93 protein-coding genes (2 of these 93 only partly in view) are annotated in these 115,343 nt (G+C 33.8%); 30 read left to right on the forward strand and 63 right to left on the reverse strand.

The genetic code is table 11. The annotated features are described in order from the left end of the window. Both NLG42_RS18600 and NLG42_RS18605 read right to left on the reverse strand, forming a co-directional pair. Positions 1-2,083: the 5' portion of an efflux RND transporter permease subunit gene (locus NLG42_RS18600; protein ID WP_257681872.1), read on the reverse strand. The gene continues 1,085 nt to the left of window position 1, outside the view; the window shows 2,083 of its 3,168 coding nt (coding positions 1-2,083); its start codon is at positions 2,081-2,083; its stop codon lies off the left edge, out of view. Positions 2,084-2,085: 2 nt separating this feature from the next. After that, positions 2,086-3,249, reverse strand: a complete 1,164-nt coding sequence (locus tag NLG42_RS18605) for an efflux RND transporter periplasmic adaptor subunit (RefSeq protein ID WP_257681873.1) — start codon at positions 3,247-3,249, stop codon at positions 2,086-2,088. Positions 3,250-3,516: 267 nt separating this feature from the next. Between NLG42_RS18605 and NLG42_RS18610 the strand changes: the two genes are divergently transcribed. Genes NLG42_RS18610 through NLG42_RS18620 form a run of 3 tightly spaced genes read left to right on the forward strand, consistent with a single transcriptional unit; the run spans position 3,517 to position 5,602 of the window. Next, on the forward strand, positions 3,517-4,560 hold the full coding sequence (locus tag NLG42_RS18610) for a sensor histidine kinase (RefSeq protein ID WP_089059315.1): 1,044 nt from the start codon (positions 3,517-3,519) through the stop codon (positions 4,558-4,560). A 2-nt stretch (positions 4,561-4,562) separates the two neighbouring features. Beyond that, positions 4,563-5,291 (forward strand): LytR/AlgR family response regulator transcription factor, encoded by a 729-nt coding sequence (locus NLG42_RS18615; protein WP_089054715.1) that lies wholly within the window; start codon positions 4,563-4,565, stop codon positions 5,289-5,291. A 17-nt stretch (positions 5,292-5,308) separates the two neighbouring features. After that, the gene (locus NLG42_RS18620) at positions 5,309-5,602 is read left to right on the forward strand and encodes a DUF3861 family protein (protein WP_089054716.1); all 294 of its coding nucleotides are present in this window, start codon (positions 5,309-5,311) and stop codon (positions 5,600-5,602) included. A gap of 263 nt (positions 5,603-5,865) precedes the next feature. Here NLG42_RS18620 and NLG42_RS18625 read toward each other — a convergent pair whose 3' ends face one another. Continuing rightward, positions 5,866-6,756, reverse strand: coding sequence for a dihydrodipicolinate synthase family protein (locus NLG42_RS18625; RefSeq protein ID WP_257681874.1), 891 nt, complete (start codon positions 6,754-6,756; stop codon positions 5,866-5,868). A 13-nt stretch (positions 6,757-6,769) separates the two neighbouring features. Further along, positions 6,770-7,231 carry a cupin domain-containing protein gene (locus tag NLG42_RS18630; protein WP_089059318.1) on the reverse strand — a complete coding sequence of 154 codons (462 nt, stop codon included), beginning with the start codon at positions 7,229-7,231 and terminating at the stop codon, positions 6,770-6,772. 97 nt (positions 7,232-7,328) lie between these two features. Here NLG42_RS18630 and pdxR point away from each other — a divergent pair, with 97 nt between their 5' ends. After that, complete coding sequence (pdxR, locus tag NLG42_RS18635) at positions 7,329-8,741, forward strand: MocR-like pyridoxine biosynthesis transcription factor PdxR (RefSeq protein WP_257681875.1); 1,413 nt, start codon at positions 7,329-7,331, stop codon at positions 8,739-8,741. A gap of 680 nt (positions 8,742-9,421) precedes the next feature. Here the strand turns inward: pdxR and NLG42_RS18640 are convergent. After that, on the reverse strand, positions 9,422-9,685 hold the full coding sequence (locus NLG42_RS18640; RefSeq protein WP_089059320.1) for a DUF2024 family protein: 264 nt from the start codon (positions 9,683-9,685) through the stop codon (positions 9,422-9,424). Between the two features lie 280 nt (positions 9,686-9,965). Continuing rightward, the gene (locus NLG42_RS18645; protein ID WP_089059321.1) at positions 9,966-10,193 is read right to left on the reverse strand and encodes a thioredoxin domain-containing protein; all 228 of its coding nucleotides are present in this window, start codon (positions 10,191-10,193) and stop codon (positions 9,966-9,968) included. 161 nt (positions 10,194-10,354) lie between these two features. Here NLG42_RS18645 and NLG42_RS18650 point away from each other — a divergent pair, with 161 nt between their 5' ends. Together NLG42_RS18650 and NLG42_RS18655 are read left to right on the forward strand one after the other, a co-directional pair. Beyond that, a complete protein-coding gene (locus NLG42_RS18650) occupies positions 10,355-11,086 on the forward strand; it encodes a YggS family pyridoxal phosphate-dependent enzyme (protein ID WP_257681876.1) in 732 nt (243 codons plus the stop codon). A 31-nt stretch (positions 11,087-11,117) separates the two neighbouring features. Then, the gene (locus tag NLG42_RS18655) at positions 11,118-11,852 is read left to right on the forward strand and encodes an AAA family ATPase (RefSeq protein WP_099718681.1); all 735 of its coding nucleotides are present in this window, start codon (positions 11,118-11,120) and stop codon (positions 11,850-11,852) included. 52 nt (positions 11,853-11,904) lie between these two features. Here NLG42_RS18655 and NLG42_RS18660 read toward each other — a convergent pair whose 3' ends face one another. The 4 genes from NLG42_RS18660 to NLG42_RS18675 all read right to left on the reverse strand — a co-directional run bounded on the left by NLG42_RS18660 (position 11,905) and on the right by NLG42_RS18675 (position 14,082). Beyond that, a complete protein-coding gene (locus NLG42_RS18660) occupies positions 11,905-12,516 on the reverse strand; it encodes a thioredoxin family protein (protein WP_089059324.1) in 612 nt (203 codons plus the stop codon). Positions 12,517-12,527: 11 nt separating this feature from the next. Continuing rightward, the gene (locus tag NLG42_RS18665; protein WP_089059325.1) at positions 12,528-13,004 is read right to left on the reverse strand and encodes a TlpA disulfide reductase family protein; all 477 of its coding nucleotides are present in this window, start codon (positions 13,002-13,004) and stop codon (positions 12,528-12,530) included. A 301-nt stretch (positions 13,005-13,305) separates the two neighbouring features. Beyond that, positions 13,306-13,704: a hypothetical protein gene (locus NLG42_RS18670; RefSeq protein ID WP_257681877.1), complete on the reverse strand. Its 399-nt coding sequence runs from the start codon at positions 13,702-13,704 to the stop codon at positions 13,306-13,308. Positions 13,705-13,764: 60 nt separating this feature from the next. After that, the gene (locus NLG42_RS18675) at positions 13,765-14,082 is read right to left on the reverse strand and encodes a winged helix-turn-helix transcriptional regulator (protein WP_257681878.1); all 318 of its coding nucleotides are present in this window, start codon (positions 14,080-14,082) and stop codon (positions 13,765-13,767) included. 165 nt (positions 14,083-14,247) lie between these two features. Between NLG42_RS18675 and NLG42_RS18680 the strand changes: the two genes are divergently transcribed. From NLG42_RS18680 to NLG42_RS18690, 3 genes are all read left to right on the forward strand, one after another. Next, a complete protein-coding gene (locus NLG42_RS18680) occupies positions 14,248-15,165 on the forward strand; it encodes a DsbA family protein (protein WP_257683997.1) in 918 nt (305 codons plus the stop codon). A gap of 297 nt (positions 15,166-15,462) precedes the next feature. Further along, complete coding sequence (locus NLG42_RS18685; protein ID WP_089059329.1) at positions 15,463-15,846, forward strand: hypothetical protein; 384 nt, start codon at positions 15,463-15,465, stop codon at positions 15,844-15,846. A gap of 273 nt (positions 15,847-16,119) precedes the next feature. Continuing rightward, the gene (locus NLG42_RS18690) at positions 16,120-16,401 is read left to right on the forward strand and encodes a hypothetical protein (protein WP_089059330.1); all 282 of its coding nucleotides are present in this window, start codon (positions 16,120-16,122) and stop codon (positions 16,399-16,401) included. A gap of 141 nt (positions 16,402-16,542) precedes the next feature. On the opposite strand, the gene NLG42_RS18695 is transcribed toward NLG42_RS18690, so the two are convergent. The 4 genes from NLG42_RS18695 to NLG42_RS18710 all read right to left on the reverse strand — a co-directional run bounded on the left by NLG42_RS18695 (position 16,543) and on the right by NLG42_RS18710 (position 20,444). Next, a complete protein-coding gene (locus NLG42_RS18695) occupies positions 16,543-16,917 on the reverse strand; it encodes a SpoIIAA family protein (protein WP_089059331.1) in 375 nt (124 codons plus the stop codon). A gap of 164 nt (positions 16,918-17,081) precedes the next feature. Continuing rightward, positions 17,082-18,107 (reverse strand): NAD(P)-dependent alcohol dehydrogenase, encoded by a 1,026-nt coding sequence (locus NLG42_RS18700; protein ID WP_257681879.1) that lies wholly within the window; start codon positions 18,105-18,107, stop codon positions 17,082-17,084. A gap of 558 nt (positions 18,108-18,665) precedes the next feature. After that, on the reverse strand, positions 18,666-19,304 hold the full coding sequence (locus tag NLG42_RS18705; RefSeq protein ID WP_257681880.1) for an HAD family hydrolase: 639 nt from the start codon (positions 19,302-19,304) through the stop codon (positions 18,666-18,668). 108 nt (positions 19,305-19,412) lie between these two features. Beyond that, on the reverse strand, positions 19,413-20,444 hold the full coding sequence (locus NLG42_RS18710; protein WP_307774318.1) for a LacI family DNA-binding transcriptional regulator: 1,032 nt from the start codon (positions 20,442-20,444) through the stop codon (positions 19,413-19,415). 192 nt (positions 20,445-20,636) lie between these two features. On the opposite strand from NLG42_RS18710, the gene NLG42_RS18715 reads away from it, so the two are divergent. The 4 genes from NLG42_RS18715 (at position 20,637) to NLG42_RS18730 (ending at position 23,943) form a co-directional block, all read left to right on the forward strand. Beyond that, on the forward strand, positions 20,637-21,086 hold the full coding sequence (locus NLG42_RS18715) for a NanQ anomerase/TabA/YiaL family protein (RefSeq protein WP_089059334.1): 450 nt from the start codon (positions 20,637-20,639) through the stop codon (positions 21,084-21,086). A gap of 135 nt (positions 21,087-21,221) precedes the next feature. Further along, entirely contained in the window at positions 21,222-22,034 is an 813-nt protein-coding gene (locus NLG42_RS18720; RefSeq protein ID WP_099718695.1) for an SDR family oxidoreductase, read from the forward strand. Positions 22,035-22,065: 31 nt separating this feature from the next. Continuing rightward, complete coding sequence (gene uxuA, locus NLG42_RS18725; RefSeq protein WP_257681881.1) at positions 22,066-23,250, forward strand: mannonate dehydratase; 1,185 nt, start codon at positions 22,066-22,068, stop codon at positions 23,248-23,250. A 129-nt stretch (positions 23,251-23,379) separates the two neighbouring features. Continuing rightward, a complete protein-coding gene (locus NLG42_RS18730) occupies positions 23,380-23,943 on the forward strand; it encodes a DUF2911 domain-containing protein (protein ID WP_257681882.1) in 564 nt (187 codons plus the stop codon). Positions 23,944-24,013: 70 nt separating this feature from the next. Here NLG42_RS18730 and NLG42_RS18735 read toward each other — a convergent pair whose 3' ends face one another. Then, complete coding sequence (locus NLG42_RS18735; protein ID WP_089059338.1) at positions 24,014-24,499, reverse strand: copper resistance protein NlpE; 486 nt, start codon at positions 24,497-24,499, stop codon at positions 24,014-24,016. Positions 24,500-24,693: 194 nt separating this feature from the next. On the opposite strand from NLG42_RS18735, the gene NLG42_RS18740 reads away from it, so the two are divergent. After that, positions 24,694-25,026 (forward strand): YegP family protein, encoded by a 333-nt coding sequence (locus NLG42_RS18740; RefSeq protein WP_089059339.1) that lies wholly within the window; start codon positions 24,694-24,696, stop codon positions 25,024-25,026. Between the two features lie 76 nt (positions 25,027-25,102). Here NLG42_RS18740 and NLG42_RS18745 read toward each other — a convergent pair whose 3' ends face one another. From NLG42_RS18745 to rhaT, 9 genes are all read right to left on the reverse strand, one after another. After that, positions 25,103-25,588 carry a hypothetical protein gene (locus NLG42_RS18745; RefSeq protein WP_257681883.1) on the reverse strand — a complete coding sequence of 162 codons (486 nt, stop codon included), beginning with the start codon at positions 25,586-25,588 and terminating at the stop codon, positions 25,103-25,105. A gap of 4 nt (positions 25,589-25,592) precedes the next feature. Next, positions 25,593-26,006: a hypothetical protein gene (locus NLG42_RS18750; RefSeq protein WP_099718701.1), complete on the reverse strand. Its 414-nt coding sequence runs from the start codon at positions 26,004-26,006 to the stop codon at positions 25,593-25,595. 106 nt (positions 26,007-26,112) lie between these two features. Beyond that, positions 26,113-26,700, reverse strand: coding sequence for a LutC/YkgG family protein (locus NLG42_RS18755; RefSeq protein WP_257681884.1), 588 nt, complete (start codon positions 26,698-26,700; stop codon positions 26,113-26,115). Beyond that, on the reverse strand, positions 26,690-28,093 hold the full coding sequence (locus NLG42_RS18760; RefSeq protein ID WP_257681885.1) for a lactate utilization protein B: 1,404 nt from the start codon (positions 28,091-28,093) through the stop codon (positions 26,690-26,692). Before NLG42_RS18760 ends, NLG42_RS18755 begins: the two co-directional genes overlap by 11 nt. 195 nt (positions 28,094-28,288) lie before the next feature. Beyond that, a complete protein-coding gene (locus tag NLG42_RS18765; protein WP_089059344.1) occupies positions 28,289-29,029 on the reverse strand; it encodes a (Fe-S)-binding protein in 741 nt (246 codons plus the stop codon). A gap of 243 nt (positions 29,030-29,272) precedes the next feature. Next, positions 29,273-30,634 (reverse strand): FGGY-family carbohydrate kinase, encoded by a 1,362-nt coding sequence (locus tag NLG42_RS18770; protein ID WP_257681886.1) that lies wholly within the window; start codon positions 30,632-30,634, stop codon positions 29,273-29,275. A 36-nt stretch (positions 30,635-30,670) separates the two neighbouring features. Then, positions 30,671-31,945: a sugar isomerase gene (locus tag NLG42_RS18775; protein ID WP_099718706.1), complete on the reverse strand. Its 1,275-nt coding sequence runs from the start codon at positions 31,943-31,945 to the stop codon at positions 30,671-30,673. Between the two features lie 473 nt (positions 31,946-32,418). Further along, complete coding sequence (locus NLG42_RS18780; RefSeq protein WP_257681887.1) at positions 32,419-34,560, reverse strand: bifunctional aldolase/short-chain dehydrogenase; 2,142 nt, start codon at positions 34,558-34,560, stop codon at positions 32,419-32,421. Positions 34,561-34,584: 24 nt separating this feature from the next. Beyond that, positions 34,585-35,634: an L-rhamnose/proton symporter RhaT gene (rhaT, locus tag NLG42_RS18785; RefSeq protein WP_257681888.1), complete on the reverse strand. Its 1,050-nt coding sequence runs from the start codon at positions 35,632-35,634 to the stop codon at positions 34,585-34,587. A gap of 394 nt (positions 35,635-36,028) precedes the next feature. On the opposite strand from rhaT, the gene NLG42_RS18790 reads away from it, so the two are divergent. The 3 genes from NLG42_RS18790 (at position 36,029) to NLG42_RS18800 (ending at position 39,295) form a co-directional block, all read left to right on the forward strand. After that, entirely contained in the window at positions 36,029-37,069 is a 1,041-nt protein-coding gene (locus tag NLG42_RS18790) for a GntR family transcriptional regulator (protein WP_099718710.1), read from the forward strand. A gap of 247 nt (positions 37,070-37,316) precedes the next feature. Next, positions 37,317-38,372, forward strand: a complete 1,056-nt coding sequence (locus NLG42_RS18795) for a serine hydrolase domain-containing protein (RefSeq protein ID WP_257681889.1) — start codon at positions 37,317-37,319, stop codon at positions 38,370-38,372. Then, positions 38,369-39,295 (forward strand): alpha/beta hydrolase, encoded by a 927-nt coding sequence (locus NLG42_RS18800; RefSeq protein ID WP_257681890.1) that lies wholly within the window; start codon positions 38,369-38,371, stop codon positions 39,293-39,295. Before NLG42_RS18795 ends, NLG42_RS18800 begins: the two co-directional genes overlap by 4 nt. Before the next feature lie 142 nt (positions 39,296-39,437). Here the strand turns inward: NLG42_RS18800 and NLG42_RS18805 are convergent, their stop codons facing one another. The 6 genes from NLG42_RS18805 to NLG42_RS18830 form a co-directional block, all read right to left on the reverse strand. Then, on the reverse strand, positions 39,438-40,151 hold the full coding sequence (locus tag NLG42_RS18805; protein WP_099718715.1) for a DUF1266 domain-containing protein: 714 nt from the start codon (positions 40,149-40,151) through the stop codon (positions 39,438-39,440). A gap of 12 nt (positions 40,152-40,163) precedes the next feature. Continuing rightward, positions 40,164-40,856, reverse strand: coding sequence for a hypothetical protein (locus NLG42_RS18810; protein WP_257681891.1), 693 nt, complete (start codon positions 40,854-40,856; stop codon positions 40,164-40,166). A 17-nt stretch (positions 40,857-40,873) separates the two neighbouring features. Further along, complete coding sequence (locus NLG42_RS18815; protein WP_257681892.1) at positions 40,874-41,335, reverse strand: hypothetical protein; 462 nt, start codon at positions 41,333-41,335, stop codon at positions 40,874-40,876. 275 nt (positions 41,336-41,610) lie between these two features. Beyond that, a complete protein-coding gene (locus tag NLG42_RS18820) occupies positions 41,611-43,464 on the reverse strand; it encodes a rhamnogalacturonan lyase (RefSeq protein ID WP_257681893.1) in 1,854 nt (617 codons plus the stop codon). A gap of 173 nt (positions 43,465-43,637) precedes the next feature. Next, complete coding sequence (locus tag NLG42_RS18825) at positions 43,638-45,767, reverse strand: hypothetical protein (RefSeq protein ID WP_257681894.1); 2,130 nt, start codon at positions 45,765-45,767, stop codon at positions 43,638-43,640. A gap of 329 nt (positions 45,768-46,096) precedes the next feature. Next, the gene (locus tag NLG42_RS18830) at positions 46,097-49,504 is read right to left on the reverse strand and encodes a DUF4450 domain-containing protein (protein ID WP_257681895.1); all 3,408 of its coding nucleotides are present in this window, start codon (positions 49,502-49,504) and stop codon (positions 46,097-46,099) included. 330 nt (positions 49,505-49,834) lie between these two features. Between NLG42_RS18830 and NLG42_RS18835 the strand changes: the two genes are divergently transcribed. Further along, complete coding sequence (locus NLG42_RS18835; RefSeq protein WP_257681896.1) at positions 49,835-52,690, forward strand: glycoside hydrolase family 2 protein; 2,856 nt, start codon at positions 49,835-49,837, stop codon at positions 52,688-52,690. A 115-nt stretch (positions 52,691-52,805) separates the two neighbouring features. Next, positions 52,806-54,287, forward strand: a complete 1,482-nt coding sequence (locus tag NLG42_RS18840; RefSeq protein ID WP_257681897.1) for a rhamnogalacturonan acetylesterase — start codon at positions 52,806-52,808, stop codon at positions 54,285-54,287. A 179-nt stretch (positions 54,288-54,466) separates the two neighbouring features. Here the strand turns inward: NLG42_RS18840 and NLG42_RS18845 are convergent, their stop codons facing one another. The 8 genes from NLG42_RS18845 to NLG42_RS18880 form a co-directional block, all read right to left on the reverse strand. Next, complete coding sequence (locus NLG42_RS18845; RefSeq protein ID WP_029272605.1) at positions 54,467-54,643, reverse strand: histone H1; 177 nt, start codon at positions 54,641-54,643, stop codon at positions 54,467-54,469. Positions 54,644-54,948: 305 nt separating this feature from the next. After that, positions 54,949-56,277 (reverse strand): rhamnogalacturonidase, encoded by a 1,329-nt coding sequence (locus NLG42_RS18850; RefSeq protein ID WP_257681898.1) that lies wholly within the window; start codon positions 56,275-56,277, stop codon positions 54,949-54,951. Positions 56,278-56,313: 36 nt separating this feature from the next. After that, entirely contained in the window at positions 56,314-57,606 is a 1,293-nt protein-coding gene (locus NLG42_RS18855; protein ID WP_257681899.1) for a DUF4861 domain-containing protein, read from the reverse strand. A 38-nt stretch (positions 57,607-57,644) separates the two neighbouring features. Then, the gene (gene rhaM, locus NLG42_RS18860) at positions 57,645-57,971 is read right to left on the reverse strand and encodes an L-rhamnose mutarotase (RefSeq protein WP_257681900.1); all 327 of its coding nucleotides are present in this window, start codon (positions 57,969-57,971) and stop codon (positions 57,645-57,647) included. A gap of 36 nt (positions 57,972-58,007) precedes the next feature. Beyond that, complete coding sequence (locus tag NLG42_RS18865; protein WP_257681901.1) at positions 58,008-59,078, reverse strand: glycoside hydrolase family protein; 1,071 nt, start codon at positions 59,076-59,078, stop codon at positions 58,008-58,010. Between the two features lie 248 nt (positions 59,079-59,326). Continuing rightward, entirely contained in the window at positions 59,327-60,856 is a 1,530-nt protein-coding gene (locus NLG42_RS18870) for a sialate O-acetylesterase (protein ID WP_257681902.1), read from the reverse strand. A 374-nt stretch (positions 60,857-61,230) separates the two neighbouring features. Beyond that, positions 61,231-62,766 carry a RagB/SusD family nutrient uptake outer membrane protein gene (locus NLG42_RS18875; RefSeq protein WP_089059364.1) on the reverse strand — a complete coding sequence of 512 codons (1,536 nt, stop codon included), beginning with the start codon at positions 62,764-62,766 and terminating at the stop codon, positions 61,231-61,233. Between the two features lie 6 nt (positions 62,767-62,772). After that, positions 62,773-65,916: a SusC/RagA family TonB-linked outer membrane protein gene (locus tag NLG42_RS18880; RefSeq protein WP_257681903.1), complete on the reverse strand. Its 3,144-nt coding sequence runs from the start codon at positions 65,914-65,916 to the stop codon at positions 62,773-62,775. A gap of 445 nt (positions 65,917-66,361) precedes the next feature. Between NLG42_RS18880 and NLG42_RS18885 the strand changes: the two genes are divergently transcribed. Both NLG42_RS18885 and NLG42_RS18890 read left to right on the forward strand, forming a co-directional pair. Then, positions 66,362-69,163 carry a glycosyl hydrolase gene (locus NLG42_RS18885; RefSeq protein WP_257681904.1) on the forward strand — a complete coding sequence of 934 codons (2,802 nt, stop codon included), beginning with the start codon at positions 66,362-66,364 and terminating at the stop codon, positions 69,161-69,163. 22 nt (positions 69,164-69,185) lie between these two features. Next, on the forward strand, positions 69,186-70,310 hold the full coding sequence (locus tag NLG42_RS18890) for a glycoside hydrolase family 88/105 protein (RefSeq protein ID WP_089059367.1): 1,125 nt from the start codon (positions 69,186-69,188) through the stop codon (positions 70,308-70,310). 62 nt (positions 70,311-70,372) lie between these two features. On the opposite strand, the gene NLG42_RS18895 is transcribed toward NLG42_RS18890, so the two are convergent. The 14 genes from NLG42_RS18895 to NLG42_RS18960 all read right to left on the reverse strand — a co-directional run bounded on the left by NLG42_RS18895 (position 70,373) and on the right by NLG42_RS18960 (position 91,264). Beyond that, entirely contained in the window at positions 70,373-70,771 is a 399-nt protein-coding gene (locus NLG42_RS18895) for a hypothetical protein (protein WP_099718745.1), read from the reverse strand. Between the two features lie 22 nt (positions 70,772-70,793). After that, complete coding sequence (locus tag NLG42_RS18900; RefSeq protein ID WP_257681905.1) at positions 70,794-71,021, reverse strand: hypothetical protein; 228 nt, start codon at positions 71,019-71,021, stop codon at positions 70,794-70,796. Between the two features lie 1,129 nt (positions 71,022-72,150). Continuing rightward, complete coding sequence (locus NLG42_RS18905; protein ID WP_257681906.1) at positions 72,151-72,894, reverse strand: rhamnogalacturonan acetylesterase; 744 nt, start codon at positions 72,892-72,894, stop codon at positions 72,151-72,153. A 792-nt stretch (positions 72,895-73,686) separates the two neighbouring features. Then, positions 73,687-75,033 carry a glycoside hydrolase family 28 protein gene (locus NLG42_RS18910; RefSeq protein WP_257681907.1) on the reverse strand — a complete coding sequence of 449 codons (1,347 nt, stop codon included), beginning with the start codon at positions 75,031-75,033 and terminating at the stop codon, positions 73,687-73,689. Positions 75,034-75,138: 105 nt separating this feature from the next. Further along, entirely contained in the window at positions 75,139-77,142 is a 2,004-nt protein-coding gene (gene pelA / locus NLG42_RS18915) for a pectate lyase (RefSeq protein ID WP_257681908.1), read from the reverse strand. A gap of 8 nt (positions 77,143-77,150) precedes the next feature. Beyond that, positions 77,151-78,749, reverse strand: coding sequence for a glycoside hydrolase family 43 protein (locus NLG42_RS18920; protein WP_257681909.1), 1,599 nt, complete (start codon positions 78,747-78,749; stop codon positions 77,151-77,153). A gap of 241 nt (positions 78,750-78,990) precedes the next feature. Beyond that, positions 78,991-80,211: a glycoside hydrolase family 88/105 protein gene (locus tag NLG42_RS18925; protein WP_089058578.1), complete on the reverse strand. Its 1,221-nt coding sequence runs from the start codon at positions 80,209-80,211 to the stop codon at positions 78,991-78,993. A 24-nt stretch (positions 80,212-80,235) separates the two neighbouring features. Beyond that, positions 80,236-81,441: a glycoside hydrolase family 88/105 protein gene (locus NLG42_RS18930; RefSeq protein ID WP_257681910.1), complete on the reverse strand. Its 1,206-nt coding sequence runs from the start codon at positions 81,439-81,441 to the stop codon at positions 80,236-80,238. Between the two features lie 13 nt (positions 81,442-81,454). Next, positions 81,455-82,654 carry a glycoside hydrolase family 88/105 protein gene (locus NLG42_RS18935; RefSeq protein ID WP_257681911.1) on the reverse strand — a complete coding sequence of 400 codons (1,200 nt, stop codon included), beginning with the start codon at positions 82,652-82,654 and terminating at the stop codon, positions 81,455-81,457. A 302-nt stretch (positions 82,655-82,956) separates the two neighbouring features. Further along, on the reverse strand, positions 82,957-83,922 hold the full coding sequence (locus tag NLG42_RS18940; protein ID WP_257681912.1) for a DUF4861 domain-containing protein: 966 nt from the start codon (positions 83,920-83,922) through the stop codon (positions 82,957-82,959). A 10-nt stretch (positions 83,923-83,932) separates the two neighbouring features. Next, positions 83,933-84,853 (reverse strand): alpha/beta hydrolase, encoded by a 921-nt coding sequence (locus tag NLG42_RS18945; protein ID WP_257681913.1) that lies wholly within the window; start codon positions 84,851-84,853, stop codon positions 83,933-83,935. Between the two features lie 118 nt (positions 84,854-84,971). Further along, entirely contained in the window at positions 84,972-86,645 is a 1,674-nt protein-coding gene (locus NLG42_RS18950) for a RagB/SusD family nutrient uptake outer membrane protein (protein ID WP_089058573.1), read from the reverse strand. Positions 86,646-86,657: 12 nt separating this feature from the next. Next, a complete protein-coding gene (locus NLG42_RS18955) occupies positions 86,658-89,789 on the reverse strand; it encodes a SusC/RagA family TonB-linked outer membrane protein (protein WP_089058572.1) in 3,132 nt (1,043 codons plus the stop codon). Positions 89,790-89,833: 44 nt separating this feature from the next. Further along, positions 89,834-91,264: a glycoside hydrolase family 28 protein gene (locus tag NLG42_RS18960; protein ID WP_257681914.1), complete on the reverse strand. Its 1,431-nt coding sequence runs from the start codon at positions 91,262-91,264 to the stop codon at positions 89,834-89,836. Positions 91,265-91,553: 289 nt separating this feature from the next. Here NLG42_RS18960 and NLG42_RS18965 point away from each other — a divergent pair, with 289 nt between their 5' ends. After that, positions 91,554-92,582 carry a LacI family DNA-binding transcriptional regulator gene (locus NLG42_RS18965; protein WP_089054078.1) on the forward strand — a complete coding sequence of 343 codons (1,029 nt, stop codon included), beginning with the start codon at positions 91,554-91,556 and terminating at the stop codon, positions 92,580-92,582. Positions 92,583-92,769: 187 nt separating this feature from the next. On the opposite strand, the gene NLG42_RS18970 is transcribed toward NLG42_RS18965, so the two are convergent. The 8 genes from NLG42_RS18970 to NLG42_RS19005 form a co-directional block, all read right to left on the reverse strand. After that, positions 92,770-94,392, reverse strand: a complete 1,623-nt coding sequence (locus NLG42_RS18970; protein ID WP_257681915.1) for a UxaA family hydrolase — start codon at positions 94,390-94,392, stop codon at positions 92,770-92,772. Positions 94,393-94,429: 37 nt separating this feature from the next. Continuing rightward, on the reverse strand, positions 94,430-95,875 hold the full coding sequence (locus NLG42_RS18975; protein ID WP_257681916.1) for a tagaturonate reductase: 1,446 nt from the start codon (positions 95,873-95,875) through the stop codon (positions 94,430-94,432). 215 nt (positions 95,876-96,090) lie between these two features. Further along, positions 96,091-96,759: a bifunctional 4-hydroxy-2-oxoglutarate aldolase/2-dehydro-3-deoxy-phosphogluconate aldolase gene (locus NLG42_RS18980; RefSeq protein WP_089058568.1), complete on the reverse strand. Its 669-nt coding sequence runs from the start codon at positions 96,757-96,759 to the stop codon at positions 96,091-96,093. Positions 96,760-96,770: 11 nt separating this feature from the next. After that, positions 96,771-97,793: a sugar kinase gene (locus NLG42_RS18985; RefSeq protein WP_257681917.1), complete on the reverse strand. Its 1,023-nt coding sequence runs from the start codon at positions 97,791-97,793 to the stop codon at positions 96,771-96,773. A gap of 57 nt (positions 97,794-97,850) precedes the next feature. Further along, on the reverse strand, positions 97,851-99,254 hold the full coding sequence (uxaC, locus tag NLG42_RS18990; RefSeq protein ID WP_257681918.1) for a glucuronate isomerase: 1,404 nt from the start codon (positions 99,252-99,254) through the stop codon (positions 97,851-97,853). A 24-nt stretch (positions 99,255-99,278) separates the two neighbouring features. Continuing rightward, entirely contained in the window at positions 99,279-100,070 is a 792-nt protein-coding gene (locus NLG42_RS18995) for a gluconate 5-dehydrogenase (RefSeq protein WP_089058565.1), read from the reverse strand. Positions 100,071-100,074: 4 nt separating this feature from the next. Beyond that, positions 100,075-100,914: a 5-dehydro-4-deoxy-D-glucuronate isomerase gene (kduI, locus tag NLG42_RS19000; RefSeq protein WP_257681919.1), complete on the reverse strand. Its 840-nt coding sequence runs from the start codon at positions 100,912-100,914 to the stop codon at positions 100,075-100,077. A 99-nt stretch (positions 100,915-101,013) separates the two neighbouring features. Next, the gene (locus NLG42_RS19005; RefSeq protein ID WP_089058563.1) at positions 101,014-102,483 is read right to left on the reverse strand and encodes an MFS transporter; all 1,470 of its coding nucleotides are present in this window, start codon (positions 102,481-102,483) and stop codon (positions 101,014-101,016) included. A 445-nt stretch (positions 102,484-102,928) separates the two neighbouring features. Between NLG42_RS19005 and NLG42_RS19010 the strand changes: the two genes are divergently transcribed. The 5 genes from NLG42_RS19010 to NLG42_RS19030 all read left to right on the forward strand — a co-directional run bounded on the left by NLG42_RS19010 (position 102,929) and on the right by NLG42_RS19030 (position 107,223). After that, complete coding sequence (locus NLG42_RS19010) at positions 102,929-103,825, forward strand: alpha/beta hydrolase (RefSeq protein WP_257681920.1); 897 nt, start codon at positions 102,929-102,931, stop codon at positions 103,823-103,825. 431 nt (positions 103,826-104,256) lie between these two features. Then, positions 104,257-104,571 carry a hypothetical protein gene (locus NLG42_RS19015; RefSeq protein ID WP_089058561.1) on the forward strand — a complete coding sequence of 105 codons (315 nt, stop codon included), beginning with the start codon at positions 104,257-104,259 and terminating at the stop codon, positions 104,569-104,571. A gap of 24 nt (positions 104,572-104,595) precedes the next feature. Beyond that, positions 104,596-105,156, forward strand: a complete 561-nt coding sequence (locus NLG42_RS19020; protein ID WP_257681921.1) for a 2'-5' RNA ligase family protein — start codon at positions 104,596-104,598, stop codon at positions 105,154-105,156. Positions 105,157-105,377: 221 nt separating this feature from the next. Further along, positions 105,378-106,301, forward strand: a complete 924-nt coding sequence (locus NLG42_RS19025) for a helix-turn-helix domain-containing protein (protein ID WP_099718776.1) — start codon at positions 105,378-105,380, stop codon at positions 106,299-106,301. Between the two features lie 157 nt (positions 106,302-106,458). Next, the gene (locus NLG42_RS19030) at positions 106,459-107,223 is read left to right on the forward strand and encodes an SDR family oxidoreductase (RefSeq protein WP_257681922.1); all 765 of its coding nucleotides are present in this window, start codon (positions 106,459-106,461) and stop codon (positions 107,221-107,223) included. A gap of 130 nt (positions 107,224-107,353) precedes the next feature. Here the strand turns inward: NLG42_RS19030 and NLG42_RS19035 are convergent, their stop codons facing one another. From NLG42_RS19035 to NLG42_RS19045, 3 genes are all read right to left on the reverse strand, one after another. After that, the gene (locus NLG42_RS19035; RefSeq protein ID WP_257681923.1) at positions 107,354-107,827 is read right to left on the reverse strand and encodes a PepSY-like domain-containing protein; all 474 of its coding nucleotides are present in this window, start codon (positions 107,825-107,827) and stop codon (positions 107,354-107,356) included. 92 nt (positions 107,828-107,919) lie between these two features. Continuing rightward, entirely contained in the window at positions 107,920-108,618 is a 699-nt protein-coding gene (locus tag NLG42_RS19040; protein WP_257681924.1) for a LytR/AlgR family response regulator transcription factor, read from the reverse strand. Then, a complete protein-coding gene (locus NLG42_RS19045) occupies positions 108,618-109,655 on the reverse strand; it encodes a sensor histidine kinase (RefSeq protein WP_089058555.1) in 1,038 nt (345 codons plus the stop codon). Before NLG42_RS19045 ends, NLG42_RS19040 begins: the two co-directional genes overlap by 1 nt. A 162-nt stretch (positions 109,656-109,817) precedes the next feature. On the opposite strand from NLG42_RS19045, the gene NLG42_RS19050 reads away from it, so the two are divergent. From NLG42_RS19050 to NLG42_RS19060, 3 genes are all read left to right on the forward strand, one after another. Beyond that, the gene (locus NLG42_RS19050) at positions 109,818-111,203 is read left to right on the forward strand and encodes a TolC family protein (protein WP_089058554.1); all 1,386 of its coding nucleotides are present in this window, start codon (positions 109,818-109,820) and stop codon (positions 111,201-111,203) included. Between the two features lie 12 nt (positions 111,204-111,215). Beyond that, the gene (locus NLG42_RS19055; RefSeq protein WP_099718784.1) at positions 111,216-114,506 is read left to right on the forward strand and encodes an efflux RND transporter permease subunit; all 3,291 of its coding nucleotides are present in this window, start codon (positions 111,216-111,218) and stop codon (positions 114,504-114,506) included. A gap of 100 nt (positions 114,507-114,606) precedes the next feature. Further along, positions 114,607-115,343 carry the 5' portion of an efflux RND transporter periplasmic adaptor subunit gene (locus tag NLG42_RS19060; protein ID WP_257681925.1) on the forward strand. 352 nt of this gene lie beyond the right edge of the window, so only the first 737 of its 1,089 coding nucleotides appear in the window; it begins with the start codon at positions 114,607-114,609; its stop codon lies off the right edge, out of view.

Consider the following 115,343-nt stretch of genomic DNA (forward strand, 5'->3'; position numbering starts at 1 on the left):
TATTCACTTTAAAGAACTCAGCAGTTGTGTGTCCTCCTTTATCCTGAAGCTGAAATTCGAATCCACCACTTTGTCCGAAACCTTGAATAGTCGGCGGTGAAATAAAGAAAATATTGGCTTCACGAATTCCGCTTGTTTTAGCAAAAAGCTGTCCAATAACATCATTTACACTTAATTCACGTTCATCCCACGGCACTAATTTTACAATAACCATACTGTAAGCACTTCCCGCTCCAGCGGTAAAGTTTTGTCCAACAATACGAAGTGTATTTTTAACTCCTGGAATTGTCTTTGCAATACTGTCGACTTTTTTAGCCATTATATCCGAACGCTCCATAGAAGCTGATGGCGGTAAGCTGATATTGGCAAAAACAGTTCCCTGATCTTCCGAAGGAACGAAAGCAGAAGGCGTTGTTTTCATCATATAAAATAATGCCAGACCAGCAATCAAAATTGAAGCTAATACAATCCATTTTTTTACCGAAAGGAAACTTACCGAACGTTTGTATCTTTCTGTTACATTATCAAATGCAACGTTAAATGAAGTATAAAAACGCTGTAAATAACTTTTATGTTTATGATCGTCAGCATGCGGTTTAAGTAAAAGTGCACACAAAGCCGGACTCAGCGTCAAAGCATTTACTGCCGAAAGTATAATCGCAACAGCCAGTGTAATACCAAACTGCTTGTAGAAAACCCCTGTAGATCCTGTAATAAATGTTACTGGAATAAATACCGCAGCCATTACTAAAGTAATCGAAATAATCGCTCCAGAAATTTCGTCCATTGCATGAATAGTCGCTTTTTTAGCCGATTTATAACCGTCATCTAATTTGGCGTGAACCGCCTCGACGACGACAATTGCATCATCGACAACAATACCAATAGCAAGAACCATAGCGAAAAGCGTCAATAAGTTGATCGTAAATCCGAATAAATTCAGGAAGAAGAATGTTCCCACAATCGCAACCGGAACCGCAATTGCTGGAATTAAAGTTGATCTAAAATCTTGAAGGAAAATAAATACTACGATAAAAACTAATATAAAAGCTTCGATCAAAGTATGAATTACTTTCTCGATAGAAGCATCTAGATTTTCATTAACATCCACCATAATGGTATATTTCATACCTTTTGGAAAAGTCTTCGCCGCTTCTTCAATTAACTTTTTAGAATTGATGATTACATCACGTGCATTCGATCCCGGAGTCTGACTGATCGCCATCGCTGCCGATTCGACACCATTTGTTTTAATCGTTTGAGCATAACTTAAAGATCCTAACTCAACTTTAGCCACATCTTTAAGTCGGAGCATTTGTCCGTTTCCAACTGATTTAATAACGATATCCTCAAATTCTTGAGCGCTGGTTAAACGTCCTTTGTATTTAATTACATATTGAAATGCTTGATTTCCGTTTTCACCAAATTTACCTGGCGCCGCTTCGATATTTTGTTCTGCCAAAGCTGCCGAAATATCACTCGGAATCAATTTATATTGCTGCATTACATCTGGTTTCAGCCAAATTCGCATCGAGTAATCTTTTGCACCAAAAACAGTTACATCTCCTACTCCAACTACACGCTGAATCTGTGGAACAAGATTGATCTTAGCATAATTTTGAAGAAACGTTTGATCGTAAGCTTTATCCTCACTGTATAAAGAGAATATCAACAAGTTACTACTCTGACTTTTGGTTACTGTAACCCCTGCCTGAGTTACCTCAACTGGTAATAAACTTGTTGCTCTTGAAACTCTATTTTGAACGTTTACCGCTGCTAAATCAGGATCTGTACCAACTTTAAAGAAAATTTTAATCGAAGCATTTCCATCATTTGTTGCTGTAGAAGTCATGTAAGTCATGTTCTCTACACCATTAATCTGCTCTTCAAGCGGAATTACAATACTTTTAAGTACTACGTCGGCATTTGCTCCTGTATAACTCGCCGCTACGTTTACTGTAGGAGGCGCAATATCCGGATATTGAGAAATAGGTAACTCTATTAGGCCTAAAATACCTAAAATGACAATAATAACAGATATTACCGTCGAGAGTACGGGTCTTTGTATAAATTTTTTAAACATCTTTATTGTTTTAAGTCAGCATAAATCATTTCTGATTTTTGATTATTAGCTTTAATCTCACTTCCTTCTTTTAGAGAAGCTACTCCTTCTAATACAATTTCATCTCCTGTTTTTAAGCCGCTTGTCACTACGTAATAGTTTTTGGCAGTGTTTTCAAGGATCGTAATATTGACATTTTTTGTTTTGCCATCTTTTCCTACTACTACAGCAAAAATTTTATCCTGAAGTTCAAATGTTGCACTTTGAGGAACAATCATAGCGTCTTTTACTTCACTCGGAATTCTTACTGTTGTACTGCTTCCACTTCTAATAATTCCTTTTGGATTTGAGAAACGAGCTCTAATATTTACAGTTCCTGTTTCGGTATTAATCAGCCCGTTTACAGTTTCTATTTTTCCTTTTTGATCGTAAGTTGAACCATCTGAAAGTAATAAAGAAACATCCGGCAGACTTTTAATTTTCTGACTTAACGATATTCCAGTATTATCTTTAGTAAAGTTTAAAAGTGCTTTTTCATTCATAGCAAAATAAGCATACACATTTCCTATGCTCGAAACTGTTGTTAAAGCTTCGGCAGTATTAGAACTTACTAAACTTCCTAAACGAAATGGGATTGAACCTACAACGCCGTCAACTGGACTTGTTACTGTTGTATATCCTAAATTGATTTTGGCATTTACCAAAGCTGCATTTGCCTGCGCTAAAGCTGCTAATGCCGATTCATAAGTATATTGAGCTGATTCTAAATCGTATTTGCTTATAATACCTTTTTCGACTAATGGTTTTACTTTGTTAACTGCAAGTTTTGCAGTACTTAAGTCTGCCTGTGCACTTTTAATGCTTGCTGCAGCAGTTCGTACTTGCTGCTCATATTCTGGTGCACTGATTTTAAACAATGGCTGGCCTGCTTTTACTACCGCACCTTCATCAACAAAAATTTTGTCAATATAACCTTCAACTCTTGGGCGAATATCTATATTCTGCTGTCCTTGAATACTAGCAGGATAATCGCTGTTTAGTGTAGCCGATTCTGGCTGTAATGTCAGCGTTTTATACTCTTTAACTTGTGGTACGCCTCCGGCTTGAGCCGATTTATCATTTTTATTACCACAAGATGCGATAATAATTGATGCTGCGAAAATGCTTAAAAACGATTGCTTATTCATTGTTAAAATGTGTAATTATCTATTTATTAGTAAGCAAAAGAACTAAAATACACTACGCGAAAAATAGGAAATAGACGAAAAGCAAAAGACAATCGATAGAGATCAGCTGACAGCCGATGAAATTTTTCAGAAATTAAACAACTGTTTAATTTCTAAACTCATCGGTTATAATGAGGTTTATAAAGTCTCTAAATCTCTTTTTAGCGATTGCTTTTATATCCTATTTAAATAAAATGTAATATTGTCATAAAAAAAGAAAAACATATAATGGCTTCAAACATTTTTAGACCTTATTTATTTACCGGACTGCATATTTTGAGCTGGTTGTTATTGGGATTTATCATGTTGTTTTACATCCCTTTAACCTGGAATGTAGTGCTTCCAACGGTTTTTTGGATTTGGCAGATAATAGTGCTGTTTTTATTAATAATTGTTTTCTATTCGAATGCCCGAATTATAGTTCCAAAAACCATAATAAAAGATAATACTTCACCATTTTTGCTGTGGGCTTTGCTGATTGTTTTTGCCATGCAGATCATTGCTTATTTTTATACATCGCAAACAGATCTTCACAGTAAAATACGCTTGGTTTTAGGATTAAGAAAGTATAAAAGTCCTTATTTTGACAATTATGTTTTAATGCTGACTTTATTGGTTCTAGGAATCAGTACGAGCTGGGCGATGCTGCAACATTGGCAAAAAGCGGCTCAGCATAAGCAAAAGCTCGAACAGGATAAAACAATGGCTGAACTAGCAATGCTTAAAGCTCAAATAAATCCGCACTTTTTCTTTAATTCCCTTAATAGTATTTATTCGCTGACTTATACTGATATTGAAGATTCCAGAAATGCACTGCATACTTTAAGCCGAATGATGCGTTACTTACTTTATAGCACTGAAGAAACGACAACTTTACTAAAAGAAGCTGACTTTATGAAGGATTTTATTGCTTTAATGAAACTTCGTGCCAACAGTAAACTTACTATTACAACTGATATCCCGCAAAAAATTCACGATTACCCAATAGTTCCAATGTTATTACTACCTTTAGTAGAAAATGCCTTTAAACATGGTGTTCATGCTACTGATAAAAGTGAAATACATATTTCTCTGAGGCAGAAGGACAGCACATTAGAATTTGAAGTAGAAAATACATATTTCGAAAAATCTTCAACCACAAATGAAGGCGGTATTGGGTTAACAAATACAAAACGCAGACTGCATTTAATTTACCCTGACAAGCATACTTTAAAAGCCGGTATTGCCCCAAATGGCAAATACAATGTAAAACTGCACTTAACTTTAGATTAACGATGGTATTAAAATGTATAGCTGTAGACGATGAACCACTCGCATTAAAGCTCGTGGAAACTTTTATTGAGCAAACGCCTTTTTTACAATTGAGCGCAAGCTGTGATAATGCAGTTGAAGCTATGGCTTTGATTCGCGATAAACAGCCAGATCTTGTTTTCTTGGATATAAACATGCCAAATTTAACCGGCATGGAACTCGCTCGACTTTTGCAAGACCAGCCGGGATCACTGCCGCGAATTGTTTTTACAACAGCTTACAACCATTATGCAATAGAAGGTTATAGAGTAAATGCTGTAGACTATTTGTTAAAACCTTTTAGTTATGAAGAGTTTTTACGCGCCGCAAACAAAGTACTGCAATTAACAGAAGATAACTCTAACCAATTTCAGTCTATTACTGCCGATGATGAGTTTATTTTCTTAAAAGTAGAATATCAATGGGTTAGAATTTCTTTAAAGCATATTTTATATATAGAAAGTTTGAAAGATTATGTAAAAGTACATCTCGATGATTCTCAAAAAACTGTGCTCTCACTTATATCCTTAAAAGCACTGGAAGAAAAACTGCCTTCAACCAAATTTATGAGAGTTCACCGCTCATTTATTGTTTCGCTGGATCAAATTACTGCTATTAGTAAAAACTCCCTTTTTATTGGAAAATTTGAAATTACAGTAGGCGAGCAATACAAAGAAACTTTTAAAACCATCGTAGATAAATGGTTAAAATAAAATTGAAATAGAATATCATGGAAAAAAGATCAAACAAATATCATTTGACATTAAGTCTAAAACAATATGCAAATGGTGAAACAGAACCCGCAAAAGAACTTGGACTGGAGTTTAGTAATCACGATGAAATCTTTGGAATCATAGAAAAAATAAAAGACAAAAACATATTCGATAATCCGCATGAAGCAACACAGTTTGCAGTAGGTTTAAAACTATTTAATGAAATACACATCAAGCATCGCAAAAATCCTTTGTTTGACGAATTAAACGAAGTGTTTCCTATCTTCATGAAAAAGCTTAAAAGTTTATAATTTTATACATAAAAACAGCCAAACCTGATAATCAAGTTTGGCTGTTTTTTTATTGTCCTAATTCATGATCATTTTTTATTAACACATAGAAACATAGCTTCATTTTCGGTAAAAGAATACAAAAGAGAAATTTATTCCTCTAACATAGTCGTCTTTGTGCATTTAAGATAAGTGAAATGCCTTTTTTAAGTAATCAATCCCGATAGCTATCGGGAATGTTTCTATGTGTTTAATGATTATACTACGGTAATTATTCCGCTTAACTAATTCAAATCATTAACTAATTTTAAAATAGTACTAAGTTCGCTGCTTTCTTTTTCAGTTAACGGTAATAACGGTTTTCTTAATTTTCCACCGTCAATTCCCATAGTATTCAAACCAGATTTTATTGCTCTTGGAAGTCCTTTTTCTACAATAAACTTCAATAAATTGATCTGCTTATAAAATACTTTTTGAGCTTCTTTTAAATCATTGTTCTGAATGGCGTTGTATAGGGCAATATTCAATTTAGGAATTAAATTGGGAGCTGCTGTACACCAACCCGCTGCTCCTGCAGCAAATGCAGAAAGCGCCAGCGGATTAGATCCGTTGTAAAAAGCAACATCTTCGCCTAACTCCTTCTTCAAATAATGCATTCTTTGAACATCGCCTGTACTTTCCTTAATCATCGTAACATTCGGAATTTCAAGAAGTCTTTTCAATAATGCAGGCGACATATCAATTCCTGCTGTAGCTGGATTATTGTAAGCCATTATTGGAATCGAAATTTGTTTTGCTACAGCATCATAATGTTTGACAATTTCGTCATCGCTTAGTTTCCAATAACTCATCGGAATAATCATTACAGCATCGGCTCCCGCTTTCTCGGCAGTTTTTGCGTGATAAATAGTTCTTTCAGTCGTTAAATTTGAAACCCCTACTAATATTGGAACCCGCCCTTTTGTCTGCTCAACAGTTGCTTCGGTAATAGCCTCTTTTTCTTCATCATTCAAATAAGGCATAACTCCTGTACTTCCCAGTGGAGCAACTGCGTGAGATCCTGATACAATTAACCGCTCTAATAATTGCTTATAAAGCTTAATATCAACTTTTTCATTTTCATCAAATGGCGTAATTGGATAGGCAATAATACCTTTAAACTGTTTGTTTTTCATTTCTTTTCTTTTTTTATAGATCTCTTCCCTCTTCTTCTCTAAGTGCAACTCCTAAATTTTGCAATTGCGGTGCATTTTCAGTCGCAATGTATTTTGCATTTTCAGTATTGCTTAAATTCTGATGTCTGTGCCATGTCCAAGCCGGAATATAAACTGCATCTCCAGCCTTCCACTCTACTTTTTGATCTTCGATTTCAGTATATCCAGAACCTTCAATTACATACAACAATGTTTCATAAGTATGTCTATGTCTATTCGTTAATTGTCCAGGCAATAATCCTCCAATAGTCATACTTACATTTTTACTTGGCAGATCGACAAAAAACACTGGATGTTTTCTTTCTGTAGAAAACTGATCATGAACACCTGCTTTTTCAACATTTCTATGAATTAATTTTTCAGGCATTACAAAACTTGGTCTTGCATAAGTTTGATGAAAATCTTTTGATGAGAATTTTTTTTCTTTAGTTTCCATGTTCATTAAATTTTAGTTGATGCATTATTGCGTGACAAAAATATTGTAACTTTGGACTGCACAGACAACACAGTTTTATAACAAACAACTAGTCCAGATGTTACGACCATGGCAATTTGAAATTCAATTAGATAAGAAATCCGATAAAGCACTTTATCTGCAAATTGCCGATGCTATTATCGTCGCAATTAAGTCACACAAACTTACTTCAGGGAATGCTTTACCTGGAAGTAGACAACTTGCTGGTTTACTGAACGTAAACAGAAACACGGTCATTGAAGCATTAGACGTTTTAACCGCCGAAGGCTGGCTCATTACAATCGATAGAAAAGGCACTTTTATTGCAGATTTATCACCTGATATGCTCTGTGATAAAAAGAACGATTCTCAGATTAACACATCGATAACGGAAGCAAAAACGCATCTTGTTTTTGATGATGGACTACCCGACAGCAGTCTTGCGCCAATGAATGATCTTGCTCGTGCTTACAGGGAGATTTTTAATAGAAAATCCCGAAGACAAATTATGGGATACAGCACTGAACTTGGTGATATTGAATTTAGAAAAGCGATAGTCCAGATGCTAAATTTTAAAAGAGGAATGAACGTTTCGGCAAATGAAATCTGTATTACAAGAGGAAGTCAAATGGCAATGTATCTAGCAGCTCATTGTTTGCTAACTAAAGATGATTTTGTGATAATCGAGAATCCCGGCTACAAACCTGCTTGGGAAGCTTTTGAAAATGCAGGTGCAAAATTGCTTCCAGTAAGTGTCGAATCAGATGGTTTAGATTTACATGAAGTTGAAGCTTATCTAAAAAAACATAAAAATATAAAAGCCATTTATGTTACACCGCATCACCAATTTCCAACGACGGTTACAATGAGCTTGAAAAAAAGACTGAAATTAATCGAATTATCCAATCAATATAATTTTACAATTATTGAGGATGACTACGATAACGAATTTCATTTCGGACAACGACCAATTTTACCAATTTCGAGTTACAGCAAAGCAAAAAACTTTGTTTATATAGGCACGTTAAGCAAAATTGTAGCTCCTGCACTGCGAATTGGTTATCTGGCAAGTTCAGTAGAAAACGTAGAGAAAATTGGAAAACACAGAAAAATCATCGACGTTCAAGGTGATAATATCATGGAAGAAGCGGTCTTAAACCTTATTAACGAAGGCAAAATAAAAAGACATCTCAAGCGAACGAGCTTAATTTACAAAGCAAAAAGAGATTACTTTGAAAGCCTTTGCAAACTGCATCTTAAAGACAAAATTACTTTTATAAAACCAGAAGGCGGTTTGGCTTTTTGGATTGTTCCAAGTCCAGAAACCAATCTTCAAAAAGTCTGTGATGAATTGTTAACCAAAGGAATCAAAGTCATGAATCCTGAGAAGTTCAGTTTTGAAAAGCCTGTTTTAGGTCTGCGTTTAGGTTATGCCTCTCTCAGTGAAAAACAACTAGAAGAAGGCATTATTGCGCTCTCTAAATATCTATAAACTAATTAAATACTTTTTTCAACATATAGTCCCGATAGCTGTCGCGCAATGTCATTAAGTTAAGGATTACATGATGTAATTAGTCCTAGTTTTTGATTGCTTCACTTGTTCGCCTTTCAGGCTTGGGTAATGACTTTTAATTCTAGATATAATAAACATCGTAAAATCAACATTCATTGAAATTATACTATTTAAAAAAAGCTCCAGCGGAGCGGAATATGTATAGAAAATTAGATACCCCGTGATTTCAAGCTCCGAAGGAGCAGAACATGTATTTTTCAAAAATATGTCGCTCCTCTGGAGCTTTTTGTGCGTGGAAATAAATTGTGCTATAAATATTCCGCTCCGCTGGAGCTTTCAAAACAAAAAAATGTGCAATAACCTACTGGTACTCAATAAAAAAAACGCATAACTTAATAACATTGAACTATCTGTATGGTTTTTAAGCATTCGAAAAAAGGCGTTCCTCTTATTTTAAGTATACAGAGCTATGTGCAGAAATGTATTTCTCTTTTATATTCTTTTATAGAAAATGTACCTATGTTTCTATGTGTTTAATAAAATTTTATTCATCGGAATAAAACCAATAGAAAGGATCATTGCGCTCTTTAAATATCTACAAAACAAAAAAAGACTGAAAACACATGATTTTCAGTCTATACTAAATTGAGAAACCTAAGTTAATTACAATTTTCCATTTCAATAATCGAAAAGCCATTTTTACGAATTTGATTTTCAACTTCTAAAGGCGCTTTATCGATATGACAAAATCTGCATTCTTTAGAAGTTAAAGGCTGACCTTCCTGCGAAACACTTTTTAGATACGTTTTTCCATATTCAAAAACCTGTTCTGTATCGCTTGTATTTTCATCAACCAAAATGTCAAAATGCATAATCTCTCCGTCTTTTCGGGTAACATAAGTATCCCATACTGCTACTTTCATCTTGTTTTTATTATTTTACATATTGGGTGCCATTATTTAAACTCATAGAAACATAATATGCTAGTCTCAAAAAGATATTTCAGTTATTCTAAATATACTTAGTCAACTAAGTGAGAGAAACGAATTTCTCTTTTATATTCTTGTATCGCACAGAAAATCTATTTTTCTATGTGTTAAACCCTATTTTATTAATTAGACCCAATAAATTATTACATATAAATTATTCTAAAATTAAAGGCTATAAAACCTCTTTAGATAATTTCTAAAGAGGTACTTATATCTATCCAATTACATCAGCAATTGAGGCTCCAAAATTAATATGAAGCACATTTCCGTTTGGAGTTACTAAGGCAGGTACAGATTGTACTCCTGCTTTTTGAGCTTCTGAAATTCTCGCTCTGTCTTCTCCAATGTTTACTACTTCAACATCTTTAACTAAATTTAAAATGTCGTGTTCGGCACTTACACAAACTGGACAGCCGGCGTGATAAAAAATTGATTTGCTCATTTTTACTTGTTTTTAATTTGACTTTATTGCCATGACAAAATTAGAAAGGATATAAAGCCATTAAATAATCCAGTTTTCTCATTTATAGAAGAAACTGGACCATTTGAAATACTCAAAACTGGATCTTTTTTACGCTTCATAATGCTTTTAACTTTGCAGCTATGAAGGAAGATACTATTTACAATTTAAAGCAAGTTCATCAACGTATTGAAGATGCCTGCAGACTTTCTAACCGAAATACATCAGATGTACAGTTATTATTGGCGACTAAAACTGTCCCTGCAGACAAAATACGAATTGCAATAGAAGCTGGCGAAACTCTTATTGGCGAAAACAAAATGCAGGAACTTCGCGATAAAGATTCTGGTTTAAAAAATTTAAATATCGAACGTCATTTTATTGGACATCTTCAAACCAACAAAGTCAAAGACGTTTTAAAATATGCAGCCTGCATTCAATCTTTAGACCGATTATCTTTAGCGGAAGAACTAAATAAACAATTACTAAAAGAAGACAGAAGCATCGATGTTTTTATTCAAGTAAACACCTCATTTGAAGAAAGTAAATTTGGACTTGCACCAAATGAAGTTGTCTCTTTTATTAGAGAAATAAAAAAGTACAAAACTTTAAATATAAAAGGTTTAATGACGATTGGTTTATTAGACGTTGAGAAAGAAAAAATGCGTCCGTCCTTACAATTACTTAGAAAAATAAGAGAAGAAATTTATGATGCTCAAATTGAAGGTATAACGCATTTAAAGCTTTCAATGGGAATGTCTCAAGATCTTGAACTGGCTATCGCCGAAGGTTCTAATATGGTAAGAGTAGGAACTTCAATATTTGGTAATCGTTTTCTAGGAAAAGAAATATGGAATGAAAATATTGCAGAATAAAGCATAATTTTGCATCTAATAAAACACACAAATGAATCTGTACGAACTTGTTGTAAACGATACTGAAAAAATTGCACTTAATGATTTGCTTTTCAGCGAAGAAAATAAAACGGCATTACTTAACACAATCAAAGAGCATAAGTATATTGACGAATTAAAAAAATACAACCTCAACGTCGACAATAAAATACTGCTTTACGGTCACTCCGGCTGCGGTAAAACTACAACAGCAAAAGCTGTAGCAACAGCTCTAAATAAAAGCATTGTTATTATCAACCTCAGTACTTTAATCAATGCTAAAATCGGGGAAACTTCAAAAAATGTAAAGGCTCTTTTTGACAAAGCGATTCGCGAAAAAGCGGTTTTATTTCTAGATGAATTTGATCAAATTGGCAGAAGCCGAGAAAGTGACGATAAAGATGTTGCCGAAATGAGACGTTTGGTAAATACTATCATTCAGTTAATTGATTATTTCCCAACAGATAGTTTGTTGATTTGTGCTACAAACTTTTACAACAGTATTGATTCAGCCTTACTTCGCAGGTTTCAAATTAAGCTAAAATTTGAAATGCCCAGTAAAAACGAACTGAATGTTTATTATGATAAAATACTTGATGTTTTTCCTGCCCATTTACAGGATATTTCACGTAAATATGATATTTCATATGCCGAAGCAAAAGATTACGTTCACACGACAATGAAAAGACAAATTATTGCTGAATTGGAACTTCAAGTACAAAAGAAACTTATTGAAACTATTTCATAAAAAAAAATGCCTCAAGAATTTGAGGCGTTTTCATTTTATAGAATAACTATTATTAAGCTTTAGCTTTTCTTTTTACAGTACAGCCAATTTCTTTAGTTTGTGTTACAGCAGGTTTTTGATTGCTTTTTAAAGCTGCAATTACATCTTCGGCATATTTTACTTTATCTGCTTTTGTACCTTCCGGATCATTATCAATCGCGCCAACATATTCTACCACATTTCCTTTTGCAGTTTTAGAAACGATAAAGATGTGAGGCGTACGTTTTGCACCATACTCATCGGTAATTTTTTGTCCTGGATCTAACAAGTACGGAAAAGGATATTTTTTTTCTTTTGCCAAATCCTGCATCTTGTCAAAAGTATCCGCTTTAGAAGCTTCTGGATCGTTAGGGTTTATTGCAATTACAGGATACCCCTGTGGTTTAAACTTTTTATCTAAATCAATTATTCTTTGTTCGTAACCTACTGCGTAAGGACACGTATTACAAGTAAAAACTACTATATAACCTTTTGCTTTTGGAAAACTTGCAAAAGAAACATCTTTATTATCTACATTTTTCAGTTTAAAATCTGGAGCAGTATCACCAGCTTTAAGCGTTGTTGTTTGAGCCTGAGCTAGAAAGGCAGAGAACGCCAGCATTAATAAAAGAATTATTTTTTTCATGGTTTTTGGATTTACAGTTTTTTATATTCAGTTAATAATTGTTCGTAAGTAAATTCACTTTCAACAAACTTTCGCTTGCCATTTTTTATAAAAAGCGTTGCCGGAATACTTCCTGACCAACTTGGGTCGATACGATCGATAAATTCCTGCGGACTTCCTTCATTCAATAGAAATACTTCGTTTTTCAGATTTTTTCTTTTCACAAACGGAATCACATTCGACTTCAGCTTCGATTTAAAATCTAAACTTACCAGTAATACCGCCAATTTATCTGATTTGTGTTCTGCACTCAATTTTTCAAAATGAGGTAATTCTTTTATACAAGGCGCACACCAAGTTGCCCAAAAATTAACCACATAAGTACTGTCTTTTCCCTTTTCAATTCTTTCGTTAAGCTGATCTATTGTAAGCAGTTTTACATTTTGACTATACGATGAAACTGAAAAAACAACAAATAGAAACAGATAAAAAACAGACTTAATTTTCATGATTTACAATACTTTAGAATTAATTTGTGCCTCACAAATATAAACTAATGAAGTTTTAGTTTTTGTTAATGAAAGTCTAATACTAGAAAAAACGTTGAGTATAATTAGACTATTTAGTAAAAAAATGCTCCAGTGGAGCATAATATTTATAGTAATTATATCCCCATGATTTCAAGCTCCAGAGGAGCGAAACATTTAATTTTTTAAAAATATGCCGCTCCTCTGGAGCTTTTTTTTGGGCATGGAAATAAATTGTGCTATAAATATTACGCTCCGCTGGAGCTTTCACAACAAATAAATACTACTTTCCAGTTACTACATTCAAATTGTTAACAAACAAGAGCGTTTCTCCATTATCCATTTTAGTAAGAGATAAAATTCCGTTTTTATTCTCGTCAATTCCGTTTATTCTAAAACAGAATTCATTACCATCTCTGTCCATGAAAGTTAAAAACTCGGTAGTATCGCTTGAATTGTTTTGACAGCGATTAGAAATGGTATAACCATACATTACTTTAAAAACGTCCTTATCGTAATTATAGATTTTCTTGTCTTGCGTAAAAATCCATTTTGTATTTCTATTCCTGTCGGCATACCAAGTTCCAATAATTTTCTTTGAGGAAGGGTCTTGTATTTGATTGCTCCCAAAACTTACAGGAAATTGCAGCAGCATCAATAAAATTAAAAACAGCTTTTTCATATTCTATTCCAGTTTTCAGACTTCAAAAAAGTCTTATTTATGATTACTTAGTCAAACATTCTATTTCTCCAAAAACAATTCTAATTGCTTAAAAACAGGAATTAAAGATTTTCCTTTTTCAGATAAAGTATATTCAATGTGAAGCGGTTTCAGTTTGATAACCTTTTTATCTAAAAGTTCAAAATCTTCTAGTTCCCGAAGTGCGACTGCGATCGATTGTTTATTTGATCCTTTTAAATCTCTTAAAAGTGTATTGAAACGCAGCGGACCATCTACAGCCAATAAAAAAATCTGTGGTTTCCATTTACCTGATAACAACTTCAAAAGTCCTTGTGCTGGACATTCGTTGTCTTTTTCTGTTTTATTTTCTGTAGTCATCTTTTTTAGACTAATTGACTTGTGATTAAATACGGACGAACTTTGTTATGTAAAAATATAAATTAAAACCTAAAGCAAGAATTATAAACAGTAATTATGAAAATACTTTCGCTGTTATTAATCCTGATTTTCAGTGCGAGCTGTCAATCGCAAACTAATTCTAAAATGAACGACAATAAAACAAATCCGTTACTGTGCGACACTGAAAGCGGTATGTGTGAAATGCCAATTAGCGAAGCATCAAATGAAACAACGGTTATTAAAACAGATAATAAGCCTGTAAAAATTATTTATTATACAGACCCAATTTGTTCTTCATGCTGGGGAATTGAACCGCAATTGAGAAAACTAAAACTGGAATATTCCGAATATTTTGAAATAGATTACAAAATGGGCGGTTTGCTTCCTGATTGGAGTTACAACAGCGGCGGAATCAGTAAACCATCAGATGTTGCGCATCATTGGGATGAAGCGAGTCTGCATTATCAAATGCCAATTGACGGCAATGTTTGGCTTGAAGATCCTTTGAGTTCTTCCTATCCTTCTTGTATTGCTATGAAAGCGGCTCAAATTCAGAGTAAAGAAAAAGCAGTCATTTTTATGCGTATCCTTCGTGAGAAATTATATCTCGAAAAAAAGAATATCGCTAAATGGGAAAATATTGCTGAAGCTGCCAAAATTGCAAATCTTGATATTGAAAAACTAAAAAATGACTATGATGGAGATGCTAAAAAACTTTTTCAGGAAGATTTAAATTTAGCAAAAACACTTGGCGTTAGAGGTTTTCCAACCTTATTTTTTGCTGATAAAAACAACAATCAACTCACTGTTTACGGTTCTAAACCATATGCTTATTATGAAAATGCTTTGCTGGCATTATATCCTGAAGCAAAAAAGAAAACCTTTAAAAATGATAATCCATTATCTCTTTTTGAGATTTATCCAACATTGGCTCCAAAAGAATATGCCGTGATTTTAGATATTTCATATAATCAGGCGGAAGAAATACTTGATAAATTATTTAAGGATGGAAAATTGGGGAAAATATCTGTAAAAAATTATTCACTTTATTTTAGAAGTTAGTTTTTTGGACCGAAGCCATAAAGATCAATTTCTTTATGGCTTTTTTAATGTTTATACTTAACTGCAAGCTGTAATTTCTTTTAATTTCAGAACTTAACCTAACTACCTGAAAATTATGCAGCTATATTCTATTTTTCTATAAAATCTTTTTCATTTTTTAAAGTACCTTTGTAATTATGCCGAAAACCAGTGAGAATTAAACACCTCTAAATCAACTATAAAAGAGGTCTTTTTCTATATTTTCGGAATGCATAAAAAACTTTGGAAGCTAAGAAATAATGAAAAAATAGAAAAGTTATGAAAAAGCTAAACAACCAAGATTATGGTCTTAGAGACCCTGATTTTATGGATCAAGAAAATTTTGATTATACTGTAAATTTTTCACCTGACGAAGATCCATATCAATACCAAGAAGAGTTTATCGATGACGGACGAAATCAAACGACTGATTTTACAGGAAACGAATCGATAAGAATGGAAAACATTCCTAACGAAGAACGAATTATAAACGAAGATCGTTCGGTAACTAATGACAGCGAGAAAGCAAATCAAGAAAAAGATCACAGTACTAATGAACTAAACTATGAAAGTGATTTAGAAAAAGAAAGAGATTTAGATGAGGATGAAGATTTAACTGATTTTGATGCCGAACATTATCCAGAAAATCATCCTAGAGCCTAATAACAGACAAATTTTAGAACAGAATACTTTATAATAGAAAATAAGAATCCATGCTTTAGGATACAATTAACGTTTTTATCGTTTACTATTATAAACTTTTGTTAAACGCTCTCTGAGGATTGATTTTGGCTAGATTTTCGCCGATCTTTATAATCTTACTATTTCTTTTAGGTTTAAATCCGTGAAAAAAAATCATCGATTAAAACTAGAATAAACGTAACATTTTTATTACATTAGACAAAATTAGGTATCATTAAATAAATTATCATAATTATGGAAAAACTAAATTTTATAGACCCATTATTACACGGAATTAAACCTGAAAAAAAAGATTATAAAGACTACAGGCCATCAGTTAAACATTTAGTATTTGCAGGATTAGGCTCTCTTTTAGCTGGAGCTGTACTTAAAAAAGCCGGACAAAATAAAACTGCTGCAGTAGTAGGAAGTCTTGCTGTACCTTTGCTTGCAGCTGCCTGCTATAAAAAAATAACAGAGACTTCTAAAGAAAAAAAAGAAAAAACAGACAGCAGCGGTATCGAATATAATTATTAAGCATCGCTTTAAGTTTCAGTTTATGAATACTTAAAATATAAAGCAAAAAACACCTGCAAACTCACAAGTTATAATCTGATAACATAGTGAATTTGCAGGTGTTTTTTTTTTAAGTTTAAAAGTGACATTTGAACTAAATATTTAGGCCAGATTTATATTTCCTTCTACCCAGTTTAGTGCTTTATTAAAAGATTCTTTTCTAAAACCGTGAAATTCGCCTGGAACGACATAGCTGAATCCGTTTGCAAGCGAAATTATTTCTTCAGAATCTGATACAATCGCCGCTCTATTCCATTTTCCAAGATTCTTAAGACCAAGCAGCGCTTCTTGAAGCCACTCGCCTGCTGTAAATTTTTCTACTTCAGTATCTAAAACCAGTAAAAAATTAATTTCATTAGTCTGCTTTACTAAATGCTCGACGGCAGGAACAACAACAATTAAAAAATCTTCTTTTGTCATTTCTGCCAATGCTCTAAAAGCAACTAAATTATCAGTTGTGTCAATTTGATGTATCATAATATTACACTTTTTGAGTTATTATTTTTGAGCCTGCCAAGTCTTATTCCTTAAAAAATTTTTATTAGAATTTTACCATTAGAATAGTAAAAGGCAACTCAAATTTACCATTAGTTTTTTTATTTTTCATTACACTCTTTCATTCGTTTTTTACAAGATTACAATTAGGGAATTAATACTGCTCTCCCTTTTATTTGTCCGTGTCTTAGCTTATCATAAACTTCAACCGCTTGATCCAAATTGTATTTTTCAACTTCAATATGAATCTTCTTTTGAAGCGCAAGCCCAATTACTTCCATTAATTCGGTTCTAGAACCCCAATAAGGATTTGTTAAGCTTACGCCAAAAGGCAGACCATTCATATTGTATTCATAATTTCCGCCGCCAAGACCAACAATCGTTAAATCACCGTCTAGTCCAATTATTTTTGTTCCTAAATCTATTGTAGAAGTAGCACCAACAAAATCGATTACGACTTTGGCTTTTTTAATTCCTGTAATCTTCTTTATTTGTTCTGCCGCATCTTTATCTGTAGAATTAATAGCATAAGAAGCACCTAGTTTTTTAGCAAATTCAAGTCTTTCAGGAGTTATATCGCAGGCAATAATAGTCGAGCCGCACATTTCTGATAAAATTTGAAGAGCAACATGCCCCAATCCGCCAACTCCAATTACAACTACATATTCATCGGGCATCAGCTTATGTAATGATCGCTTAATAGCAGAGTATGGAGTTAGAGCAGCATCTGTTAAAGGAGCAGCAATAACTGGATCTAAATCATGAATTGGAACGAGTAAACGTGAAGAAGGCACCAGCATGTAATCAGCCATTCCGCCATTTAATCCAAGTCCGCCGCCAAAAGCCATTTCAGACTGGTGATCACAGTAATTTTCGTTAGAATGCTGACAAGGTTTACAATGCCCGCATCCCCAAGGACCGTAGACCAAAACTGCATCTCCTTTTTTAAATCCTTTTACATCTTCTCCTATTTCTTCTATCCAGCCTGCGTTTTCATGCCCCAATGTAAAAGTAATACCAGATACAATGCCATCATCAATTATATGTAAATCTGAATGGCATACTCCAGCACCTCCAATCTTTAATAATACCTCATCGCCCTTTGGAGATGGTTTTTCTAAATCGTTTACTATTCTCACATCTTTATGCCCAAAAAAACGCACTGCTTTCATAAGATTTTTTTTATAAGTTAGTTTAGTAAATTTAATCAAATAAATTTCAACTATCACATTTTCAAGGCTATTTATACATTTCTTAACGCTATCTAAAACAAGAATTAAAAGCACAACTAACAAGTGTAGAAACACAAAAACCTATTTCTTTAAAGAAATAGGTTTTGTCAAAAAAATAAAAAATAAACTAACACAACATTCTAATTGTCTTCTAATACCACATTATAAACTCTATTGGTCTATTTTAGAGTACCTGCAACTATTTTATTGTTGTTATTATAGTTTTATCTCGTACAGTTTATAAATGTCGAATTTTAAAAAATGAGCCGTATTTACATTCATTAAAAACTTAAACAATAAAAAAACTATGCTTGATATAAACTTAGTAAGAAGCTGCAATTTTAGAACTTTAAAATGCTATTATGTTTATGGCATTGTTACTAAATCATAATGTTTCGGAATTCTGATAAAATATTTCATGCTTTCTTTTATGAATTACATTAAGAAACGAACATATCTTAAATAAAAAATGGCTGTCATTTTGTGACAGCCATTTTTCTATTCTAAATTTAAAATCGAGGCAAGTTCATCATAACTTCTAAAGAGCACTGCTCCCTCCTTTTCTAAATCAATATCATTATATCCGTTTGCAAAACCATACACTTTAAAACCTCCATCTATTCCGGCTCGTACACCTGCAACGCTATCTTCAACCACAATGCAGTCTTTTACATCAAAACCCATTTCTTTGGCTGCGTGCAAAAAGATTCCTGGTTCTGGCTTCCAACTCCCAATTTGATAGGAACTGAATATTTTATTCTCGAATTTATCCAGCAAACCAGCAACCTCAAGATTTAAGCAAATTTTTTCGACTGGTCCGCTTGAGGCGACACAATACGGAATTGTAAGTTTTTCTATAAATGAAACAATTCCTTCCATTGGTTTAACCTGCGTTTTAAAAGCACTAAAACTTCGCTGGCGGAATTCTGTTTCAAAAGTTTCTGGAAGTTTTTTAGCAATAGTTTCTTCAATATACTTGAAACAATCTTTTAACTTACGACCGTTGAAATTACGATATGCATCTTCAATTTTCATTTCAAATCCGTGCTCTGCTGCCATTTCCAGTAATACTCCATTACCAATTTTCTCTGTATCTACTAAAACACCGTCACAATCGAAAATAATACATTTAACCATTTTTATTGATTTTCATTTAATTACAATTTTAACTTACTCAAAAGCTAGTTCGTGTAAATTACAGAATATAATTCACTTCGCTGCCACATTATTATAGATGGAAAAAAACTACTTTCTGGCTGGAGAATAATTCTCTTTCAAAATAATTTCAAGCGGAATATAATGTATTTGCTCTGTATCTTCTTTTAAAACTAATTTTTTATATAAATAATGAATTGCCATATAACCTTGATCTTCGGGTCTTTGATTGATTAAAAAATCGATTACGCCTTTGTTTAGATATTCTATATTTTCTTTTAATAAATCATAGCCAATAATACGGATGCCTTTTATATTGTTTTGTTCTAAAAACTGGGCCGCAATGTAGGCTCTCGAATTGGGCACAAAAATGCTGCTTATCTCAGAAAACATTTCAAGATTTAGTTCCTCAATCTTCGAATCTTTTAGAGTAACTTCTGAAAATTTAAAATTTGTAAGTTCGTTATTGTCTTCAAAAAAAGAATAAAATCCTTTTATTCGCTGCAAATAAACGGATGTACTTTCGATTTCTTGGGTGATTTTAAAAATCAAAACATGTCTTTCATTTTTTACTGCAAAACTTATGAGTCTTCCTGCCAAATAACCGCTCTGAAAAGCATCTTGACCTACATAAGCATATTCATTGTTGTCTGAAATATTCGAATCGATCATCACAACTGGAATATTCTTCTTTTTGTATTCCTTTAAAAAACGGACTGAATCTTCCTGAAAAATGGGCGCAAAAAGCAATCCGTCGCACTCAAAGTCCATCACTTTTTTTACTGATTCTCTAAAAGAAACTATATTGTAATCATAATAGAAATAATCCAAAACAATTCCGAATTTACTAAACTCTGCAGCTGCTTTTTCGATTCCTTCAGCCTGACTGCGCCAATATTCAAGATTCTCGTGTTTGGGAAGAAAAACGGCAAAGTGAAATTTCTTATTTAAAGCCAGATTACTCGCTAAAATATTACGTTTATAACCAAATTCTTCGATTATGGCATTGACTTTATCTACAGTTTCTTGTGCTGCTTGTCCGCGATTATGAATAATTCGGTCAACAGTTCCTGGAGAAACATTAGCTAATTCGGCAATTTTCTTTATTGTTATGATATTGATTCTTTTTAAGTTAAAATGATAAAAGCTCTATTGTAAAATTCTATTTTTTTAAGCAAAAATAGGTTGTTATACTTTACATTTTACATACATTTGTAAAACACCGTGTGCGTACACGTAAAATTACACATTATATATAAACGGCAGAACCTTTTATACTATTAATTTCAAAAACTAAAAATTAAATCTTACCTCATGATAATAGATTCATTACATAATGCAGCAAAATATTACGGTCTGCATCCCAATTTTCAAAAAGCTTTTGAGTACGTAAATCAAACTGATATTGCAAGTCTTGAAACTGGTTCGTTTGAAATCAGCGAAGGCTTAAAACTTATTGTTATTCATGGCGATGGAAGTACTAGAGAAGAAAGTATCAAAGGTTTTGAATGCCATGATAAAAACATTGATATTCAAATTTCGATTCAAGGACCAGAAACTTTTGCATGGAAGCCAAGAGAAAAATGTGTAAAACCAAATGGTGATTACAGCGACGAAAGAGATGTTCGCTTTTTCTATGACAAACCAGATATGTTTTTTGAATTGCAGGAAAAACAATTTGCCATTTTATTTCCGGATGATGTTCACGCAGCTATGATTGGCGAAGGGTTCTTGAAAAAACTAGTTTTTAAAGTAAAGATCTAATTCCTCTTCGGGAAAAATCCAAATTCCAAATTCCAAGGAAAAAATTTAATCATTAAAATCAAACTTATATAATCTACTTTACTTTTCAAAAATTAGATTTTGGAATTTAAAGTATTGTATTTTAAATAAAACTAAATGGATTCAATATTTAATCTAAAAGGGAAAATTGCCCTTATTACTGGCGGTGCCGGCGTACTAGGCAGCAATTTTGCAAACGTTTTGGCTAAACAAGGTGTTATAGTTGGGATCGTTTCTCAATCTATTGAAAAAGCAGCAAAAACAGTACAGCAAATAGAAGCAAATGGCGGACAAGGTTTTGCGATTCAAGCAAATGTTTTGAATAAAGAGGATTTAGAAAAAGCGAAAGACTTTATTGTTGAAAAATACGGTCGTCTGGATATTTTAATTAATGCTGCGGGCGGTAATATGCCGGGAGCAACTGTACAGCCGGATCAAGCTGTTTATGATATGAAAAGCGATGATTTACAAAAAGTAGTCGATTTGAATATTATTGGAACTATGCTTCCAACTCAGGTTTTTTCTGAACTTTTCGCGAAGCAGAAATCAGGAAATATCATCAACATCTCATCAGCATCGGCACAAAGACCGTTAACGAGAGTTGTGGGATATTCGGCTTCAAAAGCGGCGATCGACAATTTTACACAATGGATGGCGGTTGAATTAGCGCAAAAATATGGCGAGGGAATTCGCGTAAATGCTATTTCACCTGGTTTTTTTATTGGAGAACAAAACCGAGCTTTATTATTAACTCCTGAAGGGAATCTAACTCCAAGAGGCGAAAAGATTATCGATCATACACCAATGGGAAGATTTGGAACGCCAGAAGATATTGACGGCGCTCTTTTATTCTTATGCAGTGATATGTCAAAATTCGTAACAGGAACAATCTTAAAGGTTGACGGCGGATTTGCAGCGACGAGTATTTAATAAACCAAATTACAAAACAACACAATACAAAATGGAACAAACATTAAGATGGTTCGGCCCAAATGATCCTGTTTCTTTACAAGATATTGCACAAACTGGAGCAACTGGAATTGTAACTGCTTTACATCATATTCCGAACGGAGAGGTTTGGAGCATTGACGAAATCAACAAACGAAAAGCTGCAATTGAATACCAAGACGGCGATCCTAAAAAAGGCGCTTCGGGGTTAACTTGGTCAGTTGTAGAAAGTATTCCGGTACATGAAGACATTAAAAAACAAACTGGAAATTATCTTCAATACATTGAAAACTATAAAGAAAGCATTCTCAATCTGGCTTCATGCGGTATTCAATGTGTCTGCTATAATTTCATGCCGGTTTTAGACTGGTCGAGAACTGATTTATCTTATACGGTTGAAGACGGCTCGAAAGCACTTCGTTTTGACATTAATGCTTTTGCGGCTTTTGAATTGTTTATTTTGAAAAGACCTGGTGCCGAAAAGGAATATTCACCAGAGCAGACTCAAAAAGCGAAAAGTTATTTTGAAGCCATGACTGATGAGGATAAGGTAAAATTACAGCGAAATATTCTTGCTGGACTTCCAGGCGCAGAAGAAGCTTATACTGTTGAGGATTTTTTAATTACATTAAGTGCTTATAATCATATTGACAGACAGGCTTTAAAAGACAATTTGTTTTACTTTTTAAAGCAGATTATTCCAGTTGCAGAGAGTAAAGGTGTTTTGATGGCCATTCATCCTGATGATCCTCCTTACCCAATTTTAGGCTTGCCAAGGGTGGTAAGTACTGAGGAGGATTTGATAGAATTAATGAATGCCGCGCCTTCAAAATCAAACGGATTTACGATGTGCACCGGTTCATACGGCGTTAGGGCTGATAATGATTTACCTGGAATTGTAAGACGTCATGGAGATAAAATGAATTTTATTCACTTAAGAAGTACACAAAGGGATGAAGAAGGCAGCTTTTATGAAGCGAACCATCTTGAAGGCGATGTAGATATGTATGAAGTGGTAAAAGCAATTATAGAGGTTGAAAAAAGAAACAACAACAAACTGCCAATGCGTCCAGATCACGGACATCAAATGTTGGATGATTTAAAGAAAAAAACAAATCCAGGATATTCTGCAATTGGTCGCTTACGTGGTTTAGCTGAATTAAGAGGGCTTGAAATGGGAATTAAAAAATCGCTTTAAAATTTTTCAATGTCGTTTTAGACTAAATTTAAGAGTCATTACCAATTCATTAACAAAAAACTAATTGTATTGATGTGATTTTTATTGACTATTAACTTACTTTGTACTTATTCTAAAAATTGTAATCCTATGAAAAAATTAAGTTTACTTGCAGTTACTTTATTTGCTGCATTTACAGTTCAAGCACAGGAAGTTGTAAAATTTGCTCCACTGGATGCAAGTCCTGTAGATATTTCTTATTTTCCTAACAAAGCTGTTAAATTCAAAAAAACTGATAATCCAGCTCCCGTTGTTAAAGTTATCTATGCAAGACCGTCTGTAAAAGGACGCACTATTTTTGGTGATTTGATAAAATATGGAGAAGTTTGGAGAGTTGGTGCTAATGAAAATACAGAAATTAAATTTTACAAACCTGTAACTATTGGCGGTAAAAATGTTCCTGCAGGAACTTACAGTTTATTTGCAATTCCTGAAAAAGACAAATGGACAATTATTATCAACAAGGAACTTGATTTATGGGGCGCTTATGCTTATGATGAAAGCAAAGATGTTGTTAGAGTTTCTGTTCCTGTAAAGCCAGTTTCTACTGTAATCGAAGCTTTATCAATTGCTTTTACATCACAAGGTACTACAGCAAATTTGGTAATTGGATGGGATAAAACAACAGTCGAACTGCCTATTACAATTAAATAATTAAGCATTTTACATATATAAAAAAAGAGACTTTAAAAAGTCTCTTTTTTTATATATGGTAATTAAACTATTATTTTTTCAATGTTAAAGCATAATTCAGCTCTGACTTGATTATTTTTTTCTCTCGATCTAACATATATATTTTTTGAGGATCTGCGCTGTAATAACCGTAATAAATCTGGTTCTCTGCAGGTTTATCCCAATTCAATATATAAATTGTCCCGTTTGGATCGTTTTCTAAACCTCTTTCGGTATTAAAAGTTCCTTTTTCTATAAACTCCTTTTCAGGTGATTTTCCTTTGTATACGGTAAACAATTCAAACTTATGGCTTTCCATAGTGCCATCGCCTTGATAAATTTTTAGAACAGTTTCTATACCGCTGCAATCTGCACATGGTAATAATCCTTCATAAACATCAACTTTAGCAGCAGTGCTTTTTTCGGCACTTACGGTTGTTGAATCTTTTACAGCAGTTTCTACTGTATCTTCTTTCTTTTTAGAATTGCAAGATGAAATCAGCGTTGCAATTACTAATACAATACATAGTTTTCTCATAATAATTATAGCTAATATTTAATTCAAATATAAAGAAATCTCTTCTGGCATTATTCAAAACCACTAAATTGTAAAGAAAATATTCCGTTATAATTATCCTATTAATTATTTTTTCTGACACTAACAATTGTATAACTAAGTTTTGTATTTTTATAGAAAGCAAAATATTATAGTTAACTTAAATAAAAAACTAAATGGGAAAATTTGTAATTACTAAAAGAACCAATGGTGAATTTCAATTTAATTTGAAAGCTGGTAACGGCCAGACAATTTTAACAAGTGAAGGCTATACAACAAAAGCGGCCTGCACAAACGGAATCGAATCTGTAAAAACAAACTCACAAGATGATGGTCGTTATGACAGAAAAGAATCCAGCAATGGAAAACCGTATTTTAATCTTAAAGCCAGCAATGGACAGATAATTGGTTCAAGTGAAATGTATGAAAGTGTAGCTGCGAGAGAAAACGGAATTGAGTCTGTAAAGAAAAATGCTCCAGATGCAACTACTGACGATCAAACGGCTTAGATAAATCATATATTGAAAATAAAAACGAGGCTTAAGGCCTCGTTTTGTTTTTACATAAGCTTCCAAACTTACCTTTCTATTTATCTAATTCATTTAAAACTTTCTCTACTACTTCTCTATTTGTAAGACATATATAGTCATATTTACTGAAATCTCTTTTTTCACTTTCAGGTCTTAATTTATTAAGTATTTCAGGTTTTCCTTCTAAAAAATTTATTATAGCTAATGGTGTATAACCGTTTGGCACGATATCAACTTCAAAACTTCTATTGTATGAAACATACTCCAAAGCCGCAGAAACATTCATGAAATTTTTAACATCGTTATTTAAAAAAATAACTTCGAATTTACTATCTGTTGGAATATTTGTGTGATAAGAATAACATTCTACTAAGATTTGATTTTCTGTTAATTGCAAATTATTAAACCGATGTTCTGGATTTTTACTATAATAACTTTTCATTCTTTCTTGATCAGCAATTGATGTCAATATCAAAATAGGAAATAATCCTTTTGAAAGTACTTCTGGAGTTTCAAGCTCAAGATCTGAAAATACCGCCATAATTTTATTCTTGATAGTTTACAAAATGTAGTTTTCTGTTTGCTTGCGATTCAATCGAAGAGATATAATACAATTCATCTTCATATTGCTGATATTTCTCCCAAGGCGTAACTTTACCTTCATTTTCTTTAATATAAAAATCTATCAATTCTAAGATTTTGATTCTATCAAACTTCTCATCGTAATAGTTTACAATTCGATCAAATTCTTCACAATTGAGTATTACATTGTATAAAGACAATAACTGCTTTTTTAAGTTATTCTCACCCAATATTATTACGGAATCTTCTAATGTGAATACTTCGTTTGCAGGAGATATTTTAAAAACAGGATGATAATATGTATAAGGTTCTCCCCAATCAAACTTCCCATGCTCTGCCTTACAGAACGGAACGGTACTTTTATTTATATCTTCCATAACTCATTTTGATTCCGAAACGAATCTTCTAAATTTGTTCCGCTAATATCTAAAAAAATCCCTAAAAAGGATTGATTTAGCAGAACTCCAAATTTAAAATAAACTTCTAATCTAACAAGAATACAATCAGTCCTCTTGCACCATGTGCTCCTAAAACCAATGATTGTTCAATATCTGCCGTTTTAGATGGTCCCGCAATAAAAGTTCCAAAACCATATTCCTGATTACCAATTCTGTCATAAGCCTGCTGCATAGTTCGGATAATATCTTTTTTATGAATGATAATTGCTAAATACTGTGCAATAAAAGGGGAAACACGCTGTCCTAAAATATCATCCGTAACCCAAAGTCCGCTGTTTTCTGCAACTCCAAAATGTGCTTTTACAACTGTTAATTCAACATCATGAAGCAAATGCGGATCAACAGCTGTCCAATCTAAAGAAGCTATTTCAGACAGCTCCGGCAATGTTGTAATTATTCTCTTTTTAAGATTGTAATTTGCTTTTATATAATCGATTATCTCTTCATAACTAGATACTTCAACAGGATCACCTCCAATTCCTTTCAAAACCGTTTTATAGGTTTCTAGAGTATCAAAATCTTCGGAACCTAAAAGACTTAAATCTGGCAGTTCTGTAACCAAATCAGGCTGATTTAGTTTTATTCTGTTTAAAATTTCGGCTTTACTGCTCATTGTCTTTTGCTTTAGATTCTCTCGAATTTTTCTTGTACCATTCTCTAAAAGATTCCTCAGGAACGTCTGGCATTTCGCGCTGATCGTACCATTTATTCATTTTATTATTAACCATTGCCGGAATATTTTTCATCACAAATCTTCCTGATTTTCCCGCAATGTTAAAAATTGTTGGATTTGCCAATACTGTTGCCATAGTTTTCATTGCAATGGTTTTAGCTTTTGGCGTATAACCGTCTTTTACCAAAACCTGACGCCATTTATACAATTGATCATGAATATCAATTTTTACTGGACAAACGTTAGTACAAGAACCACAAAGTGTGCTTGCAAAAGGCAGATCGGCATTTTTACTCATGTCTAAATTGGGCGCTAAAATAGAGCCAATTGGTCCTGCTACTGCATTGTGATAACTGTGTCCGCCGCTTCGTCTGTAAACCGGGCAGGTATTCATACAAGCACCGCAACGGATGCACTTTAGAGAATTTCTAAAATCTTCTTGTCCTAATTGTTTACTTCTTCCGTTGTCGACAATTACAATATGAAGTTCTTTTCCGTCTCTAGGTTTCTTAAAATGGCTTGAAAAAGTTGTTATAGGTTGTCCTGTTGCACTTCTTGCTAATAATCTAAGGAAAACGCCTAAATGCTTGCGTTGTGGAATCAGTTTTTCAAATCCCATACAAGCAATATGAACATCGGCTAAATGTGCGCCCATATCAGCATTACCTTCATTGGTACAAACTACAAATTCACCTGTTTCGGCTACGGCAAAATTCACTCCAGTTAAAGCTACTTTTCTAGTCAAAAAAGTATTTCTTAAACTATGACGTGCTGATTCAGTTAAATACTGCGGATCAAAATTGCCTTTTTCTGTTCCCAAATGTTCGTGAAAAGTTTCACTTACATCTTCTTTCTTTAAGTGAATGGCAGGTAAAACAATATGACTTGGCGGTTCTTTACGAAGCTGCACAATATATTCTCCTAAATCTGAATCGATAACTTCTATGCCTCTTTCTGCTAAATAATCATTCAAATGACATTCTTCTGTAAGCATAGATTTTGATTTCACCATTTGCTTTACATCATGTTTTGCCATGATCGAATGTACAATTTCATTGTGTTCTTTTGCATCAGCAGCCCAATGTACAATGATTCCATTTCTTTGGGCATTAGCCTCAAATTCTACTAAATAATCGTGAATATTCGAAAGCACATTAGCTTTGATGCTTGAAGCCGTTTCACGTAATAATTCCCAATCATCAATTTGATGTGCCGATTTATCACGTTTCGCACGAACAAACCATAGTGTTTCATCATGCCAATTGACACGCTCCACATCTTTGTTGAATTTTGCTGCAGCTTCACTGTGCTGTATTATTTTTTCTGAAGACATTTTTTGTAAGTTGAGTATTTCACCATTAAGATATTAAGTTAATTAAGTGAAACTTTATGAACTTAAATACTTAAGGATAAAAGAAAATTAAGCTTCAATTTTAAGTGATTTCTTTATTTTAACATTACGTCAAAGTTTGGTGAACTTAATATCTTAATGCTAAAAAAAAGAAATTTATTTTTCTCTTAAATTTAATTAGTTTTCGAGTGAATTTAAGATTTCAGCAATATGGATGGTTTTGATTCTGCTTTTTTGTCTTTTCAAAATTCCATCTAAATGCATTAAACAAGACATATCTCCTCCCGTAATATAATCGACATTATGACTTTCGTGATCTTTAATTCGGTCTTGTCCCATTTTTACAGAAACGGCTTCTTCGGTAACACAAAATGTACCTCCAAAACCGCAGCATTCATCTTTTCTAGTTAAAGCAACTAAATCAAGTCCTTCAATATTGTGAAGTAATTGTTCTGGTTTGGAAAAAAATGGCGCATTTAATTCTGACATCTGCGAAAGCTTCAAACCACGTTGTCCGTGGCAGCTTACATGCATTCCTACTTTAAAAGGAAAACGTCCGTCGATATGATCAATTTTTAAAATATCAGTTATAAATTCTGTTAATTCAAAAACCTTATTTCTTATTTCTGTCGCTGCAATCTCTAATTGATCATCATGCAAATGTTCTTTTACATGCAGAACACAACTTCCTGAAGGGCAGACAATATAATCGAATCCTGAAAAATTGGCTATAAAATTAGCATCACAGCCTTTTGTTAAGTGTGCATAGCCGCTGTTTGCCATTGGCTGTCCGCAGCAGGTTTGTCCCATCGGAAAATGAACTTCACAGCCTAATTTCTGTAAAAGTTCGTATGTCGCAATACCCACTTTTGGATAAAACTGATCAACATAACACGGTATAAATAGCCCGATTTTCATTTTCTATTATTTTTATTTTTAACATTCTAGATGTTATATTTTTCTAGCAGATTTGACAGATTGAACAAATATTTTAAAATTAAATCTGAATGAATCTACTTGCTGTTTGTCATTTCGATCCCGAAGTCTCGGGAGAGAAATCTTAGTAAGTAACTCCAGAGCTAAAAGCATCAATCTTTGTCAAAATGACAAGGTTACTAAGGTTCCTTATAAACCAATCAGACTTTTTAATTTTTAATTATTTCAATGCTTATAAAACTTCAAATCAATCAAGTCATTCTGAATTGGTTTGGGATTCCAGTTTTGATGAATTGCCAATGCTGCTCCCAAAGCACTTGCCTGCGCCATCGATGCGGCATAAACTTCAACATCAGGAAAAGCTTCGGCTAATAAATTCATATAAATTGAATTTTTACTGAAACCACCGTCAACAAAAATTTTCTTTACAGGACTGTTATGAATGACTAAGTTAGTTGAAAATACTTGTTGTTCTACCAAATCCAACATCAATTGATGGTAAGCGATTTCATAGCTTTTAAATATTGAAAGATCTCTTTCTTGAAAAGGACATTCTTTCAGTATATCAAAATTATACTTTTTAGGATAAATAATCTGAAAATTTAAGGCTCTTAAATTAGATACAATATTCTTATCAAAATAAACGTCTTTGTATGTATCAACCGGAACTTTAAAATATTCTGCTAATCTTTTGGTTTGTATTTCGTGTTCGTTTCCTGCAAAAAGTCTTGCCGCTTTTACAGGTTTTTCTGTGTATTGCAAATAGCACAAACAATCATTTTGCAATTCTTCAAAAGTCAATTGTTTATTATTGAATGGATTCAAGGAAATACTCCACGTTCCTGTTGACAATAAAACAAAAGGTTCTGTAAAATTTATGGTATAAGGAATTATAGCTGATGAACTATCGTGAAGTCCCGCACCTACTGACAAACCATCTTTTGTTTTTATAACGTCTTTTCCAGAATAAAACTCTGGAATTTTAGATGAAATGCCTTCATTTTTCAACCATTTATGGTATTTCATTTTTTTGAAATTCCAAAGATTAGTATGACAACCCACGCTTGTAATATCGGCGTAAGCTTCATTGGTTAAAAGAAAACTCAAAAATTGCGGAAGGTGCAAGCAATATTCGACCTTTTCGAATAATTCTGGTCTTTCTTCTTTTAAACGGTAAATCTGCATTCCCGAATTTAAGCTTCCTAAAACCGGAGAAGCTGTTTTTACAGCAAATCGTTCTTTACCTTTATATTTATGATAGAAATCGTTTTTTAAATCCTCTGGATAATCTTTTAGATAATTATACAGAGGAGTTAAAACTTTTCCTTCTTTATCAATGTAGACAAAACTAGCACCGTAGGTACTAAAATTAATGGCTTTTAATACATAATTGGTTAAAGCTTTTATTTCTTCCAAGCGTTCAAAAATCCAGTTTTTAAGCACTTCTATATTCTCGCAGGGAAATCCATCTTCGTCGACTGTTTCGTCTAGATTGACTGATTTTTCCCAAACAATTCTATAGTTTTCATCAAATAAGAATACTTTTTTGTTTGTTTTACCAATATCAAAAATTGCAACTACATTCATTTTTTTAATTGTAAATTGTTAATTACCAATTATAAATTATAAGCCTGTAGCTAATGTTTTTAATCCTCTTTCTCCAATAAGATTTTTTCTAACAGAAAGACTTCTGTACAATTCAACTGGATTTAAAGCGGCACCAGAACGGAAACGAGCCTCAGCAACTAACGCGCGAACGTCTGTACGGAAAGCATTCTGAAGAATTTCCTGTGCTTTTACTACATCATTTTCCTGTTGTGCTTTTTCTAATGCTTTTCTGTCTACAGAAAGTGCTTGTGCATAAGCAATCATAATGGCTTCTACAGACTGCAATAAATCTTCTAATGGATCTTTGATGTTGTGCGATGCGTCGATCATCCAGCCAAGATCTTTTGCATGATTCATTCCTCTTGCATCCATTCCTTCAACCAATTCATTGAAAATCAAAAATAACTGATATGGTTTTAAAGCTCCCGCTGTTAAATCGTCGTCACCGTATTTTGAATCGTTGAAGTGAAATCCGCCCAGTTTGTTTTCCATTAATAATAAAGAAACAATCTGCTCGATGTTTGCATTTGGTAAATGATGTCCTAAATCGACTAATGTCTGCGCTTTATCGCCTAACTTTTTAACATACGAATAAGACTGTCCCCAATCAGCTACTGTCGTTGAATAAAAGTTAGGCTCAGCACATTTATATTCTAAAAATAATTTCCAGTTCGAAGGCAATGCATCGTAGATTTCTTCTAAACTTTCTAATGTATTTTGATACGCTTTACGAAAATTCAACTGTCCCGGAAAATTAGATCCATCAGCAAGCCAAACTGTTAATGACTCAGATCCTAATTCGATTCCGTGTTTAATAACTTCAATATTGTGTGCAATCGCCTGTTTGCGAACTGCTTTATTTACGTTTTGTAACGAACCGTATTTATAAGTATGTTCTGAATCTGCCTGATCTTGAAATGTATTCGAGTTCATGGCATCAAACTTTAAATTGTGCTGCGCTGCAAGTGCTTTTATTGCTTTATAATCTTGTGGAATATCCCACGGAATATGCAGCGAAATAGCTCCTGAAGCATTATTTAATTTATGAAGCAAACCAACATCTTCGATTTTTTCTTCTATTGAACGCGGTTCTCCTCCACCTGCAAAACGTCCAAATCTTGTTCCTCCAGTTCCTAAAGCCCAAGATGGAATTGCAATTTGAAAATCGATTAGTTTTTGAATAATCGCATCAGTATTATCAATTTCTGACGCTGTAAAAACCAGTTTATTTTGGTGTTTTTTTAATAATTCCTCGTTATGAGATTCAATATTGTTTGATCCGATTATCATAATACTTTATATTTTAATAGAGTGTAACAAGATATGCAATTTTATTTTATATGTGTATTTTTAACACATAAATTCTAAGCCACTAAATGGCTGACTAAAAAACATTTTTATTTATTTTAATAATAAGATTTTAGACGCAGATTAGACAGATTTGCTATCGCGAAAATGCTGATCTACGCAGATTTTTTTTTAAATTCATTCATTACGAAAAATCCGTTTTTTTTTTCTGCGTCTTCACGATAGCGAATCCGTTTTATCAGCGTTCTATTCTTCTTTTTCTATGCATTTAAAAACCTTTTGCATAATAATTTATATGATCTAAACTCTGCGTTTAACTTTACTATTTTATGCTGTTTAGTCTGCACAGTAAAAGTCTTTTATATCTAAAAAAATCTAACGCCCGAAAAATCGAACGTTAGACCACAAAAAACCACTTTTGCTTAAACAAACTTATAAAAAAACCTAAACAATCTTTATCTATAAAAGCCCATTGAAACGCCGCCGTCTACGTTTAAAGCATTCCCTGTTGATTTACCAAGTAAACCTCCAACAAAAGCAAAACAAGCATTTGCAATATCATCTGGCAATATGATTTCATTTAATAACGTACGTTTCGCATAATAAGCCGGAAGTTCTTCAACTGTAATTCCGTATGCTTTCGCACGACCTTCTGCCCATCCGCCAGACCAAATATTTGAATCTGAGATTACAGCATCAGGATTTACTGTGTTTACACGAATTTTATCAGCTCCTAATTCAGCAGCCATTAAACGTGTTAAATGTGCTTGTGCTGCTTTGGCAGAGCCATATCCAGGATTATTTGGACCAGCAACAACAGCATTTTTAGAAACAATATTCACAATATCACCTCCAAAACCTTGTTTGCGCATTACTTCAATTCCGGCTTTAGAAACAATAAATTGTCCTTTTACCAAGATATCATATAATCTATCCCATTCTTCAAGAGTGTGTTCTGCAATAGATTTTGAAATACTGATTCCTGCATTGTTTACAATAATATCTACACCACCAAAAGCTAAAGAAGCTTGATCTAAAGCTAATTCTGTACTAGATTCATCTGTTACATTAAGTAATGTACTCGCAACTGCATCTTTTCCAAAAGCTTTAATAAACTCAGCTGTTGCACCTTCTAAACGCTCTTGATTGATATCATTGATTACCACACAAGCACCTTCTTGAGCAAATTTCTTAGCAATAGCTTTACCAATTCCGCCCGCAGAACCAGTAATAACAGCTACTCTTCCAGACAATGCTTTTGGTTTTGGCATACGCTGTAATTTTGCTTCTTCTAATAACCAATATTCAATATCAAAAGCTTCTTGGTGCGGTAATGAAGTATATTCTGAAACAGCTTCAGCACCTTTCATTACATTTACTGCATTCACATAATATTCTGATGCCAAACGCGCCATCGTTTTATCTTTTGCAAAAGTGAACATACCAACTCCTGGATATAAAATCACAACTGGATTTGGGTCACGCATTGCAGGAGAATTCGATTTCTTGCAGGCATTATAATAGTCTTTGTACATAGCACGGTAAGCCTCAAAAGCCGGAGCTAGTTTTGCTTTAACCGCATTTACATCTGATAAATCTTCGTTTGGATCTAATTCTAAAACTAACGGACTGATTTTAGTTCTTAAAAAGTGATCAGGGCAAGAAGTTCCTAATGGAGCTAATTTTGAAAGATCATTTGAATTAATGAATTCCAAAACTCTTGCGTCATCTGTATAATGACCAATCATTTGACGCTCTGATGAACAGAAACCTCTTAAAATCGGTGCAACTTTTGCCGCTTTCAATTTACGATCAGCTTCTGGAAGGCTATCAATTTTCTGACCTCCAAAAACGGGACGTTTTTTACCGTAATTGTTTTCAAGATATTCAGCACATTTTTCAATAACTTCCAATGTGTTGATGTAACTTTCGTATGCAGTATCACCCCAAGTAAATAAACCGTGAGAACCTAACATGATTCCTCTTAGTTTTTTACCTTTCTTTTCAGCTTCTTCCAAACAACTTCTTAATTGAAGTCCTAAATCGAAGCCCGGACGCTGCCATCCTACCCAGCCAATTTCTCCGTTAAACAATTCTTCTGTAATTTTTGCTCCGTCTTTTGCTGCTGCGATTGCAATTGCCGCATCTGGATGTAAGTGATCGATGTGTTTGAATGGTAAAAAACCATGCAAAGGTGTGTCGATAGACGGCGCTTTTGAAGCTAAGTCGAAAATACAGTGATTGAACAATTCTACCATTTCATCTTCAAACTCAATTCCTCTGTATACATTTTCAAGATTGCGAAGTCTGTCCAAATATAGCGCTGCACAACCTGATTTTGTTAAAGTTCCAATATCTCCTCCAGAACCTTTAATCCACATAACTTCAGAGCTTGCTCCAGTTAATGGATCTTTATCCGTAATTTTTACAGAAGTATTTCCTCCTCCGTAGTTTGTCAATCTTAAATCGGCTCCTAATAAATTAGAGCGATAAATGAAAAGCGCTACTTCATCACCAGCTAGTTCTTGAGCTTTTACCTCATCCCAAAGATAGCTAACATGCTTAAAATTCATATTTTTTGTATTTGTATTTGACATTGTTATCATATGTTTTTTCAGTATTTATAAAGAGTTTCCAATTCCCACTAAAACAATCGAAAGCATAATTAATCCGATTCCCCAAAGGAATGTTCTAAATGTTTTTTTCGATACTCCTGTCCATTCTTTCAAATAGAATCCCCAGAAATTAGCCGTTAGAATAATAGTTGCCATGTGTAAAATCCATGAACTTGCACCGTTTCCTAGTTTGCTTTCGCCCATTCCGTAAAAGAAGAACTGCAAAAACCACATTGTTCCGGCAAGTGCTGAAAAAAGCACATTTTTTGTAATTGGAGTAGATTTATTAGTGTAATCACCAATGCTTTTGTTTTTGAAATTAAGGTATAAACACCAAATAAAATTGGTAGTCAAACCTCCCCAAAGCAAGACAATATAAGTTACGTTGTTTTGAAATAAAGGATTACAACCTAGTTCAACTGCTTTTTCTGCCATTGGTTTTCCAGCTTCAATTCCGTAATTAAAAAACGAACTTAATATACCCGAAATAACCGCTACGATTAAACCTTTTGCTAAACTAAAATCTTTGTCCTTATCTTCATGTCCAGTCGAAAAATCTTTCTCTTTCAACATTCCAGCTTTCCCAGAAATAGCGATTCCTAAAAGGCAAACTGCAACGCCCAACAAAACCAATTGTCCGCCAGAACTTGCCAGCATATCCGAAAATGAAATTTTACCTTCTGTTGGGTACAAATCGTAATAAATCGAGGGAACTAATGCTCCAAAAGCAGAACAAAATCCTAAGGTTATTGAATTCCCCAATGACATTCCAAGATAGCGAACTCCTAAACCGTATGTTAAACCTCCAACTCCCCAAATTAATCCCATTGAATAAGTGAAAGCTTTAATAGAAGGAGAAGCAGCAACAATGATTTCTGTAAAATTTGGAATCGTTAAATAAGCCGCAATTGGTGGTACAATTAACCAAGAAAAGAAACCGCCCACAAGCCAATAGCTTTCCCAGGCCCAATCTTTAACTTTTTTAAAAGGCATATAAAAACTACCTGAAGAAAATCCTCCGATAGAGTGAAAAATAATTCCTAATAATGATTCCATTTAATAATTTTATTTTTTGGTTAATTGTGATAGTTAATTTGGTTTTGTAAAATAATATAATGCTCGAAAGAAAACTGTCCTGTACTATCCTTTATGAATCTTGTAATTATGTTAAAACTGCTTATTATTTGCAAAGAACAATCCTTAAGTATTGGAAAAGTAAATTTAAAAACGCTATTTTAGCGATTGATTTCGTAATTATTATATCCTCAGTTCACTACTAAATTGTGAAAAACACTTAAATATAAAACAAGCCGTATTTAATTCCGCTTTTTTTGTAAGGAAAGTAATAAAATCAGTATGTAAAGCAGGTTTTAAAAACCATTTTTTTAATATTATAATTTAAAATTATGTTTCATGACCAAAATATGAAACTAGTTTGCAAAACATAATCATGATTAAATTAATTAAAATAGATGAAGATTCGAGGGTTCCAAAATACAAACAAATTGTAGACTCGATTTTACAAAATATTGCTAACGGAAATTTAAAAATAAATCAAAAAATCCCCTCTATAAACAGTTTTAGTGAAGAGTTTTACATGTCACGTGATACTGTAGAAAAGGCATATAATATACTAAAAGAGCGAAAAATTATTTCATCAATTAGAGGAAAAGGATATTATATTACGAGAACAAAACTAGAATCTAAAGTAAATATTCTATTTTTATTTAATAAACTGAGCGCCTATAAAATGAAAACGTACAGCTCGTTTATTAATACACTTGGTGCGAATGCTCACACTGACCTTCATATTTATCATTGCGATGAAACATTATTTTTGAATTTGTTAGACAAGTTTGAAGGTGCATATGATTATTATGTAATTACCACACATTTTAAAACAGATGAGTTAAAACATTTGAGTTTTACTGATGAAGTTGCAAAAGCAATTCAGAGAATTCCGCAGGAAAAACTAGTTTTAATGGACAACATTAAATTAGGAATGGAAGGCGAAATTATTAAAATATATCAGGATTTTGAAAACGATATTTACAATGCTTTAAAAGAAGGTTTAGAAAAGATATCAAAATACAAAAAACTGATTCTAGTTTATCCCGACAAAGCTGTTTATCCTTATCCAAGAAGAATCCTGCACGGATTTAGAAAATTCTGTGTAGAACACGAAATTAATTTTGAAATTCTAAGCGAGGTTTACGATGATATGATTCTTAAAAAAGGAGATTTATTTATTACTATTGAAGAATCTGATCTTGTAAACTTAATGAAGCAGATTCGTGATGAAGAATTTATTTTAGGAAAAGAAATCGGTGTTATCTCTTATAATGATACTCCCTTGAAAGAATTATTAGGGATTACTGTAATGTCTACAGATTTTAATGTAATGGGCGAAACCGCTGCACGAATGATTTTAAATAAAGAAAAAGGACAGGTAAAAGTGCCTTTTAATTTTATTGATAGAAATTCTATTTAAGAGGTTCAAAGGTTCATAGATACAGAGGTTCAAAAGTTTTAAAAGAAAGCTTTTGAACCTTTGCTTTTCTGTTTAATAAAATATAATTCCCAAAGCTATATTTTTTCTTTTAAATTCCCTCCAAATTTAACTGCAGATAAATTTTAACTTCTATATTTATCCTGTTAAAATAAAAACAAAAAACAAGCGTTCCTTTTATTAAATATCAAAAATAAAACATACTAACTTTAAAAAAACTAAACCTTAAATGAATCATTTTCTTCGACTAACGTGTACGCTATTTGTTGTGTTATTTTCTTCCTGTCATTCTTTTGCACAACAAGAAGATAATTATTCCGCCAAAATTGACAGCTTAATTAAAGTCACAAGTCCTAGATCATTTAATGGAGTAGTTTATATACAGCAAAACGGAAAAACAAAGTACGCTAAAGCTTTCGGTTATCGTAATTTCAATACAAAGGAACCCCTTAAAATTTCTGATAGATTCTCAACAATGTCTATTGCCAAACAAATTACGGCAGTACTTGTTTTAACTGAAGTTGAAAAAGGAACAATCGATTTACAGGCTGTTGTTCGAAAATATTTACCTGATTTTAAATACAGCTGGGCAGATTCTGTAACTGTACATCAATTGCTTAATAATACATCAGGAATCGGCAGTGAAAGCCTTGATAAACCTTTGAAATTTTCTCCAGGAAGTAATTTTAGTTATTCTAATCCCGGCTATTCTCTTTTGGGTGAAATTCTCGAAAAGCAAAGCAAAAAAAGCTATAATCAATTAGTAACAGCATTGTTTAAAAAATGCGGTATGAATAATAGTTCTTACCCTTCGGAAAGTGCCCAAAAAACTTTAACAAAAGGACATACTATTAAAACTGACGGAACATTTAGAGTAAATGAAAAAATTAATTTTGAGCCGTCTCAATATTTTGGTTCTAATTTAATTGTAACAGCACCAGATTTAGCAAAATGGGATGAAAAATTACATAATGGTAAACTGCTAAAAAGTGAGACTTATAAATTGATGACAACTTACTCTATTACAAACACGCATCTCCTTTTTAGTGACAAACCAATTGGTTATGGTTATGGATTACGAATTAATGATCAAGCTGCTATAAAAGAAATCGGACATACTGGATTTCATCCTAGTGAAGGATTTACTGCCGTTAATTTGTATTATCCTGCAAGTAATACCAGCGTAATAGTAATGGAAAATCAAGCAAATGAAAACTTTGATATTGCGTACTATTTTGAACAACAGATACGAAGAATTGTTTTGAAATCTAATCTTTTAAAATGAAGAAGCTGCTATTAATAGTGAGTTTGGTTCTTTTCTCGATACCCATTTTTGCTCAGAATATCTACTCAAAAGCATACGGAAACAGTAAAAATCCGGCTATTATTTTTATTCACGGCGGACCAAGCGGCAACTCTAACCTTTTTGAAGGAACAACTGCCGAAATACTAGCAAGTAAAGGTTTTTATGTTATTGTTTATGATCGACGTGGAGAAGGAAGATCTAAAGATGAAAATGCTGTAATGACTTTTGATGAAAGTTTTAACGATTTAAATCAAATTTACAAGACTTACAGCATAAGCAAAGCCAATATTCTTGCTCATAGTTTTGGAGGAATCGCTGCCACTTTGTATACCGCTAAATTTCCGAAAAAAGTAAGTTCATTAGTTCTTGCAGGAGCTTTGTTCTCACAACAGGAAACTTACGATCACATTCTAAAAAATGCAGCTGAATATTTTAAAAATGATACTTCTAAACTTTCTCAGATCAAGAAGATTGAAAACCTAAACAAAAGCACTGCAGAATACCGAAAGGGATGTTATGATATCGCAAGTGAAATGAATTATTTCGCAATGCCAAAACCAACAAAAGAAAGTACAGCATTAAGAAATCAATATGAAAAAAGCATTTTTTATAAAACTGCTGTCAAAAATGCGGAATCGCCTATCAAGTTTTACAAAAATGAATCAAAAAATAACATCGATACCAAATCGATACTTCGAGAAATAAAAGCTGAAAAGATTCCTGTTTATGCCATTTATGGTAAAAACGACGGCATATTTTCAGAGAAGCAATTAAAAGACATGCAGCAAATTACTGGTAAAAATAATTTCAAAATACTGAATAACTGTTCTCATTATTTATTTGTAGATCAGCAAAATGATTTTATAAATTTTGTATCGAATAAATTAAAAAACAAAGGCTGATCTTTTGGCTTTAATTTAAATTCCTTTTAATCGAGAAACCAATCTTAAAACAAAGAATCGCAGCATTTACAAAAGTATACGCTGCGATTCTTTTACTTTATATCTAATTTTATTCTGCTAAAAATGCGACTTAATCTCTGCCTTATAAGTACTTTTTATTACTCATAGGGCTTTTTTTGTTATGAAGTAAATCGTCAGCAATTTGAATCATTCCGCTGTTGTTTGAACCTCCCCAAAGCTGTCTTCCAAATATGTAGCTTTTGGTATATTCTTCCCAAGTCACGCAATAACTCTTTAGACTTGTATATGATTTTCTAAGATATTCTTTCAATTCTGCTTCAGAAAGATAACCAGCGTCATAACAACAACGTGCTAAAAAAGCTCCTCTTCCATAGTTCCAAGCAGAGTCTTTTATTCTTCTTATTTGTGCAAAATCCTTAATTACATTTTGCTCAATTAACTCAGGAACAACATTATTTAGATTTCTGTAGATCTCTAAATATCTTTTAAAAATTTCTTCTTCATGAGGTAAATTCGATTTTAAAATAGAAACATACTCTTCTTTATTCTCAAAAGCATCATACACAACATCTATATATTCGTCTTGATTTCTTTCTTGTAAATCTAAAAGTATTTCGATGGCACCATCTTTATCAAATATACTCCAGTAATCCTCCAAAATTGTTTTTAAAATACTTTTGCTGAGTCCTGTTTCGTAAGAGTTAAGATAGGCAGATTGCTGCTCAGCATACATTGCACTAATTAATAAATAGTCTAATTGCTGACCAACGACCACATTTTTATCGTTTAATCGTATACTTTTAAACGCATTAAAAATCTTTGAAAGAAAAACCATATCTACTTGTTTTTATTGCAGATTTGGAAACTTGCTTTGCAGCACTTTTACGAATTTTTCTCCTACTACCTGATATTTTGCTCTTGTTAAGAACTGTTTATTTACATTTAAAATATCTGCTGGATCTGGCGTATAATGCAATCTGTCATGAATTTCAAGTGACAAAGGATTACCGTCTATGTTAAATGTAATGATGTGTGTTTTTGGTAAATATTCTTCAGCCGATTTTGAGTATGCTCCTAACTGTGATTTTAAGATTCCGCCATCTTTCAGTTTTGCTTCTTCAATTCGGAAATTATCAAAAACAATGTGCTCGTCTAACTCTCCAACAGTATCAGTACTAAAAAAGTGCAAATCATTACCGCTCAATACCCAAAAACATTCCGTTTCTATTCTTTGCAGTTTAACGCCTACTGCCGAAAGCGCAACATTTTTTAGACCATCAGTTACAACTTCTTGAACTTTCTCAGCTTTAGTCTGCGGCACAGATGCAGAAGTATAGGCATCGATTGTTTTTCCTTTCATCCATTCTTTTAGTTGTGGAAAATCTTGTTTTAGAACCTCTTCTTTATGAAGATCATACTTTGTTCTTTCAAAATCTAAATCAATTTCTTTTTTTACCGAAGCATGTTTTTTATTCATGTATACCATAAAAATGATACCGGCAATTACTAAAACAATGGGAATTAAAAATAGTGGATTCATAATTTAATTAAATTTATTTAAAGGTTAAGTGGTTTGACATCTTTCTTTTTTTCTTTTCCGAACAAGCCGTAAAAAATCAAGCACAGCAGAAGAAATAGAATTATTTTTCCGCCATACTGCGTATAAAACCCAAGTTTCAACAACTGGATTTTGTTTAATTTATTTGTACTGATTATTTTTTCAAGCTGTTCATCTGACAACTCATAATAGCGGTCAGAATCTGGTTTTACTAACACGAGCTTTGGTTCTTGAGTAATCCAAGCGGGTATCCATGCTATACTATATTCTTGGTGAAATCTGCCAAGATCTAAGTGTACATTTGATTCTTCTTTTGAAAGGTATTCATCGGTGTTTGGCAAGTCTGAGACAATCTCGATTTTATCAATTTTTCCAATTGGTATTTTTAATTTGGCTGAAGCTGCACTGAAAGAAAATAAACTAATAATTACTAGTACGAAATCCTTTTTTATAGATACCATAATTTTAAATCGTCTCAATTTTAATATAGGCTATTTGGGGTTAGTCTTGATCTTGTAAAACATAAAAAAACAACTGCATAAATATTTCCTAAAGACGGCCTCTGTGAGAGCTTCTTTACTACTCTCAAATATATATCATTTTTCTTACACCAAACAACAATAAAATTAAACTTTTAACTTTTTCACTACGATAACCTTAATTTTAAAAGGCTGATTATCATTTTATTTTAAATGTTATTTTAACATTTTACAAAATACTAGGATGTCTGTCGCTTTTAATTATCCTGAAATTTAACCAGTACAATATTTGGCTTTGGAGCTGGTTCCATAGCTGCTCCCATATAAAAACTAGTATGCGGCGGCTGATTATAACCTACATTCTGCCAAGCGATGCTTAATCGATACTGCGGATCATGCATTAAAGTATATTGTCGCACATTGGTTGGAATTGTTGTTGAATAAATTCTGAGTTCTTTATTATCTTCAGATCTCAAGATCAATTCTTCACGCCAATCGCCAAGAATATCTGCTGAAAGTGCAGGTGTCGATTTTGTGCCGTTGTTTGAAACAGCTCCTTCGGCAGTAAACAATCTTCCAAAATTATATTTATCGATATAATTTGAATTTAAAAGTTCTCTTGAAGTATCGCCGTCCCAATAGATTAAAAAGTTAGTTGAGCTTGGTGCTTTTCCAATATTATTTCCTTTCATGTCATGCAGATATGGAGAACCTGACCACCAGCATTGCGCCCCTTTTCGGGTTGGATCAATATTATCTGCAACTCCTCGGCCTACATCTTCATTAAGAGAACTTGTAAACAGTACTTTTCCATCTTTAGCCGAAAACAAAGTGACACCCGGACCTGTTGTTCCGTTTTCAATTTCATGAATTCCGAAAACCTCTAAACCTGGAATATCCAAATCTAGATCAGAAACATGAATCGCATCTCCGTGTCTAAAACCCGTTGTATACAAACCTTGTCCATTATCATCAACACACATCGATCCGTAGATTATTTCATCTTTTCCGTCATTATCGACATCAGCAACTGTAAGATTATGATTTCCCATTCCCGAATATGGGTTTTCAGCATCTTTACTGTCAAAAGTCCATCTTGAAATCAATTTTTTATTTTTAAAATCCCAAGCAGCTAAAACCGTTCTGCCATAGTAACCGCGACACATTACAACACTTGGGTGAATTCCGTCGAGATAAGCAATACAAGCAATAAAACGATCCATTCGGTTTCCTTTCGTATCATTGCCTCCGCTTCCTCCTCTTCCGCCCCAGCCAGCCAAATCGCCACGTTGTGGTATATAATCAACAGTTGTAACCAGCCTTCCCGTTCTGCCGTCAAAAACCGAAAGATATTCTGGGCCTTTTAAAATCTTGCCATACGTTTTAGAATCAGGATCGCGGTCAACCCAGTCTTTTGAAGCATCTCCAACCACATTTCCTCGACTGTCTGTTGTTCCATCTGCAGTTTTACAAACCAATTCTGCAATACCGTCACCATCTAAATCATACACCATAAACTGCGTATAATGTGCGCCTTCGCGGATATTTTTTCCAAGATTAATCTGCCATAAAAATGTTCCCTCTAAAGTATAAGCCTGAAATATTGGTGGATCTGTAATTCCTGTTTGAGAATTATCATGCCCTTTTCCCGTCATATGAACAATCAAATCGTATTTTCCATCTCCATTTAAATCACCTGTAGAAACATCATTTGCAGTATAACCCTCAATTTCTTTTAATTTAATCGATAAATATTGTTTATCGGAAGCATTCATCGAAATTGTAAAACTCCCCGAAGCTTCAGATTCTTTTCCTTTTAAAACCGTTTTTACAAACCAAGTATTCTCTTCTTTAGCATTAGCTTTAGTGTCAACAAAATTGGTCGCGCCTGTAATAGGCTTTTCATTTAATAAAACGGCTTTTTTAGCACCCCTTTTTCTATAAAGATTGAAAGCCAGATCATCAGAATCTGTTCCTAAAACCCGCCAGCTGATAAAAAAATGTCCCTTATCTTTTATCGCGATAATACCGCGGTCTAGATTTTCCATTTGTCTTTGACTCAAAGCTGTCAAACTCACAAAAAACAATAAAAAGAGAATATACTTTTTCATAAATTTTATATTGAATTGTGGTTAATTTTTTCACGCAGATTTAGCAGATTTATTTTAATCTCGCAAAGTCGCAGAGTCGTAAAGTTTTTATTCTAAGATTTTCTTTACGTCTTCGCGACTTTGCTAGAACTGCAGATAAAACTTAGAACCTTAGCATCTTAGAACCTCAAAAATTAAAACATCTTCTTAAATCCTTCGCTCTTAACCCTCCAAGTTCCATCTTTTGGGAAACCCGGATTTTCTCCTTCAGATCCATCCCAGCCTGCACACATCATGGCAACAGCTGTTAGGATTCCGCCGTTACCTGGAAGATAAAGTGTTAATCGTTCCGCCTGATAATTATGTCCGTTTTTTAAATATGTATTCGTTGTTACTTTCATAAAAAGAGCATCAACCGCTTTATCGGGCATGTTTAAACGTGCTGCCGACATCGCTGTCATCGGGAAATCCCAACCCCAGGTTTTATCCCACGACCAAGTTTTCCAAACCAGATCAAAAGTGTTTTTCATGATTTTCTTATCTAAAAGAGAAGTTTCCGGCAGCATTCCAAAAGTTCCCAAAACAGACGGATGATCGGTTTTAAATTCTGGATTGGTATAGGAATCTGTTGCGCTTTCTGTTGCCAAATACACATTATCTGCAACTGGAAGTTTTGACAATTTAGCCAAAACGGTTTCCCACTTTTCAGGGACTTTTTGGTTTAGCTTTTTCTTCCATTCAATTGCTGTTTTCAAGGCCCAGTTCCAATATGCCAATTCATACGTTGGATTAAAAGTTTCCATTGCTTTAAAACGTTCTTGAGCCGGAATCACGCCCGGACCTAAAACATAACGATCCGTTTTAGAATCGTAATTAGCAAACGAAGCCATAAAATCGGCCGTTGCAAAAACGCGTTCACTGTATAAATTTAAAGTCGAAGTTGTTGGTTTTGCTCTGTAAATCAATTCTGCATAAGTAATAAAATGCGGCTGCTGCCAAATTAAAAATGATCCTACAGACGATGGACTTTCATTCCCGTCTGCATCAACCATTTTCTGCCATCTTGCTCCTTCAAAACCTTGTCTCTTAGCAATGTTTTTTGCTTTATCAAAAACCTTTTGATACCAAGGAAGACTCTTTTCTAACAATTCTGGTCTGTTCCAAAGTGCAAAATGAACACCATGCCACCAATGCATTTCTAAATGCGGTTTTCCGTACCAGCTGTTATACGTTAAACCCGTTTCCTGAGGTGGTACTTTTCCTGTACATTGAAGTTTAGTAAGATATTGTGACAAAATAATTCTGCGCTCCAGTTCACTGGCACGAGGATCTGTACTGCCTGAAAAATCAACGGCTGCACCGCTGTTCCAGAATTTCTCCCAGCCTTTTATACTGCTGTTTTGTATGTCTGTGAAAGTGGAATTTTTAATCGATTTTTTTTCTGCTAAAGCAAAAAGACAGCTCAATTCTAATGTATTAGTATTCGAAGTTTCAACAACAAAATAATGATCTGAAGTTTGTTTTATCTGAGCGTTTCCTTTCCAATTTAAATTTACATTATACGAAATACTATCCATTACATGAGTAACAACGGCTTCTGTTTTTGACTTTGCTGTAAGTGTGCTTTTATATTCTTGTTTTCCTTCCCATTTTGTTCCCATATCTGCCCAATCTCCTGTTGGAAATGGAATTCGTAAACTTATCTTTAAACGTTTTTGCTGTAATAAATCGGATTTTACCTTTACGCCAATTTCATCTTTTTCCTGATGTGAAGCTGTTAAAACCGTTACTGGAGTTCCTTCAATTTCAAAGTAACTTTCGATTTCTCCTGTCCACACATTTAGTTTTTGCGAAATGGCTTTTACGTCAGATGGCTTTGCCAAACTTCCATCTTTCTTCGTAATTTCAAAACCTAAATTTCCCAGCTGCAATAAATGCGGGTTCTGTCTGAACCAGTTTACTGCTTCAACTTTTCGCTTTGGTTCTTTAATCTGAACCGTATACGAAATGTCTCTTCCGTATTGTTTATAATCTATTAAAGTCTCCGAAAACTTATAATTATTGGTGTTTTTATAACTATCCCAACCCCATTCCGATTGTGTTCCAAGCGGAATTCCGTTTTGATATTCTTTCGGAAAAGTCTGTAGTCCAGTTGCATCAACCGTAAAAGCAAAAGCACCGTTACCAACCGTTAAAGACGCCAAAGTATCAATAGCCGAAATTTTGACATTGTGCCTTGTTACTAATGCCTTTCGATCGATTTTCTGCTGTCCGAAAATTGATATCGAAAATAGGAATGCAATAATTACTTGATATTTTTTCATTTCGTTAAATATTTTTAATGGTATCAGATTAGTTTTCAGTAAGCCTGCTCAATTTTGTCATCTCGACGAAATCTTCGTTTGCTGCTCTACATAGATTGTCGATTTTGATTGAGGAATTTCGAGTGTGATTTCTCGTTCCTCGAAATAACAAAAGGAGTTTAATCAATTGTGTTTTGTAACTTTCATATGGCTATTTTTTTTTGATAGTTTTTTTGAAGTTTAGGGTTTTAAGCTTGCTTCAAATTCGCCCAACTTAACAGCCAACCGTTTGTCAGGTTGAGCGTAGTCGAAGCCCATTTTTACAATTATCTAATTATGTAATTGACTAATTATCTAATTAATGTCACACTCATCAAACCAATCACAACATCGTTTGCAATAGTTTTCAGAGTTAGTTTTTTTAAAGTTTTATTTTTGTCCAAAGGCAATTCTAAAATCGTTCCTGCACCACCGTCAACTCCGTAGCTGCTAAATCCTTTTATAGTTTTAAAATCTTTAAAATCTCTAGAAATTTCTCCTGTTTTAAAATAAACTCTTGGCGGTCTCGGAGCATCGGTTGTAAAGGCAAGTCCGTCAATAAAATAATCTTGCTCGATTGGCCACCAGTTTTCAGGGTTTTTTAATGGCAAAACTTCCGAAGTTCCGTCAGTATACTCTATTTTAATTTCTCCGTTTACGATTCTACTTTGCATTGGATTTGTAGTTCCTGCAAGCATAAAATAAGCGTGCGAAGCTTTTCCGCTTAACGGAATATTGATACTTTCTGGGAAATTATCCCACATCGAAGTAAAGATTATATTTTTCTGATTTTCATCAGAAGGTGTTTGAAAAGGAACTCCGTTTGGAGTTGTAATTTTTCCTGTCTGCTTTGCTTTTTCACGTAAACCTTTATCATCAATTTGAACTGAAACGTTTGGATAACACCAATTTCCAATTCCTTGTTTTGGCAATTGTAAAGTCACCGTTTTAGGTCTTGGCGACAAATATTCATAATTGAATATATCAGTGACTTTTGCATTAAAAAAAGAGGATAATGATATCGTTTCTGTTCGCTGTGATTTGTCCAGCGGAATATCCCAGTTAAAGTCTTTCTGATTTGATTCTTTAGGTTTTATATTTAACTCAACAGGATACCACCATGATAATTCACCCTGTTTCATCTGAATAAAGAATGTTTTATTTCCTTCGCCTTTTACAATTGATTGAAGTGTTCTTTCTTTTTTATCAATTTGACTTAAAACACCTTGAGGATCGTAAATTGAAACCATTTCTCCTTTTGCAATGATAATATTTAAAGCATCCCCAGAATTGTATGAAGGCTTAGTATACATTTTTCTAAAAGTTCCGCCTTTCCAATTGATCACTACATCATAAACTTTATTATAAGGAACTTCAATGCTGATTTTTGGAGTTCCGATGCTCTCTGGAATACCTTTCCAAGAGACATTCTTTCCATTCACACTAATACTTTCAATTCCGTCAAAAGGAGCATTTAATAGTAATTTCAAGCTCATTTTTGTCGCAAAATGGTTTTCGATATGATAGTTGTCTTTCTTATCTTTTCGACTAAAATCAATCGAAATATCAGGAATTTCTAAAGATGCGTTTTCCCACTTTTCAGGAAAACCAGGTTTTATGGTTAAAACTTCATTTACAGCATCCGGCTGAATCCCGAAAAGTCCTTCGACTAACGTTCGAGAAGCCATTCCAATTGGATCAGCAAAATCGCGGTATAATTCGCCTCGCATAGCATCTTGATACATAAGTTGTTCAAAACCGCCTGGAGAAGCGCCTAAATACATACTCTCAATCAAAGCACTTTCCCACATTGTGTATGCTTGTTCAGATTGTCCGCCTTGCCAGAATGCCAGCGAAGTATGCAATTGTTCTGCTAAAGCAACATTATTAGTTGACCAAGTATAAGGCTGCCAGTTTGTAGTGCTTATAACATACAAATCTTTTTTATCCAATCCGTTTGCTGCAATTGGAATATGCGGAATTTGATTATTGATATAATCCAGCATTTGGTAACTCTCAAAAGGGTTTGATAATTCTGAATCAATTGTATGGTAAATGCTCCAAACTCCGGGTGAATCGTGCAATATTCTATTCCCTAAAGCATCTTTATATTCGGCAAAAATTCCTTTTTTCGGAATCCAAAGCTGATTGTTTACTGCTTTTAAAATTTTATCAGTTTCTTTTTCAAAAGGAACGGCATCTATATTTAATTTTTTAGCCAGTTCTGCTGCCATTTTATTCGCATAATAATTATAAGCCGAAGAATGAATTACGCCGCCGCCGCTGTATTGCAAAGCATCGCTTGCCCAAATTGAAGCATAAGCATCATAAAGTCCGTCATTATCTGGATCAAAATTTCGTTTTTCCCATTTTAAATGGCGTTCAATTGTCGGCCACATTTCTTTTAAGAAAGTCAAATCTCCTGTCCATTTAAAATGACGAAACATCTGATCGAAAAAAACCAGATTCATATCATAATGATGCGCGACGTTATTTTTATTCGGACTTCGGCTGATGTAACCGCTGCTGAACATTGAGGTTCCTATTTCTTCTTTCTGACGCGCTAGATTTTTTTCTTCATCAAACACAACCGGACCACTTTCCGGCGACGTTACCTGCGAATTACTGTAACTTGTAAAATGCGTTTTTGCTCTATCGTGCCATCCTAAAGGATCTGCTGTATAAGCTCCGCGCCAAGCATTTAAATACATTCTCCAGGCAATTGCACCATGAAGATAAGCTGGACTTTCCCAAATTCCGTCAGAAGCAATAGCAAGTGCTGAACCTAGTGTATTAATATAATCATCAGGCGTTTTTACTTTAATTCGATTGGCTAAAAGATGTGTTGTTGTAACCGATTTTTCATAAAGTTCGGCAATGGTTTTCTGTGTATAATTTACTTTTGAAACTTCGGGAACAAAAAGCCAATAGCTTCCTTTTTCTGAAATAGAACTTACCTTCCCGCTTATTAATGGCAATACTTCAGACTTAGAATTAAAAAGCTCTAAAGGGGTATTCTGAACATTAGCATCTGCTAAACGAACATCAGAATTTGGAAAAAATCCAGTAACATTTTTATTATTTCCTGTTTTCTGTTTGTTGCTTTCAGAACCATAATCCAAAAGGAAAGATTCCTTTTTCAGCGTATATTTATTATTGAGGCAGTAATTGGGCTGTAAATAAAAAACCGATTCAGGATCTGCGCCAATATCACCGTCACGACTGAACTTTTTTCCAGTTGCACCGCCATAAGCCCAAATTAAACTAGTCTTTTTAGACCATTTTTCGCTGTATAACTTTACAATAAAACCTTCACTTTCTTTTAGTGCGACAACGTCAATAAACAATTTCCCTCCTTCCAAGATTGGATCTTCGATTGTGTATTGCATTGTTCCTAAAACATAACGTGTATCAATTTTCGCTGCTTCGGTAATCCATTTGCTTTCTTTTCCGTTTGTTAATCCTAATTTGAAATTACCGCCCATTCCAGGCATATACATTGCAAATTCAGGCAAATCTCCAGTTTCAACTCTAAATCCGGTGTTGGAACCATAAAGTGCACGATTAAATTTTCGGGTTCCGTTTTTTAAAACAAAACTATTTCCTTCGGGTGCGTAATGTAGTTTACGAATGGGTGTTTTTTCCTGACCAAAAACAATCATAGTTGAAGTCAGAAATAAGCCCGCTAAAGTGCAAATAGTTCGTTTTTTAATTCCCATAAAATTCAAATAATTGATAATTATTAAAATTTGAATAATAAAATTTATACTCGTTTATTTTATTAATTCAATAATTGAGATGCAATTTCTTTGTTTTTTAGCGGGATACTATCCTGCACCTACCTGATTTTATAAATTTAAAAAATATATTAATTTTTAGAATTATCTAATATTTTTTAACATCATAGTACAGGATACAATATAAAAAAGGAACAAGTAGATTTGAAATTACAATTTCTATTTATTGATTAAGTGAAAAGAAATAGAATTTGTAAAATGACATTTTAAACGGATTACACTATACTTAATTTTAAAGTTCGACAAAATACTATGTTTTCAAATCCTACTATCAAAATTCTATTTTTTATCTCGCTTCACCTCTTTATTAGTCAAAATTCTGAAGCACAAAAAACAGATTTAATTTACCTTTCGGGCAAAGATTTTGAGCATCCTGTGCAATGGGATTTTTATTGTACTGATGGAAACAACAGTAAAGTCTGGTCTAAAATAAATGTGCCTTCTCAATGGGAACTGGAAGGTTTTGGCGAGTATACATATGGACGCTGGTACAAGGAATTGAACCAAAAAGAGCCTAGTAAGGAAGAAGGTTTTTATAAATATGAATTTGAAATACCGTTAGATTATAAGAATAAAAATGTTCTAATCGCTTTTGGCGGTGCAATGACGGATACTGAAGTAAAAATTAACGGAAAAATTGCGGGTGCAATACATCAGGGAGGTTTTTATGAGTTTAAATATGATATTTCTTCTTTATTAAAGTTTGGTTCTAAAAATTTGTTGGAGGTTCATGTTTGGAAACATTCTGCTAATAAATCTGTGAACAATGCTGAACGAAGAGCGGACTGGTGGCTTTTTGGCGGCATTTATCGTCCAGTCTGGCTTGAAGTTTCTCCCAAAACCCATATTCAGAATATTGCTGTAAATCCGAAAATGGACGGTTCGATTACTGTTGATTTAAACCTGCAAGATATTCCAAAAAACACGCTTTTAGAAGTTTCACTTTCTGGTAAAAATGGAGAAAATTTCTCTGCTTTTACTTTTCCGCTTAAAGCGAAAACCACAAAAGAAACTATCATGACAAAATGGGAAAATATTAAACCATGGAATCCTGAAGCCCCTAATTTATACAATCTAAAACTGGCTGTAAAACAGAACGGGACTGTACTTCATGAATACGAGAAAAAGATTGGCTTTAGAACTTTAGAATTTAAAAAGAAAGACGGCATTTATGTAAACGGCACCAAAATTATCATGAAAGGTATTAATCGTCATTCTTTTTGGCCGGAAGGCGGACGCAGTACAAGTAAACGTATCAGTGAACTAGACGTTAAACTAATTAAAGATATGAATATGAATGCCGTTCGCGGTCATTATCCGCCTGGCGATCATTTTCTACAAGTCTGTGATTCGCTTGGTCTTTTTGTTTTAAATGAATTGGCAGGATGGCAAAATTCGTATGATACTGAAACGGGAACTAAATTGGTTAAAGAAATGGTGACGCGCGATGTAAACCATCCATCAGTTATAATTTGGGATAACGGAAATGAGGGCGGCTGGAATTACGATGTTGATAAAGTATTTGCCGAAAATGATCCGCAAAAAAGAATTGTCATTCATCCGTGGGCCGATTTTAATGGTTGGGACACACACCATTACCCAACTTATCTAACAGGAATGCATCGCTTTAATTCGGGTGAAAATGTATTTTTTCCAACTGAATTTATGCACGGAACTTACGATAACGGTCACGGAGCTGCATTAGAAGATTTTTGGAATCGATACAAAGAAAGTCCGCTTTTTGCTGGAGGTTTTATGTGGGCAATGCTTGATGAAGCGGTAAAACGTTCGGACTGGAAAGGCGAACAAAAGTTTGATTCAAAAGGTTCTTTGGCAGCTGATGGAATTCTAGGACCTCATCGTGAAAAGGAAGGAAGTTATTTTTCGGTTAAAGAAATTTGGGCGCCGATTCAATTTCAGTCCAAACAAATTACGGATACTTTTGACGGTACTTTTTTAATAACGAATGATTATCTATTCAGCAATTTGAATTCCTGCAAAATGGAATTTAAAGTTCTAAAGTCAGAAAATGATGTTCTATATACGAATAAAACAGCTCAAGAAATAAGTTCTGGAAAAATTGAAATTCCGAGTATTGAACCAGGAGAAACACGAAAGATAAAATTTAATGTACCGCAAAATTTCTATGAAGGTGATATTTTATCAATCACGGCTTTTGACCAATTTGAAAAAGAAATTTATACTTGGACATGGACAATTCACAAAGCTGCATTTTATGCTACAAAATTTTTAGCGGTTCAAAATACAAAAGCAAAAGCTTCAGTTACTAAAAGCAATTCTGAAATTATTTTAAAAGGAAACGATGTTACGGTAATTATAAATGCAGCAACGGGAGAACTTCAAAAAATCAGCAATAAAACTGCTGTGATTCCGCTTACAAATGGTCCGCGCCCAATTGGAATGAAAGCGAAATTAAAAGATATTCAGATTTCGCAAGAAGGTGAAAAAGCAGTCTGTATTGTAAATTATTCAGGTGGATTATCTTCTATAAAATGGATTATGGAAGCTGATGGAAGATTAAAAATGGAATTACTGGCTTTAAAAAATGCTTCTGGTGGAGAAGGTTTTGACGGTGCTTTTTTTGAAGATAAAATCAGTGCTTTTGGTATTACATTTAGTTTTCCTGAAAAAGAAGTTACTGGAATTAAATGGTTTGGAAAAGGTCCGTACAGAGTTTGGAAAAACAGAATCAAAGGCACAACATACGGTTTTTGGGAGAAAGAATACAACAATACGATTACCGGAGAAAGCTTTGAAAACCTGATTTATCCAGAATTCAAAGGATATCATGCTAATTTATTGGGCGCCAATTTAAAAGCAGGAACCTCATCGTTTAAAGTTTTGAGCGAATCTGATAATTTGTTTTTGAGATTATTTACACCAGATCTGCCTAAAAATAGTTTTTCAGGAAGTTACCCGCAGCCCGATTTTCCCGAAGGTGATATTTCGTTTATGTATGAAATTCCGGCAATGAGAGATTTTAAACCTTTGGAACAACAAGGCCCGCAAAGCCAGCCGACAAACATCCGAATTAAAAAAGGCGACGATGGGATAAGGATGGATTTGTGGTTTGATTTTAGATTTTAGATTTTCCCTAAAGGCTTCGACTTCGCTCATCCTGACAAATGAAAACAGCTGTCATCCTGAACAAAGTCGAAGGCTAATTTACTACTTACAACTCATAACTTATAATTGAAAAAACATGAAATCACTTAAGATATTTTTCATTTTCTCTTTGGCTGTATTATTCATCAATTTTACACCGAAACAAGACCATAAACCTACTCTTTTTACGGTGGGAGATTCTACTGTAAAAAACGGAAAAGGCAATGGCGCAGGCGGACTTTGGGGCTGGGGAGATTTTATTGGGCAATTTTTGGATACTACTAAAATTAAGATCGAGAATCATGCTCTAGGCGGAACAAGCAGTCGTACTTTTCAAGATAAAGGTTTATGGAATATGGTTTTAAACAAACTTAAGAAAGGTGATTATGTATTAATTCAATTTGGACATAATGATGACGGCCCTTTAAATGACAGTCTGCGTGCTCGAGGAACGATCAAAGGTATTGGAAATGAAACTCAGGAAATTGATAATATCCTGACTAAGAAGCACGAAACGGTACACAGTTATGGCTGGTATATTCAGAAAGTAATTCGTGAGGCTAAATCAAAAGGCGCTATTCCGATTGTTTGTTCACCAATTCCTAGAAATGACTGGAAAGATGGGAAAGTACCTCGAAACGATAATTCATATGGTTTATGGGCAAAACAAATTGCGGAAAAAGAAAAAGTTACATTCATTAATTTGAATGAAAAAATGGCTCTTGAAATGGAAAAATTAGGGGAACAAAAAGTAACGGGAACTTATTTTTATAAAAGAGATCATACACACACCTCTGCAAAAGGGGCTGTTTTATCTGCTTCGACAATCATCGATGAAGTAAAACACAGTAAAAACTCCTTAAAAAATTATGTTCTTGAAAACCCAAAAATTGTTCTGCCTGTAAAAAACAAAGTCTTTTTAATAGGCGATTCTACTATGGCTGATAATGGAAATCCAGATGCTGTTGGCTGGGGCGTTGCTTTTCCAAAATATTGTGATACTACTCGTATTGCTGTTATCAATAAAGCAAAAGGCGGCAGAAGCAGTAGAACTTTTGTTTCTGAAGGTCTTTGGGATGAAGTAAAAAATCAGTTACAACCGGGTAATTTTGTTTTAATTCAGTTTGGTCATAATGATGCCGGTGCGGTTGATAAGGAAAAATTCAGAGGTTCGTTAAAAGGAATCGGCGATGAAACCCAGGAAGTAATTCGTCCTGATGGATCAAAAGAGCTTGTACATACTTTTGGCTGGTATATGACAAAGTTTATTCGAGAAGCTAAAGAAAAAGGCGCAATTCCAATTGTTTTAAGCTTAACGCCAAGAAATGAATGGCCGAATGATAAAGTAGAACGCAGAGTGGATACGTATATAAAATGGTCGAAAGAAATTGCGGAGAAAGAAAATGTTCTTTATATAGACTTAAGTGAAGCGGTTGCTAAAAAATATGAGGCTCTAGGAAAAGAAAAAGTAAAGAGCTTTTTCCCAAAAGACCACACACATACGGGTGCAGAAGGTGCTGATTTAAATGCATTGACCGCAGCAGAATGTATTAAGAAGGTTATGGGGAAAGAGTTGTGAGTTGTGAGTTGTGAGTTGTGAGTTGTGAGTTGTGAGCACGCCTTCGACTTCGCTCAGGCTGACAGCTTTTTTTCATTTGTCAAGCTGAGCGGAGTCGAAGCCAACCTGAAACCTGAAACTTGAAACTTGAAACTTGAAACAAAAAAAAACCTCGTCAGGTTGACGAGGTTTTAGTTGTATTATTTTTTTGATTCTTCGATAGAAACTTTTCTGAACTCTTTCAAAAGTTTTTCGATTTCTAAAGTAGCTTTACGTGCTCTTGGTCCTGCAGCTTTGATACCTTTTTCAGTTAAAGATTCAGCTTCTGCTTTGAATGCGTCAATTTCGGCGTTGATTTTTACTAATAGATCTTTCATGCTTGTACTTATTAAATTAAGGCGCAAAAATAGAGGTTTGATTGATAGTTACAATAAATTTGCTGTTAAAATTATCATTGTTTTTTGTGCTTTAAATTAGCGTTAAAATCACATTTTATTTCTGTCAAAACTTGCTCATTACAACAAACTATTAATCAGGTATTTACTAACAAATAAAAAAGACAATGCTCTTACAAGTGCTTCGAGATGCTAGTTTAAAAAAACATACAAACTTTAAAAAAAGCTAAAATTAGTTCTGTTTTAGTTAAAAACTGGTGATTGTTTATTGAGGATATGCGTAAAAATTACTCTATTAACTGCTTATTTACATAGACATTCTTAAAACTCACACCTTTTATTAGGCTTTTATCAATACTTGTTTTGGCCGCTTGAATATTCAAATTCTCGAATGTAAAATTGGATAAACGTACGTTTGGATCGTTTTCTACACCATAAAAGGTTTCGCATTTCAAATCAATATTTTTCAAGGTTACATTGTCTCCGTAAGACAATGGAACGTCTGGACGGCCTTTTAAATCAAAAAATTGTTTCCAAGCAAAAATCGCCAATCCAGTTTTGGCTTCTCCTTTTATATCTTCCACTCTTATGTATTCATATCGCTGCGGTGTATCTGGTCTCATTTTTAGCCATAACATTCGTGAAGCTCCGTCTATTTTACAATTTCTCATAATGACATTTCTGTTATGAATAGATTCACTTCCGTTTGTTAATGCGGAATGACAAAATCCGAAATTGGTGTTTTCAATAATTATATTAGAATTTGGACCGTTGTTTTTATCTTGATCTGCATAAGGACCTTTTCCGCCTTTTAAAGCAATTGCATCATCGTTTACTGACATATAACAGCCTCGTATTAACACATTACTGCAAATGTCAATATCGATGGCGTCTGTGCTTGGTGCTTTAATTTCGATATGAGGTGAAAAAATATACAAATCCAGCAGTTTTACATTATTGCATTTATAAAAATGATTCGTCCAAAAACCTGAGTTAATCAATTTTACATCCTGAAGTTGTACATTATTTGAGTTCCATACAAAAACAAGTCTTGGTCTCGAAACTTCTAGATTGGTGCACTTTGGATTAATTTTTCGTCTTTCCCAAAAGGCTTCCCAATATTTTTTACCATTTCCGTTAATGGTTCCTTTTCCTGAAATCGAGAAATTGTCAACACCGTAAGCATTTACCAAAGCAGGGAAATAATCTAGGTTCTGCCCTTCCATTCGTGATGGCATTATTGGATAATCAGCAATATTATCTGAGCCTTTTAAAACTCCTCCTTCTGAAACGTATAATGCTGTTTTTGGTTTAAAAAATAAAGCACCGCTTAAATAAACTCCTTTTGGAATAACAATTACTCCTCCTCCATTTGCGGCAGCTTTATCTATAACTTTTTGTATTGCAGCGGTCTGAATTTTAGTACTGTCTTTCCCAACATTAAAATCTGTAATAAGGTATTGTTTGCCTAAACTCTTTAATTGAATTTTAGAATAATCTTTAAACCAATTTAAAATTGGACTTCCATCTGGGAATGTGTCATTAGTATAATTCTGCGAGAATGTGACTTGAGAAAAGCCAATAACGCAAAAAAGGATTCTTAAAATAGTTTTCATTTGGTTAGTTGTTAGTTTTGTAGTTATGTATGACTGTTATTTTACCTCAACTTTAACTTTAGCCGATAACTGCTTTGCCAAAGTTGTCACGTAATTGGTAAAATATGCTGAATCTTTAAAGTTTTTCTCGGCGCTGAGTTCCCAGCCGGCGATTGGGTAATAACTTACTTCTTGATTATTTTTTACAGAAACTTTTATTAGATATGAATCTGTTAACTGTCCGGTTTTCGGTGCTTCTATATATCCTTTGTATAGGTTTTTCGGAATTATTACAGCGGTTCCTAAAATCCATTGACGTTCGTAGGTTAGTTTATCATGCTGAATAAAACAAACAAAATCTCCTGCTTCAATTACTTGCAATGGGTTTTGATTGTTTAAATTAGAAAGTGTAATCAATAATGTGTCGTTTCCTTTTAAACCATTTACCGAAACTGTATTTTTATAACCGTACATTCCAGGCCAGATTGAAGCTGTTTCTTCTGCTTGATACTTATTTCCCGACGCTTCCCAATTTTGGTATTTATAGTTTAAAACTGAATTTACAGGGCCTTCACTTACAATTTTAAAAGTTGTTTTTTCGATATTATTTATAGTATCATTGGCTAAAATTCCAAGTCTGTTTATTTTATTGTCATTGGTCAAGAGAGCAAAACCACCTAATCCTGCTGAGCTTCCAACAGGAAAAATATCTCTTCCCCAATCGTGCATTACGTGGTAATTGTCTTCAACTGCACCTTTACTGTTTATTCCAACATCTTCTGGTGTAATTCCCGGCGTTTTTTTTCCGAAAACATCTTTGCAGTTTCTTCCATCTAAATAATGTCTAAAACCTACTTTATCATTTTCCCAAGTTGGACCATCAGTTTGGTATTTTTGATAACCGAGTTTTTTATGTACTTGATTAGCTAATAAAACTTCTTGTGTATCTGGATGAACGGGCAGATTTTTACCTTCTCTTTTTCCAAATCTGGCACTTGTTCTAATCGTGAACTTTGGATCTTTATTTGACCAGCTTAAAACAGCTTTCTTTTCTTGGTTTACTGCAAAATCAGTTACCAAAAACAATTCGTCCCATTTTCCGTCACCATCTAAATCATTTACCTGCGCCGGAATTGTATCATTTTTATAAATTAAAATAGGATACGTTCCAGATTCTTTATTTACAGAAAGTTGGTTTCTTTTGATGGAAATGGCTTTTTGAGTCAGTTCTAAGTTGGAAGTATTTTTTAAAACAATTGTATTTTCAGCTGTTTTTTTCTGTGCATTGCAGTTTACAAAAACCAAGATCGATAATGCAATTGGTGCGTAAAGTTTTATTGTATTTTTCATTCTTATTATAACTTTTTAATTTAAAACAATTTACTCATTTAATCTAAATGAAAAACCTCTTTTAGTGCGTTTGTTTTTGGTGAATTATCTGGATTTGTTTCCATAATATCAGCCATATAATTCCACCATTTTTTCATAAGAGGATGGCTTGAAAGCTGTGAGCGATCAAAATCTAAACTTAATTTTTGAACGCCAAAAAGTACTCCGCTTTCTTCATCTAAAAAAATAGAATAATCCTGAATGCCATTTTCAGACAATAAGGTTGTTAACTCCGTCCAAATAGCATCATGTCTTATTTTATATTCGGTTTCAAAACCTTTTTTCAATTTCATTGTAAAGGCATTTCTAACAATTTGATTTTCCATTTTTTCTCTGTTAAACTGTTTGATTTAAAATTTCATCTAAACGATTATAAAAATAAACGCTGATGAAGTTTCATATTTTCCGCCTTGCGACGCCGTAAATAAATAAGTTGCTTTTCCGTTTTGAAATAATAATTGCGGGCGTTCTGCACGTCCGTATCGATTTAAATGTTTCGGAGCTTCTGGTTCTTTTACATATTTGCTTAATGGCTGATATGAAATTTGCGGATCACTCCAATGAATCCCATCTTTGGAGTCCATATAAAGTCCGTAATCCATTCCAAAAACCCCCATATCTCTCGCCAGCATTTTGAACCTTTTATTTTCATACCATACAAAAGCGTCTTCACATTGCTTATTGTCTCCTAATTTTGAAAAATCAATTAATGGATTGTTTTTGTATTTTATATAAGGACCTGTCAACGATTTAGAAATTGCTAATCCGTATTTTCTGTTTCCTTTTATAGGGAATTTTGGATGCACATAATTCTCTGTATCTAATGATTTATAATAAAGCCAATATTCGCCATTTGGATGTTTTAAGAAGGAAGGATTTGTAGTTAATAAATCATCCCAAGCACCTTGTTCTCCAGGTTGTAATAACGGTTCATCTGATCGTTCCCAAGGGCCGTAAAGTGAATCTGAAGTCGCTAAACCAATTCGCTTTGTATCCATTTTTCCGTTCGAATTTCCCATGAAAAAAAGCGCATATTTTCCATCTACAAAATGAATACTTGGATTATGACAGGTTGTAGCATCCCAAAAACCCTCACCTCTTGGTGCTAAAATAGTGCTGACATATTCATAAGGTTCTTCTGGTTTATCGGCAACTGCATGCGCAATTTCAGAACCGTTTATCCAGCCGCTCATGCTTTTTGATTTTTTCCAACGAGAAAAGAACACATGAATCTTACCATCCGGACCTTCAATTGGACTATTACACCAAACGTAATAATCTTCAAATTCTAAGGCACGCCCGACTGGTCGAAGTCTTTTCTCGAAATCTGAAAGTTTCGGGTCATCGAAAAAAGCACTGGCTTCTGCCGAAAACGGAAGACACAACGCAATGGCGGCGAGAGAATTTCCAATTATAAATTGTCTTCGATTCATTTGACTTTTATTCCGATTTATATTTATGTCTTAAATATTCTCACGCAGATTGAGCAGTTTTTTTTACAAACTAATTAATCATTTGATCTCTGGCTTTACTCTTAAACACATAGAAACATAGATTTTTTATTTCTTCAGAAGAGCCTTTAAAAAACTAGTTTTTACACATAGCTATGTGTGTTTATGCAAGTGAAACGCCTATCTTAAATTCAATAAGCTATGTTTCTATGTGTTCGAAAAAAACGTTTTTACTTCTTTTCAGCTATTACCCATTCATCTGTTCTAAAAGGAGAAACGGGTAAGTTTTCATTGTTGAATAAATTAGACTCTGGAACGGCTTTCCAAGCAAATCGAACTGCTGCAGGTTCTTTTACTTTTGGCGAAGTAACTATTATTGTTTTTCCTTCAATTTTTGCTTCGGCTGGATAAAAAACTTGGTCATTTCCTGCGATTTCAAATTCTTTCAAGGTATCACCAGTTTGCTTTAATCCAGAATCGGTATAATCAAAAAACAGCTGTACTTTTTGTTTCTTGATTTTCATATGATTAAAAATAGGTCCTGAATACACCAGCTTATTTTCTCCATACGTTTTAGCTCTTGCTATGAGCGCTAATCTATAACCAACGGTCTGTTTGTCTATTGGATGAATATTTTGTGCATCTCCAACATCAGTCGTAACAACCATTCCGCTGTTAGGTATTGTTTTTAAGGACATTAATTGAGCTTCTCTAATTTCTGCATTTTGTCCTTTATGGGGTGTGATCTGCACATAATAAAATGGAAATTCTCCTTGTTTCCATTCTTCTCTCCAGCTTTTTACCATGGTTGGAAATAAACTTCGATACAAATAGGCTTTTCCTGAATTGCTTTCGCCTTGATACCAAATTGCTCCTTTTATCGTGTAGTTTACTAAAGGATGAAGCATAGCGTTATACAAAACATACGAAGTTTTATTGGGTTCTTTTTTAGGCTTTTTTAATTGTGATTTTGGAGCATTTGCTGCGCTTGCAATTCGTTCGTTTGTAAGTGCTAAATAATATGCTTCCAGTTTTTCTTGATACACTTTTTCGTTTTTTGCATCTTCTTGCAAAATGGGTAAAAAAGCAACATCTTCTTCTAATACATTCTGCGCGGTCCAAGCTTCGGCTTTGGTGCCGCCCCAAGAAGTAGATATTAAACCGATTGGCACGTTTAGTTTTTGATACAAATCTCTTCCAAAGAAATAGGCTGCTGCCGAAAATGTTTTGATACTTTCAGGCGAACAGATTCTCCAGCTTCCTGTAACATCTTCAAGTGGTTTTGCCGATGCATTGAGGGCAACTGTAAAAAGTCTGATGTTTGGAAAAACAGCATTTTTTACTTCTTCTTCATAGTTTTTAACACCCGTTTTCCAAGTTCCTTCTTCTCTTCCAACAGGGAAAAACATATTTGACTGACCGGAACAAAGCCAAACTTCACCAATAAGAATGTTTTTCAGCGTAATTTTATTAGAGGCTTCGATTGTAATATCGTATGCAGCTTGTCCTCCTTGCGGAGTTTCGACTGTTGTTTTCCAATTTCCTTCAGCATCGGCAGTAACATTTACTGGAAGATTTGACCATCCTAAATGAATGTTTATTTTTTCATTTGGAGCAGCCCAACCCCATAAATTAACTTTTGCATTTTGCTGTAAAACCATATTATCGCTTACCAAAGCTGGAAGTTTTACCTGAGCTGAAAGTGAGAGTTTTGCACTCAAAACCAATAAAAGTAAAAGAATTTTATTTGGATTTCTCATTGTTAGTTTTTTTTATCTAAGTAACACTTTAAATTTAAATTAGCTGTTCTTTTTTTGCATCCTGTGCTTTCCTGTTTTTTACACATAAAACCTAAAAAAGCTGTCTGAAAAAGACAGCTTTTTAAAAACAAAAAATATATAAAAAAATACTAATTACTAATATATTCCTGTTGGGTGTAAATTGTTAAAGAAATTAAACACATAGAAACATAGATTTTATCCTTAATAAAGAAGACAAAAAGAAACACATTTCCTTCACATAGCTATTTATGTGTATTTAAAATAAATGAAACGCCTTTTTTAAAATCTTCAATCCCGATAGCTATCGGGAATGTTTCTATGTGTTAGATAAATTTCGTCCAGCTTATTAATTACTAATCATAACCTAAATTTTGATCATAAAGTCCAGGAACTGCTAGAAGTTCTTGCAACGGAATTGGATACAGTAATGAATTGTTATCGATTGTTCTGATTTTATTCTCAGTATCTTCAGCAATTCTCCAAGCGTTCATAGTTGCCACTGCTTTTCCTGATCTAATTAAATCAAACCATCTTGTTCCTTCAGCAAAAAACTCTTTTCTTCTTTCTTCAAATAATTGATCTAAAGTAATGTTTACAGCATTTGCAGGCACACCAGCTCTGGTTCTTACTCTATTAACAATTGCATCAACATCTGCTTGAGTACCGCCGCCGCCGTGAAGCGTACATTCTGCCATAAGCATCAAAACATCAGTATAACGAGTGATCATAAAATCAACTCCCCAATCTTCACGTCCGTTCCCGTATCTTGCAGGATCAATGTATTTTTTGAAAACTGGCAGAGTGTAACTTCCTTTGTAAGTTCCAGAAGCTACAGTATAACTTGTAGCAATACCATAAAGTTGTCTTTTATCAGCGGCTGTAAACAATTTCATAAAACCAGTTGAAATTGGTCTTGCTTCTAAAGCTCCTTGTGCTGATAAATTTACAGATGCAAAATAAGGTTCATAACCTAACTCTACCATGAAATTTCCACCAACAGGAGTTGAAATATTTTGTGTGTAAGAAATAGTCAATACGTTTTCTTTATTAGCATTTCCTTCGGTTTTAAAAATTGGTTCGTAATCTGTACCAAAAGCATATAAACCGCTCAACTTAATATCGTTTAATTGCTGATAGGCTTTGTCCCATTCATTTAAACCTAACATTGCACCATCAATTCCGTAAGTTGGGCTTGAACGAGTCATATAAACAAGTCCTAAAAGTGCTTTTGCGCCATATTTTGTAACACGTCCGTAATTTGCATTATCATAAGAAGGAAGCAAATCTGGAATTGCCAATTCTAAATCTGAGATAATTAGTTTGTAAACATCTGCAACAGCGGTTCTTTTTATTTTTGAAGCTTCGCCGGCAGTCATTGTTTTGTCAATTAATGGCACACGTCCAAACCATCTTAACAAATCAAAATAACAGAATGCTCTAAGAAAACGTGCTTCAGCAGCCATTGCGGTTTTATCGGCTGGATTTGTAAAAATCACATCCCCTTTTTCTGCAATTTTTTCTAATAACTGATTTGCTTTATAGATCGCATTGTAATTGGTAAGATATGCTTCTTTTACATAAGTATTTGAACTGATGGAAGTGTAAAAACTATTGATTCCTTCCCAATCTCTTGATGCCGTTGTAGTTGCCATCAAGTTATCAGATCTGGTTTCGCTTAAATTCATTAATCGGTTTGCATAACCATATACGGTTGCTCCGTGAAAAGCAACGGAATAAGTTGCATTTCTTGCCTGTACAAAATCACCTGGTGTTGCATAAAAATTTTCGATCGTGCCTTGCGATAATGGCAGCTGAGTCAGCTCATCTGTACAAGATGATTGTGCGAACAACATTAACGCACCTGCTGCTATGAAGATATATTTTTTCATTTTCGTTTAATTAAAATTAATGTTTAGTCCGATAACTAATGATTTTGCCAAAGGCGCTCCACCGTAATCTACCGGTACAGAGAAATCACTGTTTGAACTTGCTGAAGTATTTACTGCTTCTGGATTAAAACCTACTTTATATTTGTTCCAGTAGAACCAGTTTTCTCCTGTTACATATAATCTTGCATTATCAATTCTTGTAATTCCTTTTAAGGCTTGTCTCAGATTATATCCAATAGAAATACTTCTGATACTTACATAATCTGATTTGTACAACCAGTCAGAATTTGCTTGATATCCAAAAGAAGTTCTCCAATTTCCTCTAACTGCTGGGTCAACATTTAATGAATTTTCTACAGATCCCATTCCAGTACGATCAATTGCACGACCTGTTAAACCATAAACTGTACCTCCATTTTGACCTTGAACCAAAACATTTAAATCTAAATCTTTGTATTTAAAACTATTTGTGATTCCCCAAGTATATTTTGGTGTTGGGTTTCCTAAATCAACACGATCTTCTGAATTGATTTTTTTGTCTCCGTTTTGATCCACATATCTAGGATCTCCTAATACTAATTTATTTCCTCCAATTGTAGTACCTCCGTTATCGATATCTGCTTGTGTAAGCACTCCATTTTGTTTTAATCCAAAAATGGTATACATTGGTTTTCCAACTTCTAGTTTAATAAATGGCACACCTCCGTCAAATGAGTTACTGATTTCAATTTTTGATTGATCTGGTCCTAATGCTAATACTTTATTTTCGTTATGACTTATATTTGCCGATGTTCTCCATTCAAAACTTGGTGTTTTAACGTTTAATGAATTCAACTCAAATTCCCATCCTTGATTTTGAACTTCTCCAATGTTTGTAAGGTAAGTAGGAAAACCTGAATCTCCAGGAACGGGAACTCTTAAAAGTAATTCGCTGTTATTTTTTCTGTATACTTCAAATGTTCCAGAAAGTCTGTTTTTGATAAATCCAAAATCTACTCCAAGATCTATACTTTTTGATTCTTCCCAATGTAAAGTAGGATTTGGAATTGAAGCTGCCCCTTGACCAATTGCCACTGCTCCTCCTATTGAATAATTGAATGTTCCAAGTGTAGCGTAAGATCCGTAGCTGCCAATATTATTACTTCCGTTTGTACCAGCACTTGCTCTAAGTTTCAAATCGCTAAGCCAATTCACTTCTTTTAAAAATGATTCTTGCTTAATTCTCCATCCTAATGATACGGAGTAAAAATCTCCCCATTTTCTGTCAGAACCAAATTTAGATGAACCGTCACGTCTAATACTTCCAGATAAGATATAACGTTCTTTAAAGTTGTATTGTAAACGTGCGAAGTAAGATAATAATGTACTTTTCTCTGCATTTGTAGATCCAATTGATCCTGCCGGAAGCGTTTCAATACTTGAACTATTATAAAGTGCTCCTGAAGAAAGTGTTGATTTTGTTATTTCGTATGAGTTGAAAGACTGTCCTAAAAGCACATTAAAACTATGGCTTCCGAAAGTTTTGTCATACGTTAACGTATTCTCATTAACAATATTTTGTCTTCTGTACGTATTATATGCTCCTCTGATACTTGCAATTACATCATTTGGTGTATAGCTTTCAGTAGTATTATCAGAATTATCAAAGTTAATAGTACTTTTTAGAGTAAAACTATTAGCAAATTGATAGCTTGCATATCCAGAGATTAAATTTCTATACATAGAGTTTCTACCAGTTCTTGCTAGAGCGTTCAACATATTTGTCGTACTGCTTCCCCACGCATATCTTGTTGTATACTTTTCTCCCGCAGCATTAGAAGCGCTTTCAAAAACTGGCGTTGCAGTAAGTGCTTTAAACAACGTATTATCTTTACCTTCAACACCTGGATCATTCTTAATAGAATAAGAAGGCGCTAAATTAATTCCCATTTTAAAGCTTTCTGACAATTTCACGTCAACATTTGCTCTTGCTGAGAATAATGAATAATCTGTACCCACAATGTATCCCGTATTTTTTTGATAATTGGCAGACACATAATAATTTACAGCATCTGTAGCTCCAGAAGCAGATAATTGATAGTTATTGAATTCTCCTGTACGGAAAACTTTATCCTGCCAATCGATATAATCTAATCCTGGATGTCCTGGAATATCCCATCTGTCATCGTATAGATAAGTATAATATCTTGTATTTGCTGTTGTAAGCGGTGCGGTTGGGTTTTTTAAATTGTAAGCTGCAATACGTTCTGCATTTGACTGACTTGCCGATGCTCCCGCTATTCCTGAACCAACCCATTGTGCATCGATCATTGTTTTTGCTCTGTCAATCCATCCTTGAGATGATAACATATCAACTCGGTTTGCTTCTTTATTAACCCCGCCATACATATTAAAAGTAAATTTTGTTTTACCTTTTTTACCTTTTTTAGTGGTGATAATTACAACTCCGTTTGAAGCTCTCGAACCATAAATTGCAGCAGCTGCGGCATCTTTTAATACTTCGATAGAAGCCACATCATTTGGATTCATGTTGTCCAGCGGACTTCCGTTTGAGAATGATCCGTTGCTGTTACTCCCTTCCGTATAAATTGGAAATCCATCAACTACGTACAAAGGCTCATTTCCTGCTGTAATCGAACCTGATCCTCTAATTTCAATACTAAAAGGCTGTCCTGGCAATCCCGTAGTTTGTTTCACACGAACTCCCGCAACCTGACCAATCAAACCTTGATCGATTCTCGAAATTGGACGTTCGGTAAAATTTTCCGTTTTTATTCCTGAAATCGCTCCTGTAGTTAATTTTTTCTTTTGTGTGCCGTAACCAATAACTACGACTTCATTTAGGTTTGAGCTTTCTGCATCCAGCGAAACATTATAACTTTGTGCGGCGCCAATTTTTATTTCCTGCTTGACAAATCCGACAAATGAAAATACTAAAGTCTCCCCTGGAGCAGCATTAATACTGTATTTTCCATCAAAATCAGTACTTGTAGACCTATTCGTTCCCTTGACAATTACATTTACCCCGGGTATCGATAATTTGGCTGGGTCGGTAACGGTTCCTGTAACCGTTTTTCCTTGCGCATAACCTGATGAATACACTAGTACACATAAGGCTATAATCAGCAAAAGATTAAGCTTGTTTTTCATAAAAAGTTAAATTTGGTTAGGTAATTAGTTCAAACCAAATTTATTTAGAAGCGACTTTCACGGCATCCTGTAGTATCCTGTTAACTTTCAATATATTACAAAATAATATTAAGTTTACTTTAACAAAAAATAACTCAACTACTTGATTTACAACCGATAGCTATATACAAAATACACAAATACATTATACTAAATTTTAGTAAATTATTTTTTCACTATTCCTATTTATTCCCATAAATTAATATCAATTAAAAAACTTTATAACTTATTTACTGATAATTTAATTTTTACAATATTCAGCAAAAACAGGACGCAACAGGATAGCATTTTGATAGGTTGCTTATACTTTTACTTTCGTACAAAGAATTTTAAATGTGTTTTTATCAATTCTGTTTTTACAAAAAATTAATAAATTTTAGTAACAGCTAAATCTTTTAGATCAATAATGAAACAACTTCAAACATTCTGCTTTATTACCTTATTTTTTATTTGTAATTACAACCTTTCTGCACAGGACAGCAATACTTCACCGTGGCCAAAATCTACAAACATAAATCAGCCTTGGACACGCTGGTGGTGGATGGGCAGCGCTGTTGATAAGCCAAATTTAAAAAAGACTTTAATCGATTTTTATAAAGCAGGAATTGGCGGAGTTGAAATCACTCCTATCTACGGAGTAAAAGGAGAAGAAAGCAATTACATAGACTACCTTTCTCCAAAATGGATGGAAATGCTGGATTATACTATTCAAACTGCTGACAGTCTAAAAATGCAGGTCGATATGGTTTTAGGTACTGGATGGCCTTATGGAGGATCACATGTTACATTGCCTTATGCCGCAACTAAACTTATTGTTGAAAAATATCCGCTTAAAAAAAACGAAACATTCGATCGAAATATAACTCTTGACAGCAGTAAAGAAAAAACACCCGCTGAACTTTTATATGTTGTAGCTTACGGAAGCGATGGTTCCTATATAAATTTAACGGACAATCTCAAAAAAAATAAAACAACTTCACAAGATAAAGGAATTGAGGGATCTGCAATTAAGCTTCCGAATAAACTGGAACCAAACCGATTAAATTGGAAAGCCAAACAAACAGATTATACTATTTATGCCGTATTTAGCGGTAAAACAGGACAACAGGTAAAAAGAGCTGCTCCTGGAGGAAAAGGCTACACTTTAGATCATTATTCAGCAGAAGCTTTAAATGCATATGTAGTTCCGTTTAACAATGCGTTTAAAGGAAGAGAAGGAAAAATAAGAGCCGTTTTTAATGATAGTTTTGAGGTTTATGGAACTGACTTTACACCCAATTTCTTTGAAGAGTTTCAAAAATTAAGAGGCTACGATTTAAAAAAACAACTCTCGATTTTACTGAATGAAACTGATAATGAAATTGGAAATCGAATTAGAAGCGATTATCGTCAGACTATAGCTGATTTATTACTGAATAAATTCGATAAGTCATGGACAAATTGGGCTCATTCAAAAAAAATTAAAACTAAATTACAAGCACATGGTTCACCTGGGAATTTAATAGATCTTTACGCTTCTGCGGATATTCCCGAATGCGAAACTTTTGGTTCTATGCCATTTGATATTCCGGGTTTTCGACGCGAGAAAGAAGACATTCGCGAAGGTGATGCTGATCCTGTAATGTTAAAATTTGCCTCATCGGCAGCGCATATTTCAAGTAAAAATTTAGTCTCTTCTGAAACTTTCACGTGGCTGCGAGAACATTTTAAAACGGCACTGTCACAATGTAAGCCCGAAGCCGAAGATTTGATGCTTAATGGTGTCAATCATATTTTTCTTCATGGCTCGACTTATTCTCCAACACGCGCTGCATGGCCGGGATGGGAATTTTACGCATCGGTTAATTTTAATCCCAATAATACAATTTGGGAAGATGCTCCCGCCTTGTTCTCCTATATTTCAAACTGTCAATCGATGCTTCAACAAGGAAAATCTGACAATGAAATTCTTCTCTATTGGCCAATATTTGACACGTGGGATAAGTTTCAAAACGGAAATTTATTCTTTCAATTCAAAATACATTCTTTATCAGAGTGGCTGTACGGAACTTCCTTCTATGACACTACAAAAAGTCTGATGAAAAAAGGATATAGTGTTGATTTTATCTCTGATAATTTTATCTCTGATGCAGCAGTTGCAAACGGAAATATAATTGTGTCTGGAGTACGTTATAAATCACTGATTATTCCCGCTTGCAAAAAAATGCCATTTGCAACAATGCAAAAACTAATTGAACTAAAAAAAGCAGGTGCGGTAATCATCTTTGAAGGTCTGCCGGAATCAGTTCCAGGTTTCAATGATTATAAAAAACAAGAACAAAATCTTCAAAATCTTTTAGCTTCAAATAAAAGTATAATTGAGCCTGTATCTGATGTTTTAAAAACTTTAGAAGATTTCAAAATTCAACCTGAAAGTCTTGTGAACACAGGTCTGAAATTCATTAGAAGAGATATTGACGGCGAAAAAATTTATTACTTAGTAAATCATACTACAAAAACGATAGATGACTATATTCCGTTGCAAATTGAAAATAAAGAAGTCATTATTTTCGATCCTTTAACAAAAGCATACGGCAATGCTCTGATTGAGAAAAAGAACGGAATGACTTACGTTAAAATAAAAATAGAACCAGGACAATCCTATTTTTTAAAGACTGAAAATACAGTTTCTCAAAAAAACTGGAAATACTATGAAACAGCTTCTACACAATTCCCATTGACAGGAACTTGGAAACTAAGTTTTGAAAAAGGCGGACCGAAATTACCTCAAAGCACCACCATAAATAAGTTAGAATCTTGGACAAAATTAAGCACAGAAGCTGAAGCTTTTTCAGGCTCAGCTGCTTATGTGCTGCAGTTTGAGAATCCAAACCATAAAATCAGCCATTGGAGTCTTAATCTCGGCGATGTTCGAGAAAGCGCCAAGGTGTGGATAAATAATGATTTTGTTGGTACTGCTTGGTCTGTTCCATACAAATTGAATATTCAAAAATTAAAACCTGGTAAAAATATTCTGAAAATTGAAGTAACTAATCTGCCTGCAAACAGAATAAGAGACATGGAATTAAAAGGACAGGAATGGAAAATCTTCCATGAAATAAATATGGTAGACAAAGATTATAAAAAATTTGATGCGACAAAATGGAGTCCAATGCCTTCCGGGCTTTTAGGACCAGTAACACTGACACCTTTAAAAGAACTAAACTAACTATATAACCATCTATTGAAAAATGAAAAAATTACTCTTTCTTTCACTCCTATTTGTTTTCTCGTCAGGCTGCTTAAATGCGCAAGAGCCTTTTGATAAAAAACAGGTACTGCAGCAAATGATACTTGCAAATGATTATTTTATGCAAAAATGGCCTGATACTGGAAAAACTATAATTACAAACAAAGAACGTCCCAGTAATATTTGGACTCGAGGCGTATATTATGAAGGATTAATGGCTCTTCATGAAATTTATCCTAAGGATTCATTTTATGATTATGCTTATGCATGGGCCGAATTTCATAAATGGGGATTCAATGGCGGTAACGTAACCCGAAACGCTGACAATTATTGCGCCGCACAAACCTATATCGATTTGTATAATTTAGAACCCGATTCTAAAAAACTAAAAAATACAAAGGCAAACATTAATATGCTTTTAAATACGCCTCAAGTAAATGACTGGTCATGGATTGATGCTATACAAATGGGAATGCCGGTTTTTGCAAAAATGGGAGTTTTAGAAAAAGACAATCGCTATTTTGAAAAAATGTATGAAATGTATATGTTCTCTAGAAACAAACATGGAGACAACGGTTTATTCAATCCGAAAGAAGGTTTATGGTGGCGTGATGCTGATTTTGACCCGCCTTATAAAGAACCAAATGGAAAAAACTGTTATTGGAGCCGTGGTAATGGATGGGTAATTGCTGCTCTTGCAAAGGTTTTAACTATTATTCCTGAAAATGCTCCGCATAGAGATCAATATGTAAAAGATTTGAAGGTCATGGCGGCTGCACTAGTTCCTATTCAAAGAGCGGATGGATTTTGGAATGTAAGTCTATACGATCCAACTAATTTTGGAGAAAAAGAAGCCTCTGGAACGGCATTATTCATCTACGGAATGGCATACGGAATAAACAATGGCATTTTAAAAAGAGAGACTTATCTTCCTGTAATTCAAAAAGCATGGAAAGCCATAACAACTGAAAGTCTTCACTCAAACGGTTTTTTAGGCTATTTACAATCTACAGGAAAAGAACCTAAAGATGGACAACCATTATCCTATGACAAAATTCCGGATTTTGAAGATTACGGTTTAGGATGTTTTTTACTAGCCGGATCAGAAATCTATAAGTTGAAATAATAAAAATAAAAATGGGCATATTTTAATATGCCCATTTCTTTACTTACTTTTCAATCTACAGGTTATGACATTTGAAATAAAGCCTTTTGAAAACTATTAAACTGCATCTGGGTAAAACTTGGATTTGAAAATGCAATTTCTGGCAGTTTAGGCATCAAATCTGATTTATTTTTAAAATACACTTTTAAATCTCTAAATATTTCCGTTCTGCTTTTTGTAATATCAACTAAGCAAAGGTTTTTTATATCTTCAAGAAAAAACAAACCACTCAGAAGATTCTTATTAGAGAAGCAAATCATAACGTTTCTTCCTTTTTTATCTAATTTTAAAAAATCGATTAATTCTGATTTTTCATAAACAACAAATATAGAACGATCAAAATCTTTCGATTCCTCTTCGTTTTTTAATAAAAAAGAATCCTCAGAAAATTCAAATTCATCTTTAAACTTTCTTTTGAACATTTTTAAAAAAACTTTCTTATTATCATGCAATATACTCCATTCCAGCGGGCAGCATCAAAGAAAATGTTGCGCCGCTTAGTGCTGTTGCGGTATTGTTTACAACATCTACCTTATAAGAGCCCGGAGCACCTCCTTGTGCCAAAGCAGCAGGTTGATAAGATGATGGGGCATTAATCTGCACTTGAGCAAATGTACTGCCTCCCATTGCAAACAACAATAACAATAAAATTAGTGTAACTTTTGTTTTCATAAATTGTTTTTTTATTAAAAAAATCTAACAATCCCAGCTCATTATATTTGATAACTTGCATGGGTTGGTACTTTACTTACTTATAATCTTTGTTTCTCAACAACCTGATTATCAATAAATATTCGGTACAAAACTCCAGTTATTTCATCTTTAATATTACCTGTAAAAGATTTTAATGTAGCATTTTAGGACATATTTTTAACATATCGTTTTCAATATATGTGCATTGGCGGCAGCCGCAAATGTGAAAATTTTAGTCTTGAAATCTGAGTCAAAACTGTCGAACTTATTATTATAACAACGTTGAAAGCAAAATGGATAATAATTTTCTAGAACAAATCAGTATTTTAGAATAAAACTTAATTTTAAACTAATACTCTATACTCGTTCATTCCTAGATTTTTAGCTAAGAGATAATGTAGAAATAAAAAAATCAGGACAAAAAAATGATAACTTTTGAAAAGGTTTTTAGAAGAATAAATCTGAAGTAGGTTCAAACAAAAGCAATCAAGAACAAACACCTGTCTTTCAGTGATTTAAACCAAAAGTATACAAAAAACATCTAACTGATAAAACAAAAGCAACTTTAAATTTAGTTTTCTTTTTTAGAAGGCACTGTGTAAAAAGAAAATGGAAGCATACAGATTCTCCTACTTTCAAAAACAGACCGATATAGCTTAAGAAATTGAATTTCAGATAATTACAAAGAATAAATAAAATATTAACTACCTCAATTACATACAAATACATATGTTAAATTATTAATACTATTTTTAGTACAATATTTTAAAATATGATTTTATTTTGAAAAACTAATAAGCAGATCTCTTAAAAAAAACAGCCCCAAAAGCTGCCAGAATAGATTTTTTATTTGAACTAAGGAATTTAAAATAGAAATAAAAAAAGAGAAAACAATATGTTTTCTCTTTTCATCGTATTACGTAAAAAAAGTAAATAATCTTACCGAGAATTTCACAACCAGCACGATATTTTACGATTGCAAATGTAGCGTCACATTAATATTTTTATTACTCTTAAAAGATTTTAAACTATCATTTTAAGACATAAAAACAAGTCTGTTCTTAATGCATGGAATTACATTAACTGCACTCTATTAACATGCGCCTTTTTATCTTATCGCTTTTTTCAGCTTGTCCATCGAAGAATTTTCTAATACTTTAATTTGATCTATTACCAGCTGCGCAATTTTAGTTGCCCCCAATAAAGAAAGATGTGTATCATCGGCTTTGTCTTTATCATAATAAGGATTTTCTCCAGCTTTAAAATGCAAATGGAGCTGTTTTGACTTTTCAGGACCGTATGACTGCTCTAGAATCTCTGTATAATATTCTAAATCGATAAAAGGAACTTTGTATTCCTGTGCGGTCAAACGGGTTTCAAGAGGATAATCGCCATGGGTAGGAACCAAAACTCCTTTTTCATTAAAATTACGTCGGGCAATTGAAGTTAATAAAACTGGGATTGCTCCTTTCTCTCTGCTCTCCTTTACAAAGCGAATCAGATTATGTCGATAAGTTGTATGCGGATTTGTATAACGTGTTGAGTCTTCTATTTTTTCATCATTATGTCCAAATTCAATAAAAACATAATCGCCTTTTCTGAGCTTTTTATAAATTGAATCCCAGCGTTTTTCATTAATAAAACTTTTGGTGCTTCTACCGTTAACAGCTTTATTTACGACTACAATATCATCTTTAAAAAAAGGCTGAAGTACTTGTGCCCATCCATGTTCAGGGTTTTTCTCAGGGTCTTTTTTATTAGCCATTGTCGAATCGCCAATTGTGTACAAAGTTGTTTTTTGAGCAAAACAAACTGATGTGATAAGCAATGTTAAGAAGATGTATTTTTTCATTTTTGTTTGTTTTTTTGTTTCACGCTCCCGCTAACTATCGGGAACTAAGTTTTTTTTCTATATCCAATATTTTATATTCTCCGTTTGTCAGTCTGAGCGAAGTCGAAGACCTTTACAGCTCGAAAATCCTTCGACTTCGTTCAGGAAGACAATACTTTGTATAGACGTATTACGGTGCGTCTCATCAGAAAGCCTCTGTTCCTTTGCTCCTAATAGCAATCGGGAGCGTGAAAAAAATTTACTCTCGCAGATTTAGCAGATTTAGCAGATTTTTTTTTTACCGCAAAGTGCTTTAATGTTACGTAATCCCGCTAGCTATCGAGGGCTAAGTTTTTTTCTATATTTTATAGTCTCCGTTTGTCAGTCTGAGCGAAGTCGAAGACCTTTACATCTCGAAAATCCTTCGACTTCGCTCAGGAAGACAATACTTTGTATAGACGCATTGCGGTGTATATCATCAGAAAACCTCTGTTCCTCTGTTCCTTTGCTCCTAATAGCAAACGGGAGCGTGAAAAAAATTTACTCTCGCAGATTTAGCAGATTTAGCAGATTTTTTTTTACCGCAAAGTGCTTTAATGTTACGTAATCCCGCTAGCTATCGAGGGCTAAATTTTTTTTCTATGTTTTATATTCTCCGTTTGTCAGTCTGAGCGAAGTCGAAGACCTTTACAGCTTGAAAATCCTTCGACTTCGCTCAGGAAGACAATACTTTGTATAAACATATTGTGCGGTACGTCTCATCAGAAAACCTCTGTTCCTTTGTTCCTTTGCTCCTTTGAACCTAAAAAAACCCTAATGCTTCGAAACTGCCGTAGGCACTCCTGCTCTTTTGCCTATAAAAACATCTGTCATCAAAACATTCTCCGCATTTTCGTTTGACAAGGCGTTTTTTGCTTCTTTTATTTCAATATTATTCAAAGATATATTTCTAATTTTTTTATCGAGGAAACCTTGAATGACAATACCAGATTCTGATGCTTTGTTACAAGTAATATTTGAAAAATGAATGTTTGAAATATCCGATTGATAACCTTTACCTTCTCCATGATAATTAGCAGTCATATAAAGACAATCTTCAACTTCGTCTAATTGTATGTTTCGAACAAAAACATTTTTGATGTAACCTCCGCGGTCAGCATTGGTTTTTAAATAAATTCCTCTTTTTAAATAACCTATTGTTTTACAATTCTCGACAAATACATTTTGCACTCCTGCTGACATCTCACTGCCAATTACAACTCCGTGAAGTCCTTTAAAGTTGCAGTTTCTAATTACGATATTCTCACTTGGCGTTGCTGTATTTGCTCTTCCCTCGTGATCTCGCCCCGCTTTAATAGCAACATTATCATCACCATTATTAAAGGTTACTTTTTCAATCAAAACATCTTTTGCGTATTCAGGATCGATTCCGTCATTATTATAGTTTAATGATTTATAGCTGATGCCTCGAACTGTAATACTTTGTGATTTTAAAAGATGAAGACACCAAAATGGCGAATTTTCAATTCTGACATTCTCAACAAGCACATTTTTGCAATTTAAAAACTGAATCATCTGCGGACGCAAAAAGTAACCTTCTCCGAATTTTCGATCTTTTAACGGCACATTATTATGATTCATATCTCGGCTTAACTCCTTGCCCAGACCTTCTTTTGCTTTAAAGCTTTTCCATATTTTCCCGCCTTCACCATCAATCGTTCCTTCGCCAGTAATTGCAATATTAGTACAGTCAGCAGCATAAATAAGCGGACTGTAATTATAGAGCATCGTGCCTTCCCAGCTTGTTAAAACTAAAGGATAATCTTGAGGATTGTCGCTGAATTTTATTTTGGCTCCTTTTTCTATTTTCAAATTTACATTGCTGACAAAATGAATAGGTCCATTTATTTTATAAATTCCTTTTGGAACAATAATGGTTCCTCCGCCTTTCTTTTTACAGAGTGCCATCGCTTTATCAAACACCATTTTATTGTTTGCAATAGAATCTCCTTTTGCTCCTATTTTCAAAATATTAACTTGATAAGCAGGAAACACAGGAAGCTGAATTCGATTTACTATCGAATCGACTTTTGCTGTTGGAAAATCATTTTTCTGAGCAAAAGAAACGCAGGATATTAAGAGGAGAAGTAGATATTTCATTTTTTAAGTTCTTATTTTTTAAGGTGCAAAGAAGCAAAGATTAATTCGAATACTCAGTATTTTAGGAACTACATACCTTTGTATCTCTGAACCTTTGTGCCTAAATTAAAAATACCAATTAGGTACTGTATCTTTTAGAATATTTTCTGTCGAATATTGCTCTGCTTCAGTTTTTGTAAGCTGATGTGACCATGTGACTCTTTTCTTTGGTTGAAATCCTTCGCCGCTGTTATTGTATTCGGCATAAAAGGCATTTTTCTCTGCATCAGGTTTTGACCAGTTTTCCCAGCCTTCGGCTCTTATATGTTTACCTAATTCACAATTGATAAAAACGGTTTTGGCATAAATACGCCACGGTCTGCCCAGATAAACAGCCTCTGCAGCAGGTTCTGCGGTTAGTTTGCAATTTTTAAAAACAAAACCATAAGCAACGCCTTCAGGAGTTGAAGCAGCTGTTACGTACGAACTTTTAATGCTGTGAATGACGCAATTTTCGAATAAAGCTGTAGCTCCGCCAAAAATAAAATCGGTTGTACCCTCAATATAACAGTTTCTAAAATACTGCTTAGCATTTTTTCCTGATAAATATAAGGTATCTTGATTTCCTGAAATAATACAGCTGGTAATTTTAGCTCGATTGCCAGTAACCGATAATGCAATTGCCTGACCTTTATCGCCCGAAGCATTTTTAATGGTTAGGTTAAATGCTGTAAAATCGTCTGCTTCTACTAAAAGAGTTGACGTATAAAAAGTGCTGTTTCGCCCTAAGTTGATTTTCGAAAAATTATCATCAAAAGTAATGATCGTTTTCTCTTTACTTTCGCCAAACAAAATCAAATTATTGTTCCATTCGGGCACTCTAAGTTTTTCGTTGTATGTTCCGTTTTTAATGAGTATCGTTACTTTTTCATAAGGAAAAGAAGGGCTCGCATATATGGCATCTTGTATTTTGGTAAAATCTCCAGAACCATCCTGTGCTACGGTAAAGAAAACAACTTTCTTTTTCTGTGCTCCTGTTTCTGAAACTTTTGTACCATTTTTAATTCCCCAAGCTGTATATTTCTTCAGTACTTCTTTTGGTTCATCTGTATACCATGCGTAACCGTTTCTGCGTTCTGCTCCAATTTCATCCAGTGATTTCTTTTTGATTCCGTCACGATCGCAAAAGAAAGGTTCATTATTGTCCAGTTCCATAAATCTTGCCCAGATTGGCGCTGCATTCTGAGTTGGAATCATCTTTTTATCAATAACTTTACCTGCGTCATTTAAAACACGCTTTTCTTCAAGATTGGTGATTTTTGTTTTTTCAAACCATGCATAGGCGCTTTTTACAGCGGTCATAATCTCTGGTGACGGTTTTTTAATTGACATCAAAAGCAGTACAATTTTAGCCGATTCTTTTCCGCTGAGCGAAGGCAATTCATACGCTCTAGCTTTCGCAGGAAGCAGTGTAACTTCATCGTGCTGTGCACACCAAGCCGTTAAAACTCCGTTTTGTTTGTATTGCGTTTTGATGATGCAGTCAATTCCTTTATCAAAAGCTGTTTTTGTTTTTGCAATAATTTCTTTTGAAGGTTTTATACTGTAGAAATCGGTTTCTTCACTTACTTCTTTCATTACCTCTAGAATACGCACCATCGAATCGTCATTGTACGTAATGTGTGTGTAATACCCTTTTTTAAGCGGATAAAATTGAGGCCAGCCGCCATTTGCATATTGCGCTTCCAGTAAATAATTTAACCCTTTTAAAAACGATTCTTTGTAACGCTCGTCTTTTACCTGAGCATACATTTTAGACATATAGAGCATTTCCTGAGTGGTTGCTCCATTGTCTGTTGTGGTTTCTTTTGTGGCCTTTTTTATGTCGAGTAAATCCTTTTTCTGCGAAAGAGTCAACTCGTTCTGCATTTGAATATTCTTTGGCCAGCCTCCAATATCTCTTTGGTAAAGCAGTACGTTTTCGGCAATCTTTTTAGCTTCTTCAGTACCAAACCATGAAGCATCGCTTTTACGAATTATATCAGGCCAGTTTTTATAAGTATTCTGCGCCTGAATACCAAAACTCAAAGCGATACTGAAAAGCAATAGGATTTTTTTTAACTGAATCATTCTAAATTTTATTTCGTTACTCTAAACCAATCAACCGCAACATTTCCAGAATCGTTTGTTACCTTTTCGCTTAAAGCAAAAAGTCCCATTTTTGCACCGATCCATTTTCCTTCCGTTGAAGTAAAATCACTTCCTATCGGCTGGTAGTTTTTATCATCTAAACTATAAAAGAAACTGCAGATTCCGCCCTTTTTAACTTTTACTCTCAAATAAATTATATTGCTGGAAATTAAAACTGGTTTTGTTTCTGTTTCTGAAACTGTTTTATTAAAAGTTCCTGTTTTTTGGTTAAGATATAATTTACCATTATCATTTTTCAGGCATAAATAACTATAATCCAATCCCATAATAATCAGTCCTGTAGATTCTCCATTTAATCTAGCATTGAAAGTTAATTTGGCTGTCGCCGAAAACTCTTCAGCCGGAAATTTTTGAAGTAGTAAATTTGGAGCATCAAAAATTCTTTTACTGTCCTTAATTGTCGTCATGCAAAATAAATTCAAATAGCCAAGACTCGTAGGCAAACCCCAATTGATCTGAGAATTTGCCTGCCATTGCCATTGCAACCCTAATTTTGGTACATTAAACTCATCTGATACTGCAGGATTTTCAATTGGATATTTTTTACCAACATTTGGTTTTTTATAAGTTGTAACCGGTTCTCCTATTCCATTTTTATCAAAATCCTGTCCCATAACCGGCCAATCTTTTTCCCATTTCATAGGCTGCAAATGCACTATTCTTCCGTAAGCACCTTTATCCTGAAAGTGAATAAACCAATCTTCGCCTGTCTGTGTCTGCACCCAAGCTCCTTGATGCGGACCGTTTATTTTGGTTGATCCTTGTTCTAAAACTTTTTTCTTTTCATAAGGTCCAAAAACATTTTTAGATCTTAAAATAGTCTGCCAGCCCGTTGGAACACCTCCTGCTGGTGCAAAAATGTAATAATAATTATTTCTTTTATAGAATTTTGGACCTTCAATCGTGCCTTCGCCATCATGTCCGTCAATCACCATTACTTCATCATTATTGGCAATTGTTCCATCGGCATTCATACTGCACACCACAATTAAACTTTTAATCTGCGCTCGGCTTCCGGCAAATGCGTGCACTAAATAAACTTTTCCATCGTCATCCCAAAGCGGACTCGGGTCAATAAGTCCTTTTCCTGCTTTTACTAAAAGCGGTTCTGACCAAGGCCCTTCTGCATTTTTAGCTTTTATCATATAAATCCCAAAATCAGGATCTGGATAGTAAATATAAAATTCATTGTTATGAAAAGTAATGCTTGGCGCCCAAACACCGTTTCCGTGCTGCACTTTATCATACGTTTCAAAAGGCGGCTGTTTTGGCAGTGCATAGCTTACAATCTTCCAATTAACTAAGTCTTTAGAATGTAAAATTGGTAATCCTGGAATACAATTAAAGGACGATGCAGTCATATAAAAATCATCTCCAACCCTTACTGCGTCAGGATCTGAATAATCAGCATGAATAATTGGATTTGTATAAGTTCCATCTCCATTATCTGGTGTCCAAACTTGTGCTGTATTTTTCTGAAATGAAAATACGGAAAGGAGAAAAACTGCGATTTTTATACTTTTCATTTTTGTTTTGTTTTTTTAACTCAACGCCTTTTTTATCATTTCGACGTAAGGAGACCCGAGCGATAACGAATTAGCGAAGCCAATCACACCCGAAACTCCTTACATAATGTTACCAATCTTTATTGAATTCCGTGTGCGATTTCTCCTTTTGGTCGAAAATACTTTGTGCTTTCCTAATAATTATCCCAATCATTAATAACTAATCATTAATAATTAATAATTAATAATTAGCAACTATAAATTATCTATTCAATTCTAAAGCAGCCAAGATAAATGGTCCCGTTGCTTTAGGATCGTTGTCTTTCTTTCTTTCATTTACATAATATTCGTAAGAACCATCACGGTATGGAGTTCCTCCTAAACCAGCAACTTGGCAACAGTTTGTCAAGGTAATACCGCCATCTTCATCAACTTTTTTGATTAAAACAGTAGTCAATCCGTCAAAAGCTTTATTGGCTAATTTTTTATATTTTGCAGGTAAATAACCTTTGTTTGCTCCTTTTGCAAAAGCATAAGCAAACATTGATGATCCTGAAGCTTCTAAATAGTTTCCTTTTCCTCCTGCTTTATCAGTAACTTGATACCACAATCCAGATTTATCTTGATATTTAGCCAAAGCTGCAGATACATTGTTTAAATACTTAATTAATTCTGCTCTCTTTGGATGTTCTTTTGGCATATAATCTAAAACATCAACTAATGCCATTGCATACCAGCCTAAAGCTCTAGACCAGAAATTTGGCGAGTTTCCTGTTACTTTATTCGCCCAAGGCATTGCTTTACTTTCGTCCCAACCGTGATACAGTAATCCTGTTTTAGGATCTGTTGCGTGTAATTGAATCAACTCAAATTGTTTTGCGATATCATCAAAACTTTTTCCGTTTTCAAACGTCAAAGTATATTCAGCATAAAATGGTTCTCCCATATACAAACCGTCTAACCACATTTGGTTTGGATAAATTTGTTTGTGCCAGAATCCGCCGCTCGCTGTACGAGGCTGCTCTGTCAATTGTTTGCGAACCAATTGCATTGCTTTTAAATATTTATCCTGCTTTGTTTCGGCATAAATAGCAAAAAGTAAACGTCCCGGAACCACCAAATCGATATTGTATTTATCTAGTTCGTACGTTTTAATCGTACCGTCTTCCTGCACCAATTCATCTACATAACCTCTTATATAGGCTTTGTAACGTGGATCTGGATTTTTCTTGTACAATTCTTCAATAGAATGCAAAACCAAAGCATGAACATAATCCCATTTTGGCTTTTTAGAATCGTCGATCATGTAACTTTCTGGATGACGTTTCATTAAAGTTAAAGCCATTTTATCTGACCATTTCATGTCTTTCGAAATAACGATTTCTTTTTTTGCAGTTTCCTGTGAAGTTACTTTACAGCCTGTTAAAGCCATTACGCAAACTAATAAAACCGACATAAAACTGTGTTTCCTACTATTTTTCATTTCAAAATATATTTAAAAATTCTACTATTGTTCTACTTCTAATGCAGCCAAAATAAATGGCCCTAAACCGTGTGAGTTATCTATTTTTATTTTCTCTTTGATGTAATATTCAAAAGAACCATCGCGGTACGGATTTCCTCCTAAACCTGCACTGGCACAAACCTGCGTGATATGAATTTCACCATCAGCATCAACGGTAACCAGTTTTTTAGTAATGGCGTCGAAACCTTTTAAAGCGAGTTTTTTATACGATGCTGGTAAATATCCTTTTTTTGCTCCTTTCGCAAAAGCGTAAACAAACATTTCAGATCCTGAAGCTTCAAGATAATTGCCTTCTTTATTTCCTGCATCAGTAACCTGATACCATAATCCAGATTTGTCTTGATATTTTGCTACTGCTTTTGAAATATCGTTTAAATACTGAATCAATTCTTTTCTTTTTGGATGTTCTTTCGGCATATAATCCAAAACATCAACCAATGCCATCATATACCAGCCAATTGAACGCGACCAGAAATTTGGTGAAGTTCCCGTTTCTTTATTTGCCCAAGGCATTTGTTTACTTTCATCCCACGCATGAAAAAGCAATCCTGTTTTTTTGTCCAGCGTGTGCAGATGAATTTGTTCAAATTGTTTGGCAACATCATTTAAATCTTTTCCCTTATCAAATTCAGCCGTATATCTTGCATAGAATGGTGTTCCCATATACAAACCGTCAAGCCACATTTGATACGGATATATTTTTTTATGCCAAAAACCACCTGAATTTGTTCTTGGATGTGTTTCTAATTGCTTACGCAATGTTTGCATAGCAATTAAGTAGCGATTATCGTTTGTTCTTTTGTAAAGTTCAAATAAAAACTTGCCTGGATTTACATAATCGATATTATAATCTTCGAGTTTGTAATTCATAATTTCTCCCGAAGGATTAACTACTGTTTCTCCGTAAGCTTTGATATAATCACCGTAAACAGGATTATTTGTTTTTTGATGTAATTTTTCAAAAGAAGTCATCAATAAACCCAATTTGTAATCCCATTTTGGTTTTTCGTTATTATCGACCTGCCAAGCCTTTGGAGCACGTTTGATAACTGAAAGCGCCATTCGCTCTGACCATTTTAAATCTTTTGAAATAGTACTGGAAGACTGCGCCGAAATTTCATTAAATGAAAATACAATCGCACTTATCAGTACAATTTGGGCAAAACTAAAATGGCTTTTCTTTATCATAATAAATCGTTTGTTATTTATTTAATTCCACTGCACTTAGTAAAAATGCTGCTAATGCAGGCGAACTGTTATCTTTTGCTTTGCTTTTTGCATAATATTCATTTGAACCATCACGAAAAGGTTTTCCACCCAATCCTACATTTGATGAAACATTTGAAATCGTAATCTCATTATATTCATTTGTTTTGACAAATTCTTTTACAAATGCATCAAAAGATTTTTGTGCTGTTTTTTTGTACGATACATTTAAATATCCTTTATCAGCACCTTTTGCCAAAGCATAAATAATCATTGCGGAACCTGAAGATTCTAAATAATTGCCTGTCAGTTCCGGTTTATCGGCAACTTGATACCACAATCCTGAAGGGCTTTGAGCCTTAACCGAATTCTTTGCTATTTCATTCAAATAACTTACTAATTCTTTTTGCTTTGGATTGCTTTTAGGGAAATAATCCAATGTTTCTACCAATGCCATCATATACCATCCAATTCCTCTGCTCCATATTGTTGGCGAAGTTCCTGTTTCTTTATTTGCCCAGCCAATTTCTTTACTTTCATCCCAAGCCTGATAAGGTAATCCTGTCTTTTTATCTAATAAATAATTGTGAACCAATTCAAACTGTTTCGCTATATCGTCTAAACTTTTACCCTTTTCGTACTTAACTGTATATTGAGTATAAAAAGGTTCTGCCATATACAAACCATCAATCCACATTTGATTTGGATAAATTTGTTTGTGCCAAAATCCTCCACTTGGTGTTCTTGGCTGACTTTCAAGCTGTGTTCTTAATTGTTTGATAACCGTTAAATAGCGATTGTCTTTTGTTTCCTCATATAAGTTAAACAACAGTTTCCCCGGATTTACATAATCAATATTGTATTCTTTAATATCATATTTAGCGATGTTTCCATTGCTGTCAATTAGTTCATCTGCATATTCTTTGATGTAATTGAGATATTTTTTGTCTTTTGTTTTCAAATACAATTTCTCAAAAGCAGACAAAGTCAAGCTCATTTTATAATCCCATTTTGGTTTCTCGGTTCCGTCGATCTGCCAAGCTTTTGGATATTTATTCAAAATTGTTACTGCTGTTTTCTCTGACCATTTTGAATTTGCCGAAACTGCAATTTTATTCTGATTATCATTGTTCTGACCAATTGTAAAAATGCTGTACAACAAGAAAAATGCAAAGACTGTTTTTTTATAATTCATTCTTATATTTTGTTTTACCACTCCCGACAGCTATCGGGATAATGGATTATTTGGATTATTCTTTGCTTGTATCTTAAACACATAGAAACATAGCTTTTGATACTTGATAAAAGGCGTTTCACTTTCACTAACATACCTATTATTCAATGTGTAAGAAGTAAGTTTCTTTTTATACTCTTTTAAAACACAATAAATTCTATGTTTTTATGTGTAAAATTATTTTCACGCAGATCCAGCAGATTTTTTTTATCTTTTTTACTCATTTATCCCGATAGCTGTCGGGAGCGGCAAAAAACTAAAATCTACATTTTTCCTTTTTTGTTCAGAATTTCTAATTGAGCATCTAAATATTTCACGAAATCTTCTTTCGATTTTATCCCGTTTTGTTCTTGTTCCCAAGCGCCTAAAAGGTAAAATGAAGTCGCTTTTGTTGTTGGTTTAAAAACTAATAAATAATCTAAATCAGTATCAGCAATATTTTCGATTGTGTTTACTTCATAAAAAATAGCCATTCCTAATTTATCTGGCACTAAAGACTGTACGCCGTAAGTGGCCAAATATGCCCATTTTTTGTTTTTGCTTTCTTTTTTAAGAAGTTCTGTATTTTTCTGTTTTACAATTCCAGTACAAATTCCTTTAATTTCTTTTGAAGCCTGAATCGTATGTTTTGTATACAATTGATCTGGTTTTATCGTTAAAGTCGAAGTAAAATCAATTTTATCAGAAGCAGTTTTCCATCCATAATAATTCACTTTTACACCAGATTCGTTGTTTTTATTTACAACAGTGGCAATCGTAGAATCTACTTCACGGAAATGCAGTTTTTCATTGTTTAAATAACGATCAATTGATCCAATCCCAATTCCTTTTCCTGCTTTTAAAATATCAGCTCCCCAATCGCTCATTTCGTGATACGAATCGAAATTATCCTGACCTACAATTGGCAGAATCATTTTAGAAGTTTTCTTTCCAAAAATATCAATTGCATTTCTCCAGTCTAGATACAAACGGTATCCAATTCGGTTACTTTCCCATCCTGGACCTTCATAACGAATATCAAAAGAGTGATCTGTATGCTCTGGAGCTAATTTTAATCGATCTACATTTTTAAAAACGGTACCGCCTTTGTATTTTCTTCCCTCCCAATGTCCATCTGTTTTAGCAGAAATTTCGGCATATGTTTTAGCGGTTTTAATATCATACTTTTGAGCATTTACTGATGTAAAACCAATTAAAAATAAGGCTGCGACTGTGATTTTTGTTTTCATTTTATTGCAATTATTTGAATGTCTTTTTTAAAAAATTAGTTGTAAAATCAACGGTTGGATTAAACCAAGTCTGAAAAAACCAGAAGGAATGAGGCGAATTTTCGATTGTATGAACTTCATTATAAATCTTATATTGATTTAGAATTTTTATCATATCATCTCTTCCGGCATGAAACCTGTCGATACTGCTGTTTATAAACAATATTGGAGGTGTGTTTTTATTGGTATGGCTTAAAGCCGATGCGTTTTTCCAATTCTCTGTTTTTTCTTCATAAGAACCTCCCAGCCAAAACGATGCCATCTCTCCCTCTGAAGATTCTGGATGCCTAAATGCTAAAATGCCGTCTACATTGATAATTGCATTTACTTTTGAAGATGATTTACTTTTATTTGAAGGATCATCAAAAGCAGAATTTCCATTTGTTGTACCAATCAAAGCTGCCATTTGACCTCCCGAAGAACAGCCCAAAACCGCAATTTTGTTTGGATCTACATTGAATTTCTTTGCATTATCTTTTATAAATCTAATCGCATTTTTTACATCATACACGCCGTATGGATATTTTGCTTCAAGCGATAATCTGTATTCTATTGTAAAACAAGAATAACCTTTTGAAGCTATTTCTTGCGCCAAAGGATTCATTTGACTTTTATTTCCTGATCTCCATCCACCGCCATGAATCATGATTACAGCCGGATTTTGTTTTTGTTTCTTATTTACAAAAGCATCTAAATGCAATGTTCTTTCTTTTGATGTAAAATAAACCACATCGCCAATTTTATCGACGTTTTCATTCTCAGCGATAACTGGAATTGTAATCGACGGATATTTTTTTATCAATTTAGCATAGGTGCTTTTTACAGTGTACGAAGTGTCGACACTGTAAGTCTGCTGTGCATTTGCAAAGCATGTAACCCATAATAAAATCAATACAATTTTTCGCGTTAAAATCCTTTTACTTTTTAGTTAAGAAAGGAGTTCGACACTGTGGTCAAACTCCTTTTTAACTGCTTCAAAAAAACAATAGTCTCAAAATATTAATCAATTACTAATAACCAGGATTCTGAGGAAAATCTTTATTTTGGTTTAAATCTAAAACCGATTGTGGAATTGGTCTTAAGATTTTAAGCTTACCGCCTACACCAACAAAATTCGATGCTTTAATTTTATAATTGTATGCTGAAGCTCTGTCAACCAATGTTCCAGTACGCTTCAAATCAAACCATCTTTTATATTCGCCTAACAATTCTCTTCCTCTTTCATCAAGAATATAATCGATAGTGAATTGTCCGATTGTTGCATTGACAACTCCTGCTCTTTTTCGTACTTCATTTAAACGATCTAAACCTGTTCCTGGTTGTCCTGCTTTTAAATATGCTTCTGCCGCAATTAAGTACGTTTCTCCCAAACGAGATACGATAATATCTCTGGTACTTACTGGTCCTGTGCTTGAAGGTGTAGTTGGATCTGGATCATCAAACTTCTTCACTGGAATAGTATAACAGTCTAAATTTTTAATTAAAGTGTGAGCGGCAGAATACTCTCCCCAAGGATGGTAAACAAACGTAGCCGATTTTCTTGAGGCATTAGCTGTATTCCAAGCTGCTCTGTCAGCCGCAGTAAACCATTTTGGCTCGTAAAAGTGTCTTACTTTTAATGATGCTGGATTTGAACTTCTATAGTATGGATAGTACAAAATAGTTTTAGTAACACCATTTGTAGTTTCTGGACCTTCAAGAATTTCAGTCATGAAAGTAGCGTCCCATCTTTTATCTCCTTTTTCATATAATCCTAAAGCATAATCTGTTGGACATAAATTGTAGCTTCTTAACGGTGCTCCAGTTTCTGCTCCTCCTAAGTATGAACTAAAATAGTAAAACTGATTGTTCCCCAATTTTGTTGGATCTGTACTTGTTGATGCTTTATCATATTGTACAGAAAAAATTGTTTCAGCATTTAAATCGTTTCCAGGTTTGAACAATTGATCAAAAGCAATTGCCAAAGTCTGTCCTGCAATCGCAGCATCAGCATAACCTGCAGCCTTAGTAAAATCATCTGCTTTACCAAATGTTTCGTATCCTCTTGTTAAATAAACCTTTGCCAATAAATCATTTACAGCTCTTTTGTTTACTTTTCCTGCTGAGCTGTAAGCTGCAGTTCCAACATTTGCCAATGCGAAATCTAAATCACCAATAATCTGTGTATATACTTCTTCAGCTGAATTTCTAGTAAAAGATAAAATTGGTGTTGAAATATAATCGTTTACAACTGGAACACCACCGTAAGTCTGCACCAATAAAAAGTAAGCTTGTGCTCTTAAAAACCTTGCTTCACCAACTTGAGCATTTAAAATTGAAGTCTGCTCTGTTAAAGTCGAAAAATGAATCGTTTTATTTACCGCCTGAATCAACTGATAGCAAGGATTGTATAAATCTGCCACATTATCTGATGAAGGTATTAAAAGCGTGTACTGGCTTAACCCTGCAGGTTCTGGCCCTCTTCCTTCTGCATACATATCTGTTCCTGACTCAAAAAGCCAAGGATTTCCTCCATATATGCCTTTTAGCCATGCATAATTTGTATTTACCAATAATTGAAATCCTGATGCCGTTTTATAAGTTGCATCTGCCGGTACATAAGAACGGCTTTCTTCTTCAATATAATCACTGCATGAACTAACAGATACAGCGATTATTCCTAACATTATTATTATTTTTTTCATTTGATATCTTTATTAAAATTTAACACTTAATCCCAATTGTGTAGTAACAGATGCTGGACGATTTACTCCAAATGGCGAACCTGCCCACTCTGGATCGTACCCGTCAAATTTTGTAAATACAAATGGGTCTAAAACATTTACATAAACTCTTAGATTACTGATTTTTAGTTTTCTCAACAATTCAGAATCTAGTGTATAACCTAAAGATATATTTTTAATTTTCACATATGATGCGTCTCTATAATATCCGAATAAAGAAGTCCAATAAGCTCCTGCTCCTGTTGCAACTGGTCCTGGTCTTGGATTTTCATTGTTAGCATTAGCCGCGATTCCTGTACCATTAGTTGGAATAAAATAGTCCATTGCTATTTTCTGACGTCCTCTATCGCTGACATCAGCAAAGTTTTGGTGGAAAGTACTCAAAACAGTTTGTCCTTGACTAGTTAAAACTGAGAAATTGAAATCAAACTGACCAACAGTTAATTTTGAATAAAAACTTCCCTGCCATTCTGGGTTTGGATTACCAATTACAGTTCGATCGTCCTGATTAAATTTACCATCACCATTTAAGTCTTTTGGTCTCGCTTGTCCTGGTGCCATTCCGTAAGTCGCTGCCTTAGCTGCTTCACTTTCCTGCCAAACTCCATCATAAACATAATTGTAGTTAGGATTCAAAGGTGAACCAAGGATCAATTTATTACCAATATCACTTACTTTATCTTGATTGTAAATTGACTCTAACTTGTTTACGTTTTTCGTGAATGTAAAAGTTGTTTCCCAATTTACATTTTTAGATTTAATGTTTTTTGTTGTCAATAAAACCTCAATACCTTTGTTACTTACAGATCCTACATTTGCAAATGTATTTTTCCAACCTGTTTCTGCTGGTAATTGCTGCTTGTAAATTAAGTCATCAGATAATCTGTCATAAACATCAACACTACCACTAATACGGTTTTTTAAGAATCCAAAATCAACTCCTAAATTGTACTCTCTAGTTTTTTCCCAAGTTAAATCAGGATTTGCTAAATTTTCTGACTGCCATCCAGAAACAACATTTGCTCCTGCAGCATAAAATGTCTGCTGATTTAGTAATGCTTGAGAAGTATATGGTGCAACGTTATCATTTCCTGTATAACCTAAACTCGCACGTAATTTTAAATCAGAAACTACTGAACTGTTTTCTAAGAAAGATTCTTTGCTGATTTTCCATCCTAATGCTACAGAAGGGAAACTCTGCCATTTATTTCCTTGAGATAAAACAGAAGAACCATCCCATCTTGTAGAAGCTGTAATTAAATATTTATCCTTATAAGCATAGTTTAAACGAACAGCATAAGAGTTTAAAGTATTCTTTGCATAAGATGATTTTACTACATAACTGGTCTGTACGCCAGATCCCATATTATCCGTTCCTACATCAAAAGGCTGATTGTTAGAATACAAAGAAGAAAACTCATCAACATTTGAGTACAAACTTTGTAACAATAACAAACTAAAATCATGTACTCCGTTAAAAGTATGTTTTAAATCAATTTGATTGTCCCAAGTATAATTGAAATTATTTGAGTTTTCAAGAGTTGCAGAGTTTTTTCCGTTTAATGTTACACCAGCATTTGTTTGTGCAGTATAAGATTTTGAACCTTGTGTATCCATGATACCTGCTGCAAATGTCGTTTTGAACGAAAGCCATTTTAGAGGCTGGTATTGAAAATAAGCATTACCAACTGTCTGCCATGTTTTCTCTGTTTGAGAAGAATTAGCAATTTCCATTAATGGATTTACTGTAGACGTTTTATTAATTGCCCAAGAACCATCAGGATAAGTTAATTTACCAGGTAAGAAAAATAACGTTCCTACTTTTTCATTTCCTGCTGCATCAACAGCCCAAGGAGACATTAAAGGGCTTAATCTAAAGGCATCCTGCATAGCCAAATCACTTCCTAATTGATTGTCTAATCTAGCAATTGTAACATTTACACCTGTAGAAAACTTGTCATTAATTTTATGATTTAATCCTAATTTAAAAGAGTATTTGTCTGTTGAATCATTATCGATAAGACCTCTGTCACTTTGAATACCAAATCCTAAGTTATAACTCAAACCAGAATCTGAACGACCCGAAATATTCAAATAATTATTCTCCGTCATTCCAGTTTTAAGTACCGCATCATACCAGTCATAATTGTAACCGCTATTGGCACGAGAAACTAATAATGGACTTTGATTTCCTGCTAATGCAGCTAATTGAGCTGGAGTCTGAGTTGCAGGAGTAGCACTCATGTAAGCAACTTGGTGAAATTTCCACCATTCTTCTCCCGTCATCATTTTTGGAAGTCTAGCTGCTGTTTTATTTCCATAAGAAGTATCAAATGTTACGCTGATACCTGCTTTTGCACTTGTACCACTTTTTGTCGTAACGATAATAACTCCATTAGATCCTCTAGATCCATAAATTGCCGCCGAAGATGCATCTTTTAAAACATCCATTCTAGCAATATCTTGTGGATTTAAGAAATCAATTCCATCCATAGGAACACCGTCAACAACATATAGCGGAGAAGAACCAACCATACTTGGATTACTAGAATCTGCGATTAGAGAGTTATTTCCTCTAATTACTACTTTAAATCCATCACCTGCACGACCTGTACTAGATGAAATTTGAACTCCGGGAGTACTTCCCTGAATTGCTTCAAGCGGACTAATTGTGTTTCTTTCTGTAATTGTGGCCGCACTAATTGTACTTACAGAACCAGTAAGATCTGTTTTCTTAACAGAACCGTATCCTACTACTACAACTTCATTTAATGAATTTGACTGCTCTACAAGACTAACATTTACTTTGCTTTTTCCAGCAATACTTACTTCTTGAGTTTGAAAACCCAAATAGCTTATTATTAAAACTGCTTTATTACTTGTTACATTTATCTTGAAACTTCCTTCAAAATCTGTCGAAGTTCCATTTTTGGTTCCTTTCTCGTTAATGTTTACCCCTGGCAGTGACAACCCCGATGCATCTGTAATTTTCCCTTCTATTGTGGTAGACTGTGCTTTTGCTGAAAAGCTCACCAGAAAATTTAGGAAAAATAAAAATACAATATTGTATTTTATTTTTCTCTTTAATGATTGTTTAATGTTCATAATTTTGTTTAGTGGTTTTTTGGTTAATTGATAGTTACTTGTCCTTAATTATTTACTTTTCTTTCATTGATATAGGTATTAATAAATTTTATATTCTTCACATTTTTTAATTTATAGATCGAATCTACTTTTTGAATTTTTACGTTTTTAAGGGTTACATTTTCTACTGGAGACTCCTTGTAACCTTCTGCCCAAACGCTGTATTTTCCACCATTTTTTACATTTACATTTTCAAGACTTATGTTTCTAATCGTTGGTATAAAATTTCCTGTTTGTGATCCGTATACATTATAAAACATGTTTAACTTCAGCACACATTCTTTAACAGTTCCTACCTCGAGATTTCTAACATAAACATCTTCAATTACACCGCCTCTTTTGGAATTGGTTTTGATTCGAATGGCACGATCCAAATTTGGACTGTCCATATTACAGTTTTCTACAAAAACATTATTCACTCCGGCTGATATTTCGCTTCCAATAACTACGCCTCCGTGCCCGTCGATCATTTTACAGTTTTGCACAATGATATTTTTACTTGGTAATCCCACTCTTCTTCCATCAGCATCACGACCAGCTTTAATGGCGATACAGTCATCACCAGTATTGAAAGTACAGTTTCTAATTATTATGTTTTGCGAATACTCAGGATCGCAGCCATCGTTGTTTGGTCCGTGGCTGTTTACCGTTACACCATCAATAATCATATTGTTTGTTTTGATAGGATGTAAAATCCAAAAAGGAGCATTTATTACTGTTATATCCTTTACTAAAACTGTGTTACATTCAAAAAACTCAATAAAATTTGGTCGCAGATATCTTCCTTCTCCAAAAACTCTTTCCGCTACTGGAACGCCTTTTTCAGCCATATCTACCAAAACTTCACGATTGTTTGGATCATTTTGAGACGGAATTCCTTTTTTCCATCCGTAGTTTTTTCCGCCAGACCAAATCCACCAATTTGTACTGTCTGCCTGTCCGTTTAAAGTTCCTTTTCCCGTTACAGCAACATTCGTTTTATTCTTAGCGTAAATCAGCGGTGAATAATTCATTACTTCTGTTCCTTCCCAAGAGGTATGTACAATTGGATATTCTTTTGGATTCAAACTAAAAAGTATCTCAGCATTATCTTCTAAATGCAGATTTACATTACTTTCTAAATGAATTGGACCCGTAAGATATTTCCCATTCGGAACCAAAACTTTTCCTCCACCATTTGATGCACAAGCTTTAATTGCTTTTTCAAAAACTAAAGTGTTTGACGTTTTTGCATCAGCTACTGCTCCAAAATCTTTTATATTATATGTTTTATCAGGAAAATGAGTTTCAGGAATACTTTTAATCATTAATTCCATTCTTTTCCAAGGATCCGCCTCTGTTACACTATTAATCTTTTTTGAACATGATAAAACCATCACAACCATCATGCTGTAAAAAACAACCACTTTGCACGTTATACCTTTATCTTTAATCATTTGAACAGAATTAATAGTTTAACAAGCGAAAACATCAATAATTATGTAATCGATTACACGAAATTAGAAAATATGTTCCAACGAACCAAATTTATTTAGAAAAAATTTATACTTTTAATTTTTATTAATAATTATTATTACATTTAATGCAAAAATTATTATAATTTATTATCATTGTAAAACAGAAATCGTTTGAGTAATGAATTATGGTAATCGATAACATTAAATATCACATTATATAAAAAAAATGTATTTTTGTCTATAAATTAATTTGTAAAAACTCTTTTTAATGAGCGAAAAAGTAACCATTTATGATATTGCCGAAAAATTAAATATCACTGCAGCTACTGTTTCCAGAGCACTTAATAACAATCCTAAAATAAAAGAGAGTACTCGGGAATTGGTTATCAAAACAGCTGCTTCAATGAATTACAAGCAAAACAAGCTTGCTTTGGCATTAAAAAGCGGCAGAAGCAATAATATTGGAGTAATTGTACCTAGAATTGACAGCAATTTTTTCGCCTCGGTTATTAGAGGAATTGAAGAAGAACTGCATCCGCACGGTTATCAGGTAATTATATGCCAGACTCATGAAAGCAAAAAAAGAGAAAATGAAAACCTATATACTTTAATAGATGCACAAGTCGACGGCATAATCATGTCTGTTACTGATGTTACCTCTGAAAACGACAATGCTTTTCATAACGTACTACAAAAAAACGTTCCTTTAATCTTTTTTGATAGAAGTAAGCATATCGACGGGGTGAGCTCTGTAACTATTAACGACTTTAGAGGCGGTTATTTAACTACTAAACACTTAATTAATGAAGGCTGCAGATGTATTGCTCACTTATCTGGTGACCAGTCTTTAGATATATTTAAAAATAGGTTTTTAGGTTACAAACAAGCTCTACTTGATAACGGAATGATATTTAGAGAAGAATATGTAATTCCTGTAAAAAGTAGTGTTGATGCTGGAAAAGAAGCTGTTGACAAATTGTTACAATTAGAAACGCCTCCTGACGCTATATTCTCTTCAAGTGATTTCGCAGCTTTAGGCGCAATTCAAGAATTAAAAGAGAGAAACATAAGCATTCCGAAGGAATTTTGTGTAGCAGGATTCAGTAATGAACCTTTTACCAAATTTATGGAGTTATCCATCACTTCTGTTGACCAATCTCCACTCGAAATGGGAAAAATGTCTGCTCGCGTTTTCTTAGAACAAGTAGACAAAACCGATACTATTAAAATCGAAAAAAAGGTTGTTCTTGCTCCAGAATTACACATTCGTAAATCATCATCCAGAACTACCTTTTAGTTTTTTTTCTCAAACCATATAAAGCCATATAAGTAAATTTAAGTTTACTTTAAAATATAACAAAAAAGCAGCTCTTACGGAGCTGCTTTTTTACTACAAGTACAATCTCGAATGAACTTATATAACTTATATGGTAAAAAAAAAGACGCACTGCTGTGCGTCTTTACATATATGTTTAAATCCCTTTTTATAAAGAAACTCCTCTTTTCCAAGGAATAAAGTCGTTTTGATTTAAAATTGCCGCTTTGGTTTTAATAGTACCACTTGCAACATCAATAATAAATTCTAACATTTCATCAGCCATTTCATCAATTGATTTTTCTCCAGTAATAATTCCACCAGTATCAATATCAATAATATCAGACATTTTAGCAGCTAATTGTGTGTTTGATGAAATCTTTACAACTGGAGCAATTGGATTTCCTGTAGGCGTTCCTAAACCTGTTGTAAACAATACCATATTGGCACCAGAACCTACCATTGCAGTTGTACATTCAACATCATTTCCTGGCGTGCAAAGTAATGTAAAGCCTGGTTCGTTAATATATTCTCCATAATCGAAAACACCTGTAATTGGCGATGTTCCTCCTTTTTTAGCAGCACCTGCAGATTTCATAGCATCTGTAATCAAACCGTCTTTAATGTTACCCGGAGACGGATTCATATCGAATCCTGAACCTGCATCTACAACTGTTTTTTCATACCATTGCATTAAGTCTAAGAAACGTTTTCCATCCTTATCATCTACACAACGATTTACTAATTCTTGTTCTACTCCACATAATTCAGGAAATTCAGAAAGAATTGTAGTTCCTCCCAAAGCAACTAAATGATCAGATAACACTCCCAATGTTGGGTTTGCTGAAATTCCAGAGAATCCATCAGATCCACCGCACTCTAAACCAATTCTTAGTTTAGATAATGGAGCTGGCTCTCTCTTTATTTCATTTGCGATTTTAATCGCTTCAAAAGTATCTTTTACAACACTGCTCAACATGGTTTCAATTGTTCCAATAGATTGCTGATCGTAAATCAAAACAGGCTTTTTACTATTTGGATTTATTGCATCTAAAGCGTCTTTGAAAATTTGAATTTGCAGATTCTGACATCCTAAACTCAAAACAGTAGCACCAGCAACATTAGGATTATTTACATAACCTGCTAATAATTTAGCTAAACTATGAGAATCCTGACGAATTCCGCCGCAGCCGCCTTGATGTGTAATAAATTTAACTTCGATATTATTAAACAAATTAGCATCATTAGAAGCTGCTTTATTACCTGCCCCGCCTGTTTCTGATTTTACCAAAGAACGCAGCAATAACTGATAATCGTTTTCTTTTGGTTTCATCAATTCTTTCTCAAAAATATCTTTTAAAATTTCGATGTTTCTGTTTTCACAAAACACTAATGGAAAAAACAACCAAACATTTTCAGTTCCAACCTGACCATCTTCTCTATGAAAACCCTGCCAAGTTCTATCTTTCCATTTATCAATATTTGGAGCTGTCCAGCCGATAGTTTCTGTTTTACCAGTAACTTTATCGCTTTCGTGCTTCACGTTTACAGTAGAAAGCAATCCTCCTTTTTCGATTCTTGCACTTGCTTTTCCTACCAAAACACCATACATAATGATTCTGTCTCCCACATTAAAAGGAACCATTGCAATCTTATGTTTCATTTTTACATCAGACTCAATAGTAATTGATTCTCCTTCGAAATCAATTACTTCGCCCGCTGTAAGATTCACCAAAGCAACCGCTACATTGTCGGTTGAGTGAACTTTTATAAGTTTTTTTTGCGTTGCCATAATTAACCCTTGTTCTTTATTTTTTTATCTTTTTTTTTTATTTTATTCTTTCTTGAAACTTAGCAAAGCCATCTTCAATACCATTTGCATCAATTTCTTCTAATGCAATAGTAATTGCTTTTGTCAATCCAGAGATTTCAGTTAAATCCTCATCCCAGAAACTTTTATTTTGTAATGTTAAACGAGCGATTTTTTCGTAATCATCCGATTTCCAAAGTCCGTTGAAGAAAGCTGTAATATCTTCACCATCTTTAACCGGTAAACTTTGACCATTCCAAGTTCCTTTGTAGAAACGAATTAAACTCGCTAACGAAAAAGTCAAATTAACAGGCAATTTTTGGTTAGCCTTATAATATCCTAATAAACTAGGCAAAACTCTTACTTTGAATTTCGATACAGAATTTAATGCAATATCAGCAAGTGCATGTTTGATAAATGGATTTTTAAATCGGTCCATTACTTCCTCAGAATAGGCCGTAATTTCATTTTTGTCCATATCAAGAGTTTCACTAATTTCACTAATAACGCTATTTACAAATTTTCCAGTAAAATCTCCGTTAACAGTTTCCATTACTAATTTATTACCATGCAAAAGTGAAAAAGGAACCATTGCCGTATGCGCACCGTTTAAAATACGAACTTTAATCATTTTAAAAGGACGTATATCATCAACGATCTTTACATTCAAATCTGTCTTATGAAAAGGCAATTTTGCTTTTAGATCATCTCCCCCTTCAATAGCCCAAAGGAAAAAAGGTTCAGCCGCAACAATTAAATTATCCTCATAATCTAATTTATTATTGTATTCTTCAATTTCAGCTCTTGGATATCCAGGAACAATTCTGTCAACCAAAGTACTATGATAGGTACAAGCATCTGATACCCAAGTTTTAAACGCATCTTCTAATTTCCATAAATCAACATATTGTAAAATATATTTTTTAAGCGTCTCAGAGTTATAATCAATTAATTCACAAGGAATTATTGTAACTCCTTTAGAAGCATCTCCATTGAAATGCTTAAATCTTTCATATAATAAAACAGTCAATTTTGCAGGAAATGACACCGGTGGCTGCATATCTGGAGTATCACTTTCAATAAATTCAATTCCAGCTTCAGTAGTATTAGAAACAATAAACTGAAGTTCTTCTTCTTTAGCTAAAGCCAAATAATTTGCAAATTCAGTATATGGGTTTATAGTTTTTACGATATTAGTAATTAACTCAATGTCTTGTATCTTTTCACCTTTTTTAATTCCGTTCATAAACAAGGTATAAAGACCATCCTGATCATTAATCATATTTACCATACCGTCCTTCAAAGGTTGAACTATTGCAATACCAGCATTAAAATCAACTTCTTTATTTAGTTTGTAAAAAGCATAATCAACAAAGGCTCTTAAAAAGTTACCTTCTCCAAACTGAACTACCTTAATTGGCTGTAACTTTTCTAATCCTGTATTTACTCTATTTAATTTTTTCATTTTAAATTTTCTTTAATGCGTTATAAATAACCATTTATAAACCCTATTTCTTTATTTCTGCCTTTTAAATTGTAAATGAAACATTACACTTGAATGTAAAATAAAACCCGCTGTGAGGAGTGACAGAAATTATTTTGCAAGCGTAATGTTCAATTACAATCTCTAAAATCTAAAAAAAACGCATCTAAATAAGGATTGGCATGATTACTCCTTATTTATTTTTTTATATTTTTTATAATATCAAGAACCTGACTAACTTTTGCAGTTAAACCGTCAAAATCTTTATTTTCTAATATATCTTTTGAGATCAGCTGCGATCCTAATCCTACGCAAATTGCTCCTGCATTAAGCCATGAACTTAAACTTTCAACAGTTGGATAAACGCCACCTGTAGGCATAATATTTGTCCACGGACATGGTCCTTTTATTGCTTTAATAAACTCTGGACCATAAGTATCTGCCGGAAATAATTTTACAATTTCACAGCCTAATTCTTCCGCTCTTGCAATTTCCGTTAGTGTACCACAACCTGGAGACCATAATACTTTTCGACGATTGCAGGCAATTGCTATATCTTCTCTAAAAACTGGTGTAACAATAAAATTTGCTCCTAAACTCATGTACAATGAAGCTGCTGCAGCATCTGTAATAGAGCCAACTCCTAAAATCATTCCCGGAAGTTCAGCTAAAGCATATTTATTTAAAGCTCCAAAAACTTCATGAGCAAAATCACCTCTGCTGGTAAATTCCATTAATCTAGAACCACCATCATAACATGCTTTTAAAACTTTTTTACTTAATTCAATGTCAGAATGAAAAAACAAAGGAACCATTCCGTTATCTTTCATCGTCTGAGCAACCTCTATTCTTGAAAATTTTGCCATATTTCTCTTAATTATCTTGACACTAATGCAGAACCATCACCATCAATCATATTTTCAACTTCTTTTAAAGTAACCAAATTATAATCACCTGCAATCGTATGCTTTAAACAACAAGCAGCAACTGCAAAATCTAATGCTCTCTGGTTATTATTTTGATATTCTAACAATCCGTAAATCAATCCTCCCATAAACGCATCACCACTTCCTACTCTGTCCACAACTGGCGTAACTTCTTTAACAGCCGCTTGATAAACCGCCTTTCCGTCAAACAAAATTCCACCAATTCTTTGATGAGATGCACTTACAGAATAACGTAATGTTGTAGCCGCCACTTTTAAATTCGGAATCAATTCAAACAATTTTGTATATAAAACTGGAAGCGTTTTTTCATCCTGGTAATTCGGATTCACTTTCGGAATTCCCAACATAAAATAAGCTGTATCGATATCTCCTAAAATAACATTACTATATTTCAGCATTTCAGGCATAACCTCACTTGGTGTTTTACCGTACTGCCAAAGTTTTGATCTATAATTTAAATCACATGAAATTTTAATTCCAAGTCTGTGAGCCGTTTTAATCGCTTCCAAACAAGCTTCTGCAGCGCTTTGAGAAATTGCCGGCGTAATGCCGCTCCAATGAAACCATTCAGCACCTTCAAGAACTTTTTCCCAATCGATTTGTCCTTTTTCAATAGTCGACATTGCACTGTGAGCACGATCGTAAACTACATTACTTCCTCGTGTTCCTGCTCCTGTTTCAAGAAAATATATTCCTAAACGTTCTCCTCCGTAAAGAATGTTTTTAGACTCTACGTTCATTTTTCTGATTTCTTTTAATGCAGAAAAACCAATTTCATTTTCAGGCAATCTGGTTACAAATTCAGCATTTACACCGTAATTCGCCAAAGAAACGCATACATTAAATTCTCCACCACCATAAGTAGCACCAAATGCTGTAGATTGCGAAAAACGTAAGTGTCTTTCTGTCGATAAACGCAGCATGATTTCTCCAAATGCAACTACTCTACTCATTATTTATATTTTTTTTGCCACTCCCTATAACTATCGGGATTGCGGTTAAATTTTTAATTAAAATTTAAAATATTCTTTAGCATTGTTATATGAAATATCAGAAACTAATTTTCCTATCCATTCCATATCATTTGGAAGTTCTCCACGTTTAATTTCGTCTCCTAAAAGATTACATAAAATACGTCTGAAATACTCGTGTCTTGGGAATGACAAGAAACTTCTTGAATCTGTAAGCATTCCAACAAAACAGCTAATTAATCCCATATTTGAAAGCGCGTTTAACTGCTTAGTCATTCCGTCTTTTTGATCTAAAAACCACCATCCAGAACCAAATTGTACTTTACCACGAACGCTTCCGTCATTGAAATTTCCAATCATCGTTGCCATAACTTCATTATCAGCAGGATTTAAGTTGTAGATAATTGTTTTAGTCAATTTATCTTTGCTGTCTAAAGCATTTAAAAAGCTTGATAATTTTTGTGCCTGTGGATAATCTCCAATAGAATCCCAACCAGTATCAGGACCTAAAATTCTGTGCATACGGGCATTATTGTTACGTAATGCACCTAAGTGAAACTGCTGTACCCATCCAAATTCATGATACGTTTCAGATAAAAATACTAAAACCGCACTTTGGAATTTTAAAGCTTCTTCTGGAGTTATGATTCTGTTTTCTCTTTTCTTTTTGAAAATTGAACTGATTTCAGATTCTGTAAATTCTTCAAAATAAATTTGATCTAAACCGTGATCACTCAATTTACATCCGTTTGCATTAAAGAACTCAATTCTGTTTCTTAATGCTGTTTGTAAATCAGTATAAGTATTAATTGCAACTCCAGACACATCCCCTAATGTGTCTAGATATGCATTATAGCCATCATTAGAAATTAAGATCGCTTTATCTGGTCTAAAAGCTGTACTCATCTTTGTTCCAATTGGATTTTTTGCCAATTTCTGATGAAATTCTAAAGAATCAATTGGATCTTCTGTGGTACAAACTAATTCAGCGTTTACTTTTTTAAGCAGATTTTGTGTACTGTAAGCCTGCGAATTAATTTTCTCAGTCGTTTCGATATAAATTTTCTCTGCCGATTTTTCATTCAGCAAATCGTAGATATCAAAATAACGAGCTAATTCTAAATGCGTCCAGTGATACAAAGGATTACGCATAGTATACGGAACTGTTTTCGCCCAGTTTAAGAACTTATCTTTATCTGAACCATTTCCAGTTACAAACTGCTCATTGATTCCCAATGTACGCATTGCGCGCCATTTGTAATGATCTCCGTTAATCCAAACCTGAGTTATATTGTCAAAAATTTTATCTTCGGCAATGAACTGAGGATTTAGGTGATTATGGTAATCAATTATAGGCTGATTTTTTGAGTAGTTATGGTATAACTCTTCAGCAAATTTATTTTCTAATAAAAAATTATCGTTTATGAATGTCTGATTGCTCATGTCTTTTTAAATAAAATTTGATAATTAATCTTCGTTTGAAGGTTTTCCAATTGTGGCAAGAATTCCGCCATCAACATATAAAATATGTCCGTTTACAAAATCACTTGCTTTCGATGATAAAAATATTGCAGCTCCTGCCAAGTCACCTGGATCTCCCCATTTTGCCGCCGGCGTTCTGCTTATAATAAAATCGTTAAACGGATGTCCGTCAACTCTAATTGGTTTTGTTTGTTCTGTTGCAAAATAACCAGGTCCAATTCCGTTGATTTGCACATTATACTTTGCCCATTCTGTTGCCATGTTTTTGGTCAACATTTTCAAACCTCCTTTTGCAGCCGCATAAGCCGAAACTGTACTACGTCCTAATTCGCTCATCATCGAACAAATGTTGATTATTTTACCTTGTCTTCTCTCAATCATTCCTTTTGCAACATGCTTAGAAACAATAAAAGGACTTACCAAATCAATATCAATAACTTCTCTAAAATCAGAAACTTCCATTTCTAGCAATGGAATTCTTTTGATGATTCCAGCATTGTTAATCAAAATAGCAATTGGTCCAACTTCACTTTCGATTTTCTTTACAGCTTCTATAACTTCCTTTTCATCTGTTACATTAAACCTGTATCCAAAAGCATTAATACCTTCATTTTTTAGCTCTTTTACAGCTTCATCAATCTTTTGTTGAGACGAATTACCATTAACAACAATTGTTGCACCGGCATTTCCTAATCCCTTTGCCATTGCCATTCCCAGTCCGTGAGTACTTCCTGTAATTAAGGCAACTTTTCCTGTTACATCAAATAGATTTGTCATGATTTTATCTTAAGTCCGTAATTTTACAAACATCCATATCTCCATAATCTAAATTCTCACCAGCCATTCCCCAGATAAACGTATAATTGCTGGTTCCTGAACCTGAGTGAATCGACCAAGGCGGAGAAATAACTGCCTGATGATTGTTCATCCAAATATGTCTTGTTTCTTGCGGTTGTCCCATAAAATGACAAACAGCTTGATTTTCCGGAATATCTAAGTAGAAATAAACTTCCATTCTGCGATCGTGTACGTGTGCCGGCATTGTGTTCCAAACACTTCCTGGTCTTAATTCCGTCATACCCATTTGCAATTGACAGGTTGTTACAACGCTTCCAATAATCATTTGGTTTACTGTACGGTGATTAGCCGTTTCCATCGTACCTAATTCTAATTTATTAGCTTCTGCCAAACTTACTTTTACCGTTGGGTAAGTGGTATGAGCCGGCGCAGAGTTTAGGTAAAATTTTGCTGGATTATTACTGTCGTTACTTTTAAAAATAACTTCTTTATTCCCGCTTCCGATGTACAAAGCATCTTTAAAACCTAACTCATAAGAAGTTCCTTCTACAACTACAGAACCGCTTCCGCCTACATTAATAATTCCAAGTTCTCTTCTTTCTAAAAAATACGGCGCTTTAAGCGGATCGATTGTTTCCAAAGCTAAATCACCTTTTACAGGAACCGCAGAACCTGTAATGTATCTGTCGTAGTGAGAGTAAACCAATACAACTTCATCCTCCTGCATTAAATCATCAATTAAGAATTCTTCTCTCAATTGTTGTGTATCATATTTTTTAACAGCTTCAGGGCTTGACGCGTATCTTGAACTATATTTTGTCATAATTTTTATTTTAATGTAATCGATTGCACAAAATTAATTTTTTATATTGAAATAGCATAATTGAATTGAAAAAATTATACTATTTAGACAAATTATCTTTTACAAGTTTGTAATTGGACTGTATTTTGGAACAAGAGATTTCATCACAACCCAACCTGTTAAATAACAAACCGCACAAATTGAAAAGATTATAAAATATCCAGCTTCAATACCTTTAAAGCCCATAAAAACCATATTTGTTTCTTTAGCATGATCAAATAAAACTCCTGAACCTTTATTAATTAAAGTCGATCCTACTCCACCTGCTAAACCTCCAATTCCTGTAATAGTTGCAATCGCTTTTTTAGGAAACATATCTCCAACTGTAGTAAAAATATTAGCCGACCAAGATTGATGTGCTGCACCTGCAATTCCAATAATCACAACCGGAACCCAGTAGCTGATATATCCTAAAGGCTGTGCAATTAAAGCTAATAGAGGAAAAAAGGCAAAAATCAACATTGCTCTCATTCTTCCTTCGTAAGGATTCATCCCTTTCTTTTCGACAAAATAAGTTGGAAGCCATCCACCAATAATTGACAATAATGTAATCATATACAATACAAATAATGGCAACGCAGCTTCCGTAGAATCCATTCCGTAAACAGAGCTCAAATAAGCCGGCGTCCAGAACAAGAAAAACCACCAAACTCCATCTGTCATAAATTTACCAAAAGCAAAAGCCCAAGTTTGCTTGTATTTAAAGCAGTCAACAAAAGAAACTTTTGAAGTTGTTTCCGGCACGTAACCTTCTAATTTACTGTCTGCAATATCATCTTGTTGAATATAAGCTAATTCCTCTGCACTTACTCTTGGGTGTCTTTCCGGTTTATCATACATAAAAACCCAGAATCCCATCCAAACAAATCCTAAGGCTCCGATGATAATAAAAGACATTTCCCAACCGAATGATTTTGCAATAAATGGAATAGTAATTGGGGCTGCTAATGCACCTACAGTTGCACCTGCATTAAAAATACTTGTTGAAAATGCTCTGTCTTTTTTAGGAAAATATTCTGCAGTAGTTTTAATCGCTGCTGGAAAATTTCCAGCCTCACCAACTGCTAAGACAAAGCGCGCAAAAATAAATAAAGCAACACTCACATTGATTACCAGCGCAGTATCATTTATTGTACTGATTATTTCTTTTGAACCATGAAATCCTACTAACCAATTACCAGTTATTATTCCTGAAGTAGCAATACCGCAAAAAGCATGTAAACAAGCTCCTACAGACCAAATACCTATTGCCCAAAGAAATCCTTTTTTTGTATCAAGCCAATCTACAAATCGCCCAGCAAACAAAAGAGAAACTGCATAAAATATAGAAAACAAAGCAGTAATATTTCCATAGTCATTATTTGTCCAGTGAAATTCAGGAGCTATAAAATCGCTCCATGTTAACGATAGAACTTGGCGATCTAAATAATTAATGGTCGTTGCGAAAAATAGCAGCGCACATATGCTCCAACGATATTTTCCTGTGGATTTGACGTTTTGATTTACGGTAACGGCATCGGTTTGATTCATGGTAACGGCTTATTATAGTTATAAAGTTTTTTGGAAAATCAACACACTATTAAGTAAAATTCGAAAGATCAAAATCAAGAATCCAAAACAAACAAACGTAAATAATGTAATCGATTGCACAAATATAGTTTTAAATCTTTATATTCCAAATAAATTATATAAAAATTTATATTTGTCACATAAATAAACATATCGCTTAAAAAAATGACTACTAAATTAAATATTAAACAATATATTTGTTAATTGCGAACATGCAAAAATAATCTGTTTCCGACATCAAAATTGTCCGCTAAAAAACAGAATGTTTCAATTTTGGTTTTAATTATTTAAGTTTTGATGAAATTTAACATTCCTAATCTGTCTGTTCTCTTAAAATTAATCCTAAACAACTTTATTTACAGTGAAAAGCACAAAAAAACAATACTTCAAAAAAGCTGCATTTTTTATGATTTTAATACTTGGAAACTTAGCCTCAGCATCGGCACAAAATCAAACTGTAAATCTTTGGCAGCAAATTCCAGATGAAATAAAAGCTTCCGATTACAAAGAAAAACCAGATTTTAAAAACGGAATTATTCAAAGTACAAGTCAAGTATCAACACCTACTCTTACTGCTTTTTTTCCTGCTGTGAGCAATCCTGATCATACCGCTGTAATTATTCTTCCCGGCGGCGGTTACTCACATTTAGCAATTGACAAGGAAGGAACCAAAGTTGCAGCTTGGCTCAACAGTTTAGGAATTACAGCTTTTGTACTAAAGTATCGTCTTCCGAGCGATCTAGTAATGAAAAATAAATATATAGGTCCGCTTCAAGATGCGCAGGAAGCCATGCGTTACGTACGACAAAATGCAGCTAAATGGAATATTGATCCGAAAAAAATTGGAATAATGGGCTTTTCTGCTGGAGGACATTTGGCTTCAACCTTATCTACGCATTATGACGATAAAGTTTATGAATCCTCTTTTAAAACAAGTGCGCGCCCTGATTTTTCACTTCTTATTTATCCAGTAATTTCAATGGAAAATCAAATAACTCACAAAGGTTCACAAACCAATTTACTAGGAAACAACCCAACACAGGCTCTTATAGATGCTTTCTCTAATGATAAAAAAATCACACCTCAAACACCGCCAGCTTTTTTAATTCACGCTACAGATGACATGGCAGTTTTGCCAGAAAACAGCATTAATTATTACTTAGCACTCAAAAAAAATAATGTTGCAGCAGAGTTACATTTATATGAAAAAGGAGGACATGGTTTTGGATTAGGTGTAAAAGACACTAGTAAATATTGGACTAAAGATTGCGAAGAATGGCTTAAAAGCAACGGACTTCTTTAAATAAAAAAAGGTTTTTAGATATGGTTAACTTAATAACCAAATCTAAAAACCTTAAGAAAATTATACATTATTGTATTATTGCAAATTTATACAATGCAGTCCACGTAAATGGATTGTCTAATTTTCCTTTAAAAAGTTTCTCCAAAAACAGTTTAATCATAGAAAAATAAAAATAATCTCAGTAATTCTATAACACAAATCTACTGCCGTCTTTTTAGATTTTATTACGGCTTTCCTCATTTTTGTAATATTTTACGTTATTTTTATGTTAACAAACCCTAGATCATTGTATCTCAAAATGTTGTATTTAAAAATAAACCTCAATTCTAAATAAAAATGTTGCAACAAGTTAATAAACATGCTGATTTCTTATCCTAGATTAAGTTAGCATTGCCGTAATACTCGTAAATTTGTTACTTAAATAAAAGATTATGAAAACTCTTGAATTCTTACTCTTAGGTAAAAATGAAGAAATTCTAGCCATTTTACTTCGCCTTGTAAATGCGGATGAAAATTGGAATGCCATTGCTTTCAACAATGAAAAAGAGGCACAAGAATACTTTTTAAACCATAAAATCGACATTGTACTTTTAAGCTCTGGAATCGAGAATCACATCGAGAAAGAATTCACTTCTTTTTGCTTAAAAAAACAGCCTGAAGTAGAAGTAATTGAACATTTTGGAGGCGGAAGCGGTTTATTAAAATCTGAAATTCTCCATCGATTACATTTAAAAGGAAAGCTATAAATTTGTATAATTTAAAGCCTCAAAATGGAAAAAACCTATTCAGTTGTATTTTATTCTAAATCAGTAGTTGAGCCCGTTAAAAAGCTAAAAGACTTTTTAAGAAGTAAAATAGAATGGTATAACAGCTGTAATTCTGACGCGCACATTACGATTTGCGAATTCAAAATTGATGAATCTCAATTGGATTCAATCAAACAAAAGTTTTCTAAAATTTCTGATACTTTTACGCCTTTTAAAGTATCTTTAGATCATTTTGATTCTTTCCCAAATAGTGGTGCTTTTTTTATTGGCGTAACCAAAGATTCAAAAAATAATCTTGTGCCAATCATGAAAAAAATTCATGAAACACTAAAGTCTTTAAATCTTAAGAAAAGTGATAATCCGCATTTATCAATTGGAAGAAGATTAACACCCGAAAATCTTAAAACTGCATCAGAACTATTTACAGAAATTGATCTTCAATTTGTATGCAATGAAATTGTTCTAAGAGAATTTGATCCCAAAGTAAAACAGTTTTTTGTAATTGATGCTTTTCCTTTTGGAGGTAATCCAGAACCTGAGTTTGTACAAGGAAGTTTATTTTAATTATTCCGTAATTTTTAATCTTTACTGAATCCCGCGTGTGATTTCGCGTTCCTTGAAATTACATAAAATGCGTGTATGTTTTGCGAACCTTTCGAAAAAACATTGCTCCTGATAGCTATCGTTATTGCGCTTAGATAATCACAATACAACCTGAAACTTGAAACAAACAAAAACCAATCTTTTTATTTTTCGTATATTTGAATTTCGCAATTCATCACGATATGAAATCCCTAGATTCATTTTATCAGGATATTACCGAAGGTTCAGCTGTTGAACCTGCTTCACTATTACCTAACGATATTCAAAAAGAGATTGGACATTTTAATGTTTTTGACATTAAAGAGCTTTTAGATCGTTTGCAAGGAAAATCGGTTATGCCTTATGACAGAAGAGCTTATTACAAAATAAGCTTGATAAAAGGCAAAAACAGAGCTGAATATGCTGATAAAATAATCGAAATCGAAAAGCAAGGATTGTTATTTGCAACACCCAAAATTCCATACAATTACGTTCCGCAAGACACTAATCAATCGGGACAGTTTTGTGTTTTTACCAGTGAGTTTCTATCTAAAAATAAAAGCGGAATTGATCTTGATGAACTTCCAATTTTTGCTTCAGACGGTTATCCTATTTTTCAACTTTCAGATGAAGAAGTTTCAGAAGCGGAATTGATTTTCAACAAAATACAAAAAGAAATAAACTCTGATTATATCTACAAATATGATTTAATCAGAAATTATGTTGCTGAATTGATTCATTTTGGTCAAAAATTACAGCCCATTTCTGCGCTTTATTCTAAACACAATTCTGCCGCACGAGTTTCGTCCTTATTTGCTGAATTACTAGAGAGACAATTCCCTATAGAATCTCCGCATCAGCGATTAGAATTGAGAACAGCAAAAGACTTTGCCGCACGATTATCTGTACATGTCAATCATTTAAATAAGGTTTTAAAAGAAAATACAGGAAAAACCACAACTGAATTAATCAGTACGCGATTAACAAATGAAGCAAAAGTTCTTTTAAAACAAACAGACTGGAATGTATCTGAAATTGCCTATTCACTTGGTTTTGAAGAATTAGCTCATTTCTCTAATTTCTTTAAAAAACAAACTTCTTTAACACCTTTGGCTTTTAGAAGTTAGTTGTTCTGTTTCAGGTTTCAGGTTTCAGGTTTGGGATTTGAAAAAATAGAAATTATATTCTTTGATTTGAATTTTGCAAACATTGCTTTGATATTTGCAATTCTCCAAATCTGCCCCGCTCCTATCTTTGCAGTATCAATTTAAAACAAATATAAAAATGGCAATACAAACAAAAATAGCTCTGGTTACAGGCGGAAGCAGAGGTTTAGGAAAAAACATGGCAATTGCAATTGCAAAAAAAGGAATTGATGTTATTATAACTTATAACAGCAAAAAAGACGAAGCTGATTTGGTTGTAAAAGAAATCGAAAATTTAGGTCAAAAAGCAGCTTCACTTCAGTTAAACGTGGCTGATACTACTACTTTTGATTCTTTTTTTAAAGAAGTACAAACTACTTTAAAAAGCGCTTTTAAAACGGATAAATTCGATTTTTTAGTGAACAATGCCGGAATTGGAATTCACAATTCATTTACTGCCACAACAGAAGCCGAATTTGATCAATTAACAAATATTCAATTTAAAGGTCCATTTTTCTTAACTCAAAAAGCATTGAATGTAATGAATGATGGCGGCGGAATCGTAAATATTTCAACTGGTTTAACCCGCTTTTCATTTCCAGGTTATGCTGCTTATGCGTCTATGAAAGGTGCTGTTGAAACCTTAACTAAGTATCAGGCAAAAGAATTAGGCGAAAGAAAAATTAAAGTAAATGTGGTTGCTCCCGGTGCTATTGAAACCGATTTTGGCGGCGGTGCGGTTCGTGATAATGAGCAATTAAATAAAAATATAGCAGGAGTAACGGCATTAGGAAGAGTTGGTCTTCCAGACGATATTGGCGGCGTAGTTGCTTTTTTATGTACCGAAGATGCACGCTGGGTAAACGCACAGCGAATTGAGGTTTCTGGTGGTATGAATTTGTAGTTTAGCTCATAATTCTAAATAAATTATAAAACAGTTTCCTCTTTTAATTAATAAAAAACAAAACCCGATAAGCTTTAAAATCTTATCGGGTTTGTCGTTCTAAATATAATTGAATTAGTAAGTAAACATTTTAATTTTTTTCGATGCTGACATCAAAACCTCCATTTTTATCAAAAACAAGATCATAAAATTTCCCGTCTTTTTCTATTCCAACTTCATAAGTCGTTATATTCTTATCGTCAACAACTACTGCAATTTCTTTTATTGCTTTTGGAGAATAATTTTTCTTCAAATAATTTTGTGCCTTAACCGGCAATTGACTTAACGGAATTTGCTGTTCAAATGCTTTCAATATTCCTAAATTATCATAAACCGCAAGAACTTTAATACTCTTGTCTGTATTAAATTTTGCTTCGTATCTAATCTCATCATCATCATCTCCAACATAATTTAGTGACCAGACTGCTTCCTTATTTGGATATTCTTTTTGAAAATTAAACAGCACTTTTTCTGGCGGAGTTACAATCTTATTTTCAGATATTCCGTTCTGACCAATTAATAGACCACTGTACAAAAAGAGCATTACAAGCAAAATATTTTTCATAATTCCTCAGTTTCAAATTAAAAAACCATAATCTAACGTATTAAAATTACTACTTTTTAATAAACTTTAAACAAAATATTATTAACAATTTTTTACTTTTTTAAACGATCTGAAAGTTCTCTCTTATAGGTAATGCCAATTGGAAGTCTTTCATTCTTAATCATCACAAAATCTTTTTCGGTGCTGTCAACTTTATCCAAAGCGACAATATAGGATTTGTGTATTCGTATAAAATTCTTTTCCGGCAGGCATTTTTCAAGTTCCGTTGTTGTAATTGAAGCTAAATACGTTCGCTTTTGAGTATGCAGTTTTACGTAGTTTCCAAAACTTTGCGCAAACAAAAGCTGATCCAATTCAATATCAATAAAATAACCGTCAACTTTTACATTTAAAATATCAATGACAATCTCTTCTTCTTTTCCTTTTATATTTTCTGTAGAGAAAAAGCGTTCAACAGCTTTTAGAAATCTTGGAAAATAAATAGGCTTCAGCAAATAATCAATTACTCCATAATCATAACTTTCCAACGCAAATTCAGAATAAGCGGTGGTTAAAATAGTTTTAGGATGATTTGGAATTATCTTCAACAGTTCCATTCCTGAAATTTCGGGCATATTAATATCTAGAAACATCAAATCGACCTTATTTTCCCTAAGAAAATCCATTGCTTCAATACCATTATAACCTTGAAAAACCAATTCTAACTGTGGATTCTGCTTAATATAATTCGCCAAAACATAATGTGCTGCCGGCTCATCATCAACAATTATACATTTTTTTGGATCTTTCATTATACAAACTTTTTCAGCTGCAGTTTCAAATCGACTATATAAGTATTCTTTTCTTCTTGAATATCAAGTTTATAGTTTTTACCATAAATCAAATTCAGTCTTTCAATTGTGTTTTTTAAACCAATTTTCGTTGAAACAACATCTGTTTTCTTCGTTGGAATAGAATTTACAACATGCAGATGCAGATCTCCTTTTTCGACGGTAATAAAAATCCTTACGAAACACTTTTCAATTGCACACGTACCATGTTTAAATGCATTTTCGATAAATGCAATTAAAAGCATTGGTGAGATTTTATAGGCATTTTCGTTATCAATTTTGCAATCATAGGTAACATCACATCGATAACCTACACGTTCTTTTTCTAGCTGAACATAACTGTTTATAAATTCCAGTTCATCTTCTAAAGACACACATTGTTTGCTGTTACTTTCTAACTGATAGCGCATTAACTGCGAAACTTTCATGATTAAATCCGGCGTTCTATCTGGAAACTCCAGACTAATTCCGTAAAGCGTATTGAATGTATTAAACAAGAAATGCGGGTTCAATTGTCCTTTCAAAGAATTCAACTGCATTTGATTAAAAAGCAGCGCTTCGTCTGTTCTTCTTTTATGAATTCTATAAAATTTGAAAACAATAATCGGACTCAAAATACAAACTAATGTTCCCAAAACGCTTGCGAGTTGATAAACATAACTTCGTTGATGCGAATTTTGATACAAGCGGCATTTATTAAACATCTCTAAGGTTGTAATCTCGTATAAAACAATTGAGAAAACGACAACTCCAAAAAGCGTTAATAAAATATAGGTAACTGGTCGACGGGTTTTGAATAATATTGGAAGAAGAAAAAAACGATTAAACTGGGCGTGCAGATAAAGAATCAGGTAGAAAAAAATGCCCATTAAAATAGATGCCATAGAACTAAACAACATCCAATCGTTTTTTAGCGTATAGATCGTAAAAGAAAATGCGACGACGGCAATTTCCTGCCACCATTTATTATCCACTATACTGTCAAACTTCTCGTTCATTTTTGAAACTTAAATAGAATACAAAGTACGGACAAAATTTTAATTATTATTTCGTAAAAATGACCAATTGAATTTGTCATTTATAATTGCAGTACATCACTTAACCTGACTTTTATCAGTTCAAGGTAAATAAATTTGTTCTATAATTTCACACTTGAGTTTATGTATTTCAAAAAAATTACTTTATTATTTTTCTTGATTTTTGCCTCAATCGGTTACTCTCAAACCTTGTCTTTAAAAGAAGCAATAAAAACAGGGCTTGAAAACTACGGTTCGATTCGAGCAAAAAACAATTACACGAATGCTTCAAAAGAGACTTTAAAACAATCTCGTCGTGATTATCTGCCTAACTTGAATTTATCGGCTCAACAAGATTACGGAACTGTAAACGGTCAAAACGGACCTCTTTATGGTTTTGGAGGACTTGGAGTTGCTTCATCTGGACTTCCGCTTCCTCAACAAAACTGGAATTCGGCATTTGGAGCACTTTATTTGGTCAACATGAACTGGGATTTTTTCACTTTTGGAAAAACACAGGAAAAAATCAATTTGTCTAAAATTGATGTTCAGGCCAAAGAAAAAGATTTAGAGCAGGAGAAATTCCAGCAGGAAATCAAAATTTCTGCTGCTTACTTAAATTTATTGGCAAGCCAAAGATTATTGATTTCTCAGCAAAAGAATTTAAGCCGTGCAGAGGTTTTCAAAAAAACAGCTGTTGCAAGGGTTAAAAACGGATTATTAGCAGGCGTAGATTCAACATTGGCAACAGCCGAAGTTTCGAAAGCAAAAATCGCTTTGAATCTTGCAAAGAATTTCGTGAAAGAACAGAACAATAAATTGGTCGATTTAATGGGCGTTGCTCCTCAGGATTTTGCTGCAGATACCCTTTTTGTAACTCAAATTCCGAGAGAACTTGTAAAAGAAAATACTGCAACAGACAGTCTTCATCCTTTATTGCAATTTTATAAAACCAAAATCGATTACAGCAATCAGCAGGTAAAATTATACAAACGTTTTTATTACCCAACTATGAGTGCTTTTGGTGTTTTACAAACCAGAGCTTCAGGATTTGATAATAGTTATGCAACAGATCAACATGCTTTTAGCAGGAATTATTGGGATGGTGTAAATCCGGATCGAAGCAATTATTTGGTTGGAATTGGAATTACATGGAATTTAACTACTCCTTTCAGATCCAGTAAACAAGTGAGCGCTCAAAAATTTGTTTCGCAAGCTTTACAGGAAGAATATAATCAGGCAGATCGAGAATTGAAATCGCAATTGACATTTGCCGAAGATAAGATCAAAATTACCATGGATAATTATATCGAAGCTCCAATTCAGGTCGACGCGGCAAAAAGAGCTTACATTCAAAAATCGACTTTATACAAAAATGGTTTAACGGATTTAACAGATTTGACTCAAACAATTTACACTTTAAACCGTGCCGAAATCGATCGTGATATTGTCAATAATAATGTATGGCAGTCGTATTTATTGAAAGTGGCTGCAACAGGCAATTTTGACTTATTTATAAATGAATTTTAATTATAGATCCTAATGAATTTAATACGTTTTGCACTCCGCAAACCCATCTCCATATTAGTATTGGTTGCGGGTCTATTTTTCTTCGGAATTGGTGCCATCAAAGACATTAAGGTAGATATTCTGCCAAAAATGAATTTGCCGGTTATTTATATTGCGCATCCATTTGGAGGTTATACTCCAGACCAGATGGAAGCTTATTTTGCTAAGACTTATGTCAACATTCTGCCTTTTGCCAATGGCGTAAAATCAGTAGAAACCAAAAATATTCAAGGGTTAATGATTATGAAATTAACCTATTATGAAAACACAAATATGGCGCAGGCTGCAGCCGAATTAAGTTCACTTTCGAACAGGATTCAAGCAGCATTTCCGCCTGGAACACAACCTCCGTTTATTATTCGATTTGATGCTTCTTCTCTGCCAATTGGTCAATTGGTTTTGAGCAGTAAAATACGTTCTAATAATGAATTACAAGATTTAGCCAACGTTTATGTTCGTGCTTCATTTACTTCGATTCCTGGTTTATTATCGCCGGCACCTTTCGGCGGAAGCCCAAGAACAATTGAGGTAAACGTTGATCCAGATCTATTGCGTTCGCACAATATGACGCCCGACCAAATTGTAGAAGCGATTCGCGTAAACAACCAAACGGCTCCTTCTGGAAACGTGAGAATGGGTGATAAAAACTATATTACACCAACTAACAATACAATTAAAGAAGTTAAAGACTTTGAAAACATTCCGTTATTTAAAGGAAGCGTTCAAAACTTAAAATTAGGCGATGTCGCAACCGTAAAAGATGGTGCCGATATTACCCAAGGTTATGCATTAGTAAACGGAAAACGTTCTGTTTATATTAGTATTGCAAAAGCGGGAGATGCTTCGACTTGGGATGTCGTTCAGAAATTAAAAGCCGAACTGCCTAAAATTCAAAGTACATTACCTGAAGATGTAAAATTATCTTATGAATTTGATCAGTCTGTTTATGTAATCAATTCCGTGAAAAGTTTAATTACTGAAGGGATTATTGGAGCTGTTTTAACTGGTTTAATGGTTTTATTATTCCTTGGAGATAAACGTGCCGCATTAATTGTAATCCTAACCATTCCTATTTCGATTATTTCGGGAGTTTTATTCTTGAAACTGTTCGGACAAACTATCAACTTAATGTCTTTAAGCGGATTGGCGCTGGCAATTGGAATTTTGGTGGATGAAAGTACGGTTACAATTGAAAACATTCACCAGCATCTCGATATGGGAAAACCAAAAGCACTTGCCATTTGGGATGCGTGTCAAGAAATTGCATTACCAAAATTATTGATCTTGCTTTGTATTCTTGCCGTTTTTGCGCCAGCATTTACAATGGTTGGTATTCCAGGAGCTTTATTCTTGCCTTTGGCTTTAGCAATTGGATTCTCGATGGTAATTTCCTTTTTATTATCGCAAACATTTGTTCCTGTAATGGCAAACTGGTTAATGAAAGCACATCCAAAACATGAGCACACACCAGAGATTACAGATGATGAAGCCGAATTTAATGCTTGCGGTTTAACACCAGAATCTGAAAAAGACTTAATCAGCCAGAAAAAAGTAATGGTTGAAAGAGAAGATACAAACCAAGACGGAAAAATAAGTGCTTTTGAACGTTTTAGAATGCGTTTTATGAGAACTTTAGATCGATTGTTTGTTCATAAAAAAGCTACGAGTATTGTCTATTTGGTTTCTGCGACAGTTTTAGCTGTTGTGTTACTAACTTTTATTGGAAAAGATGTTTTCCCAAAAGTAAATTCAAGTCAGTTTCAATTGAGACTTCGTGCTCCAGACGGAACGCGTTTAGAACGAACTGAGGAACAAGCCGTAATTGTTTTAAAAGAATTGAAAAAAATGGTTGGACCAGAGCATATCGGAATCTCTTCTGTGTATGTAGGACAGCATCCATCATTATTCTCTATCAATCCAATTTATTTATTCATGGCAGGCTCGCATGAAGCCGTTTTTCAAGTGAGTTTAAAGGATTATCATGTTGATATGGATGATTTTAAAGATGACTTTAGAGCACGACTTAAAAAAGTATTGCCAGACACTAAAGTTTCTTTTGAACCAATCGAATTAACAGATAAAGTATTAAGCCAAGGTTCTCCTACTCCAATTGAAATTAGAATTGCAGGAAAAGACAAAAAACGAAATGAATTATACGCCAATCAAATTGTCGATAAACTAAAAGCGATTTCGTATTTCAGAGACGTTCAAATTGGTCAGCCTATTCATTATCCAGCAATGAACATTGATATTGACAGAACGCGTGCTGCTGAACTTGGAGTTGATATGAATGATATTTCACGTTCGCTTGTTGCTTCGACTTCATCATCTCGATATACCGAAAAAAATATGTGGGTTGATGAAAGAGCCGGATTATCATACAACGTTCAGGTTCAAGTGCCATTGAATCAAATGAAAAGTAAAACGGATATGGGAGAAATTCCGTTATTGAAAAATTCGCTTCGTCCTGTTTTAAGTGACGTTGCCAAAATTACACCCGGATTTGTAAGCGGTGAAAATGACAATTTAGGGGCTATGCCATACATTACGGTTACAGCAAACATCAATCAGACCGATTTGGGGACGGCTGCAAAAGATGTTTCTGCAACAATTAAATCTTTAGGAGAACTGCCTCGTGGTTTGTTCATCAATCCTATTGGTTTAAGTAAAGTATTGGAGGAAACATTAAGCAGTTTGCAAGTAGGATTATTGGTTGCCATTTTTGTAATCTTCTTAATGTTGGCCGCTAATTTCCAGTCATTCAAAGTATCGCTGGTTATTTTAACAACAGTTCCGGCGGTAGTTTTGGGAGCTTTAATTATGCTGACATTAACTGGATCAACTTTAAATTTACAGTCTTATATGGGAATTATTATGTCTGTAGGAGTTTCGATTGCAAATGCTGTTTTATTGGTTACCAATGCAGAACAATTACGAAAAATAAACGGCAACGCATTAGAATCTGCGCGTGAAGCTGCTGCACTGCGTCTTCGTCCAATTATTATGACATCAGTTGCGATGATTGCGGGAATGTTACCAATGGCAATTGGTCACGGCGAAGGAGGCGATCAGGTTTCTCCGTTAGGACGAGCAGTTATTGGCGGTTTATTATTTTCGACTTTTGCCGTACTATTAATTCTGCCGCAAATATTTGCTTGGGCACAAGAAAAAGCATCAACACAATCTGTTTCTTTAGATCCAGAAGACGAAGAAAGCATCCATTATATCTCATCATTAAATAAGTCGAAAGTTGGAAAATCATAAAGCTGAAAGTCCTACGTGGCGAAAACACTTCAGACACTTTTATCCTTTTCGCTTATTTATTAAATAAGACATTATATCATCTTTTATACAAAATCATAAAATGAAGACTAAAATACTACAACCAACCGCGCTGTTTTTTGCAGCATTATTATTCCTGAACAGCTGTAATTCAAAGAAAGAAGAAACTGTTACGGCAGAAATTGAACCTAAAACAGAAACCTTTCTTTTAGATAAAGAAAAACTGACGACTCAACTGCGTTTACCTGCTGAATTAACAGGCTTTCAGCAAGTAGATTTATATGCAAAAGTGAGCAGTTTTGTAAAAACACTAAAAGTTGATATTGGTTCGAAAGTTACAAAAGGACAGCTTTTAATTGTTCTTGAAGCGCCAGAAATCAGTTCGCAATTGGCTGCAGCCGAATCGCGATTAAAATCGATGGAAGCGATTTATGCTACGAGCAAAAGCACCTACAATCGTTTGTACGAAACAAGCAAAGTGGAAGGAACGATTTCTAAAAACGATCTTGAAATGGCAAGCGGAAAAAAGAACTCTGATTATGCACAATTACAAGCGGCAATTGCGGCGCATAAAGAAGTCGCAATTATGAGAGGATATCTTGAAATTCGTGCTCCTTTTGATGGTGTTGTAGCAGCTAGAAATGTCAATTTAGGAACATTTGTCGGGCCGGCAGGAAAAGGTTCAGATTTACCATTATTAACGATTCAGGAACAAAGTAAATTGCGTTTGGCAGTTTCTGTTCCAGAATTATATACAGGATATTTGCACAATGGCGAGGAAATGAGTTTTAATGTAAAGTCTCTGCCTGATACTTTTAC

The sequence above is a fragment of the Flavobacterium plurextorum genome (genome assembly GCF_024638035.1).
Lineage (GTDB): Bacteria > Bacteroidota > Bacteroidia > Flavobacteriales > Flavobacteriaceae > Flavobacterium > Flavobacterium plurextorum.

Excerpts from the sequence above, each read along its gene's own strand:
- NLG42_RS18935 (WP_257681911.1), bottom strand. The coding sequence starts at position 82,654 with ATGAATTATAAAAAAACAGTCTTTGCATTTTTCTTGTTGTACAGCATT.
- NLG42_RS18615 (WP_089054715.1), top strand. The coding sequence starts at position 4,563 with ATGGTATTAAAATGTATAGCTGTAGACGATGAACCACTCGCATTAAAG.
- NLG42_RS19025 (WP_099718776.1), top strand. The coding sequence starts at position 105,378 with ATGAAATCCCTAGATTCATTTTATCAGGATATTACCGAAGGTTCAGCT.
- NLG42_RS18890 (WP_089059367.1), top strand. The coding sequence starts at position 69,186 with ATGAAAAAATTACTCTTTCTTTCACTCCTATTTGTTTTCTCGTCAGGC.
- NLG42_RS18980 (WP_089058568.1), bottom strand. The coding sequence starts at position 96,759 with ATGGCAAAATTTTCAAGAATAGAGGTTGCTCAGACGATGAAAGATAAC.
- NLG42_RS18640 (WP_089059320.1), bottom strand. The coding sequence starts at position 9,685 with ATGAAAGTAGCAGTATGGGATACTTATGTTACCCGAAAAGACGGAGAG.
- NLG42_RS18835 (WP_257681896.1), top strand. The coding sequence starts at position 49,835 with ATGTTTTCAAATCCTACTATCAAAATTCTATTTTTTATCTCGCTTCAC.
- NLG42_RS18665 (WP_089059325.1), bottom strand. The coding sequence starts at position 13,004 with ATGAAAATTAAGTCTGTTTTTTATCTGTTTCTATTTGTTGTTTTTTCA.
- NLG42_RS18905 (WP_257681906.1), bottom strand. The coding sequence starts at position 72,894 with ATGAAAAAATACATCTTCTTAACATTGCTTATCACATCAGTTTGTTTT.
- NLG42_RS18645 (WP_089059321.1), bottom strand. The coding sequence starts at position 10,193 with ATGAGCAAATCAATTTTTTATCACGCCGGCTGTCCAGTTTGTGTAAGT.
- NLG42_RS18975 (WP_257681916.1), bottom strand. The coding sequence starts at position 95,875 with ATGAAAAAATTAAATAGAGTAAATACAGGATTAGAAAAGTTACAGCCA.
- NLG42_RS19030 (WP_257681922.1), top strand. The coding sequence starts at position 106,459 with ATGGCAATACAAACAAAAATAGCTCTGGTTACAGGCGGAAGCAGAGGT.
- NLG42_RS18895 (WP_099718745.1), bottom strand. The coding sequence starts at position 70,771 with ATGTTCAAAAGAAAGTTTAAAGATGAATTTGAATTTTCTGAGGATTCT.
- NLG42_RS18925 (WP_089058578.1), bottom strand. The coding sequence starts at position 80,211 with ATGAAAAATAGTAGGAAACACAGTTTTATGTCGGTTTTATTAGTTTGC.
- NLG42_RS18680 (WP_257683997.1), top strand. The coding sequence starts at position 14,248 with ATGAACGACAATAAAACAAATCCGTTACTGTGCGACACTGAAAGCGGT.
- NLG42_RS18865 (WP_257681901.1), bottom strand. The coding sequence starts at position 59,078 with ATGAATCGAAGACAATTTATAATTGGAAATTCTCTCGCCGCCATTGCG.
- NLG42_RS18970 (WP_257681915.1), bottom strand. The coding sequence starts at position 94,392 with ATGGCAACGCAAAAAAAACTTATAAAAGTTCACTCAACCGACAATGTA.
- NLG42_RS18805 (WP_099718715.1), bottom strand. The coding sequence starts at position 40,151 with ATGGTTTTTCTTTCAAAGATTTTTAATGCGTTTAAAAGTATACGATTA.
- NLG42_RS18795 (WP_257681889.1), top strand. The coding sequence starts at position 37,317 with ATGAATCATTTTCTTCGACTAACGTGTACGCTATTTGTTGTGTTATTT.
- NLG42_RS18655 (WP_099718681.1), top strand. The coding sequence starts at position 11,118 with ATGAATCTGTACGAACTTGTTGTAAACGATACTGAAAAAATTGCACTT.
- NLG42_RS19055 (WP_099718784.1), top strand. The coding sequence starts at position 111,216 with ATGAATTTAATACGTTTTGCACTCCGCAAACCCATCTCCATATTAGTA.
- NLG42_RS18605 (WP_257681873.1), bottom strand. The coding sequence starts at position 3,249 with ATGAATAAGCAATCGTTTTTAAGCATTTTCGCAGCATCAATTATTATC.
- NLG42_RS18955 (WP_089058572.1), bottom strand. The coding sequence starts at position 89,789 with ATGAACATTAAACAATCATTAAAGAGAAAAATAAAATACAATATTGTA.
- NLG42_RS18660 (WP_089059324.1), bottom strand. The coding sequence starts at position 12,516 with ATGAAAAAAATAATTCTTTTATTAATGCTGGCGTTCTCTGCCTTTCTA.
- NLG42_RS18690 (WP_089059330.1), top strand. The coding sequence starts at position 16,120 with ATGGAAAAACTAAATTTTATAGACCCATTATTACACGGAATTAAACCT.
- NLG42_RS18765 (WP_089059344.1), bottom strand. The coding sequence starts at position 29,029 with ATGAAAATCGGGCTATTTATACCGTGTTATGTTGATCAGTTTTATCCA.
- NLG42_RS18740 (WP_089059339.1), top strand. The coding sequence starts at position 24,694 with ATGGGAAAATTTGTAATTACTAAAAGAACCAATGGTGAATTTCAATTT.
- NLG42_RS18670 (WP_257681877.1), bottom strand. The coding sequence starts at position 13,704 with ATGAAAAAGCTGTTTTTAATTTTATTGATGCTGCTGCAATTTCCTGTA.
- NLG42_RS18715 (WP_089059334.1), top strand. The coding sequence starts at position 20,637 with ATGATAATAGATTCATTACATAATGCAGCAAAATATTACGGTCTGCAT.
- NLG42_RS18995 (WP_089058565.1), bottom strand. The coding sequence starts at position 100,070 with ATGACAAATCTATTTGATGTAACAGGAAAAGTTGCCTTAATTACAGGA.
- NLG42_RS18965 (WP_089054078.1), top strand. The coding sequence starts at position 91,554 with ATGAGCGAAAAAGTAACCATTTATGATATTGCCGAAAAATTAAATATC.
- NLG42_RS18705 (WP_257681880.1), bottom strand. The coding sequence starts at position 19,304 with ATGGTTAAATGTATTATTTTCGATTGTGACGGTGTTTTAGTAGATACA.
- NLG42_RS18745 (WP_257681883.1), bottom strand. The coding sequence starts at position 25,588 with ATGGCGGTATTTTCAGATCTTGAGCTTGAAACTCCAGAAGTACTTTCA.
- NLG42_RS18880 (WP_257681903.1), bottom strand. The coding sequence starts at position 65,916 with ATGAAAAACAAGCTTAATCTTTTGCTGATTATAGCCTTATGTGTACTA.
- NLG42_RS18735 (WP_089059338.1), bottom strand. The coding sequence starts at position 24,499 with ATGAGAAAACTATGTATTGTATTAGTAATTGCAACGCTGATTTCATCT.
- NLG42_RS18960 (WP_257681914.1), bottom strand. The coding sequence starts at position 91,264 with ATGATTAAAGATAAAGGTATAACGTGCAAAGTGGTTGTTTTTTACAGC.
- NLG42_RS18885 (WP_257681904.1), top strand. The coding sequence starts at position 66,362 with ATGAAACAACTTCAAACATTCTGCTTTATTACCTTATTTTTTATTTGT.
- NLG42_RS19005 (WP_089058563.1), bottom strand. The coding sequence starts at position 102,483 with ATGAATCAAACCGATGCCGTTACCGTAAATCAAAACGTCAAATCCACA.
- NLG42_RS18985 (WP_257681917.1), bottom strand. The coding sequence starts at position 97,793 with ATGAGTAGAGTAGTTGCATTTGGAGAAATCATGCTGCGTTTATCGACA.
- uxaC (WP_257681918.1), bottom strand. The coding sequence starts at position 99,254 with ATGAGCAATCAGACATTCATAAACGATAATTTTTTATTAGAAAATAAA.
- NLG42_RS18875 (WP_089059364.1), bottom strand. The coding sequence starts at position 62,766 with ATGAAAAAATATATCTTCATAGCAGCAGGTGCGTTAATGTTGTTCGCA.
- NLG42_RS18650 (WP_257681876.1), top strand. The coding sequence starts at position 10,355 with ATGAAGGAAGATACTATTTACAATTTAAAGCAAGTTCATCAACGTATT.
- NLG42_RS18700 (WP_257681879.1), bottom strand. The coding sequence starts at position 18,107 with ATGAAAGCAGTGCGTTTTTTTGGGCATAAAGATGTGAGAATAGTAAAC.
- NLG42_RS18620 (WP_089054716.1), top strand. The coding sequence starts at position 5,309 with ATGGAAAAAAGATCAAACAAATATCATTTGACATTAAGTCTAAAACAA.
- NLG42_RS19020 (WP_257681921.1), top strand. The coding sequence starts at position 104,596 with ATGGAAAAAACCTATTCAGTTGTATTTTATTCTAAATCAGTAGTTGAG.
- NLG42_RS18910 (WP_257681907.1), bottom strand. The coding sequence starts at position 75,033 with ATGAAATATCTACTTCTCCTCTTAATATCCTGCGTTTCTTTTGCTCAG.
- NLG42_RS18720 (WP_099718695.1), top strand. The coding sequence starts at position 21,222 with ATGGATTCAATATTTAATCTAAAAGGGAAAATTGCCCTTATTACTGGC.
- NLG42_RS18775 (WP_099718706.1), bottom strand. The coding sequence starts at position 31,945 with ATGATAATCGGATCAAACAATATTGAATCTCATAACGAGGAATTATTA.
- NLG42_RS18685 (WP_089059329.1), top strand. The coding sequence starts at position 15,463 with ATGAAAAAGCTAAACAACCAAGATTATGGTCTTAGAGACCCTGATTTT.
- NLG42_RS18840 (WP_257681897.1), top strand. The coding sequence starts at position 52,806 with ATGAAATCACTTAAGATATTTTTCATTTTCTCTTTGGCTGTATTATTC.
- NLG42_RS18800 (WP_257681890.1), top strand. The coding sequence starts at position 38,369 with ATGAAGAAGCTGCTATTAATAGTGAGTTTGGTTCTTTTCTCGATACCC.
- NLG42_RS19045 (WP_089058555.1), bottom strand. The coding sequence starts at position 109,655 with ATGAACGAGAAGTTTGACAGTATAGTGGATAATAAATGGTGGCAGGAA.
- NLG42_RS19040 (WP_257681924.1), bottom strand. The coding sequence starts at position 108,618 with ATGAAAGATCCAAAAAAATGTATAATTGTTGATGATGAGCCGGCAGCA.
- NLG42_RS18730 (WP_257681882.1), top strand. The coding sequence starts at position 23,380 with ATGAAAAAATTAAGTTTACTTGCAGTTACTTTATTTGCTGCATTTACA.
- NLG42_RS18610 (WP_089059315.1), top strand. The coding sequence starts at position 3,517 with ATGGCTTCAAACATTTTTAGACCTTATTTATTTACCGGACTGCATATT.
- NLG42_RS18855 (WP_257681899.1), bottom strand. The coding sequence starts at position 57,606 with ATGAAAAATACAATAAAACTTTACGCACCAATTGCATTATCGATCTTG.
- NLG42_RS19050 (WP_089058554.1), top strand. The coding sequence starts at position 109,818 with ATGTATTTCAAAAAAATTACTTTATTATTTTTCTTGATTTTTGCCTCA.
- NLG42_RS18810 (WP_257681891.1), bottom strand. The coding sequence starts at position 40,856 with ATGAATCCACTATTTTTAATTCCCATTGTTTTAGTAATTGCCGGTATC.
- rhaT (WP_257681888.1), bottom strand. The coding sequence starts at position 35,634 with ATGGAATCATTATTAGGAATTATTTTTCACTCTATCGGAGGATTTTCT.
- NLG42_RS18845 (WP_029272605.1), bottom strand. The coding sequence starts at position 54,643 with ATGAAAGATCTATTAGTAAAAATCAACGCCGAAATTGACGCATTCAAA.
- NLG42_RS18900 (WP_257681905.1), bottom strand. The coding sequence starts at position 71,021 with ATGAAAACAAAAGTTACACTAATTTTATTGTTATTGTTGTTTGCAATG.
- NLG42_RS18790 (WP_099718710.1), top strand. The coding sequence starts at position 36,029 with ATGATTAAATTAATTAAAATAGATGAAGATTCGAGGGTTCCAAAATAC.
- NLG42_RS18850 (WP_257681898.1), bottom strand. The coding sequence starts at position 56,277 with ATGAAAACTATTTTAAGAATCCTTTTTTGCGTTATTGGCTTTTCTCAA.
- NLG42_RS18825 (WP_257681894.1), bottom strand. The coding sequence starts at position 45,767 with ATGAAAAAATATCAAGTAATTATTGCATTCCTATTTTCGATATCAATT.
- NLG42_RS18820 (WP_257681893.1), bottom strand. The coding sequence starts at position 43,464 with ATGAAAAAGTATATTCTCTTTTTATTGTTTTTTGTGAGTTTGACAGCT.
- NLG42_RS18870 (WP_257681902.1), bottom strand. The coding sequence starts at position 60,856 with ATGAGAAATCCAAATAAAATTCTTTTACTTTTATTGGTTTTGAGTGCA.
- pelA (WP_257681908.1), bottom strand. The coding sequence starts at position 77,142 with ATGATTCAGTTAAAAAAAATCCTATTGCTTTTCAGTATCGCTTTGAGT.
- NLG42_RS18950 (WP_089058573.1), bottom strand. The coding sequence starts at position 86,645 with ATGAAAAAAATAATAATAATGTTAGGAATAATCGCTGTATCTGTTAGT.
- NLG42_RS18770 (WP_257681886.1), bottom strand. The coding sequence starts at position 30,634 with ATGAATGTAGTTGCAATTTTTGATATTGGTAAAACAAACAAAAAAGTA.
- rhaM (WP_257681900.1), bottom strand. The coding sequence starts at position 57,971 with ATGGAAAATCAAATTGTTAGAAATGCCTTTACAATGAAATTGAAAAAA.
- NLG42_RS18630 (WP_089059318.1), bottom strand. The coding sequence starts at position 7,231 with ATGGAAACTAAAGAAAAAAAATTCTCATCAAAAGATTTTCATCAAACT.
- NLG42_RS18940 (WP_257681912.1), bottom strand. The coding sequence starts at position 83,922 with ATGAAAACAAAAATCACAGTCGCAGCCTTATTTTTAATTGGTTTTACA.
- NLG42_RS19035 (WP_257681923.1), bottom strand. The coding sequence starts at position 107,827 with ATGAAAAATATTTTGCTTGTAATGCTCTTTTTGTACAGTGGTCTATTA.
- NLG42_RS18830 (WP_257681895.1), bottom strand. The coding sequence starts at position 49,504 with ATGGGAATTAAAAAACGAACTATTTGCACTTTAGCGGGCTTATTTCTG.
- NLG42_RS18930 (WP_257681910.1), bottom strand. The coding sequence starts at position 81,441 with ATGATAAAGAAAAGCCATTTTAGTTTTGCCCAAATTGTACTGATAAGT.
- NLG42_RS18760 (WP_257681885.1), bottom strand. The coding sequence starts at position 28,093 with ATGTCTTCAGAAAAAATAATACAGCACAGTGAAGCTGCAGCAAAATTC.
- kduI (WP_257681919.1), bottom strand. The coding sequence starts at position 100,914 with ATGACAAAATATAGTTCAAGATACGCGTCAAGCCCTGAAGCTGTTAAA.
- NLG42_RS18780 (WP_257681887.1), bottom strand. The coding sequence starts at position 34,560 with ATGTCAAATACAAATACAAAAAATATGAATTTTAAGCATGTTAGCTAT.
- NLG42_RS18920 (WP_257681909.1), bottom strand. The coding sequence starts at position 78,749 with ATGAAAAGTATAAAAATCGCAGTTTTTCTCCTTTCCGTATTTTCATTT.
- NLG42_RS18815 (WP_257681892.1), bottom strand. The coding sequence starts at position 41,335 with ATGGTATCTATAAAAAAGGATTTCGTACTAGTAATTATTAGTTTATTT.
- NLG42_RS19015 (WP_089058561.1), top strand. The coding sequence starts at position 104,257 with ATGAAAACTCTTGAATTCTTACTCTTAGGTAAAAATGAAGAAATTCTA.
- NLG42_RS19010 (WP_257681920.1), top strand. The coding sequence starts at position 102,929 with ATGATTTTAATACTTGGAAACTTAGCCTCAGCATCGGCACAAAATCAA.
- uxuA (WP_257681881.1), top strand. The coding sequence starts at position 22,066 with ATGGAACAAACATTAAGATGGTTCGGCCCAAATGATCCTGTTTCTTTA.
- NLG42_RS18625 (WP_257681874.1), bottom strand. The coding sequence starts at position 6,756 with ATGAAAAACAAACAGTTTAAAGGTATTATTGCCTATCCAATTACGCCA.
- NLG42_RS18750 (WP_099718701.1), bottom strand. The coding sequence starts at position 26,006 with ATGGAAGATATAAATAAAAGTACCGTTCCGTTCTGTAAGGCAGAGCAT.
- NLG42_RS18695 (WP_089059331.1), bottom strand. The coding sequence starts at position 16,917 with ATGATACATCAAATTGACACAACTGATAATTTAGTTGCTTTTAGAGCA.
- NLG42_RS18675 (WP_257681878.1), bottom strand. The coding sequence starts at position 14,082 with ATGACTACAGAAAATAAAACAGAAAAAGACAACGAATGTCCAGCACAA.
- pdxR (WP_257681875.1), top strand. The coding sequence starts at position 7,329 with ATGTTACGACCATGGCAATTTGAAATTCAATTAGATAAGAAATCCGAT.
- NLG42_RS18755 (WP_257681884.1), bottom strand. The coding sequence starts at position 26,700 with ATGAGCAGTAAAGCCGAAATTTTAAACAGAATAAAACTAAATCAGCCT.